This window comes from Eudoraea adriatica DSM 19308 (genome assembly GCF_000382125.1).
GTDB lineage: Bacteria > Bacteroidota > Bacteroidia > Flavobacteriales > Flavobacteriaceae > Eudoraea > Eudoraea adriatica.
The window spans coordinates 344629-459971 of sequence record NZ_KB907548.1; the positions used below are offsets into that span (position 1 = coordinate 344629).

Annotated in this window: 106 protein-coding genes (2 of these 106 only partly in view); 30 read left to right on the plus strand and 76 right to left on the minus strand. The window is 37.9% G+C overall.

Annotated features, from left to right (window positions below; genetic code table 11):
* The 5 genes in view from G504_RS0108590 to G504_RS0108610 are tightly spaced (at most 33 nt apart) and all read left to right on the plus strand, a layout consistent with a single transcriptional unit that may run on beyond the window.
* On the plus strand, positions 1 to 633 hold the 3' portion of the coding sequence (locus G504_RS0108590) for a 3-keto-disaccharide hydrolase (protein WP_240473031.1). The gene continues 141 nt to the left of window position 1, outside the view; 633 of the gene's 774 nt are visible here — the last part of the coding sequence; its start codon lies off the left edge, out of view; the stop codon is at positions 631 to 633.
* A gap of 6 nt (positions 634 to 639) precedes the next feature.
* A complete protein-coding gene (locus G504_RS0108595) occupies positions 640 to 1335 on the plus strand; it encodes an orotidine 5'-phosphate decarboxylase / HUMPS family protein (RefSeq protein ID WP_019669757.1) in 696 nt (231 codons plus the stop codon).
* 33 nt (positions 1336 to 1368) lie between these two features.
* Positions 1369 to 2394, plus strand: a complete 1026-nt coding sequence (locus tag G504_RS0108600; protein ID WP_019669758.1) for a zinc-binding dehydrogenase — start codon at positions 1369 to 1371, stop codon at positions 2392 to 2394.
* Positions 2395 to 2401: 7 nt separating this feature from the next.
* Positions 2402 to 3199, plus strand: coding sequence for an SDR family NAD(P)-dependent oxidoreductase (locus G504_RS0108605; protein WP_019669759.1), 798 nt, complete (start codon positions 2402 to 2404; stop codon positions 3197 to 3199).
* A gap of 20 nt (positions 3200 to 3219) precedes the next feature.
* On the plus strand, positions 3220 to 4113 hold the full coding sequence (locus G504_RS0108610) for a sugar phosphate isomerase/epimerase family protein (RefSeq protein WP_026348471.1): 894 nt from the start codon (positions 3220 to 3222) through the stop codon (positions 4111 to 4113).
* Between the two features lie 101 nt (positions 4114 to 4214).
* On the opposite strand, the gene lpxD (G504_RS0108615) is transcribed toward G504_RS0108610, so the two are convergent.
* The 4 genes from lpxD (G504_RS0108615) to G504_RS0108635 form a co-directional block, all read right to left on the minus strand.
* Positions 4215 to 5204, minus strand: coding sequence for a UDP-3-O-(3-hydroxymyristoyl)glucosamine N-acyltransferase (gene lpxD, locus G504_RS0108615; protein WP_019669761.1), 990 nt, complete (start codon positions 5202 to 5204; stop codon positions 4215 to 4217).
* Positions 5205 to 5340: 136 nt separating this feature from the next.
* Positions 5341 to 6378 (minus strand): zinc-dependent alcohol dehydrogenase family protein, encoded by a 1038-nt coding sequence (locus G504_RS0108625; protein ID WP_019669763.1) that lies wholly within the window; start codon positions 6376 to 6378, stop codon positions 5341 to 5343.
* A gap of 192 nt (positions 6379 to 6570) precedes the next feature.
* Positions 6571 to 7449 (minus strand): DUF4382 domain-containing protein, encoded by an 879-nt coding sequence (locus G504_RS0108630; RefSeq protein WP_019669764.1) that lies wholly within the window; start codon positions 7447 to 7449, stop codon positions 6571 to 6573.
* Between the two features lie 306 nt (positions 7450 to 7755).
* Positions 7756 to 8682 (minus strand): nuclear transport factor 2 family protein, encoded by a 927-nt coding sequence (locus tag G504_RS0108635; RefSeq protein ID WP_026348472.1) that lies wholly within the window; start codon positions 8680 to 8682, stop codon positions 7756 to 7758.
* Between the two features lie 229 nt (positions 8683 to 8911).
* Between G504_RS0108635 and G504_RS0108640 the strand changes: the two genes are divergently transcribed.
* The gene (locus tag G504_RS0108640) at positions 8912 to 11104 is read left to right on the plus strand and encodes an amino acid permease (protein ID WP_019669767.1); all 2193 of its coding nucleotides are present in this window, start codon (positions 8912 to 8914) and stop codon (positions 11102 to 11104) included.
* Between the two features lie 226 nt (positions 11105 to 11330).
* Complete coding sequence (locus G504_RS0108645; protein WP_019669768.1) at positions 11331 to 12824, plus strand: aminotransferase class V-fold PLP-dependent enzyme; 1494 nt, start codon at positions 11331 to 11333, stop codon at positions 12822 to 12824.
* A gap of 96 nt (positions 12825 to 12920) precedes the next feature.
* Here the strand turns inward: G504_RS0108645 and G504_RS0108650 are convergent, their stop codons facing one another.
* The 3 genes from G504_RS0108650 to G504_RS0108660 all read right to left on the minus strand — a co-directional run bounded on the left by G504_RS0108650 (position 12921) and on the right by G504_RS0108660 (position 14815).
* Positions 12921 to 13292 carry a GerW family sporulation protein gene (locus G504_RS0108650; protein ID WP_019669769.1) on the minus strand — a complete coding sequence of 124 codons (372 nt, stop codon included), beginning with the start codon at positions 13290 to 13292 and terminating at the stop codon, positions 12921 to 12923.
* A 10-nt stretch (positions 13293 to 13302) separates the two neighbouring features.
* Complete coding sequence (locus G504_RS0108655) at positions 13303 to 13803, minus strand: hypothetical protein (RefSeq protein ID WP_019669770.1); 501 nt, start codon at positions 13801 to 13803, stop codon at positions 13303 to 13305.
* Positions 13804 to 14065: 262 nt separating this feature from the next.
* The gene (locus tag G504_RS0108660; protein WP_019669771.1) at positions 14066 to 14815 is read right to left on the minus strand and encodes an SDR family oxidoreductase; all 750 of its coding nucleotides are present in this window, start codon (positions 14813 to 14815) and stop codon (positions 14066 to 14068) included.
* A gap of 254 nt (positions 14816 to 15069) precedes the next feature.
* Between G504_RS0108660 and G504_RS0108665 the strand changes: the two genes are divergently transcribed.
* Positions 15070 to 16320 carry a mechanosensitive ion channel family protein gene (locus tag G504_RS0108665; protein WP_019669772.1) on the plus strand — a complete coding sequence of 417 codons (1251 nt, stop codon included), beginning with the start codon at positions 15070 to 15072 and terminating at the stop codon, positions 16318 to 16320.
* A gap of 133 nt (positions 16321 to 16453) precedes the next feature.
* Positions 16454 to 17062, plus strand: a complete 609-nt coding sequence (locus G504_RS0108670; protein ID WP_157473147.1) for a hypothetical protein — start codon at positions 16454 to 16456, stop codon at positions 17060 to 17062.
* Positions 17063 to 17119: 57 nt separating this feature from the next.
* Here the strand turns inward: G504_RS0108670 and G504_RS0108675 are convergent, their stop codons facing one another.
* The 21 genes from G504_RS0108675 to G504_RS0108775 form a co-directional block, all read right to left on the minus strand.
* Positions 17120 to 17341, minus strand: a complete 222-nt coding sequence (locus G504_RS0108675) for a glutathione S-transferase family protein (protein WP_019669774.1) — start codon at positions 17339 to 17341, stop codon at positions 17120 to 17122.
* A gap of 218 nt (positions 17342 to 17559) precedes the next feature.
* The gene (locus G504_RS0108680) at positions 17560 to 19026 is read right to left on the minus strand and encodes a membrane dipeptidase (RefSeq protein WP_019669775.1); all 1467 of its coding nucleotides are present in this window, start codon (positions 19024 to 19026) and stop codon (positions 17560 to 17562) included.
* 220 nt (positions 19027 to 19246) lie between these two features.
* Entirely contained in the window at positions 19247 to 21349 is a 2103-nt protein-coding gene (locus tag G504_RS0108685; RefSeq protein WP_019669776.1) for an elongation factor G, read from the minus strand.
* Positions 21350 to 22252: 903 nt separating this feature from the next.
* Positions 22253 to 22957 carry a protein-L-isoaspartate(D-aspartate) O-methyltransferase gene (locus tag G504_RS0108690; RefSeq protein ID WP_019669777.1) on the minus strand — a complete coding sequence of 235 codons (705 nt, stop codon included), beginning with the start codon at positions 22955 to 22957 and terminating at the stop codon, positions 22253 to 22255.
* 58 nt (positions 22958 to 23015) lie between these two features.
* Positions 23016 to 23531 carry a DUF4251 domain-containing protein gene (locus tag G504_RS0108695; RefSeq protein ID WP_019669778.1) on the minus strand — a complete coding sequence of 172 codons (516 nt, stop codon included), beginning with the start codon at positions 23529 to 23531 and terminating at the stop codon, positions 23016 to 23018.
* 61 nt (positions 23532 to 23592) lie between these two features.
* A complete protein-coding gene (locus G504_RS0108700) occupies positions 23593 to 24246 on the minus strand; it encodes a class I SAM-dependent methyltransferase (RefSeq protein ID WP_019669779.1) in 654 nt (217 codons plus the stop codon).
* A gap of 198 nt (positions 24247 to 24444) precedes the next feature.
* Entirely contained in the window at positions 24445 to 26001 is a 1557-nt protein-coding gene (locus G504_RS0108705) for a T9SS type B sorting domain-containing protein (RefSeq protein WP_157473162.1), read from the minus strand.
* 130 nt (positions 26002 to 26131) lie between these two features.
* Complete coding sequence (locus G504_RS0108710; RefSeq protein ID WP_019669781.1) at positions 26132 to 27463, minus strand: Gfo/Idh/MocA family protein; 1332 nt, start codon at positions 27461 to 27463, stop codon at positions 26132 to 26134.
* 135 nt (positions 27464 to 27598) lie between these two features.
* Positions 27599 to 29767: a DUF5916 domain-containing protein gene (locus tag G504_RS0108715; protein ID WP_019669782.1), complete on the minus strand. Its 2169-nt coding sequence runs from the start codon at positions 29765 to 29767 to the stop codon at positions 27599 to 27601.
* 149 nt (positions 29768 to 29916) lie between these two features.
* A complete protein-coding gene (locus G504_RS0108720) occupies positions 29917 to 30513 on the minus strand; it encodes a hypothetical protein (protein WP_019669783.1) in 597 nt (198 codons plus the stop codon).
* A gap of 3 nt (positions 30514 to 30516) precedes the next feature.
* On the minus strand, positions 30517 to 31005 hold the full coding sequence (locus G504_RS0108725; RefSeq protein ID WP_019669784.1) for an RNA polymerase sigma factor: 489 nt from the start codon (positions 31003 to 31005) through the stop codon (positions 30517 to 30519).
* 193 nt (positions 31006 to 31198) lie between these two features.
* Positions 31199 to 32290 carry an amidohydrolase family protein gene (locus G504_RS0108730; protein ID WP_019669785.1) on the minus strand — a complete coding sequence of 364 codons (1092 nt, stop codon included), beginning with the start codon at positions 32288 to 32290 and terminating at the stop codon, positions 31199 to 31201.
* A gap of 78 nt (positions 32291 to 32368) precedes the next feature.
* Positions 32369 to 32977, minus strand: coding sequence for a nucleotidyltransferase family protein (locus G504_RS18425; protein ID WP_019669786.1), 609 nt, complete (start codon positions 32975 to 32977; stop codon positions 32369 to 32371).
* Positions 32977 to 33987, minus strand: a complete 1011-nt coding sequence (locus G504_RS0108740) for an XdhC family protein (protein ID WP_019669787.1) — start codon at positions 33985 to 33987, stop codon at positions 32977 to 32979. Before G504_RS0108740 ends, G504_RS18425 begins: the two co-directional genes overlap by 1 nt.
* Positions 33988 to 35187 (minus strand): molybdopterin molybdotransferase MoeA, encoded by a 1200-nt coding sequence (locus G504_RS0108745; RefSeq protein WP_019669788.1) that lies wholly within the window; start codon positions 35185 to 35187, stop codon positions 33988 to 33990.
* Between the two features lie 70 nt (positions 35188 to 35257).
* A complete protein-coding gene (locus G504_RS0108750) occupies positions 35258 to 36325 on the minus strand; it encodes a HesA/MoeB/ThiF family protein (protein ID WP_019669789.1) in 1068 nt (355 codons plus the stop codon).
* Complete coding sequence (locus G504_RS0108755) at positions 36322 to 36933, minus strand: NTP transferase domain-containing protein (RefSeq protein WP_019669790.1); 612 nt, start codon at positions 36931 to 36933, stop codon at positions 36322 to 36324. Before G504_RS0108755 ends, G504_RS0108750 begins: the two co-directional genes overlap by 4 nt.
* Before the next feature lie 47 nt (positions 36934 to 36980).
* Positions 36981 to 37964 carry a GTP 3',8-cyclase MoaA gene (gene moaA, locus G504_RS0108760; RefSeq protein WP_026348474.1) on the minus strand — a complete coding sequence of 328 codons (984 nt, stop codon included), beginning with the start codon at positions 37962 to 37964 and terminating at the stop codon, positions 36981 to 36983.
* A 37-nt stretch (positions 37965 to 38001) separates the two neighbouring features.
* Positions 38002 to 38247, minus strand: a complete 246-nt coding sequence (locus G504_RS0108765) for a MoaD/ThiS family protein (protein WP_019669792.1) — start codon at positions 38245 to 38247, stop codon at positions 38002 to 38004.
* Between the two features lies 1 nt (position 38248).
* Complete coding sequence (locus tag G504_RS0108770; RefSeq protein ID WP_026348475.1) at positions 38249 to 40420, minus strand: xanthine dehydrogenase family protein molybdopterin-binding subunit; 2172 nt, start codon at positions 40418 to 40420, stop codon at positions 38249 to 38251.
* A 21-nt stretch (positions 40421 to 40441) separates the two neighbouring features.
* A complete protein-coding gene (locus tag G504_RS0108775; protein WP_019669794.1) occupies positions 40442 to 40903 on the minus strand; it encodes a (2Fe-2S)-binding protein in 462 nt (153 codons plus the stop codon).
* A 230-nt stretch (positions 40904 to 41133) separates the two neighbouring features.
* Between G504_RS0108775 and G504_RS0108780 the strand changes: the two genes are divergently transcribed.
* Together G504_RS0108780 and G504_RS19650 are read left to right on the plus strand one after the other, a co-directional pair.
* Positions 41134 to 42225: a vWA domain-containing protein gene (locus G504_RS0108780; protein ID WP_019669795.1), complete on the plus strand. Its 1092-nt coding sequence runs from the start codon at positions 41134 to 41136 to the stop codon at positions 42223 to 42225.
* A 181-nt stretch (positions 42226 to 42406) separates the two neighbouring features.
* Positions 42407 to 42592: a hypothetical protein gene (locus G504_RS19650; protein ID WP_157473165.1), complete on the plus strand. Its 186-nt coding sequence runs from the start codon at positions 42407 to 42409 to the stop codon at positions 42590 to 42592.
* A 56-nt stretch (positions 42593 to 42648) separates the two neighbouring features.
* Here the strand turns inward: G504_RS19650 and G504_RS0108785 are convergent, their stop codons facing one another.
* From G504_RS0108785 to G504_RS0108820, 8 genes are all read right to left on the minus strand, one after another.
* The gene (locus G504_RS0108785) at positions 42649 to 44121 is read right to left on the minus strand and encodes a M14 family metallopeptidase (RefSeq protein WP_019669796.1); all 1473 of its coding nucleotides are present in this window, start codon (positions 44119 to 44121) and stop codon (positions 42649 to 42651) included.
* Complete coding sequence (locus G504_RS0108790; RefSeq protein ID WP_019669797.1) at positions 44111 to 44785, minus strand: peptidoglycan recognition protein family protein; 675 nt, start codon at positions 44783 to 44785, stop codon at positions 44111 to 44113. Before G504_RS0108790 ends, G504_RS0108785 begins: the two co-directional genes overlap by 11 nt.
* Positions 44786 to 44871: 86 nt before the next feature.
* The gene (locus G504_RS0108795; protein WP_019669798.1) at positions 44872 to 45744 is read right to left on the minus strand and encodes a pirin family protein; all 873 of its coding nucleotides are present in this window, start codon (positions 45742 to 45744) and stop codon (positions 44872 to 44874) included.
* Positions 45745 to 46095: 351 nt separating this feature from the next.
* A complete protein-coding gene (locus G504_RS0108800) occupies positions 46096 to 46935 on the minus strand; it encodes a 1,4-dihydroxy-2-naphthoyl-CoA synthase (RefSeq protein ID WP_019669799.1) in 840 nt (279 codons plus the stop codon).
* A 96-nt stretch (positions 46936 to 47031) separates the two neighbouring features.
* On the minus strand, positions 47032 to 48276 hold the full coding sequence (locus G504_RS0108805) for a glycosyltransferase (RefSeq protein WP_019669800.1): 1245 nt from the start codon (positions 48274 to 48276) through the stop codon (positions 47032 to 47034).
* 98 nt (positions 48277 to 48374) lie between these two features.
* On the minus strand, positions 48375 to 49886 hold the full coding sequence (locus tag G504_RS0108810; protein WP_019669801.1) for a DEAD/DEAH box helicase: 1512 nt from the start codon (positions 49884 to 49886) through the stop codon (positions 48375 to 48377).
* A gap of 119 nt (positions 49887 to 50005) precedes the next feature.
* Positions 50006 to 50935, minus strand: coding sequence for a 2-hydroxyacid dehydrogenase (locus tag G504_RS0108815; protein WP_019669802.1), 930 nt, complete (start codon positions 50933 to 50935; stop codon positions 50006 to 50008).
* Between the two features lie 66 nt (positions 50936 to 51001).
* Complete coding sequence (locus G504_RS0108820) at positions 51002 to 51511, minus strand: DUF6155 family protein (RefSeq protein WP_019669803.1); 510 nt, start codon at positions 51509 to 51511, stop codon at positions 51002 to 51004.
* 203 nt (positions 51512 to 51714) lie between these two features.
* Between G504_RS0108820 and G504_RS0108825 the strand changes: the two genes are divergently transcribed.
* Positions 51715 to 52578 (plus strand): sigma-70 family RNA polymerase sigma factor, encoded by an 864-nt coding sequence (locus G504_RS0108825; RefSeq protein ID WP_019669804.1) that lies wholly within the window; start codon positions 51715 to 51717, stop codon positions 52576 to 52578.
* A 439-nt stretch (positions 52579 to 53017) separates the two neighbouring features.
* On the opposite strand, the gene G504_RS0108835 is transcribed toward G504_RS0108825, so the two are convergent.
* The 6 genes from G504_RS0108835 to G504_RS19160 all read right to left on the minus strand — a co-directional run bounded on the left by G504_RS0108835 (position 53018) and on the right by G504_RS19160 (position 62656).
* Entirely contained in the window at positions 53018 to 54253 is a 1236-nt protein-coding gene (locus tag G504_RS0108835) for a YaiO family outer membrane beta-barrel protein (RefSeq protein WP_157473168.1), read from the minus strand.
* A gap of 41 nt (positions 54254 to 54294) precedes the next feature.
* Entirely contained in the window at positions 54295 to 56646 is a 2352-nt protein-coding gene (locus tag G504_RS0108840; RefSeq protein WP_019669807.1) for an LTA synthase family protein, read from the minus strand.
* Positions 56647 to 56650: 4 nt separating this feature from the next.
* Complete coding sequence (locus tag G504_RS0108845) at positions 56651 to 58078, minus strand: glycosyltransferase family 2 protein (RefSeq protein WP_026348477.1); 1428 nt, start codon at positions 58076 to 58078, stop codon at positions 56651 to 56653.
* Positions 58079 to 58155: 77 nt separating this feature from the next.
* Positions 58156 to 60516 carry a HEAT repeat domain-containing protein gene (locus G504_RS0108850; protein WP_157473171.1) on the minus strand — a complete coding sequence of 787 codons (2361 nt, stop codon included), beginning with the start codon at positions 60514 to 60516 and terminating at the stop codon, positions 58156 to 58158.
* A gap of 3 nt (positions 60517 to 60519) precedes the next feature.
* On the minus strand, positions 60520 to 60894 hold the full coding sequence (locus tag G504_RS0108855) for a response regulator transcription factor (protein ID WP_019669810.1): 375 nt from the start codon (positions 60892 to 60894) through the stop codon (positions 60520 to 60522).
* Between the two features lies 1 nt (position 60895).
* Positions 60896 to 62656 carry an ATP-binding protein gene (locus G504_RS19160; RefSeq protein WP_019669811.1) on the minus strand — a complete coding sequence of 587 codons (1761 nt, stop codon included), beginning with the start codon at positions 62654 to 62656 and terminating at the stop codon, positions 60896 to 60898.
* Positions 62657 to 62849: 193 nt separating this feature from the next.
* Between G504_RS19160 and G504_RS0108870 the strand changes: the two genes are divergently transcribed.
* The 3 genes from G504_RS0108870 (at position 62850) to G504_RS0108880 (ending at position 65370) form a co-directional block, all read left to right on the plus strand.
* Positions 62850 to 64145 carry a dipeptidase gene (locus G504_RS0108870; RefSeq protein WP_019669813.1) on the plus strand — a complete coding sequence of 432 codons (1296 nt, stop codon included), beginning with the start codon at positions 62850 to 62852 and terminating at the stop codon, positions 64143 to 64145.
* 178 nt (positions 64146 to 64323) lie between these two features.
* Positions 64324 to 64506, plus strand: coding sequence for a hypothetical protein (locus G504_RS0108875; RefSeq protein WP_019669814.1), 183 nt, complete (start codon positions 64324 to 64326; stop codon positions 64504 to 64506).
* Positions 64507 to 64512: 6 nt separating this feature from the next.
* Entirely contained in the window at positions 64513 to 65370 is an 858-nt protein-coding gene (locus tag G504_RS0108880; RefSeq protein ID WP_019669815.1) for a phosphatidylserine decarboxylase, read from the plus strand.
* On the opposite strand, the gene G504_RS0108885 is transcribed toward G504_RS0108880, so the two are convergent.
* The gene (locus G504_RS0108885; RefSeq protein WP_019669816.1) at positions 65371 to 66258 is read right to left on the minus strand and encodes a DUF72 domain-containing protein; all 888 of its coding nucleotides are present in this window, start codon (positions 66256 to 66258) and stop codon (positions 65371 to 65373) included. It lies immediately after the preceding gene.
* A 187-nt stretch (positions 66259 to 66445) separates the two neighbouring features.
* Here G504_RS0108885 and G504_RS0108890 point away from each other — a divergent pair, with 187 nt between their 5' ends.
* A complete protein-coding gene (locus G504_RS0108890; RefSeq protein WP_019669817.1) occupies positions 66446 to 66853 on the plus strand; it encodes a hypothetical protein in 408 nt (135 codons plus the stop codon).
* Here G504_RS0108890 and G504_RS0108895 read toward each other — a convergent pair.
* Positions 66845 to 67525, minus strand: coding sequence for a DUF2461 domain-containing protein (locus tag G504_RS0108895; protein ID WP_019669818.1), 681 nt, complete (start codon positions 67523 to 67525; stop codon positions 66845 to 66847). The two genes, G504_RS0108890 and G504_RS0108895, sit on opposite strands and share 9 nt — an antisense overlap.
* Before the next feature lie 93 nt (positions 67526 to 67618).
* On the opposite strand from G504_RS0108895, the gene epsC reads away from it, so the two are divergent.
* Complete coding sequence (gene epsC, locus G504_RS0108900; RefSeq protein ID WP_019669819.1) at positions 67619 to 68413, plus strand: serine O-acetyltransferase EpsC; 795 nt, start codon at positions 67619 to 67621, stop codon at positions 68411 to 68413.
* The gene (cysM, locus tag G504_RS0108905; protein ID WP_019669820.1) at positions 68403 to 69287 is read left to right on the plus strand and encodes a cysteine synthase CysM; all 885 of its coding nucleotides are present in this window, start codon (positions 68403 to 68405) and stop codon (positions 69285 to 69287) included. Before epsC ends, cysM begins: the two co-directional genes overlap by 11 nt.
* Here cysM and G504_RS0108910 read toward each other — a convergent pair.
* The 3 genes from G504_RS0108910 to truA are packed head-to-tail and all read right to left on the minus strand — an operon-like array spanning position 69260 to position 71776.
* A complete protein-coding gene (locus G504_RS0108910) occupies positions 69260 to 70087 on the minus strand; it encodes an alpha/beta hydrolase (RefSeq protein ID WP_019669821.1) in 828 nt (275 codons plus the stop codon). The genes cysM and G504_RS0108910 overlap by 28 nt on opposite strands.
* The gene (locus G504_RS0108915) at positions 70088 to 70948 is read right to left on the minus strand and encodes an alpha/beta hydrolase (protein ID WP_019669822.1); all 861 of its coding nucleotides are present in this window, start codon (positions 70946 to 70948) and stop codon (positions 70088 to 70090) included.
* A gap of 45 nt (positions 70949 to 70993) precedes the next feature.
* Complete coding sequence (gene truA / locus G504_RS0108920) at positions 70994 to 71776, minus strand: tRNA pseudouridine(38-40) synthase TruA (protein WP_019669823.1); 783 nt, start codon at positions 71774 to 71776, stop codon at positions 70994 to 70996.
* Positions 71777 to 71968: 192 nt separating this feature from the next.
* Here truA and G504_RS0108925 point away from each other — a divergent pair, with 192 nt between their 5' ends.
* Both G504_RS0108925 and G504_RS0108930 read left to right on the plus strand, forming a co-directional pair.
* Positions 71969 to 72409, plus strand: coding sequence for a hypothetical protein (locus tag G504_RS0108925; RefSeq protein ID WP_019669824.1), 441 nt, complete (start codon positions 71969 to 71971; stop codon positions 72407 to 72409).
* A gap of 232 nt (positions 72410 to 72641) precedes the next feature.
* Positions 72642 to 73124: a hypothetical protein gene (locus G504_RS0108930; RefSeq protein WP_026348478.1), complete on the plus strand. Its 483-nt coding sequence runs from the start codon at positions 72642 to 72644 to the stop codon at positions 73122 to 73124.
* A gap of 360 nt (positions 73125 to 73484) precedes the next feature.
* Here G504_RS0108930 and G504_RS0108940 read toward each other — a convergent pair whose 3' ends face one another.
* The 21 genes from G504_RS0108940 to G504_RS0109040 form a co-directional block, all read right to left on the minus strand.
* Positions 73485 to 74954 (minus strand): MoxR family ATPase, encoded by a 1470-nt coding sequence (locus tag G504_RS0108940; protein ID WP_019669827.1) that lies wholly within the window; start codon positions 74952 to 74954, stop codon positions 73485 to 73487.
* 50 nt (positions 74955 to 75004) lie between these two features.
* Entirely contained in the window at positions 75005 to 76150 is a 1146-nt protein-coding gene (locus tag G504_RS0108945) for a vWA domain-containing protein (protein WP_019669828.1), read from the minus strand.
* A gap of 66 nt (positions 76151 to 76216) precedes the next feature.
* The gene (hisIE, locus tag G504_RS0108950) at positions 76217 to 76819 is read right to left on the minus strand and encodes a bifunctional phosphoribosyl-AMP cyclohydrolase/phosphoribosyl-ATP diphosphatase HisIE (RefSeq protein WP_019669829.1); all 603 of its coding nucleotides are present in this window, start codon (positions 76817 to 76819) and stop codon (positions 76217 to 76219) included.
* Between the two features lie 33 nt (positions 76820 to 76852).
* Entirely contained in the window at positions 76853 to 77608 is a 756-nt protein-coding gene (hisF, locus tag G504_RS0108955) for an imidazole glycerol phosphate synthase subunit HisF (RefSeq protein WP_019669830.1), read from the minus strand.
* Between the two features lie 3 nt (positions 77609 to 77611).
* Positions 77612 to 78133, minus strand: a complete 522-nt coding sequence (locus G504_RS0108960) for a DinB family protein (protein ID WP_019669831.1) — start codon at positions 78131 to 78133, stop codon at positions 77612 to 77614.
* On the minus strand, positions 78130 to 78906 hold the full coding sequence (locus G504_RS0108965; protein ID WP_019669832.1) for a 1-(5-phosphoribosyl)-5-[(5-phosphoribosylamino)methylideneamino]imidazole-4-carboxamide isomerase: 777 nt from the start codon (positions 78904 to 78906) through the stop codon (positions 78130 to 78132). The genes G504_RS0108960 and G504_RS0108965 overlap by 4 nt, the downstream gene beginning before the upstream one ends.
* A 44-nt stretch (positions 78907 to 78950) precedes the next feature.
* Entirely contained in the window at positions 78951 to 79535 is a 585-nt protein-coding gene (hisH, locus tag G504_RS0108970) for an imidazole glycerol phosphate synthase subunit HisH (protein WP_019669833.1), read from the minus strand.
* A gap of 49 nt (positions 79536 to 79584) precedes the next feature.
* Entirely contained in the window at positions 79585 to 80739 is a 1155-nt protein-coding gene (gene hisB, locus G504_RS0108975; RefSeq protein WP_019669834.1) for a bifunctional histidinol-phosphatase/imidazoleglycerol-phosphate dehydratase HisB, read from the minus strand.
* Positions 80736 to 81776 (minus strand): histidinol-phosphate transaminase, encoded by a 1041-nt coding sequence (gene hisC, locus G504_RS0108980; RefSeq protein ID WP_019669835.1) that lies wholly within the window; start codon positions 81774 to 81776, stop codon positions 80736 to 80738. Before hisC ends, hisB begins: the two co-directional genes overlap by 4 nt.
* Before the next feature lie 17 nt (positions 81777 to 81793).
* A complete protein-coding gene (gene hisD, locus G504_RS0108985) occupies positions 81794 to 83086 on the minus strand; it encodes a histidinol dehydrogenase (RefSeq protein WP_019669836.1) in 1293 nt (430 codons plus the stop codon).
* Positions 83083 to 83940 carry an ATP phosphoribosyltransferase gene (gene hisG, locus G504_RS0108990; RefSeq protein WP_019669837.1) on the minus strand — a complete coding sequence of 286 codons (858 nt, stop codon included), beginning with the start codon at positions 83938 to 83940 and terminating at the stop codon, positions 83083 to 83085. Before hisG ends, hisD begins: the two co-directional genes overlap by 4 nt.
* A gap of 202 nt (positions 83941 to 84142) precedes the next feature.
* A complete protein-coding gene (locus G504_RS0108995) occupies positions 84143 to 84958 on the minus strand; it encodes a prohibitin family protein (RefSeq protein ID WP_019669838.1) in 816 nt (271 codons plus the stop codon).
* Between the two features lie 11 nt (positions 84959 to 84969).
* Positions 84970 to 87003 carry a hypothetical protein gene (locus G504_RS0109000; RefSeq protein WP_019669839.1) on the minus strand — a complete coding sequence of 678 codons (2034 nt, stop codon included), beginning with the start codon at positions 87001 to 87003 and terminating at the stop codon, positions 84970 to 84972.
* Positions 87004 to 87089: 86 nt separating this feature from the next.
* Positions 87090 to 87836: a 3-oxoacyl-[acyl-carrier-protein] reductase gene (fabG, locus tag G504_RS0109005; protein ID WP_019669840.1), complete on the minus strand. Its 747-nt coding sequence runs from the start codon at positions 87834 to 87836 to the stop codon at positions 87090 to 87092.
* Between the two features lie 128 nt (positions 87837 to 87964).
* Positions 87965 to 88837: a succinate--CoA ligase subunit alpha gene (gene sucD, locus G504_RS0109010; RefSeq protein ID WP_019669841.1), complete on the minus strand. Its 873-nt coding sequence runs from the start codon at positions 88835 to 88837 to the stop codon at positions 87965 to 87967.
* A gap of 66 nt (positions 88838 to 88903) precedes the next feature.
* A complete protein-coding gene (locus G504_RS0109015) occupies positions 88904 to 89839 on the minus strand; it encodes a UDP-3-O-(3-hydroxymyristoyl)glucosamine N-acyltransferase (protein WP_019669842.1) in 936 nt (311 codons plus the stop codon).
* Between the two features lie 94 nt (positions 89840 to 89933).
* Positions 89934 to 90497: an elongation factor P gene (efp, locus tag G504_RS0109020; protein WP_019669843.1), complete on the minus strand. Its 564-nt coding sequence runs from the start codon at positions 90495 to 90497 to the stop codon at positions 89934 to 89936.
* A gap of 6 nt (positions 90498 to 90503) precedes the next feature.
* A complete protein-coding gene (lpxA, locus tag G504_RS0109025) occupies positions 90504 to 91289 on the minus strand; it encodes an acyl-ACP--UDP-N-acetylglucosamine O-acyltransferase (protein ID WP_019669844.1) in 786 nt (261 codons plus the stop codon).
* A gap of 1 nt (position 91290) precedes the next feature.
* A complete protein-coding gene (locus tag G504_RS0109030) occupies positions 91291 to 92688 on the minus strand; it encodes a bifunctional UDP-3-O-[3-hydroxymyristoyl] N-acetylglucosamine deacetylase/3-hydroxyacyl-ACP dehydratase (RefSeq protein WP_019669845.1) in 1398 nt (465 codons plus the stop codon).
* 3 nt (positions 92689 to 92691) lie between these two features.
* Positions 92692 to 93717 carry a UDP-3-O-(3-hydroxymyristoyl)glucosamine N-acyltransferase gene (lpxD, locus tag G504_RS0109035; RefSeq protein ID WP_026348479.1) on the minus strand — a complete coding sequence of 342 codons (1026 nt, stop codon included), beginning with the start codon at positions 93715 to 93717 and terminating at the stop codon, positions 92692 to 92694.
* Between the two features lie 165 nt (positions 93718 to 93882).
* Positions 93883 to 95112 (minus strand): HD domain-containing protein, encoded by a 1230-nt coding sequence (locus tag G504_RS0109040; RefSeq protein WP_019669847.1) that lies wholly within the window; start codon positions 95110 to 95112, stop codon positions 93883 to 93885.
* Positions 95113 to 95147: 35 nt separating this feature from the next.
* Between G504_RS0109040 and porX the strand changes: the two genes are divergently transcribed.
* The 5 genes from porX (at position 95148) to pafA (ending at position 101292) form a co-directional block, all read left to right on the plus strand.
* Positions 95148 to 96692, plus strand: a complete 1545-nt coding sequence (gene porX, locus G504_RS0109045) for a T9SS response regulator signal transducer PorX (protein ID WP_019669848.1) — start codon at positions 95148 to 95150, stop codon at positions 96690 to 96692.
* A 320-nt stretch (positions 96693 to 97012) separates the two neighbouring features.
* Entirely contained in the window at positions 97013 to 97777 is a 765-nt protein-coding gene (locus G504_RS0109050; protein WP_019669849.1) for a hypothetical protein, read from the plus strand.
* A 267-nt stretch (positions 97778 to 98044) separates the two neighbouring features.
* Positions 98045 to 99100 (plus strand): class I SAM-dependent methyltransferase, encoded by a 1056-nt coding sequence (locus G504_RS0109055; protein ID WP_019669850.1) that lies wholly within the window; start codon positions 98045 to 98047, stop codon positions 99098 to 99100.
* Positions 99101 to 99156: 56 nt separating this feature from the next.
* Positions 99157 to 99504 carry a putative quinol monooxygenase gene (locus G504_RS0109060; RefSeq protein ID WP_019669851.1) on the plus strand — a complete coding sequence of 116 codons (348 nt, stop codon included), beginning with the start codon at positions 99157 to 99159 and terminating at the stop codon, positions 99502 to 99504.
* Positions 99505 to 99621: 117 nt separating this feature from the next.
* Positions 99622 to 101292, plus strand: a complete 1671-nt coding sequence (gene pafA / locus G504_RS0109065) for an alkaline phosphatase PafA (protein ID WP_019669852.1) — start codon at positions 99622 to 99624, stop codon at positions 101290 to 101292.
* 74 nt (positions 101293 to 101366) lie between these two features.
* Here the strand turns inward: pafA and G504_RS0109070 are convergent, their stop codons facing one another.
* A complete protein-coding gene (locus G504_RS0109070; RefSeq protein ID WP_019669853.1) occupies positions 101367 to 102428 on the minus strand; it encodes a tetratricopeptide repeat protein in 1062 nt (353 codons plus the stop codon).
* Between the two features lie 160 nt (positions 102429 to 102588).
* On the opposite strand from G504_RS0109070, the gene G504_RS0109075 reads away from it, so the two are divergent.
* Positions 102589 to 103212, plus strand: coding sequence for a cytochrome P450 family protein (locus G504_RS0109075; RefSeq protein ID WP_019669854.1), 624 nt, complete (start codon positions 102589 to 102591; stop codon positions 103210 to 103212).
* Between the two features lie 100 nt (positions 103213 to 103312).
* On the opposite strand, the gene G504_RS0109080 is transcribed toward G504_RS0109075, so the two are convergent.
* Both G504_RS0109080 and G504_RS0109085 read right to left on the minus strand, forming a co-directional pair.
* On the minus strand, positions 103313 to 104056 hold the full coding sequence (locus G504_RS0109080) for an NIPSNAP family protein (RefSeq protein WP_019669855.1): 744 nt from the start codon (positions 104054 to 104056) through the stop codon (positions 103313 to 103315).
* A gap of 36 nt (positions 104057 to 104092) precedes the next feature.
* Positions 104093 to 105076, minus strand: a complete 984-nt coding sequence (locus G504_RS0109085) for an NAD-dependent epimerase/dehydratase family protein (protein ID WP_019669856.1) — start codon at positions 105074 to 105076, stop codon at positions 104093 to 104095.
* A 239-nt stretch (positions 105077 to 105315) separates the two neighbouring features.
* On the opposite strand from G504_RS0109085, the gene G504_RS0109090 reads away from it, so the two are divergent.
* On the plus strand, positions 105316 to 107004 hold the full coding sequence (locus tag G504_RS0109090; RefSeq protein ID WP_019669857.1) for an arylsulfatase: 1689 nt from the start codon (positions 105316 to 105318) through the stop codon (positions 107002 to 107004).
* 72 nt (positions 107005 to 107076) lie between these two features.
* Here the strand turns inward: G504_RS0109090 and G504_RS19970 are convergent, their stop codons facing one another.
* A complete protein-coding gene (locus G504_RS19970) occupies positions 107077 to 108081 on the minus strand; it encodes an aryl-sulfate sulfotransferase (protein WP_262493639.1) in 1005 nt (334 codons plus the stop codon).
* Positions 108082 to 108126: 45 nt separating this feature from the next.
* Positions 108127 to 108636 carry a hypothetical protein gene (locus G504_RS19975; protein WP_019669859.1) on the minus strand — a complete coding sequence of 170 codons (510 nt, stop codon included), beginning with the start codon at positions 108634 to 108636 and terminating at the stop codon, positions 108127 to 108129.
* Positions 108637 to 108923: 287 nt separating this feature from the next.
* On the opposite strand from G504_RS19975, the gene G504_RS0109100 reads away from it, so the two are divergent.
* Positions 108924 to 109484 (plus strand): hypothetical protein, encoded by a 561-nt coding sequence (locus tag G504_RS0109100; protein WP_019669860.1) that lies wholly within the window; start codon positions 108924 to 108926, stop codon positions 109482 to 109484.
* 30 nt (positions 109485 to 109514) lie between these two features.
* Here G504_RS0109100 and G504_RS0109105 read toward each other — a convergent pair whose 3' ends face one another.
* Positions 109515 to 110459, minus strand: coding sequence for an MBL fold metallo-hydrolase (locus G504_RS0109105; RefSeq protein ID WP_019669861.1), 945 nt, complete (start codon positions 110457 to 110459; stop codon positions 109515 to 109517).
* 219 nt (positions 110460 to 110678) lie between these two features.
* Between G504_RS0109105 and G504_RS0109115 the strand changes: the two genes are divergently transcribed.
* Together G504_RS0109115 and G504_RS18440 are read left to right on the plus strand one after the other, a co-directional pair.
* Positions 110679 to 111812, plus strand: a complete 1134-nt coding sequence (locus tag G504_RS0109115) for a DUF819 family protein (protein WP_026348482.1) — start codon at positions 110679 to 110681, stop codon at positions 111810 to 111812.
* Between the two features lie 220 nt (positions 111813 to 112032).
* Positions 112033 to 112575, plus strand: a complete 543-nt coding sequence (locus G504_RS18440) for a hypothetical protein (RefSeq protein ID WP_019669863.1) — start codon at positions 112033 to 112035, stop codon at positions 112573 to 112575.
* 135 nt (positions 112576 to 112710) lie between these two features.
* Here the strand turns inward: G504_RS18440 and G504_RS0109125 are convergent, their stop codons facing one another.
* Together G504_RS0109125 and G504_RS0109130 are read right to left on the minus strand one after the other, a co-directional pair.
* Complete coding sequence (locus G504_RS0109125; RefSeq protein WP_019669864.1) at positions 112711 to 114933, minus strand: xanthine dehydrogenase family protein molybdopterin-binding subunit; 2223 nt, start codon at positions 114931 to 114933, stop codon at positions 112711 to 112713.
* A protein-coding gene (locus G504_RS0109130; RefSeq protein WP_019669865.1) for a (2Fe-2S)-binding protein crosses the window boundary here: on the minus strand, positions 114926 to 115343 show its 3' portion. The gene runs 71 nt beyond the window's last position; 418 of the gene's 489 nt are visible here — the last part of the coding sequence; the start codon falls outside the window, past its right edge; its stop codon occupies positions 114926 to 114928. Before G504_RS0109130 ends, G504_RS0109125 begins: the two co-directional genes overlap by 8 nt.

The following is a 115343-nucleotide window of genomic DNA, read 5'->3' on the forward strand; positions in this document are numbered from 1 at the left end:
GATGGTGATCCTTCCTATTGGCATGCAGAAAACGGACTATTGATTGGTCAAGTAACACCCGAAACACCTTTGGAAAGCAATACTTTTATTATTTGGCAGGGTGGCCTGCCCACTGACTTTGAATTAAAATTAGAATTTCGCATTACAGAAGCCGGTAACAGTGGTATTAATTATCGGAGTGAACGCCTGGATACAATTCCTTTTGCTTTGAAAGGTTATCAGGCGGACATTGATGGTAAAAATACTTATACCGGTCAAAATTATGAAGAAAGAAAGCGAACTACTCTGGCATACAGGGGTGAAAAGGTGGTGGTTAGATCACAGGAAAATGCATTTGAACCTGGCTCCCTGAGGGCCAATATAAAAAATAATGCCTGGCAAACCAGGGAAATAATAGCATCTCTTGGGAATTCTGATAGTTTAAAATCGAAGATTAAAGCAGAAGGTTGGAATAGCTGCCATATCAAGGTTAAAGACAATCATTTACAACACTATGTAAACAAGACATTGATGAGTGAGGTAACGGATTTAGATTCAGTAAACCGGAAAGATTCTGGCTTTTTGGGCTTACAGGTACATGTGGGGCCTCCTATGAAAGTAGAATTCAGAAATATTAAATTAAAAGAATACTAGGCCGATATGAAACCCATTGTACAAATTTCCTTAGACCTTACAAATATTGATGAAGCTTTGGAAACGGCCGCAATGGCCCTAAGGGCGGGAGTGGATTGGCTGGAGGCTGGCACTCCCCTGATTTTGGCTGAAGGATTACACGGGGTAAAAAAATTAAGAGAAAACTTCCCGGGCGTGCCAATCGTGGCAGACCTTAAAACCATGGATGGGGGTTACCTGGAAGCTGAAATGATGGCTAAGGCCGGGGCCACTCATGTAGTAGTTATGGCCAGGGCCCATGAAGAAACAATTAAGGTGGTCGTTGAAGCAGGAAGAGATTTTGGCGTAAAAGTAATGGGTGATAATCTTGGATGTCCGGATATGGTAGCAGGTGCCAAAAGACTGGAAGATCTGGGATGTGATTATGTGATTCATCACATTGGCTATGATGAACGCCGGGGGATAGCTGCTCAAGGTTTTTCCATGCCAAGCCCGTTAGATCAGTTGCGGGAAGTTGTAGCCGCTGTAAATATTCCGGTACAGGCCGTTGGCGGTTTATCATTGGAACAGGCAATAAGATGTCCGGAATACGGTGCGCCATTGGTTGTACTGGGAGCTCCTTTAACTATTGACGCCGATTCGTTTAAAACTGCTGATGGTGATCTTGAAGCATCATTAAGGTTAATATGCGACCAAATACATGCCTATAAAGAAGTGGATTAATCTGATTTGAATCATGGATAAAACAATACTTATATGAACTCTATTGCCGTTGTAAATTTTGCTCCGAAAAAAGGTAGTGTGGAAATCAGAGATATAAAGAAGCCTGCCATTGGTGATGACGAAATCCTTCTTCAAGTGGCTAACGTTGGTGTTTGCGGGAGTGATTTGCATCAGTGGACCGCAGATCATAGTTGGCCCGTTAATTATCCTGTAGTTCTCGGGCATGAGTTTGGAGGCCATATTGTTGAATTGGGGAAAGGAGTTAAGAATTGGAAAGAAGGTGATGCTGTAGTGAGTGAAACAGCTGCAGTAATAAATGCTCAAAGTCCTTTGTCCAGGCAGGGCCTTTACAATCTGGACCCTGAGCGGAAGGGTTTTGGATATGGAGTTAATGGGGCAATGACCAAATTTGTAAAGGTTCCGGCGCGATGTCTTCATAGCATACCTGAAAATCTTTCTTTTGAACAGGCTTGTTTAACAGAACCCTGTTCGGTTGCTTATAATGCAGTAGTAGTTAATTCAAAAATACAACCTGGCGACCGTGTAATTGTTTTGGGCCCCGGAACCATTGGAATATTATGCGCAGCTATAGCCCAATTATGTGGTGCGCAGGTAGCTCTTGTTGGATTGAAAAAAGATGCAGAGAGATTATCTGCAGCGAAGCAATACAGCTGCGATATTATTATGGATGATGCTACCGAATGGGCACTTGAACGGGATGGTCTTGGTGTCGATTGTGTTATTGATGCAGCAGGGGTAAGTGAAACCCTGAATTTAGCCTTAAAATGGGTAAGGCCCAATGGGCATATTACCAAGGTTGGCTGGGGGCCCAGGCCTTTTAATCATTCCCTGGATCCTCTAGTGCAAAAAAACGTCACTTTGCAAGGCAGTTTCAGCCATAACTGGCCCATTTGGGAAAAAGTTCTTTCCCTTTTGGCATCCGGCAGATTGGACGTAAGACCAATAATTGGCGGAATATGGCCCCTGGAGCAGTGGAACGAGGCTTTTGAAGCCATGCATTCCGGGAAGGTGGTAAAGAGTATTTTAAAACCTAATTAAATTAGATATGCGTTTAAAGAATAAAGTAATCTTAATTACAGGTGCATATACAGGCATAGGCAGGGCAATTGCTAAGGCATGTGTTAAAGAAGGCGCCCATGTGGTATTGAACGGATTACGCGACGAAAAAGGTAAGTCGCTGGTTGATGAACTTGGTAGTGACATAGCTACTGCGGTTACTATGGATATAACACAGGAAGGGGTCCCGGAACTATTAGTGAAAGAAGCACTTCAGCGATTTGGCAAACTTGATGCCGTGGTAAATAATGCTGCAATGATAGTCTCCTCAAACATAGATACCACAGACCTTGCATTTATGCGAAAAATGCTGGCCATAAATACACTGGCTCCTTTTGCAATAATCCAGGCCGCTCTTCCATCTTTAAAAATAACCAAGGGCTGTATACTAAATATTGGTTCCATTAACTCCTGGAGCGGGGAACCAAATTTACTGGCCTATAGCATATCTAAAGGGGCTTTGATGACCATGAGCAGGAATCTTGGGGATAGCTTGTTCCGTGATTACGGGATACGTGTAAATCAAATTAACCCCGGTTGGGTATTGACTGAAAACGAAAAAATTAACCAGAAACAACAGGGAATGAATGATGATTGGTATAAGGACTTACCGGATTTATTTGCACCAGCCCAACGTATTTTTGAGCCAAAAGAGATAGCATCCGGTGCAGTCTACTTGTTGTCTGATGAATGTGGCCCTGTAAGCGGACAGGTACTGGAACTTGAGCAATTTCCAATGATAGGTCGAAATCTGCCAAAGAATTGGAGTGGATTTCGCTCTGAGTAAACCATAAAACACCACTAATAGTGCCAAAATTAGCTGTCTTTCCAAAAGCGTATATGCAAGATCTTTGTAAAACCGGAGCCATGAAAGTAGCTGAATGGATTGATTTGGCAACTTCTTTGCAGGTCGATGGCCTGGAATGGTATGCTGGTTTTCTGGAAATGGCAGATCGTTCTAATTGGGAAGTATTCAGGAAAAGTGTGGAAGATCAGGGAAAAGAGATTCCGATGCTTTGTTGTTCGCCAGATTTTACGCATCCTGATAAATCCTTCAGGCAGAACGAAATAAATAAACAAAAATACTGGATTGACATGACCAAAACCCTTGGAGGAACATATTGCCGGGTACTTTCTGGTCAAAAACGTCCGGAACTTTCAATAGAAGAGGGCATTGAATTAGCTGCAGAATCCATTCAGGCGTGTTTGCCCTACGCCAGCGATTTGGGAATTACATTGATTTTGGAAAACCACTACAAAGACGATTTTTGGACTTATCCGGAATTTGCACAAAAAATGGACGTGTTTTGTAAACTTGTATCTTATATAGATCATCCCAATTTTGGAGTTAACTACGATCCCAGCAATGCTTTTTTAGCAGGTGAAGACCCTCTGGAATTATTGAAAAGAGTATCCTCCCGGGTGGTGACTATGCATGCCAGTGATCGTTATCTGGTGGAAGGGACCATAGATGATCTTCGAAAAGAAGAAGATGGGGTCTTAGGTTATGCCAGGAGACTTCGACATGGGGAGATTGGCAAAGGTTTAAATGATTATGATGCAATTTTTACGGAGTTGAAAAGAGTAAATTTTGATGGTTGGATTAGTATCGAAGACGGTGTGGACGGAATGGAACAGCTTCAAAGAAGTGTTTCTTTTCTAAGAAAAAAAATACACACGTACTGGCCTGAATATAAATGAATTAAAGTTATTTATTTTAAGTTATAATTAATAATTTAATTTTCCCTTTGATAGATGATTTGATTGAGAATTTATTCAGCTGTAACTATTTACTTCTTGTTTTATTTGATCAGATTACGTGTAGCTACCCATTCCTTAAGCTTCTCACGGGCATCCGCAGCCGGATAGCCCAATACAGTTTTCCCTGCCGGCACGTCTGCCAAAACACCAGAGCCTGCACCTACGGTAGCACCGGAATGTATAGTCGTATGGTCCTTTATGGATGCACTTCCGCCAATAACTACTCCGTCTCCTAAAGTTACGGATCCTGCAAGTCCGCTAGCTCCGGCCATAATACAGGAACGGCCTAAAACGCAATTGTGTGCAATTTGTACCTGGTTGTCGATTTTGCAGCCGTCCCCAATTATTGTTGAACTGAATTTCGCCCGGTCTACCGAGGAATTTGCCCCGATTTCCACGTCATTACCAATAACTACATTTCCTATATGAGGAATTTTTACCAAACCCCTTCCGTCCTCTCGTGGACGATATCCAAAACCATCACCACCAATGCTGACGTTATTTTGAAAAATACAGTAAGCCCCAATCTCTGTTCGCTCACGAATGACCGTTCCTGACCAAATAATAGTATGTGCACCGATTTTCGTTTCATCAAGAATAGTAACATTAGGATATACAATAACTGCTGCACCCAGAACAACGTCTTTTCCAATATAACATCCTGCCCCTATTTTGCTACCTTCACCTATTGTTGCCGATTCATGTATTACGGCTGTAGGATGTATGTCGAAGTCAAATTGAGGGGTATCCTTAATATAAACTTCTAACAGCTTTGCCATGGCTAAATCAGCATTTTTTACCTTAATCAGAGCCCTGTTGTCCCCGGGTTCAGCTTTTAGCCCTTCGTTAATAATGGCTGCTGCTGCCCCGGAGTTTTCCCATTTTTGTGCATATTTTCGGCTCCCTATAAAAGTAATTTGGGTGTTATCCGCTTTTTCAATTTCTTCTAACCCCAATATTTTCTGGTTTGTATTACCTATGAGTTCTCCACCCAGAATTTCATTAATTTCTTGTATTGTAAATGATTTCATATGTTTTAGCTCTTAATTGTTCAGGTGCCGAATTGCCAGCTTTCACAAAGATAGAATTTATATTATCAGGATTTATTTTAATGCATTTTTCATCTATATAATTTTCCATAGTGAATAATATATCTGAAAAAATATTCTAAAAGGAATTAATAACCGTAATTCCTGCAGAATTAGATTGATGCATTTGTGGCAAGTGCATTGGTACTTCTTCGAGGGTAATAGTTTGGGTTATCATTTTCCCTAAATTAATTTTAGCTGCTTTAATAAAATCAAACATTTCCCCGTATTTATGGGATTGCATTCCATGACTTCCCAGGATTTCCAATTCATTAGCCACAACCAGCGGCATTGGTATTGGCGGTGTAGCATGCGATGCTGTCATAAGTCCAATCTGAATATGCTTACCTCGCTTTCTGAGTCCCATTATGGAATTCAAACAGGTAGTGGTATGCCCCAGGGCGTCTATAGATATATGCACACCACCATTACTAAGTTCTTTAATGGCCTGCACAACATTATTCTTGCTGGCATTAATAGTAAAGTCTGCACCCAGGTCACTGGCCTTCTTACATTTCTCATCACTTATATCTATAGCTAACACTTTGGCCCCAATCCCCTTAGCAATTTGAATTGCGGAAAGCCCTACTCCACCGCATCCATGAATGGCAATAGTTTGATCTGAGGTTAATTTACCCTGTTCTCTAATTCCACGGTACGCTGTTATAAACCTGCAACCCAGGCCTGCAGCTTCAAGGAAATTAATATCATGAGGCAGCTCTACAAGGTTTTCGTCAGCATAATCTATTGCCACATATTCAGCAAAAGAACCCCAGGCTGTAAAACCCGGTTGGAACTGATAGTCACATACCTGCTGATTACCTTCCAGGCAATAGGTACAGGATCCGCAACCTCCTACAAAAGGGACGGTGACCCGTTGCCCTTCACTCCAATTAGTAACCTCCTTCCCTACAGTCATTACGGTTCCTGCCAGCTCATGCCCGGGAACATGCGGCAAGACAATATCCCGATCATGCCCCATCCAGCCATGCCAGTCACTTAGGCATAAGCCACTGGCTTCAACTTTAATAACCACGCCAAAGTCTGAGGGACTGGGGTCATTAACGCCGGCAACTGAAATTTGCCCTTGAAATTCATTATATAAAGCTGCTTTCATAGTTGAAAATGAAAATATAGTAAAATCATGAATCTTTAACTCGTGATATCACTGCCTTTTGTACCCTAAAATAATGAATTTTAATAACTAGATAGTATGAAATGCCTGTGTTGAAATAATCTTTGCGCAATTTGTTTCCAATAAAAAAGGCGGAATAATACAATTCCGCCTTTTGGACTTAACCACTGTTCCTTATGGCACAGGAACCAAATCAAAGTCTTGAATTATTTTATTCCCCGCCACAATAGTTATTTCTTCTGCAGTTTGTGTCTCATAGCCTTCCAGCTCTACCATTACATCATATGAACCGGCATCAAGACCCATTATTGTATAATTGCCATTGTCGTCTGTAGGAGCCGTCATAATCGGATCTAAAGTCCCTGTTTCAAATACAGTTACCGTTGCCCCTTCCAAACCTATGGATTCCTCATCCTCAATGGTTGAAACCAATCCAGATAGCGTACCGGCTGTAGTCAGATTACTGGCCTTAATTACAGGTTTAAAATTAAACCCAATTATTCCTGAAACATCTTTACTGCTTCCTTTGGGAATAAAAGACCTGCTTACGTCAAAGTCTAAAAGTAAATCGGCACTTAATTCACCACTAACCAATATGGACGGATCAATAAATACTTTAATGCCGGTTTGTTCTCCACTTGGCACTTTTAAATCAAATATAGTCCCATCGGTAAGAACAACGTTTACCCCTTTGACATAAATTCGGATAAGATCATAGGAACCTACGGGCACATCGATATCCACAATTGTTTCAGTAAGACCATTTACAAGTTCTATAAGATTAACCTCTCTTTCTTCTTCCGATAGGACTATAAAAGAATTTCCGCCTTCCTGTTCTTCGGGATCTTCTTCCTCCATTGAACCTTCCTGTAAACGTGCTTCTATTTTAAAAATGGTAATATTTGCTTCCGAAATAAGATCATAGGGAAATGGAGCATCCGTTAATTGTACCGTTAGTCTGCCCGTATCTGACTCTTTGTTCAGGTCTTCAGAACATGATGAAAAAAACAATAATGCCAGAATGATAAAAGGAGATAAAAGTCTAATTTTCATGGGGGATTAGATTTATATAATAGAATAATTCTATTAATTATTGAAATTAAAAATTCAATTTTAAAGCGCTAATTTCCAGATTTTTAATGTAAGAATTACTTATTTCTTCATTTTTTCGATAAAATACATCTCAGCTTTACTAAGGATAGGATCTATTCTAAATGGTTAATAATGGTGTTATAAGTTTGTTTTTCAGTCTTATAGATATAATGAAGAATAAAACTTTAAGTCTATTATCGTTCCTGGCTTACTTAAAACAAAAAAGAGCGCTTTTAGCGCTCTTTTATTATTTTCAGGTTGTTTAACTTATTTTGCGTCCAATACTTTGGTACTTATATAGGAGCTAGACCTTATAATTTTCCCTTCTTCATTAAAGTCATGAATATATAAGGCCGGCAGAATTATTTTTTTGCCGTCAGCTTTTCTGACCATTCTAAACTTCCACCAGGATTGTACAGTTCTGCCATCACGCAAATCATATTCCAGATAGTCCGGATAGCCAACGACATCAATACTTGTTATTTCGAAAGCATCCATAATTTCCTTATTTCGTTCTTTTACTTCCTCAAGACTCCAGGACTCACCATCTGGCAACTCCAAAGAATTAAAACGAGCATCTTCCTTAAAAAAACTATAGGCCGTTTCAAGGTCCATATTCTCAAAGGCGCTCATCATCTTGCGAACTGTATTGATATTGTCATGATGGTTGTAAATAATGCCATTTCTTCTATCTTCAAAACTTTGTCCAATCTCCCAGAAAACACGCTCATTATAATAATTGATCATGGTTTCTATTTTGTTATCATCATTCAACTTAAATAGCCGGTGTGTTGGCATGTCAATTTTTACGCCGGTCTCATTGTGCATTGCTTTTAAGTGATTCCAGGTCTGTACCCATACGCCACTTTCCTTGTATTCTATAGCATCAGGATAAGCACCCTGGGTAGGCTTGAATGAAACATAGGACAGGTTTTCTTTCCAATATTTGGATTGGTCTATAAGTTCTTCTTTGGTGTTCCCTTTGGCATCTTTATTGGTGCTGGTGCCATTGTAGGATTTAAAATCATCAGCCAGATATGAACCCAGCTTATCGGTATCTCCAGTAAAAAAAGCATCAAGCATTCCATTTACAACATCTATTGCCGGATGTTCATTATAGACTTTGCCATTGTTCTTTTGAGAATATCCCAAAGCAACAAAAAGCATTAAGGCAGTAAAAAATACATTTTTCATATTAGAAATTTTAATGGTTATGGCTGCAAAAAAATATAATCTGCTAAGATCTGCCAAGCCTAAAAGGACGAACACCTGTATTTTATGTCCCAAGCTATCAGTTTACTGATCGAAAGACCAAATTAAGAGTGGATAATAAAATTTTCCTGAAATTCGTCAAGACAGAATTTATCCATTATTGACACATAATTGTTATCTTCTGCACAAATTCAGTATTACAAATCGTACTATGGAAGCTAAGCCGGCCGGCAGTAAGAAATTCGGGACTTTCGCAGGCGTATTTACGCCTACTCTTTTAACTATTCTCGGTGTAATAATGTATTTGAGAATGGGTTGGGTTGTGGGTAATGCCGGTCTTTTGGGCGCCTGGTTAATAATCATTATTTCATTCCTTATTACCTTAACCACGGCTCTTTCCATGTCGGCAATAACAACCAATATACGAATAGGTGCCGGAGGTGCTTACGCCATAATTTCTCAAGCACTTGGCCTTGAAGTAGGCGGCAGCCTTGGTATTCCCCGATATGTTTCTCAAGGCCTTGCAGTTACCATGTATATTTTTGGATTTAGAGAAGGCTGGCTGGGTATTTTCCCTGACCATAGCCCCTTTTTAGTGGATATAATTGTGTTTGGGGTTTTGTTAACCATTGCCTACATAAGTGCAGATCTTGCCATTAAAACCCAGTTCTTTATAATGGGTGTTATTATTCTCTCCCTTGTATCGATAGTGATGGCTGCATATTATGGGTCGATGACTATTCCAACAGAAGAGGCCATACGATGGGGTAATTTCAAAGGCTCACCTGAAAACGATTTTAGCGGAAGTACATTCTGGATTGTATTTGCCGTATTTTTTCCGGCTTCAACCGGGATAATGGCGGGTGCCAACATGTCCGGGGAACTGAAGAATCCTAATAAGAGTATTCCATTAGGTACATTATGGGCAATTGGGATAAGCTTCATTATCTATATGTCACTCGCCTTCTGGTTGGCGCGTTCTGCCTCTGAACAGGAACTTATCTCCAACTATAATATCATAATTAACAAGTCCTACTTTGGACCATTTGTGATTGCCGGAATCCTTGGTGCTACCTTCTCTTCAGCTCTCGCATCGCTCGTGGGTTCCTCCCGTATCCTTTTTGCGATGGGGGAACATCGGGTATTGCCATATGGAAAATTTCTGGCAGGGCAAAGTGCCAATGGTCAGCCCAGAAATGCAATGATCGTTACAGGGATTATGATTTTTATTACAATGCTATTGCGCGACTTAAACGCAGTTGCGCCTCTGGTAACCCTCTTCTTTCTTATCACTTATGCTATGATCAATATTGTAGTAATAATAGAGCAAAACCTTGGTTTAATAAGTTATCGACCTTTGTTCAAGATTAACAAATGGGTGCCCTACATTGGGTTGACGTCCTCGGTATTAGCTATGTTTATTATTAATCCAACGATAAGTCTAATCTCGATAAGTATTGTTTTTGTAGTTTATTGGTTCCTGTCCCGCCAGCACATTGAGACTCCTTTTGAGGACGTTAGGTCTGGTCTTTTTGTTTCGTTTGCAGAATGGGCTGCAAAACATACCTGGGGTATGAAAACGATGCAGCAACGAGCATGGAAACCAAATTTAATGGTCCCGGTTAGGGATGTTACGGGTGCCAAGGGTAATTTTCAGTTTCTACGGAACATTGCCAAACCAAAAGGATCAATAAAACTGGTAGGTATTGAACCCAATGGAGCGAATTCCAACCTGGCTGAGGAACTTTCTTCTCTTTCAGAAGCTTTTAGAATTAAAGATGTATTCTCTTCCTGGACGGTAATTAATACTGATGATTTTGCCAAAGGTGTTAATTACGGCAATCAGGCTTTGAAAGGAGCTTTCTTCAGGCCTAATATAGTTTTTTTGAACCTTCAGCAGCACGATGATTACGAAACGGAGATAAGGCCTGTAATAAAAGAATCTATCCGCCTGGAAATTGGAGTTTTATTGTATTCTTCCCATCCCACCGCTTTATTAGGGAGAAGAAATATGATTAATGTTTGGGTAAGTGACAGAACTGACAACTGGGATATTGGATGGGATATTGGTAATTTAGACCTATCTATTTTAATAGCTTATAAGCTTAAAAAAAACTGGGATGCAAGAATTCGCCTGATAATAGTTATTAAAGATGAAGAAGAAAGAGAGAACGCCCAGAACTTCCTGAATTTGTTGATTAATCTGGCACGCTTGCCAGAAACACTTACCGAAGTTCGGGTCGGGAATTTTAAGGATATGGCAGCAAATGCACCTTCGGCCGACCTTAATATTTTTGGAATGCAGGAAAATTTAAGATTTGAATTTGTTCAGGAAATGACCCTGAGTACAAACAGTTCCTGTCTGTTTGTTAAGGATTCCGGACATGAAAGCATACTTGCATAATTTTTTTTAGGTTGGCTGCTAATGGTTGCTGTTATTTTCGGATAAAAAATCTAAAATTGTTCCCGTTATACTAGTTGATTAGTTTATTTCTTGTCTTAACCACCTTTACAACTAAAAATTGATATGTTTCTCATTGATGTCCTAATGTTTTAATATCTTTAATTCTCGTTATTTATGCTGTTTATATTTTACAGATAAAACACGAAGGGTTTAATAGCTATTACAAATGAAAGCCACTTTAAAAGCGCCAGATACATTAGAAACATATTTTCAACCTTTTAGAAATCAAGTTGTTGGGGTAGATCAAAGTTTTGAATCGCCTTTTGGTAAGAAAAAAATCATCTATGCGGACTGGATTGCCAGCGGAAGGTTATACCGTCCTATTGAAGAAAAATTGCTGCATCAGATTGGCCCTTATGTGGCTAATACGCATACCGAAACCTCAGTAACCGGCTCGGCCATGACGCTGGCCTATAAAGATGCCAGGAATATTATTAAAAATCACGTAAACGCTTCTGCGGAAGATGTTTTAATAACTGTCGGTACGGGAATGACAGGTGCAATAAATAAATTTCAAAGAATTTTAGGATTAAAAGTTTCTGAAAACCTGAAAGAGCATACAAAGATCCCTGATGCTATAAGACCTATTGTTTTTATATCTCACATGGAGCATCATTCCAACCAAACCTCCTGGTTAGAAACAATCGCACATGTAGAAGTAATACCTTGTAATTCTGAAGGCTTGATTTGTTTAGATAGTTTTAAGGAATTGCTTTTGAAATATGAAAAACATCCTATAAAAATTGCTTCCGTCACCGCTTGCTCAAATGTGACAGGTATTGTAACGGATTACTATGAGGTTGCCAGGTTAATACATCGTTATAACGGATTGTGTTTTGTGGACTTTGCCTGCTCTGCACCATATGTGCCAATAAATATGCATCCAAAAGATAAAGATGCCTATTTAGACGCTATTTTCTTTTCTCCACATAAATTTCTGGGCGGACCGGGAGCTTCGGGGATTCTGATTTTTAATAAAAAATTGTACAAAAATTTAGTTCCGGACAATCCGGGAGGTGGAACAGTAGCCTACACAAACCCCTGGGGAGATCATGATTATATAGATGATATAGAAACCAGAGAAGACGGGGGTACCCCGGGTTTTCTGCAGACCATAAAGACAGCATTAGCAATACGTCTGAAAGAAGAAATGGGAACTGATAACATTTTAGCAAGGGAACATGAGATCGTTGACAAAATATTTAAAGAATTATCCCATATAGAGAATATACATATACTGGCCCAAAGACATAAGGATCGATTAGGGGTTATTTCTTTTTTTATAGATGATGCACACTATAATTTGGTTGTAAAAATACTCAATGACAGGTATGGTATACAGACCCGAGGTGGCTGTTCCTGTGCAGGAACCTACGGTCATTATTTATTAAATGTCGATCTATCGACATCCAAAGCAATTGAACAAAAAATCCTTGAAGGCTGCCTTATTGAACGTCCGGGTTGGGTGCGTATGTCCGTACATCCGATAATGACTGATCGGGAAATAGATTTTATCTGTGAAGCTATTAAACAAGTGGCTTTGCAACATAAAGAATGGGGCAAAGATTATGAATACAATAGTATGAAGAATGAATTTGTATTTAGGGACAAGGAACCCATAGAAAAAACCATTACAGCAGATTGGTTTAATATAAAATAAAACTGAGTAGGGTCCTTTTTTAACAATAGAAACCTACTCAGTTAATTACTAAGTCAGACTTAGCAGATGTTTTGGCTGATCATCGTTTGGGCTATTTTAAGCCATTTCTTCTTCTTTCTTATTTATGGTTTCCACATACTTGTTAATTAAATCCGGAACTTTTTCAAAAGCGGCAGCTAAACCATGGGATTTACCTGCTTCTATAAATGATATCTCGTCATCTTTAGTTACTAAAAACCCAATAGGTTCAATACCCATTCCTGCTCCGGCACCCATGCCCTGACCTTTTTTGGCTTTGGCTTCCATGCCTTCTCCTCCGCCGGATCCAAATCCCATACCTACCTTAATAACAGGTATGCATTTAAATTCGCCTAATTGAAATTGTTCGCCAATAACAGTTTCAGTTTTTGCTTCAGTTTTGATAAAATCTGTGATTTTACCCAAAAATTCTTCAAAATGTAATTCCATGATAAATTTTTTAAAAGTTAATAAATGATCTTATAATGCTAATAGGTCGGCTTTGCAGGTGTAAAACCATGTTCACTCTTCCATCAAAATTTACTTGAAAAGTGCCAACATGGTGATTCAAAAAAGCAAATGCAGGATAAAGTTTTGCGTTTTCAATGCAATCTCCTGTATCAATATCTACCAGTAATTTTTTCACTTTAAAAGATTTTAGTACTTGTAGCCCTCCTTTAAAATTTGATTTGATATCTCTCCTCCTGCCGGATTTTTTTTCAACTTTTTTCTTTTGCTCCTTTTCCTTTTTTCTTAGCGGATAGAAATAAAACCTGGTAAATAATGTGTTTAGCCTTATCCGTAAAAATTCTGTTTCGTGCCCTTCTACGGCGACTTTAACCAATCCCAAAATTCGAACGAAGTATTGCTTTTTAGCCATGTTTATTACAATATCCAGGGGAACAAATAAAAGATAAAGGATAAACAAAAGCAGGAGTAAGCCTAATACAACCCAGAGCATCGTTTTATTTTTATGCAAAGGAAAAACATCATTTGTTTTTTGACAATGATTTGAATCATTGCAATGCAACTATCCCATGAAAATTTTACAGATTAATTTGTTCATTGAAAGTAACTGATTAAAGTATCTCAACCCATCATGATTGCAATTCAAAGAATCGGATGATTTTCTTTATGAAAGGGGTCTATAATATACCTTAGAAGAGAAGAAATTCTAAGCATTATATCAAAACATACATAGTATTTACTGTAATTAATGGTTTTCACCTAATATAACTCCCGGCATTGATATCTATAGTAGAACCTGTGGCATGGTCCATCTGGCCGCTGCACATAAGTACTACAACCGGGGCTATATCTTCGGGAGTGGTTATTTCATTTAAGGCCAATTCACTAAGTATATTTGTTTCACCATATTTGCGAATTGCATCTTCTGCCATTTCTGTTCGGGTGAATCCTGGAGCAACAACAAATGATTTAATGTTGTATCTGCCAAAAGATCTGGCTACAGTTCGTGAAAGCGAGGTTAGCCCCCCTTTAGAGGCCGCATATGCAAGATATTCCTCCGTTTCACCACGGAAGGCAGCCCTGCTTCCAATGTAAATGAATCGTCCTCCACCTTGTTTTTTAAAATATTCTATCCCTAATTTTGTAAGCAGACCTGCTGATTCAAGGTTAATGGCCATGGTTAGCCGCCAGTTATCAAGCCAATCCTCAGTGGTACCTTCTGTTGACTGGGGCAAAAATATACCGGCGTTCAGTACAATGGTATCTAATTTCCCTAATTGTTCAATCGCTCGTTTAAAAAGTAATTCTACTTCATCGGATTTGGAGAGGTTTGCCTGGAAAGTTTCGGCTTTTGAATATTTAAGCTTTACATTATCAGCTTCAGTTCGGCTGCTGTTGTAATGTACCCCTACCCGGGCATTAGCTTCAAGTAAGTGAATGGCAATTGACTTCCCTATGCCCCTGGAAGCCCCGGTAACCAGAATATTCTGTCCTTTTAAATTCATTTAAATTTGCACTATGTACTAGTGAAAGTATTGAGAATCTATTATAAATCCAACTTTTAAGTGACACTTAAACCCCACTCATCGTTTCCGCCTTTCACTATTATGTCTATTCTTTTTACAATTGCCCTATTGATCCATGTTTCCCTTTTTAATCTTTATAGATAAAGGTATTTTGAGAATACCGGATTAAAGAAAGTTTATTAAGCATAATAAATAAAAAATTGAATGCAATTTTGCACAAACACGGAAGTGCTATGAACAATGATCCTGCCCATTTTTTATATGACTATTTAATTGAAACAGGGATATCTGAATCTATTGCAAGGTATTTAAATTTAATTGGACTGTTGCTGACCACGTTAATTGTAGTTGGCATCCTTCATTTTGTAATTAAAAAGGTCATACAGAGGGTCTCTGTACTTTTTGCCAGAAGGACAAAAACCAACCTGGACGACATTGCAATTACAAATAAGCTCCACAGATTATTGGCAAATGTCTTCCCGTTGCTACTGGCTATAGAGTTGATTCCTGTGGTTTTTGCAGACTTTGATTATTTGGGAGGAATGGCTTTGAAGTTTACAAATATTCTAGCCATTATTCTAATCCTGAACATTGCAAAAAGCATTTTACGAAGTTTGAGGGACTACCTTAAAACACTACCACGCTACCAGGATAAGCCTATTGATAGTTATATACAGGTTTTTATGATAATTGGCTGGATCATGGCCATTTTGACCATTTTTGCAATTATTACAGATACGTCTATCTGGAAGTTTTTCACAGCTCTGGGAGCAGCCTCAGCTGTATTACTTTTATTATTTAAGGATTCCATTCTTGGGCTGGTTGCAAGTATTCAGGTAAGTATGAATGATATGGTTAGAATCGGGGATTGGATCACCTTTGAAAAATATGGGGCTGATGGCGATCTGATAGAAATTAGCCTGGCTACGGTTAAAATTCAGAATTTTGATAAGACAATAACAACAATACCCACTTATGCCTTAATTACAGACTCTTTTAAGAATTGGAGAGGGATGCAAGAGTCCGGTGGTCGGAGAATAAAACGAGCTTTAATTATTAAGCAGAAGAATATAAAATTTTTAACCCCCAGTGAAGTTAATAAGTTAAAAGAAATACAACTTTTACATGATTATTTGAATTTGAGAAATGAAAAAATAGCAAAGTATAACCAGGAAAACAATATTGATAAATCACTTCTTGTGAATGGTAGAAATCTAACCAACATTGGTGTTTTCAGGAAATATATGGAGTCCTATCTGAGTAATCATAGCGCGCTGAACAAAAATATGACCATGATGACAAGACAACTTGCACCAACCCCGCAAGGTATTCCCATAGAGGTTTATGTTTTTAGTAGTGACAAAAGATGGAAGAACTATGAATATATAATGTCGGATATATTTGATCATTTGCTGGCTGCTGTCACCTATTTTGATCTTGAAGTCTATGAATTACCCACTTCAATTCAAAAGGATGGTACCTAGACCCATCAGAAATATTATTTTTTTGTAAAAGAAATTTAAAGATTCCCTAATCTTTATAAAAATCCAAATCCAGAGATTCAGTTCTGAGTACACAGGAATATTTGTCTATCTTGTATTTTCTAAAAAAATAGCTGTGTATAAAAAATTATTGTTTCTCGGCTTTCTGTTTACAATGGTAAATGGTAGTGCTCAGGATAAAAAGATTGAAATAATCACCGAAGAAATTCCTAATCGCATCGCATTTTATGCAGTTAATGTTAATGCACAAGACCTTGATGTAATGTTCTCGCTAACCGGAACAAATTTCAGGCAAAGTAGAGCAAGACCAAGGTTTATAAGGGTTCCTGCCGCTTCAAAAGTACATATGAAGACCATAGTTCTTTTTAGGGATAAGAAACCTTCGTATACTTATAAGCTAGAGGTGAACGATAGTTTGTCTGCCAGGGCATTGATAAAAGAATCTGAACAAATCAAGATTAAGCCGCCTAAACAAATAACGGTTTATGTCCCGGAAACATGTGATCTATGTGATAGTCTGCTAATTCGATTAAGTGGAAGTAAGTATCTCTTCAATCTAGTTAACCTCGACGAAAAACCTAAAATTAAGGAGCAACTACAAGCTGCGTTTGGAAAAGAAACACCAATAGACTCACTCACTTCTCCTATAGTAAATCTTGACGGAAAACTGTTTACTAATCTGAACACCTATGATCTGTTAATGGAACAGGTTAATAAAGAGTAGTTTTTGACATTAACCATATTATCAAAAAACAGGTCGGTCAAAACTGCATTGGAAATATTAAATTTCCGGCCTGCCTTTTAGTCTTTTTTCTAATTTTTGTTTAAGGGCAGTTAATCGCTTCATGAGCTCCATTATCGCCGCATCCTGATTCTGCTTGTACAGTTCATTTAAGCCTAAAATAAGTGACTTTGCTTCCCTTGAAGCCACAATACGGTCATTGGTTGTAAGTTTGGTCCATTTACGCTGTTCAAACGACCTTGCCTTCTCAATTATATCCATAGTATCTTTAATCTTTGTTATTAGAAGGAATGATTATTTATTCCTTACTCAAAATAGCCCTATTATTTTATAAATTCCAAAAAATAGACAATTTAGTTATGCAATAGCCCTATTTCGGGTGCATAAATTTATAAATTCTATTATATTGTCTAATGGCTTTAACATATGTTTAAACATATTTATTTCAATTTCAGATTTCGAATCTGGGTTTTTGAGGATTAATTTTGAACTTTAATAAAATATTCTTGTAAAATAGTTTTCCCATTAGCAGACATTAACCTGGTAATTATTTCGTCTGCAGGTATAACATTCACGGCGTTGACCAGGTTGTGCGCTAACATATAATTGTAGGCATGGCGTTCAAGGAAATCTGCCAAAAAAGGTAATTCTTCGGCGGTCCAGAATCCGTTTAGTGAATCTATTATACCGTCAAAATCTGATCCTATTGCCATACAGCCCCAGGCAAAAAGGCCTTCAGCATCCAGTACTTCGGCAATATGCTGTATCTGATTCCACAATAATTCTGAGCGATAGTGCATTATTTTGTTTCGCTTTAATGATTTTTTTGTCTTCTTTAGTGTCTTTTTATTGACAATTCTACGCTCATCAAGCTGTAGTCCTATTATACCCTTGCTTTTGGCTATACGTATAATTTCTTCATCAAAAAGATTAATAGCAACAGGATTTAGCTTGCTGGCAGTTTTGGGGTTTGCCGGAAGCGGATCGTCGAAAGATTTAAGACCATTACAAGCCGCATGGCTTGCTATTACCGGAAGATTCTTAAAATTCGGGTTTCCTGAATCAAGTATTTGATAGTATTCTTTTCTTGCCTGAACACTCATATGCTTAATGTCTGGTATGATTCTTTTATTATCGGTATCATCAACGAGTCTCTCCAATACTTTTCTTCCTAAAGGGGTAAATCCCTGGTTAAGTCCTTCAGTTTGATCTGCAAATTTCAATATTATTCCAGACAGGCTTTCAGAATGGCCACATAATTGATTCCAAAAGTGATGGGCAATTGTGATGAAAAAAGGGCGAAATCCCCAATTTTTTATTTTCTCAAGATTTGTCAGTACTTCAACCTCACTATAAGACTGCCTCAGGCCGGTGTTGAGTACATGTAATCCTTCAATACTCAAGATAACGCATATGGTGTGTACTTTTGATCCGGATTTATTTTCATTCTTTATTTTCTGAATTTCAGTAAAACTATTGACCAGTTTATAGCGAAACTTACCTTCCGGCAGCCGCACTATTTTACCATCCAATTGCCTGTAAAAATCGTACTGAGTTTCCAGATCCCTAAAATAATCGGTTATCCCTTGTAAATAATCAACACGCTTACCCCCTACTCCTAATGCAAAATTTGAAGCAAGATCCAGTAATAATTCACTGTTCATTTTGTTTCTCACAAACCATTTTTCCAATGGATAAAGCGATACGCATACAATGCCCACTCCGCCTTTAGCAAGGCTTGTAAAGTTTGCCTGGGAAAATTTGGTAAGTCCGGTGAAGTAGTTTAATAATTTATCGGTAATGGAAGGAGGATCATAGTGCCAAATACTTCGTTTGCTACTCCTATGGCCTATATGAATTCCCTTAGGCGTATAATTGAAGCTTTTTCCAAACGGTTTTAAGGAAGGGTGACAGTGAAAATCAATATACTCATCATTAAAATGCATTGTTGCCAGGAACTAAATCTCGTAAATTAAATTACAGAAAATTATTACATTTCGCTGAATTGCAAAATAGTAATGTATCAGTAAGCAGATATTATGTATGATTTGCGTTTACAATAAGAGCTCAAATCCTATGATATTGATTTTCAATTTAAATTATAGATAAAAAAGCCATATCGCCTGAAATTTAACGACATGGCTTTTTTTAAACCTAAAGACCTGCTTAATTTTTAACCAGGTTGGCCTGAATATTATTCGGAACCGCCTTGAAAGAGGAAAAAGCTGAATTAAATGTTGCTTTCCCCTGAGTTAGAGACCTTAAATTGGTTGAATAACCGTAAAGCTCGGACTGAGGTACTGCACACTTCAGAATCTGATAGTGATCTATGCTGTCAATTCCCTGAATGATAGACCTTCTTGATTGTAAATCCGTCATAACATTACCAACCATTTCTTCGGGTACTTTAACGGTTAATTCCTGTATGGGTTCCAAAAGTTTAGGTTTGGCATTTAGAAAAGCTTCCTTAAAAGCATGCGCCCCTGCTATTTTGAAAGCGATATCGTTAGAGTCTACAGAATGCATTTTGCCGTCATAAACCATTACACGAACATCGCGTATATAAGAGCCTGTAAGCGGTCCTGATTCCATTACCTCTAAAATACCTTTTTTAATGGATGGCAGATAACGTATATCTATGACGCCTCCTACTATACAATTATAGAATACCAACTTACCCCCCCAGGGAAGATCAACTTCTTCCTTGCCTCTGATATTAAACCCTTCCGGTTCAGGCATCCCTTCATACCAGGGTTCTATTTTAAGGTGTACCTGTGCAAACTGACCCGCACCTCCCGATTGCTTCTTATGCCTGTAATTAGCGTTCGATGCTCTTTGTATGGTTTCTCTATATGGAATTTTTGGAGCTTCAAATTGAGCTTCAACTCCATAGATATTGTCCAATGTCCATTTAATAGTTGCCAAATGCAATTCCCCCTGGCAACCTAAAATTAATTGCTTTAGTTCCTTTGAAAATTCAATCACAACTGTTGGATCCTGACTATGGATCTTCTTCAGAGCATCACTAAGTTTTTCCTCCTCATTCTTTTTCACTGCCGATACGGACTTACGCGTTCTTGGTTCCGGGTATTGTATAGGTTTAATAGTAATTGACTCCCCTGGCATATGCAGGGTATCATTGGTCTCTGTACTTTTGAGTTTTAATGTCGCTCCAATATCACCTACTTCCAATTTTGGAACTGATTCTCGTTTTTTACCATCCATAATATAAAGATGATTTAGTATTTCCGTCTCACCAGTTCTGGAATTTACCAATTTATCATTTGCCTTAACTTCCCCCGATTTTACTTTAAAGAAGGAGATTTGTCCCAAACTGGGTTGATAAACAGTTTTAAATACAAATAAAGCCGTTGGTGCTTCTTTTTTACGAACCAGTACATCCCCCTCTACGGTTTGCTCCGGTTTTAAGTCGGCTGCAGCCGGTGCTACGTTATCTATGAAGCCCATTAGTCTGCCGCTACCCATATCATTTAGTGCAGAAACACAGAAAACCGGGAACAGTTCGTGATTTAGCATTCCTGCTTTAATACCTACGCGCATTTCATCTTCATTGAGGGTGCCTTTCTCAAAGAATAGCTCCAGTAATTCCTCGTCATTCTCCGCAGCTTTTTCAACAAGTTCATTGTGCAATTCATCAGCCCTCTCTTTTTGGTTTTCCGGAATTGGCAATTTTTCCGGTTTTCCCCCTTCAGGTGAAAATTTATAGCATTTCATTTTAAGAACATCAATAATGCATTGTGCGCCATCAATAATCAATGGATATTGAATAATTACCGCATTGTTGCCTACGAGCTCCCTTACCCCTTTAAACGAGTTCTCAAAATTTGCATTTGCATGGTCTATTTGATTAACAACAAAAAGTGTGGGCTTAGAATAGTTATTAACATAATTCCAGATTATTTCAGTTCCAATTTCCACACCGTGCTGGGCATTTAAAACTGTAACAATTGTATCTGCCACACGAATAGAAGATATAATTTCTCCTACAAAATCATCCAAACCCGGGGTGTCTATTATGTTTATCTTGTAGTTACGCCATTCGGTATGAAGTGGTGTTGCATATACCGAAGTGCCCCGCTCATGTTCAATTTCATGATAATCTGAAACCGTATTTTGTGTTTCAACCGTTCCTCTCCTGTTAATAAGACCGGCTTCGAAGAGCATGGTTTCGGCAAGCGTAGTTTTACCACTATTATGCGCTCCTACGAATACCACATTTTTAATGTGTTTGTCATCATATATTTTCATATGTCCTTGTTTTTGGGAATAAAATCATAAATCTAATATGGATATAAAATATAGCATATGACTTTTGTTAGGTTTTAGTTTGACGAGTTACTACAAGATAAGTTTTAATTGCTTTTTATCCTTAACTTTTTCATCTTTTTTATAGGTCTGTTCCCAAATTCAAATTTTAACCGAATTAATTATTAAAAAAAGATTATATACTAAAATGCTCTATAACAAGTAAATAAGTATGTTTTTATTTTATGCTACCCCTATCAATTGTTAAAAATTGTATAAAACGGTACTATTTTATACATAGTACTGTAACAAAAATTATTTCTTGTCGTCTATTAGTTGTAGATCATTAAGATTTACAATTAAAAAGGAAAAAAACACTATCAACTTTAAAAAATATAAACGATGAGAAATTTTAGCAATCAAACACCAACAGAATCAAGAAGGTATTCATTCTTTTCTAATTTTAAGAACAGCAAGAGAGTACGCTGGTCAGAAGCAAGAAACTATACCAATTAATATTAATTTAAAAGCGAACAATCATGAGGCATTTTATCAAGCAGACACCAACAGAATCCAGAAGGCACACGTTCTTTTCTAATTTTAAAAACAGCAAAAGGGTACGCTGGGCTGAAGTAAGACACTATACTATCTAATAGCTGGATAGTAAAATAAAAAGTAAGAAAACATTAAAAATAAAAGAAATGAGACATTTACTACAACATTCACCAACAGATTCAAGAAGGTTTTCATACTTCTCCAATCTTAAGGATAGCAAACGAGTTCGCTGGACAGAAAGCAGAAATTATGTACGGTAGCGAAAAGAAAGGATCCGGCCCGATTAAGCCGGCGGAGATTTAACGAAGGAGGTAATAGTAATTAACCTCCTTTTTTTATGTTCATTTACTATCAATTATCCTTTCTGGTGAGAGGAACAAATCTCACAGCCATAACCGCCTTGGTTTTAATTTTCCCCGATTTATTCGTTATCAGCAGTAATTCCCTCACTCCATTGTGTGGTCCGACAGGAATAATCATACTCCCTCCTTCCTTTAGTTGTTTCAAAAGTGGCTCAGGAATTTCCTCTGCTCCCGCGGTAACTATTATTGCATCGAAAGGTCCTTTCTCGGGCCAACCAAGATATCCATCACCGGATTTTACATGAATATTGTCATACCCTAATGCAGAAAGTCTGTTTTTAGCGGTTATAGCCAATACCTCAACAATTTCAATGGTGTATACAGAATCTACTATTTGTCCCAATATGGCTGCCTGGTAGCCAGATCCGGTACCGACTTCCAAAACACGGTGGTGCTTTTTTAATTTCAGAATCTGGGTCATGTAAGCTACGATATAAGGCTGGGAAATGGTCTGCCCCATTCCTATAGACAATGGATTGTCTGTATATGCATACGGTTGCATTTTGGCAGGTACAAACTCATGTCTGGGAACATTTCGCATTGCGTTTAAAGTAGCCGGATCGTTTATGTCTCTTGCCAACAGCTGTTCCTTTATCATGTTTTCCCGTAATTGCTTAAAGTTTATTTGGCTATGACTAAATGTTGCAAACAGGTAAATTATACCCAGGACAAGTACTTTAAATATAAATCTCATTGTTTTCACTGATGTCAATTTAGAATAGTAAGAATTCCAGTACAGCTAAACAGATAATTTAGTTAATATTTTCTTCTTTTATTGGCTTCAAATACCCAATATAATTTATTGAAGACCGCGCACTGCTTATTACTTTTACAGTGGTCTGTCCGCCATAGCCTACAGTAAGAGTAATATCGTGGCGCTCTGAACCGCTGCGTACTCCTATTTTAATAATGGACCGTCTTTTCTTATCAATATATTTTACACTGTATTTATCCGGAACCCCTTTGTAGGTGATACCGGAGTTGGTATTATAGCCCCCGGCCCCTCTTGCTGTGCCAAAAAATGGTAAATCTATATCAACTTCTCCATCTTTGACTATAAAACGATTTGGTATTGTTGCTAATGTTATTCCTGTAGAAATGTAGTTTGGATCGAACAGATAATTACCGGAATCAATCAGTTCCTGCATAACATTATATGCTGTATTTTTTTGGTCTTCCTTTTTTTGATGCTTTTCATCCTTTTTTTGAGCGGTCAAAGTTGAAGTAACCAATATCAAAATTATTGTTTTGAGAAAAATGTTTTTCACAGCTAAAACTTTAAGTTAAAAAAATAAGTATTTCTATTTACAAGATACAAAAAACTGATTTTCAAGGAAGAACTGCCAGTAACACCCATATCCTTTTATCCGGATCTTCTTCCCAAAACCCAAGGTCATTTTCCTTTTGAATGCCGCTAAAACCGGCTTCCTTCAATTCATTTTGCACATATCCTGGTGAAATAGTATGCGCCAAAGTTTGCTCTTGCCTGGATTTTCCTGTCATTTCGCTTTTCAGTTTTTCCAGTACCAATATGCGGCCATCTGGTTTCAGGGCTTTTTTTACATTCAGGAGGATTTGTCTGTAGTCTTTCATTTCATGGTAGGCATCAATAATAAAAGCTACATCTATGCTTTGTTCCGGTAATTTGGGATCGTTATAATCTCCCAAAATAGTATGGATATTTCTTATGCCTCTTTCTTTAGCAATATCATTTAATCTATCCAATCGGTCTTCCCGTACATCTACAGAATATACTTGCCCGGTCTCACCAATATATTTTGCAAGCCTAATGCTCATATAGCCCTGATGGCAGCCTATGTCTGCAACAACATTTCCCTTCTCCACCCCGGCCATTTCAAAAATATCCATGACTTTCATCCATTCATCCCTGTCTTTCCATTCACTCTCTGAATATTGGCCATACAGACCCGGAATGAAGAACAGCATTAAAAGAAAACCTATCGCAATGGCTTTATTTCGCATTTATGTAAGGTAGTATTTTCATTAGTATAAGACTCCTAATATTCTCATAATTCTGCTGGTACAATTTTGTACTTTATGCAATTGGAGAGGAGTAAAACAATATAGTTAAAAATGCACACTATTCCGGGGACATTATTTCATTGTTCACCATGATTTTTTATAACTGAAATATATTTTCATGAGAAAACAGAAGGATCCCTATCGTTTTAGCATAAAAAAGCCTACCAGTGCATTGCCCTCTGTAGTTTCAATCCGATACCAATAAGAATCGGATGCCAGGGGTTTTCCATTAAAGCTTCCATCCCATCCCTGATCCGGAAATAATTGTTTCAATAATTGGCCATACCGGTTAAATATATGTATTGTTCTGACTTCAATTTCCGGTGTTGATGAAACTATCCACTGGTCATTAAAACCATCATTGTTCGGTGTAAAAAATTTAGGGACTGGCAATTCATCCGGTTCGGTCTGAAAACCAGTTGTTGTAAAGGATTCCTCCGGGCAATTTTCTGCCTGTAAATTTAATCTGTATGGAATAATTCTTACGTAAATAGTACTGCCCTCAGGTAGGGGCTGTTCAAAGCCGTAATTGGTTGAATTGCCTACATCCTGAGCATCAACTATATCAAATCCCCCCGGAAAAGTACCAACGGATAGAATATACCCCTGAACATTACTCACAGATTCCCATTCTAAGTTGGAGTTTACATTAATATTAGCTGCACCATTTTTTGGGTTTACGAGTTTGGTACAATCCGGAGGTACTGGTGCTGCACCTGTAGTAAAAGAAATAGGCTGACAATTTGGTGCTACTCCCAGATCATTATAGGGTGTAATGCGGACAAAATACAGGGTATTACCTTCAAAATCAGGAGGCTTATAATTGGTTCCGTCTCCTACGTCAAAATTGTCAAGTATCTTAACACCGCCAATGGCTGATTTCTCTATAGTCATTAGGTAACCCGAGGCATTAAAATCTCTAATCCAGGTAATATTTGCGGTTACTGAAACAAATTCCCCTCCGTCTACCGGATCTATTATTTCGGTACAAATTGGCGGATTATTGCCTCTTGTCCTAAAAGAAACTTCAGTACAGGACGGAGATTCATTAGCACTGTTATATGGTATTATTGTGACATAAATACGTTGCTCAAGGGGTAAATCAACCGGGGGATTATAAGCCGTAACATTTCCTACATCTTCATTGGGTAATATGTCATTTAAACCGGCACTTGTACCAATATTCAAAATATATCCTGTAGCTTCCGGCCGCCCGGTCCAGCTAATATTTGTATTAGGGGGAACTCCATAAGAACCTACTGCCGGGTTAGAAAGTGTAACACAGCCCGGAATAGAACTTGCAAGTCCTGTTGTAAAACTTTCCTCCATGCAATTTGGGGCATCGCCATTATTGTTATTTGGTATTATCGTAACATAATAGACCGTACTGGGCATCAGGCTTGTAGCAGGTGTATAGTTAAGATTGCTACCCACAGGTTCTCTATCTAAAATATCTGTTCCTCCCGGATTTGTACCGATATAAAGGAAATATTGGGTGGCGTTTGCTACTGCCTGCCATTGCAGCTGGGTATTTACGGAAACCCCTGTTTCACCATTGGAAGGGGAAGTCAACATAGTACACCCGGGAGGTCCCTGGGCAGTTAAGCTGGAGAGCGTGCCAAACAGTAGTGTCCAAAGTGTTTTTAGTGCGCACTTTTTTATAAGAATTTTATATGGTACAACTTGAAGATCCACCTTTAAAGATAGCAGAATTATTAAATATGATCTTTATCTTAGGTATGTCTCAAAAAAACACCAAAACTTTCAGGCTCAGATTTTCATTAAAGTTTTAATAGGAACCATTTATCAGGTCGTTGCCTGAAAGCTAAAATTTTCTGTATTTCATGTGTCGCATCTTATTGGCGGCACTGTTACCTTTAAATTTTTCGCTATCAGGATTCCAGTTGAGGGTTTCACCAAGGCTGTAGGCAATATTTGCTATATTACAAACACTGGCAGACCGATGGCCCGTTTCAACATCGCAGATAGGTTGGGTTCTGTTTTTTATAGCATCTAGCCAATCCTGGTAATGGTCTTTTTTTACTTTGTATAAACGTGTGTCTGTATCTTTTAATTCCACATTTAGAATACCCGCTGGGTCAGTTTCAAGAAAACTTCGACTGACATCCATATTACCTTCGGTTCCATAAAAACGAACGCCCCATCCACGTTCAAAGTCTTCATGAACAACTTCTATACCATTTTCGTAATACATCTTTAAGCCACGCACTGCATTTCTATCGGCCGGTGGCACAAATTTCACAGGTCCGGTTCTGTCCATTCCTAACGCCCATTGAACGATATCGAACATATGTGCACCCCAGTCGCATAGAATACCGCCACCAATCTCCTGATACAGGCGCCAGTCTGGCCAGAAATCGACATCATTATTTGAAGGAGCCATCCGATGATTATAGCTCAAAAGGGGAGCCGGACCGCACCAATTATTCCAATTTACTTCCTCCGGCGTTGGCTCTGCAGTTAAATCATAAGGCTTTGCAGGATCACCTACATTTACCAGGATTTTCTGAATATCTCCCAGGTAACCATTCCTGACCAGTTCGCAGGCTTTTCTAAAATTGTCCCATGAGCGCTGCATACTTCCGGTTTGGACAATCTTACCCGTTTTTTTAGCCCATTTAACCATATCGGAACCTTCCTTCAGGGTATGTGTCAAAGGCTTTTCACAAAATACATCTTTTCCGGCTTTCATGGCGTCAATAGACTGCATAGCATGCCAATGGTCCGGGGTTGCAATGACAACAGCATCTATTTCCGGCTGATCCAGAAGTTCTTTATATTCCAGATAAGTGCTAATGCTATTATAGTTGGATTGGTTTCGATGTTCTGCATATACCTTTTCAACATGACCTTTGAACCACGCATTTTTAGTTGTCCAGACATCACAACCGGCTACAATTTGCGCATTTGTATTCTCAACAAATCGTGAAGCAAGCCCCCTGCTCTGCTTACCCAAACCTATAAAACCGAGGTTTACTTTATCACTTGGGGCAACAAAACCTTTTCCTAAAACATGGCGTGGTACAATTGAAATTGCTCCCAGCGTAAGGGCAGAGTTTCGAATAAATTTTCTACGAGTGAGGTTTGATTTTTTGTGCTCCTCTATTGATTTAGAATTTAGTTTTTTGCCTTTCATGATCGGTAATTTTGCTATTTATGAAATGGTTAGAATTAGCTATTAAATTACGAGAAAAAATTTAATAATTAGTCATGTAAAGCTATAATTCAAACCTGTCTGAGTATTGATTTAATGCAATTGCAGACTTAAACCTTATTTGTTAAACCAGTATGTTAGTTTTAATGTAATTGACCATACCCTACCCTCAAAAGGTGCCAATAATTCATTGTTGGTGTAAACAATAAACAAATCCGAAGCCGGACTATAACGCCATTGAAGCCTTGAGTTAAGATTGAAGTTCTTTGATTGTTCATTATATTGAAATAAGTTGGCAAAAAATAGTTTATTGGTGAAAGTAATATCTATCTCAGAACCTATTAACCAAAATTCTGTGGTATTCCATGGTTCCGGCAATTTGATGTTATTATAACTAATATTGGAGCTTAGACTAACGTATGGCTGGAAACGATAGCCCAATTCGCTTATGATGCTTGTTCGTATACCATCTTCGTAGTAGCCCCCATATCTTCCACCGGCCGAATAGGTAAACATACTTTGTGGTCTGGAATTATATGCAAATCTGAAGGCATTCCAACGATGTTTGGTTCCTGTGGCAAGGGAATCTTTACCGGTCCCTGTCGGATCAAAAGGTGCCAGCAATTCTACATACTCATTTAGCCCTTCCAGACTTAAACTGCTTCGGTTACGAAAGTTAACCTGGTATTCCAGTATATTCTGATGATCTGTTTCCCTTATTTTCTCGTTGAAAAAATAATTTAATTTTCCAACCGGTCCATGACTTACTACCGGACCTTTTTTAGGAAACCATAAATGGCCTAAAAATGCACTGAAATTAAAATACCCCTTTCTGGGTACAAAACCAACTTCTGCTGTGTATGTACTATCCACATATTCCTCTTTTATGCCCCAATTCCATTTCCTGCTTTTGTATTCAATGTTAGCAGCTTGTGTAATTCCGTTTCCCTGTTTATCCGGCGTAAAGGATTTTAGCACAAAGGCTTTTCCATTCCACAAGTTGTCAGGTGAGGCCAAATTATATTCCAATCCCAGGTTGCGGTTAAATTTTGGATAGACAGTGCGCAGCGAGTCATTATCCTGCGGATAATTAGTTGATTCCTTATTTACAAAAAGCAATCCTATGCTAGATCGGCTAAATACTTGTCGCTGAAGACTAATCACACCAAAATTTTGACCCGGGAGGCCCGTTGCTTCATCCTTTGCAGTTTGAATGTCCATGACACCCAAACGCCATTTTTCACCCAGGTTTCCGCTAAGCCTTAAACCACCGTTTATTGGAATACCCAGTCCTATTCTCCTTGAAAAGAAAGGTCTGATAGTAGCGTAACCGAAGTTTGCGAATAAATCTGCATTTTCGAGAAAGAATTGCCGTCGTTCCGGAAAGAAGAGTTCAAATCTATCCAGATTCGTAACCTGTCTGTCTACTTCTACCTGAGAAAAGTCCGGATTTATAGTCAGGTCCAGATTTAAGGAGGAGGACAGACTTACTTTTATATCTCCACCTACTTTAGTCTCATAGTCTGTAGTTCCATCTAAATCATAAGTTGTTTGTCCCAACACATATGGAATTAAAGAAAAATTAAAACGCGGAGTCGGAGGGGGTTCATCCCAAACCAATACTCCTGTATATGCAAGTGACGCAGTTGGAAATTGTCTTGGTATTGGGGTCCAGCTTGATTTTTCACTGGTTGCCAAATGTAGCCGGCTGAAGTTTATACCCCATTCTTTAACCCCATCTTCATATCTTATGGATTTAAAAGGAAGGGCCATTTCAAAAATCCATTTATCCTCGTCCCTGGTAACGGCGGAAATCCATTTACTGTCCCAATTAAGATCAACACTGCCACCGGCAGACATGGTACCATCCCACTGAGCCCCGGCGGCATTGGAACCAAAGGAAAACCCTGTAGTCTGGTTATTGAAAGGATCAATGAACAATAGGAAATTATCATTCTTTCCAAACGAAAAATCCCGTCTCATCGACTCCACAAAATAACGTCCGGGAACACTATTATAGAAAGTGGCTACCAGGTAAATATTGGTGTCATCATAGGTCATTCGAATTTCTGATTTATCTGAGGCCTTGTCTGTATCCATGGGTAATACCATAAAAAAATCTTTAGCCACATCAGTTTCTTCCCAGGCTTCGTCATCGGCTATGCCATCAATTTTTACTGGTAAATTAGTTTTGCGAATATTCAAACGAAATTTTTCGTTCTTTTTTTGGGCATTAAGTTGCAGTAGTAAGGATAAGAGAACTAATATAAAAGGGAACTTTTTCATACTGCTGGTCTGTTGAATCCATCAGAATTCCGGATCACCTGCCCAACATCTAAAGTAATAAAAGATATACGGTTTCCGGCATACAAGCTTAATGATTTTTAAACCGGGTTAGAACATATCAAAATTCACAAAAAAATACTGCGCCTATTTTACGTTTCCAGTTCCTTAAGAATATTTTCTGCAGAATTTGTGATGTTCCTGTAGCATCTGTAACCCCACCTCGAAAAGAAAAACATAAATATCCCCATTACGGGCAGATATATAATCAAGGTGCTGGTTTGTAAAAAGAGATCTTTATTTTTCATGATTTTGCTAAATACAGGCAAGCAAGTAAATACTAAAATAAAGCTCAGATATATTCCAACCCTTTGCATAAGTAATAACTGATTCCTTGTTTTTGTAAAACTTACAATAGTCTCCTTAAAGCTATTTTTTGCAATATTTATTCGTTTTATCTTCCCTAATAACCCCAGAGTAATTACGGGTAAAATTATCAGGAAAGCTATTGTGAATATTCCGCAGGAAAGAAGATACCAGGTATCTAATTTAGTGATGTTTACCAATAAATATATGGCCATAACAAAACATATCACTGCTCCTAGTGTTTCATAAAATGTGAGCTTATCAAACTTAGTAGTGTATCTGTTCTGTGTCATTTCCATAATTAGTTCATTGGTTAGTTTTTTTTGCTTCTCTAATTGATCACTCATTTCTGACCAAACTGATTGAAGTTCTTCTATCTCCATATCTTATTTTTTTAATATTCTTGATTTCAATTTTTGCTTGATTCTGGAAATCCGGGTCCCCACATTAGTAATGCTCAAACCCGTAATCTCCGAAATCTCCCCGTACTTTTTACCGTCCAGCAGAAGCAGTATTAAGCCCTTTTCAAGTATGTTTAATTGGTGAATATGTTCATAAACAATTTTTAATCGGTTTTCAAATTCTGCATCATAATTGTCTGTTTGTTTAAGAATAACCCTATCAAGACCAGTGTTACTCGAATGTTTTTTGCTTTTATTTAATTGACTAATTGCTGTATTTAAAGCAACCCGATACATCCAGGTACTAATTTTGGATTCATTTCTAAAAGAATCAAAAGACTTCCACAATTGATAAACAATTTCCTGATATAAATCTTTCTGGTCCTGTTCGCTTTGCGTATAGATGGTGCTGATTTTAAAAATCACGCCTTCATTTTCCCTGATTATCCTGGTAAACGATTCTTCTTTACCCATTTTTTATACCTTCTTTATAGTTAGTAGGCTTATGACCAAAATAATCACACATTTATTGAATTTTTATTGAGATGCGAATTACTTTTATCCGGAGTACCGGCAAAAACGGGATTTGAAATAAGGTTGTGAAAAGAATTTATCTGCAAGACAGACTTTGCATACCAATTTTCACTTCATTCGGAAACAAAATATTTTAGTTGTCAAACAAACTTTGATCCAAACCTGGCAATAGTTTTAATGCATTTTTATAATATACTTTTTTCAATACCTCGTCAGGGAGATTGAGCCCATACATAGCCCAGAAAGCATGATATTTTTTGTAGTATGGAAAATATTCGTCTGCTGTTTCCAGGACCCTGAAATAAGTTGGAAACTCCTCCGGCTGATAACTGTCTTTACCGAATAAAATTCGGTCCTGGTAATTTATAAAAAAATTATGTGCGTTTCGAGGTTGTCTGCCAAGCTCTGCTATCACCGCTCCAATTCCTACATACATATTTGGCATTTCTTCCATAAGTTCGGCTAGCTTTTGCAAATTATTTGCATACCATCCCATATGGGCATTGATGAATTTGGTCTGTGGATGTCTTTTAAACATATTGTGCTGCTCCCCAATTATTTGCTCCCATGGTGCAGGATTATCTGCTGACCGTTTCCTTCTTGGTCGTGTTTTTAGTTCCAACCATCTTTCATTATCACTATCCATTGGATCCCAGAAGGACTTTGGATCTGCAGCGTGGATAAGCACAGGAATTCCTAATTCCCCGCATTTGGCCCAAACAGGGTCCAGACGACGGTCATCAATACGTATTCTATTTCCTTCAATATCTTTATTTCTTAACCCCAGACTTTTATATATTTTTAATCCTTTAGCGCCATTTTTGACATCCTGTTCCAATTGTCTCACTGCATTGTCTGCCCAATCGGGATTACCTACACCGTCAAAATTTACATTTGCAAAAACTACAAACCTGTTTGGATAATTCCGGTTTATATTATCCATCATATTTTTAAGACCTTCCCCGGATCCACCGCTTAAATTAACCATAACTGCCATATTCATATTATCCATTGAGGAAATTAACTCAGACAAATCCTGGGTAGCCATTTGAAAATGATGACTGTGTATGTCAATAAACGGAAAACTGGCCTTTTCCACTATATTTTCAGGAACCACTAATGTAGATTTAGGGTTATACTCTTCAAAACTCATTTCCTGAGAATGCCCCTGCATTAAAAATGCAAAAAGAGTTAAAGTAAGCAGCTGGATTTTAATTTTGTTCATTCAGTTGTTTTTTTCGTGTTCTTAATGTACTATAAATCTGGGAGGCATATATTTTAATTCTAAACTAGAAATATTAAATTAATCTTTGTTATCAGACATTTTTAAAAGGCTGGTATAATCTTCCATAGTATCAACATCAAAGGCTTTACCCTGGGGGTTCAAACTTAAAACTTTATCCGCAAACTTTTTCAGGAATAGCTGAGCACCACGATCTCCTTCCAATTGCAATAAATCTAAAAAAAAGGGACGCTCAAATAAAGCCGGAACACCAACTTTTTTTCCATATCTGGTCCCAATAAGCTTGCTCTCCCCGGAGCTATACAAATCTATAATTTTATCAATATATTCCGTATCCATCAAAGCCTGGTCTCCAAGGAGTATAAGTACCGCATCGGCTCCTTTATTTTGGTTCAGTAAATAATCAACACCGCATGATATAGAGGTTCCTAAGCCGGTCTTCCACTTCGAGTTTTCAAGAAAAACCACATTGGTTGCTTCTACAGACTCTTTAATTAGTCCTGCATTTGAACCCAGGACGACAATTACCTCAGAAGCCTTGGATAATTCAGCCATTTTTACAGTATGTTCCAGCAGTGTGGATTCCTTCCATGGTAAGAGCTGTTTAATTTTGCCCATTCTACTGGAAGATCCTGCGGCTAGTATTAAAACAGATACCTTAGAACTCATCAATTGTGAATTGCACCTAATTTATTTCTTAAAAGCATGGGGTCTTTTTTACGAATTACCGCAAGGATTTCAGCTATTATGGATACTGAGATTTCCTGTGGTGTTTCCGCCCCGATATTTATTCCGGCTGGTCCGTAAACAGATGCAAAAAAATCATCGGAGATATCCATGTTGTATTCCATAAGTTCATTTAATAACCTTTCTCTTCGGGATGAAGGGCCTAATAATCCAAGATATATTGGTGTTACTGTCATTAGGCTGACTAAAAATTTAAGGTCTTTCACGTAGCTGTGGGTCATTAATACTACTCCGGTTTGCTCATCTATCATTTGTGGCTGAAACTCCTCAGGAGAGAGCGAGAGGAATTCATTGGCACCGGGGAAATCAGTTATGCCCTTTTCTTCAGATGGTGATGTAATTACGGTTACTTCCCATCCTGTCATGGAAGCATAAGAACATAATTGAACTGCATCATGTTCAGAACCAATTATTACTAATTTAAAACAAGGTGTAAGTTTTTGGTTAAAGACTTCAGTTCCTTTTTTATTTTTAAAATCGGGCCTCAGTAATAATTCACTTTTATCAACTTTGAAAATGGTACCCAATTCTTCAATACTATTTTCCTTCCTCGTATAATGCGATTCCAGCTCAAAATATTTCCTTTCTTTAATGGTCTGCCAAAAAATACCAGAAGTTTTTTCATTCGGTATAAAAGGCTCTAAAAGGATATACAAAATACCTTCACATCCCAAGCGATAACGACCATCATAGGTCATCATTTTTGGCATTCCGCTACTAAAAACACTTTCCGACTGCCTTTGTATTTCTTTTTCAACACAACCGCCGCTGACAGCTCCTACCATTTTGCGGTTATCCAGGAGTAACATTCGAACACCCGGCCGTCTGTAAGAAGATCCATCCAGCGCAACAACGGTTGCAAGCACAGCCTTGCCCCCGGATTGCTGATGTGTTTTGTATGCGGCGAATATTTTTTTTAATTCATGAGTCATTTATAAAAGCGTTCTGGTGTTTATAAAAGTTACTTTCTCATCAATGGCATATGGTACTTCCCTGGGGTCTAATTTAATAAATCCATCCGATCTTGATAAACTGGTAAGGTCTCCGGAACCATTATCCGGAACTAATTTGGCTTTTAATATCCCATTGGCATATCTCACTTTCACTCCCAGAAAGCGGGTCAGGTTGCCTTTTACGGTAATATTGTCTTCCAGAAAAACTTCAACTTCAGGAATGGGTAACCCCAATGATTTTTGTAACCAATGTTTAAAATAAATATGGTAATTTACAAATGTTGATATCGGGTTTCCAGGGAAAGAAAATATTAGGGCATTCGTATTTTTGTATACCCCAAACCAGAATGGTTTACCGGGACGTTGCGAAACACCATGAAATACTTTTTCCACACCTAATTCCGCTAGTACTTTAGGAATAAAATCAAATTTCCCTTTAGATACACCTCCGCTCAACAATAAAACATCCATTTCCTGAATGACATATCCTAATTTTTGCCTTATCATGTCTTTATCGTCCGATAAGTGCAAAAGCAAGGGTTCTATTTGCTGCTCGTGAAGCGCTGCAAACAAGGAATAAGAATTTGATTTTCTTATTTGATGTGGTAAGGGATGGTCTTCTACCTCGACCAGTTCATTTCCTGTAGAAATAACAGCGATTCTGGGAAGTTTTTTAACCTCAACAAATGGTTTTCCAACCGATGCCAATACACCTATTTCGGCAGCTGATATTTTTGTCTCCTTGTTGAGAACCAACTCACCTTTTTTCTTATCACTGCCTTTATCATGAATGTTTTGCCCTCTTTGAACCTTCTTATTGAGATTAGCTACTCCATGTTCAATAGTAATGTCCTCATACATGACCACAGTATCTGCTTCATAAGGGACAACTGCCCCGGTCATGATTTCGACACAATGTTCCTGCTCAAGAAATTTATAGGTCTTTTGGCCAGCGGCAACTGTTGCTTTGATGTCAAAGGCTTTTCTGCCATTTTCAATGGCATTGTAATTAATTGCTATTCCATCCTTGGTAGCACGATCAAATGGAGGGAAATCCCTGTCGGTATATATATCCACGGCGAGGACCCTGCCAACGGCCTTTTTCAGCGACACTGTTTCTGTTCCGTAGTCCTGACTATGATCCAGAATATGATTATAAGCATCTGAGAAAGAGATCATAGTAATTTATAATAGTATATACAATGAATATCCTTCCTTAAATAAAACGAAAGACTAGTGCTATTCACAATTAAATGAGTAATGTTTTATATCGGTTTAGACCACCCAAGATATTATAAACAACGGATTTACTAGAAACTCTTAGTAATTTTTCCTGTGCAATTCTGCTTCGGATTCCAGATTGACAAATAATATATATGGGTCGTGCAAGGTCTAATTCCTTAATACGATTTTCAAGGTACTCAAAAGGGATATTTATTGAATTGGCTAAATGATCCTGTGCATATTCTTCTTCTGACCTTACATCCAGGAGCTGTATAGCAACGCTACTTTCCAAAAGTTCTGCAAATTCCTCGGATGAAATAGAATCTGTTGTTTTACATTCATCCGGATAATAGTTATCCAGTACTTCAATTTTTTTGTTCTCAGGGATAAGCGGGAAATTCACTTTAAGAAATGACTGATCTAAACCATTATACATAAGCAATTGACCAGCAAGGACTTTATCAATCCCCGTAATTATTTTAACAACTTCCAAAGCTTGTAAACTTCCCACAATACCGGGTATAACACCGAGAACTCCGTTTACATTGCAATCCGGGATCTCCATACCAGAAGGCATTGTAGGAAATAAACATCTGTAAGTTGGACCCTCCCTAAAATTAAAAACACTCAATTGAGCTTCAAATCCATGCAGGGCTCCATATACAAAAGGTTTGTCCAAAATAACACAGGCATCATTAATGAGATAACGCGTTGGGAAATTGTCAGTTGCGTCCACAACAACATCATAGTCAGCAAGTATTTCGAGTGCATTGTCTCTGGTAAGAAAGGTATCATGTCCTATTAAAATGGTGTCAGAATTCTGTGAACTCAAACGTTCCAAAACTACTTCAAGTTTTCCTTTTCCAATATCTTTATCGCCATAGATCACTTGTCGTTGCAGGTTAGTTATCTCAATCTTATCTCCCTCTACAATTCCGAGTGTTCCTATACCCATGGCATTTAAATATTGAAGCACAGGAATACCCAAACCGCCCGCTCCTACTACCAAAACACGTGATTTTTGCAATAAATCCTGCGATTTAATGCCAAAATCTTTAAGCGAAGTCTGACGTATGTAGCGATTTAAATTCAAATGGATTCTAATTTGGATATTACTTCCCGATAGTCTTCTTCCGAGTTTGCATTCATTAGAACAATATCATCTTTCGGATAAACCAATTTTATATCAGAATTTATTAAATATTTTCTGGGACAACTACTTGTGGCATGCTCCAGGTAATCTATGGATCTGCTCAATCCACCAGGTTCCCATATTGCTGCCAGAGGTTCCGGCAGCCCACTTTCCTTCGTGGCAAATGCAGTAGCATTTTTTGATGAATCTCTTGAATTAATTAATTGATCTATTGCATTCAGATCTATAAATGGAAGGTCGCATGCTATAACAAGCCAGGCAACTTCTGGGTACATGGAATGAGCAGTCAACAGGCCATTAAAAGGTCCTTTATACTCATCTTTGTCAATTATTCTATCTATTTCCGTGGAAATTTCAATGGTCTGATCTTTTCTTATACTCAAAAATGTTCTGGAACATACCTTTGATAGCAAATTATACAAATGCTCTCTCTGTGGAAGATCATGATATTGTATTGCACCTTTATCCTGTCCCATCCTTGTGCTCTTCCCTCCGGAAAGTACAAGTCCGTATAATTTTGTTTTTGAGTTTTTATCTATGATTTCCATGGTGCTTTAGAATTGCCGTTTTAATCTAAATAGTAGGACATATAGTATTAACCCCCTATGGAGGTCATGGAATTATCAAATACCCCCTTGTGTTCTTTCTGGGCTTCAAAGCCGGTAATTGCCCTCTTGCCCACAACATCCCTGACAGCGTTTTCGATATTATCATCAGCAGAATTACCTCTTATAATTTCTCTAAGATTCATCTTCGGAGGACCATATAAACAAGTAATAACATCTCCCAATGCTGTTATGCGTAATCTGTTACAGCTTCCACAAAAAGTACGGCTGAACGAAGGAATAAGTCCAAAATTACCCTTATGCCCTCTGATTTTATAATTAATAGAGGTAGAGGTTTTAGGTGATGGTATTAATTCAATGGAAGGGAATGTATTCCTAATGTGCGATAAGATAGCCTTGTAATCCCATTTAATTTCATTGAATTTTTTGGACCCTCCATTAAATGGCATTTCCTCTAAAAACCGCACACTTACCGGGTAATGTTTTTGCAGATCCAAAATTGGAATAATATCCTGTACATTTTGATTGTCCAGCACAATAAAATTAATTCGGACATTAAACCCTTCAGTTATAAGTCTAATCAGATTGTTGTGAACAATATCATAGTGATCTCTGCGCGTTATGCGTTCAAAAGTGGCCTTGTTTATTGCATCCATACTTACATTGACGTCTTTTATACCGAGTTCTTTCAATTCATCGATATGAGGGCCAATCAATGTAGCATTCGTGGTTATGGAAAGCTCTTTAAGGCCGGTATTTTTCTTGAGGTTTCTGAGAAGTACCATTAAGTCTTTTCTCACAAATGGTTCCCCACCTGTAATCCTGATTTTATCAATACCCATCTCAATAAGAATATCACCAACTTTTGTAAGCTCCCCGATAGTCAAAAGCTTATCTTTTTTAGCAAAGTTTATACCTTCCGAGGGCATGCAATAATTGCATCGCAAATTACAGCGATCTGTCACAGCCAGGCGCAGATAATTAATTTTTCTATTGTGATTGTCAATCAGCATATAAAAATTGTATTTTGAATTGCTTTTCCAATAGCCATTACCCACCGCTTACCGGGGGAATCAATGCTATTTCATCAAAACTATTTATCGCAACATCATCTGTTGCATAATTATTGTTAACCGCCACGGCCAGCGAACTAAGCCTGGATAATTCAGGATAAGCGCCGGCAAGATAGGACTTTAATTCTCCAACGGTCTTCATTTTTACCGATTTCACAGCGGGCATTGACAGTGTTGAGTTGCCAACTATATCTTTGGTTATACCAAATAATAATATCGTCATATTAACCTATTATTTCTTTTTCAGGTCCTTTTAATAATTCGGGATACTTGCTAAAAGGCTGTTTATACAATCTCTTTCCGGTTGCGGCTTTAAAAGCATTGGCAATCGCACCACCAGCAGGAGGTAATGTAGGTTCCCCAAGTCCTGTTGGTGAAAACTCATTTTTCATTAAATGAGTTTCCACTATAGGGGCTTCATTTATACGGATCAGTCGATATTTGTCAAAATTAGTAGCAATTGGTACCCCATCCTTAAATCCAAAATCACCATACATTGCATGGCCAATACCATCAATTACACCACCTTCTATCTGATTTAAAGCTCCCAGAGGATTTATAACAATCCCGCAGTCTACAACACAGGTTACTTTCTTGACTACGGGGGTTCCATTCTCCAAAACCACATCCGCCACTTCTGCAACGTGACTGTTATGGCAGTAGTAATTTACAAATCCCTGGTAGACCCCTTCAGGTTTAGTTCCCCAGCCTGATTTCTCAACTGCCGTTTTAATGACCTTTTCCATGCGTTCAGGGGAATACTGGATGCGTTCATCAGTGGTTCCTTTGACCCTCTGCAACAAGTCTAATCTAAGTTGTATCCTGTCTACTTCCATCATTTCGGCTAATTCATCGAAGAAACTCTGTTCTGCGAAAGCCAGGAAGTTGGTATAAGGTGCTCTCCATGCACCGGTGGTAATGTTGCTTTGGTATTTGGCTACATCTACCTGGTAATTTTCAATCGCTCCGGCAGGGAAAAAATTGGGTATCAGGCCATACATATTAGAGTTGATAGCTGCTTCTTTTAAATGATACCCAGTTACTTTACCATCTTTAACCGCGGCTTTAATTCTATATTTTATTGCTGGTCTGTAAATACCGTCGGCCATGTCATCATCTCTTGAAAACACTACTTTTACGGGTTTATTGGCCAGATTTGAAATTTCTGCTGCTTCTAAGGCAAAATCGCCGTATAATCTCCTGCCAAAGCCACCACCCATCCTCGTCATCTCTAAATGAACGTCTTCAAAATCGCGTTCCAATAATTCCGCAATGCGCTTGGCAGTTCCTTCCGGAGTTTGGATAGGACCTACTAAATGAATTTTTTCCGGTGTAACATTGGCATAAAAGTTCATTGGCTCCAAACAGTTATGCGGCAGGAATGGAGACTCATAAGTTCTTTCCAAAACTTTATCGGCCTGGGCAAAAGCCTTTTTGATATTTCCGTCTGCACGCAGTGTTTCAAATTTGTTGCCATCTAATAATCCCAACAATAATGTGTCGTGATCTTCGGTACTTTCCAATTTAGAGTCTGCTTTCCATTCTGCCTTTAATGCTTTTTTTCCCTTCATTGCCGACCAGGTGTCTTTTGCCAAAACCGCTATTTTATCGCCAAACTGAAGTACCTCTATTACCCCTTCAACCGATTTGGAAGCCGTATCGTCATACGATTCCAGTTTTTGTCCAAACGCAGGCGGGCGCATTACGGAGGCAATTACCATGCCCTCTGATTTATAATCTAATCCGAAAAGAGGTTTTCCAGTAATAATTTCATCGATATCGACATTAGCGGCATCAGTACCTATTATCTTATAGTCTTTGACGTCTTTAAGGGTAACTTCTTCAGGTATCTCAAGTGCAGCGGCTTCGTTAACAACTTCTCCATAACCCAATTTATCCCCTGCGGCATTGCTGATTACACCCTCACTCGTTGTACATTCGGAGGGACTAACCCCCCATCTTGCGGCAGCAGCGTTAATGAGCATTTGTCTTGCAGTGGCGCCTGTTTCCCGCAAAGGATTCCATCCAAATCGAATAGACTGACTGCCTCCTGCTACCTGCCTTGTATAATTATTGGTGTCTAAAATACCCTGCTGCACATAAACGTCTTTCCAGGCAACGTCTAATTCCTCCGCAATAATCATTGGCATCGAGGTTTTCACCCCTTGTCCTATTTCAGGATTAGGTGAAAATATGGTAACGGCACCATTATCCGCTATTTTAATAAAAGCGTTAAAATCATTATAGTTTAATTCCGCTAAGTCCACAGGTGGTTTTGTACCGGGCTTACATGCGGTAAATAAATTGAAACCAATTAATATTCCCCCTCCTGCAAGGGAGCTTGTTTTCATAAAGGATCTTCTGCTAAATGTTATTGATGTTCTCTGTGTAGACATTTTGATTTTTTATTTGGTTTACTATGCCAATTTACTGGCAGCTTTTTCCACCGCTTTATAAATTCTTGTATAGGATGCACATCTGCATATATTACCCTGCATAGCATCCTTAATCTCATCTTCTGTTGGATTAGGGTTCTTTTTAAGAAATGCCGAGGCGGTCATTATCTGACCGGACTGGCAATAACCGCATTGTGGAACGTCCACTTCTTTCCATGCCTCCTGAACGGGATGGGTTCCGTCCTCGGAGAGTCCTTCAATTGTAGTTATAGATTTTCCATCTACCTGAGCTATAGTCAATGCACAACTTCTTACGGCTATCCCGTCAAGATGAATAGTACAAGATCCACAAAGCGCAATTCCACAACCATATTTCGTTCCCACGAGGTTTAAATTATCGCGTAAAACCCAGAGCAAGGGTGTGTCTTCGCTTACCTCCACAGACCTCGATTCACCATTGATATTTAATTGATACGTTGGCATGTTTTTAAAGTTTTTGATATTCTTTTTAAAGTTATCAAAATAATAAGTATTTAGTACTCATTTAACAAATTGTTAAATGTTAAAAAGTTAAATTTTAAAAATCAATTCTAACCGGAACTTTCACATTTCATATTCTAACCTTTAACAAGATTTAACAAATATTTTTATTCTCGTCATAATTTTAAAAAGAATTCGCCGTTGTGCAGGTTGAACATCAAATCTCATGAAAAATGAAAAAGTATCTGAAACTGTCCAGCCTTATTTTTACTATCATCCTTTTTATTTCCTGTGGAAATGCCGATGATGATGTAAATTTTGACATTAACCAGACAGGTTCCCTTGGATTAGGTGAAACGGTTGATCAATGTCTTGACCTTGGGGAAAATGATCTCGTATTATCTGTTCAGGATCAATTTACCAGCTTACCTGGTAAGGTGTCTGTTTTTTTTAAAGTTTCTGACAATTCCGGTAATCCGGTTCCAGGATTAACAGCAGAACAATTTACAATTTATGAACAAGGACGAAATGACGAATGTTTTAATACCATATCTGCCTCCGAGTCCTATGCGAGGATTTCTCCGAATTCTCAGATATTTAACAACAACACATTATTGGTACTAGACCTGAGTAATAGCGTACTTAGCAATAGTCTGGATGAATTAAAATCCGCAACAACAAGTTTTATAAACAATGTTATGCCGGCCGCGGAAGAAGACTCATTTAAAATGGCCATTTATTGGTTTGACGGAGAAGATGAACTTCATCTGTTAAATCCGTTAACTGCCTCAGCAGATGAACTTGTTGCTGCGGTAACAGGAATTACAACTTCTATAAGTAATGATCCGTCTACAGATTTATACGGAGCAGTAATTAAATCCGCTAACATTGCCTCTGAACTACTTCTTGAGAGCACGAACAGCAATAGTATTGGTGCCGCTTCAGTAGTTGTTTTTACTGATGGCACAGACCAGGCTTCCAGATACAGTGAGGACGAAGCCCTGCAAAAAGTTGATCAGTCTGATAGCAATATATCTTTCTTTGCAATTGGCCTGGGGTCTGAAATAGATACTGAAATACTAATGAAAATTGGTAAAACTTCCAGTGTTTTTGCAGGGAGCACAGAAGAGCTTGAAACAACTTTTAATGATATTTCATTAAGAGTTAACGAACAGGCAAATAGTTTTTATCTCTTCGAATATTGCACACCTAAAAGAGATGGCAGTGGCGAAAACAATTTGGTTATACAGGTAAACAATGGCAACCTCCAGGGGGCTGTACAAACTAAATTTGACAGTGCCGGATTTACAGGAGGCTGCCAGTAGACAAATAATAAAAAACCATATTTCAAGAGGTGCTTTTTAGCACCTCTTTTTTATTGCCTTACATACTCTTCAAGTAGGGTTTTTCCCAATTCACTTGTTTTATAAGTAGAAACCACCTGTAACTATTGCAACTTAAAATTATTCTAAAAATTAAAAATTGTTAACGCTTAAAAAAGAAATCATGCAAATTTTAAACGAAATTATCCGTCAAAGTGCAATAGGGGCATTATCTAAATGGTATCAGAGCGCTGTTCTTTTGGTTTTCTCATCAATAGTAGCAATGTTGTTTACCATGTTGGTGGTCTTACTAACAAATGCCACCAGCATTTCCGCAAATTTTAGTTACCTGTTTGGAGGAATCGTATAATCTTTGAATTGTTTCCCAACAAGTTTAAAAAAGATACCAAAAATCTAACAGATCGCTTATTTATAGATCATAGCATTCACAAAATCGGTTTTCCCGCTATCCAAATCTATTAAAAAGCCATTGATTACGGCCTTTTCAATTTTTTGACCTTTGGAGAGCAGAAAAGTTGGGTTTTTACCAACGGTGACACTAAATTTCGGGACTTTATAGGTTGTAGAAATAATATGTATTGGTATAGGTGAATTTAGGATATCTTCTTCAAGTTGTTCAACCCTGACATAGGTGTATCCGGATTTCAGTAATTCTTTTGGATCAAGCTCATTCAGCGCATTAAATGATTTTATGGTTTTGGCATATACCTTACCTGGTACAATTTTATAACCTTTTGCCTTAAAAGTTTTATATCCGTAATATGTTGAAAGATCACCCTGATCGATAATTCTACTGCTATACCAAAAATCGTTATGGCCCTGCATATCAACTTCGGGTCTTTGAATACCAAGGTCAAGTATATATTCAGAACCCATCAAATCATAACTTACCTCCTCTATCTTCAAATCAAAAAGCTTTCGATCATTCTGAGGTATTTTTTCATATTCCGAAAGGGCAATATCCCTGTAATTCTCTTTCGCTATGGTATATATAGCAGAAAGAATGGATACATAATTCAATTTTCGTATCTCCTGTTTTTCCACATCTCCGGGATAACCACCCGATTCTATTAAAATTGTACTTGTCCCCCACTTTTGAATATTATCCCCAAAGGCTCTTGGCTCAAAATCGTCGTTATATCTGCCAACCTGTCCCGGTGCATATTTCTGAATAATATTATTCATGTAAACAATTACCTTCATAGCATTAGCCCTGACCTCATTTACATCTTTTTCATAATTATAGGCAGGTGCCAGATAGGAAATTGTAGCCGGTTTACTCGTTCTTTCAGCATTATAATAGGTACTCTGGTCATGAAGATTAAATCCGAAGTCGGCATTTAAACTATCACGAACACCTTTAAGGGTTTTGCTTTCAGGTGATTGGAGACGAAGTGCATCCCTGTTTATGTCTATTCCGAGAGTATTTCTTCTTTGAAAGACTTCTGCACCATCCGGGTTCAACATCGGTAAAAAGTGAAGTCTCAAATTTTTTAATATCTCCCCTATTTCATCTTCAAAATCATTTCGGTCCAAAAAGTTTAAAATATCAAAAATAGCCTGGGTTGCTGTTGGTTCATTACCATGCATTTGTGACCATAAAAATACATCTGTTTCACCACTACCAATACTTATCAGAGATAATGATCTGCCTTCAATTGAACTTCCGACTGTCCTAACATCAAATTTGGGATTTTTCCTGTATTTATTTATTAACGGTAAAAGCTCATGATGCTTAATTCGTCTTTTATTCAATGTTGACTCTTTGTACGACTCATAGGTCTCATACAAGGAGTTTGTAATATCCGTGGGCTGGGCATATATGTGGGAACTTAGCACAAGGAGGATAAGAAAGGCATTTAGGTATTTATTGGTCATTATTTTGCGGGTTTTTTGGTACGGGCTTAAAATTAAGATTTTTAGTTGCTTTTCGTACTTTATCCATAAAATCTTTACCCGGATCTGTTTTTAAAGTTCTGTAATTATTGTCTTTCTCCAACCATAAAGGATGGTCTGCAAAATTTGTATACTCATAGTGTCCAATTAAATATTCAATTGGATATTTATCGTACAAGTATTCAACCAACCAAATATTTGCTTTTAGTTGCGCCTTTGTCAATGGCAATGCTTCTGTTCCTCCAACATTTTCAACGCCTATTGCACAATGATTAAGGCCAATAACATGTCTGGCCATATTTGTTTCGGGCATCAGACTATAGATTGTGCCATCCCTGTCTACCATAAATTGTGAAGAGACATTCAAACTTCCTGCACTTATTATATCTGATCGCGAATTTGGTAGACTTGGCTTATCAAAGGCTTCAAAGGCTTCATCCAGAGTAGGGATTACCGTCCAGTGTAATACGATCATTTTAGGAGTAATATCCGGGGACTCCTGTTGTATTCCATAATGTTCCAATAAATAAGCGCTTGTTAATTCTGCCCGTTCCTGATCAAAGACAATGGGCTTGTATTTAATTCCCCTGGTGGCGGAACAGGATAAGAAAATGATTGCTAAAAAAACTATGAGGAAATGCTTCATTAAGTAGGGGGTATATGTAAAATAATTGGATATTTTTTCATCTTAAATTCATGTCTAAATTTTAAAAATAAAATCATAAATCTATTCTAGCCGGGAAGAGGCACATAGGTTTTATCGGTTTTCATCATTGGAAAAGTCCTATTTTTCCAGGACTCCCTGGCTTCATCAACGGTACGCTTACTGTGGGATACAAAATTCCAATAAATATGCCGCTCCTCATTAAAAGGTTCCCCTCCAAATAATAGAAGGTGAGAATTTGCTTTGACCTCAATTTTACAAACATCGGATACCTTGGAGACAAGGATATTTCCACTTTTAATTTCATTATCGCAAGCCAGGATACTGCCTTTCACGATGCAAATTCCGATTTCGCCGGATAATTCATTTGAAGTATCGAGAATATAATCTTCAATAGTTTTTATTTCCAGCATAAATAAGGGAGAATGCACGGGTACGGGTGATGTCTTTCCATAGCCGTTGCCGGCTATTAGTTTGAAAGATGTACTGCCATCTTGCCATTGGGGGAGTTCATCAGCACCAAAATGGTAAAATTTTGGATCTGTATTCTCCAAGTCCTTGGGTAACGCCACCCATATTTGATAGCCATGAGCCACTAAACTTCTACCATCCCGAAGATCGGCCGGGGTCCTTTCAGTATGGGAAACTCCTTTCCCTGCAATCATCCAGTTTACAGACCCCGGAGTAATACGCTGTTTTGTACCTAAACTGTCTTCATGCATAATTTCTCCTTCCAGCATATATGTTAAGGTAGCCAATCCGATATGTGGGTGTTGATCGACATCCAAATATCTTTCAGGTCCTAAATTAACAGGACCCATATGATCAATAAATATAAAAGGACCAATCATCCTTTTTTTTCGAAAGGGTATCAGCCTTCCTACCAGAAAGTCCCCAATGTCCCTGCTTCTTTCGGCTATAATCAATCCTCTATTCGACATTTAATCCTATTTGATATTCTTAATGAAAATATTTCTAACAATAGTAAATTACTAAAATTCAATCAATGATTAACAAGGTAAATATTACTATGAAGTTCCTTTTTGAGGGTCAAATATCAGGAATTGTCCTGTTTACCACAAGTTTGGGACAGCTCACAACAATAATTATATTTTCATGGGGGTTGATTGTATGTTTACACTGTAAATAATAAGAAGTTAATTTTTTCATTTTCATATAGTGTTCTCGTAAAAGAGTCCTGATCGTAAAGACAGGGCTCTTTTTAGTTTTAAACACTCTGAATCAATGCATGAGTAAATAAAGGTTAAAAAAGAATTGGGTAACCAACAATGTTATGGAATCCATTTATCTGTTCCAAAATCTGGTTTTCTCTTTTCCAAAAATGCGTTTCTGCCTTCTTTTGCTTCTTCGGTCATGTAAGCCAGTCTTGTAGCTTCCCCTGCAAAGACCTGCTGACCGACCATGCCATCGTCTGTCAGGTTCATAGCAAATTTCAGCATTTTGATGGAAGTAGGAGATTTTGCCAATATTTCCTGGGCCCATTCATAGGCAGTTTCCTCCAATTCTTCATGAGGAACAACGGCATTTACCATACCCATTTCATAGGCTGCCTGTGCGGTATAGCTTCTACCCAAAAAGAATATTTCACGAGCTTTTTTCTGCCCAACCATTTTAGCAAGATACGCAGATCCATACCCGCCGTCAAAACTTGTGACATCTGCGTCTGTTTGTTTAAAAATAGCATGCTCTTTACTAGCAAGGGTCAGATCGCATACCACATGAAGGCTATGCCCCCCTCCTACGGCCCAGCCGGGCACAACCGCAATAACAACTTTAGGCATAAAGCGAATTAGGCGTTGTACTTCCAGGATATTAAGTCTATGCATCCCATCATCCCCTACGTAGCCTTTATGTCCCCTGGATTTTTGATCACCCCCACTGCAAAAAGCATATACCCCATCTTTAGAGGAAGGGCCTTCGGCAGAAAGTAATACTACTCCTATAGAGGTGTCCTCCTGGGCATCATAAAAAGCCTCATATAATTCACTTGTAGTTTTAGGCCTGAAGGCGTTGCGTACATCAGGCCTGTTAAAAGCTATACGGGCAACCCCATTACTTTTTTTATAGGTTATATCTTCAAATTTTTTAATAGTCTTCCACTTTATTCCCATTTCAACGTATTTTTATTTGAGTACTAAAGATAAGGTTTGTAGTGCTATTGCCATTTTATTTTTATAAGGTATTTGTCTAATTTGAATAGTTATATATTATGACAATTTATTCTTGGCTTCGATCCATTTGGATAAATATTTGGTACTCTGCATAGAACTATGTGTTAATATCCCTCCAAAAATATTAGCCGCTCTGTGCTGCTGCAAATTTTTACCTAAAGCTATAATTTTCTCTAAAAACTCCTCCTTTAAATCTTCTTTGCAAAAATGTTTGTTAATCAGATTTGTCCCCAGGGTCTGAACTTCCTTCCATTTATGGGAATCCAGGTAAAGTTCAATAGCCAGATTGGAGAAACTGACCGCTTCATCCCGGGTACAATGTTTTAACTCATTTAGGTCGCCTGTCCCTTCAGCACCGACCGATGTTGTAATTGCCGGGATTCCTTTTCTAAAACCTTCTAAAAGTTTCCCTTTAAGTCCGGCGCCAAAACGTAAGGGTACAAGATTTAGCCTTGCATTACTCAGGACAGGAGCAATACCCTTAACCCATCCTTTAATTCTGAAGCCTGTTTCAGTATTATCCATTTTCCGAATCCTCTCAGGCATATATGGACCATAAATATGCAATTCTGCATTTGGCAGTGATTTCCTTAGTAATGGCCAAATACTTTGGTTAAGCCATAAAATTGCATCGGTATTTGGAGCGTGTTTGCCGTTTCCAATGAACACGAAGTGTTCTCTTTGCTCAAAGGGAGGCCAATTTTTCACAATGCTTTCGGTGAGTTCCTTGTATACAAATGGAAGGTAGAAAAGTAAACTTCTATCTATTTTAACTTTTTCAACCAGCAATTTAAGCTCAAAATCAGAAATTATCAACGATAAATCTGATCTCAAAATACTAGCCAGTTCTCTTTTTGTAATATCTGCACTTAGCCAATCGGTACTATTGAATATTTTTTTATCCGCGAGCGCTATTTCCCTATAGACTCTAAGCGAATGAAGATCTTCTGTGTCAAGTATGCGTATGGCTTTGGGTAGTTTTTCTGCCACTCTCCAGCCAAATTGTTCTTCTGTTATAAAACGGTCGAAAACCACAATAGACGGATCTAATTTCCGGGCAAACTCATCAAAACTATTATGGTTTAGCTTTATTTGCTGCTGATCAATTCCCAGAGTTGACAGGTCTATGGAATAATTGCTAAAAGCAGCTGTACTGGCAAAGGTAATTTGAAAGTTTTTTTCTAAAAACCAATGAATTAGCTGCATCATTCTGGTTCCTGCTGCCGTTGCCTCAGGTTCCGGCCAGTTTAAGCCAAGAATCAATACTCTATTGGAATTCATTGTATTTTAAAATGGAGTTAAGCAAGGAATACCTCACGTTGTCTAAATTAAACCCTCCGGGCCTGTTTGGATGCTCCGGCCATTTTCTTCCCCAACGCCTACATCTTCGACGCAAATTTTTGAGATATCCTTAAGCGCAATTTTCGTTCATAATCTTCCTCCAGCCATTCTTTATAATTCTTTGTATTGTTCATAATACAATAAGAATATTGCCGCACCCTGTATGAAATTTCTTCTTTTAGCTTTTTAGCCAGAATTCTGGCATCAAAAACATCTTCACTGTTTTCGACGCATATCTGTGCATGCTGTTCTATGCTTCGTTCCAGAACTGTTTTTGATTTAAGCCCCTGGGCAAACACTTTTTTATATTCGGCTTTAACATCAAAATCAATTTGGGTGGAATTAGCAAATTCCGCCTTGAGTTCCGGAGGCATCGCATAAACAAATTCGCGTTCAATATCTTCGTCGTTCTTAATATTTTCCAGGAAAAAGTCGGGGAAATGAAATATTTCCTGCCAGTCAATAGGTGCATCCCACATACCAAAACGAGATGCATTATTTCCCATATCAACAACAGTAAAATCCGTTTTATTTTCCAGAATACGAGATCCTCTGCCAATCATTTGGAAATACAGGGTCAATGATCTTGTAGCACGGTTTAAGATAATGGTCTCAACCGTCGGTTCGTCAAAACCTGTTGTCAGAATACTTACGGAGGTCAGAATGGCATCATTGGTTTCTTTAAACCATTCTAAAATTTGTTTTCTTTCTGAAGCCGAGTTTTTATTATCCAAATGTTTGATAGGATAGCCCGCCTTCTTAAAAGTTTCATAAACGTATCGGGAAGTACTAATCCCGTTATTAAATATTAACGTTTTTGTCCCTTTGGCTATTTCCTCGTAGGCATCCAATAATTTGGAAAGCATGTTTTGATTCCCATATAATTCATCAGAAGATTTGACCGTATAATCTCCGTTAATACCCAGTTTTAAGGAACGTAAGCTAACGTCGTAACTGTACATATTAGCCTTTGCGAGAAACTTCTTTTTTATTAGCGATTCAATAGACTCTCCAACGATGAGCTTGCTGTAGTTGTCCTTCATTGGAAGCTTTATGTTGGAACTCAATGGCGTTGCAGTTACCCCTAAAATAATAGATTTTTCAAAGTACCTAAATAGCTTTCTGAAAGAATTATAATGTGCTTCGTCAATAATCACCAAACCAACATTATTGAGCTCAATCATTTCCTCCTGCAACCTGTTGTTCAGGGTTTCAACCATGGCTACAAAGCACATATAATTATTTTGGTCCCGTAACTCTTTTACTTCACTATTAATGATCATGTTCTTAACCCCAAAACCATTTAACATCCTTGAAGTTTGAGTACTTAATTCTATCCTATGGGTAAGAACAACTACCTTTTTTTGAGTTTTAGCAATAAATCTTTTGGCTATTTCAGAAAATACAACTGTTTTACCGCCCCCGGTAGGAAGCTGATACAGAAGATTTACGTCTTCAGGGGCTTCTTCCAGGAAGGAAAATATATTATTCAGATCCTGTAATTGGTAATCGTAAAGTTTTTTTTCTATTTGATCTGTTTGTATCTGCAAAAGCTATATTTCATTGAAAGATTTAAGGAAAAACTAATCCTGAAGTTGTCGTCACTCCAATTTTGCAAAATTATATGTTTTTTGTACTTAAATGAAATTATAGAGCTGAAAACTGCAAATCAATATTCCTTTTCACGGCTGACTTCATTCATTAATGGCAGACCCTCTTCAAGTCTTCTGTAGTTTTCCAATAACTGCGGAATTACCGAATCAATATCCGAAACACTGGCAACATGGGGCGTAATCTGTATTTTAGGATGATTCCAAAAGGGATGTTCAACAGGCAATGGCTCCTCGTGAAAAACATCTAATCCCGCTCCGGCAAGATGTCCGTTGTTAACATATTCCAACAAGTCTTCATCTACCAGATGCCCCCCTCTTGCAACATTAATAACATAGGACTGTTTTGGCAACTCTCTAAATAATTTACTGTTTAGAATCCCTGTTGTTTCTTTTGTTAGTGGTAACAGGCAAACAAGTATATTACTGAGGGAAAGAAATGTATTTTTTTGACTATTGCCGGCGTACACCTCTACCCCGGGAATTATTTTTTTTGATTTTGCCCATCCAACAACCCTAAATCGGTTTTTAATAAGGTCTTCTGCCAGCTTCTCACCCAAAGCTCCCATGCCCATAATTCCAACAGTCACATCCGATATCCGTTTATACTCCTGCGGCGACCATATTTTCTGTAACTGGTCCGTCTTATAGGTAGTAAGATTTTTAAAAAAACCAAGTATTAAAGCTAACACAAATTCAGACATGTCACTTGCCAGTACAGGATCTACAACCCGGGTAATGGGGATATGTTTAGGTACGGAATGGTCTTTAAAAATAAAATCGACTCCAGCTCCAAATGAAGCAATACATTTGAGATTTGGATATAGGTTCAGAGTTTCCGAAGGCTGTTTCCAAATACAGGCCATGGTAATTTCTTCTTTTGGATGATCTTCTAAATAGCTGTATATGGCCGTATTAGAAGCTTTGGCAATTAATGCCTTTTTCCATGCATCTAGTTTATTGTCCTGTCTTATTACTACTATGGCCATCTTTCTTTTGAATTTTTAACTTTACTAAAATAATATAAATGCTGATGGGCTTTTAACCTTTTAGATTTAATCAATTATATCCAATGCCCTGGTGAAGCCTTCAGAATATTCCCAGTTTTGCTCCAGTGTAGCATTATATACCTTTATTATTCGATCTTTAAACTCAGGGAGCATTTCATGCAAAGAAACATGTTGTATTAACTGTGTAAATGAATTTAGCATGCTTTTATAGAATGTATCGGGTACATTGCGTTCTTTCGAAAATGATTGTGCTACTTCCAGGTTATATAGCATAACGTCTGCAATTAAATGTGGCGCCATACCTAGTTTGATAAATTGCTTGATATACTTTTGAGCGACTGACCTCCTGGCTCTTGCTTTTTTCCTTTTGAGAGGAAAATATTCATTGGATATTTTAACTTTTGCTTCCTGAACCCATTTATCTTCTCTGGGATTAAAAACAAAATCATAGTATTGTTTAACTGCAGGAAAACGGTCGTATAGATCAACCATTTGCTCTTCTAATTCTGCCTTTTTAAGACCTGTCAAATACTTTTTAAGCGCTCGTCTACTCATTATATGAGTATAAAGATAGTATTGTTAGCTTTAATCAAAACATAATCTGAACCTAAAAAGTTTTCAAATAGCAGAAATATAAGGCCTTCAGCGGATACAGGTAATTATCATAATTTATGTAAAACAATAGTGGAATCGGTTTGGAAAAGACAGAATAAAACATTATACTGAGAAATTATAAACTAATAATCCAGACAATATATATGAGGCAACTTAAGATTATCAAGCAGGTAACCAACAGAGAATCAAAATCATTAGATAAATACCTGCAGGATATCAGCAAAATAGAGCTAATTACGGCAAATGAAGAAGTGGAATTAGCACAAAAGATAAGGAACGGCGACCAGGCCGCTCTGGAAAAATTAACAAACGCAAATTTGAGATTTGTGGTCTCCGTGGCAAAACAATATCAAAACCAGGGTTTAAAACTTCCCGATTTAATCAATGAAGGTAATGTAGGCCTGGTAAAGGCGGCCAAAAGATTTGATGAAACCAGAGGATTTAAGTTTATTTCCTATGCGGTTTGGTGGATACGGCAATCTATTTTACAGGCATTAGCAGAGCAATCCAGAGTAGTTAGATTGCCTTTAAACAAAATAGGATCTATAAATAAGATAAAGAAAACCTTCTCTTATTTGGAACAAGCCCATCAGAGACCCCCTTCTGCGGAGGAAATTGCCACGGAATTGGAAATGAGTGTAAGTGAAGTAAAACAGTCCATTAAAAATTCCGGCAGACATGTTTCTATGGATGCACCCCTAAAAGAAGGTGAAGATTCTAATTTATATGATGTTATGCGATCTGGTGAATCTCCAAGACCGGATAAGGACCTTATGCAGCAATCGCTCAATACGGAAATTAACAGGGCATTAGAGACTTTGTCTCCAAGGGAAGCCGATGTAGTTAAACTTTATTATGGCATTGGCGATCAACAGTCTATGACTCTTGCAGAGATCGGACAAACATTTGATCTTACAAGAGAACGTGTCAGGCAAATCCGGGAAAAGGCAATTCGAAAATTACGCCATAATTCTCGCAGCAAACTTCTTAAAACATATTTGGGTTAAATTTAAAAAAGCCCGGAAATTCCCGGGCTTTCTATAACAATCTATACTAAAAGCTCTTAAGAACAGCTTAGTTTGTGGATATTGTAATCCATAAGAATTTCATTAAGATCTTCAATGAAATTCAAATATGCGGTGTTGTCCTGATGTTGGTTTGCCATAATATTTGATTTTTAAAAATTGAAATAGCCGAGTGGTCTATAAATAGTCCAATTCGGCTAATTCGTTTAAACTTAAAATTTCATTCAAATCTTGGAGGAAATTTAAATACTCCTCCCCGTAGGTGTCGTATAACATGATAAGTTTGGGTTTAAATTATTGAGATTTGGGTATCAATAATCATATAGTAAACATAAATAATCTTAGTTGTGTACCAAATTAAATGTGGTGAAGTCGGCTTTTTTTGTTGTAAACTAACAATTTATATATGTCTGGCAAAGAATCAGAACTTCGTATGGTACCTGAATCCTGCAGTAATAGCCAAAAAGTATTTTCCAGGCTCGAAGACCAGTTCCTGTCTCGTAATACCAAGACTTGCCCTGTAACTGTTAGTTACACTTTTGCCCGTAAACTGGTATTCAAAAAGAAGTTGCTGAGATTCCACGAAGAGCAAAGTCTCCGCAATAATTATATCACTAGCCGATATAAGTTGCTTAATTTCGGGAGAATAGCCTAAAATTAAATTTATCCCGAAATAATTCTCGCGATCCTGAAAATATTTCCGAGCCAACAGGCTCCCTGAAATTCCAATAGGACCATCAACCCTCGGAGTTATATATGGCCTTAATGAAAAGTAATAATTCCCGCTATATAGCCCGGCGGAAGCTGTATAAATTAAAGCCCGGCTGGTTACAAAATCCAAATAGCGGACTCCCCCGGAGACCTCGACGGCCTTAGGTAAATTTGCATATAGCTCTGCCGCTGCTCTATGGTTCGGAAAAATCTCAGAATTTGAGTACCCATAATTCGCATAGGCATAAAACTTTTTTGAAATTTTTGGGTACAAATCTATTTCGTATTGTAATCCATTAGTATTAAAACGGTTGCTGAAATTTATTCTTGGAATTACTTTGCCAATCCCGGTTTCTCTTATATACTCTGCACTTGAATATATCATTGGGTCGTAAACGATATCAAATACATCTACAGAATTTATTATCCCTATCCTGTTCTTAAAGGATTTAGCTTCTGTTTCTTTTGATTCTTTTGCTTCTCCAGTATCAGAAGAATTTTGCCTCTTGTAAATCTCCTTTATTATTTCAGTACGCAAAGCTTGTAAATCCGGATCGGCCTTTAAATAGGTTAGAGATTTATTGGCCAGGCCAAGGGCAATTGAATAATTTTCCGCATAAATTTCATTGTTGATAGCTGCTGTCCATACTTCTTTATTCTGTCTTTCTACCGAGGTTATTTTATTAAAGTGTTTGCGTGCCTCGGTATGATTACCATCCCAGCTGTAAGTCTTGGCAAGCAGGTTTCTGACATCCGTATAATCAGGGTACCTGGAAAGAATTAACCGAAGAGTATCTCTGGCGATGCTATGTTGACCTCCAAAAGCAAGATCCCGTGCTGTAAAAAACGACCTGTCCGGATTACCCTGGTACGCTAATTCCTGTGTTGTTCCTTTTTGAAGGAAAAACACCAGAAACAAACCTAAAGCTAAGTTTCGATATAACACTGGTTCCTGTTTGAAATTAAAGATGGTTTAACAATTGCCGTTTAAACTTTATTTGCCGTTTCTAATCTTTTTGCTTTCTCAATTTTGTTCTGTACTCGTTTAATTTTAGTTTCTATGTCTTTACTCTTTATACCATTCCTTTCTATGGTAGGTTGAAGAGACAAAGCACGCTGATCATTATCTGACCAGAAAAAGACATCTAACAAAGCATCATAGCCATCTGCATAAACAGGGTACTTTTGAATAGCCCCTTCCAGGATATCAATGGCAATGTCGTACCGCCCTTCCCAGCCATGAATTCTTCCCATTAGTATTTCCGTGTCCGCATGACCGGGTACCTGAGATAAAATATATCCACTTAAAAGAAGAGCACGCTTTGTATCTCCCTTAAAGGCTAATTCTCTGGCAGTATTGTAAGCATTATCATAATCCATACCATTAAAAACACTGTTTATCCAGACCATCTGTTCCTTGGAAGGGTTGCTTTTAAGCTGCGCGAATAAGGTGAGTGAAGGCGGAATAATTTTGTTATTGTTCATGACATATTTATTAACCGCTTTAAAATACTTAAGATTCTCTCTTACTTTCTGTTTTGTCAGCGCGGGGTCCGAATCTGTTAGCTTCAATAAACCATCAAGGTTATAGAGGTTGCCGCCAGAAAGAAAATGTTTGCCATATATAAAATCCCGAATATTATTATTATGCCTCATAAGAGGGATTTTTTTGATTGTGTCGAATACCTCTTTATGGATTAATCCTTTTCCAAGCCAGGCGACCTCTGAAGGCACATTCATTTCATATTTTGATTCTAATAGCCCCAGGATTGATGGAACAACATCTAAATGTGAAGCCAAAGAACTTATTTTAGCCGGCTTTTTTAATAATGGACTATATATAAGTAAAGGGACCCTATATCTTCCAAGGTTGTTATCCATTGGCAGATCTGTAAGATTGTGACTGCCGGTAACAATAAAGATGGTATTGGCATAATCTGAATTTTTGGCAAACAAAGAGAAAAATGATTTTAATGCACTATCAGCATATAGCACGCTGGCAAAAATCTCTTTATTCTTTTTTACCAGCCTGAGCGGCCTTGCTGCCATTTTTTCCTCAGACAGAATTTTATCAACTTTCTGTAAATAAGCTTCTTCCTGCGGTATGTGATATGGCTTTTTAGAACTTAAAGTAAAAAAGACATCTAACCTTGGCTTGTTGGTATTGAAGCCATCAACCTGCCATCTTTTAAAAAGCTCCATATCCGGATACCCAAGGGATATCCCTGCACCATCTTCTTTTTGTTTCAGATAGGTGCTTCCAAACCCTTTGCTGTCAAGCAAGAAATCCACTCTTTCTTCATACAGAAATTTGTCTAATTGATTTATCGCACTGTTCCCCCCAAAATTAAAAGAAGTAGTATAGCCACTCTTTTTAAGGATTCCATAGATAGTCTGTCTGGCAGGAGAATCATTTGAATTCGTAAAACCATTTTCTCCAAATGGCAAAGAACCTAAAAGGCATGGCAGTGCAACATGGCTTTCACCGGCATTACTCAAATAATTATTCCAGTACAATGATTTTTCCTGAAGAGAATCTAAAAAAGGAGTAAATCCGCGATAAATGGACCTATCGCCTACAAAATCTGACCCCAGTCCTTCTACAATAATAAAAACAAGGTTGGGTTTTTTATCTTTTAAATCAAAATAAGTTGTAAGGCTTTTATCTGAAACATAGCTGTGCAATAAAGGATATTCTTCTTTTCCCTCATATTTATTGAAATCAAATACATCATCAGCGATACTATATACCAAATGTTGCGTTTTGTTTTCGTTTACCGGTTTCTTATCAGATGTTAATGTGGCCAGAAACAGGCTAAATAGGATTATAGTAAACGGATACATCCTGCTAATTGTTCTGTAGACAGCGGCGGTTACTTTAAAAAACAAGAAAAACAAGCCGGTAAGTGCCGGTATTAACAGAAATAGTGAGAGCAACAATGCAGATACAGATGTTCTGCTCTTATATACTTCAAGAAAGCCCGCACCCAATATTTCGTAGTTGCTTATATAGAATTCTATTAACAAGCCTTCAATGAATAAAAGAAATAAGAAAAGAATAGCAATGGCTCTAAACCCCAGACCAGCTTTCTTTCTTTCTAAATAATTAAAAAAGAATGCTGTAAAAAGCCCTGTTAGTGCTGTGAACCCTATATGATGGACTATTAAAAGCAAAAGACTTTTAGTGAATACCCCATCCAGAACACCCGCTATATAAAGGCGAATATTTTGATAAAGCGATAAAACCACCAGACACAAGAAAAAGGCCATTATAAGACGTATAAAGTCTCTTAAGGTCATTCTTCTGATATTTCCAGATGTTATATTTACGAGCTGCATTTAATTATGTTTTAGCAAAACCTTTCCGTACCTGTGATCCCCAGCCGGTGTTTACTTTAAATAATTTTTTATAATTTCCTCTTATAGCCGACAAAACCACAATAGGATGAAATATCAGGGGTTCAATTATTGCACAAAGCATAAGAATTAAAATATCTTTTGTCCTGGTATACTGATTATAGGAATACACATCCCAAAGAATCGCATAGAACGAGAACATTATTGAAAATGAATAGACGGTAAGGGTGATAGCCAGAAAAAAGTCTGTATTCAGAATCCCCATATAATAGAATATGATAATGGAGAAAAACCCTGTGAATTCCAGGATTGGCGCCAGCCATTCATAAAAAAACCAATATGGATAACTTAGCATTCCCAGCCGGCCAAACTTAGGATTAAAGAACATATCCTTGTGCGTAAAGAGCGTTTCCAGGTTGCCGCGTGCCCAGCGATCCCTTTGATTTACGAGATTAGTGACACTTTCCGGAACTTCTGTCCAACATAAGGGATCAGGGATATATTCAACGGTATAGGACAGGTTGCGATCATGCATATAACGCCTCATTCTAAATACAATTTCCATATCCTCACCTACGGTATCCGTGTCGTATCCGCCTACTTCCATTGCAATTTCCCTGTCGAAGAATCCGAAAGCCCCCGAAATAATAAGGAGACTATCTATACGACCCCATGCCATCCTTCCCAAAAGAAAAGATCGGGTATATTCCAATAACTGGAATCTGGCCAGCCAATTTTTAGGCAATCTTATATCTTCTAGTGTTCCCCCGGAAATTTTGCTGGAATTAGCTACACGAATTACACCACCAACAGCTATAACTCTTTTTTGAGTTCTCTGATAAAAGGATTTCACAACATGTAACAGGGCATCAGGTTGCAAAAGGCAATCCACATCTATACAACCAACATATTTATTCTCTGAAAGCAATATGCCAGTATTTAAGGCATCCGATTTACCACCGTTTTCTTTATCAACGACAATTAGCTTAGAAAAGGAACGTTGCCTTGATTTATAGACGCCTCGGATGGGTTTTGATCTCCATTCAGGATCTATAAGACGATCTGTTTTTTCGAGATCATAGGCATCTATCATTTTTTGCAAAGTGTCATCCTTACTTCCATCATTAACTACCATTACTTCATAATTAACGTATTGCAGGGAAAGTAAAGACCGAATGTTTTCTACAATAGTCAATCCTTCATTATAGGCTGGTGCTATAATGGTAATACTCGGTGCCAAAGGTGAGGCCATAACCTTCGAAAGATCCACAAAGCTGTTTTTACGCTTGTAGTGGATAGAATTTCTTGTAGATAGATACCCCATGATACTAAACATGACGAAAAGCACCACCGTAAACACAAGAAATACAATGTTTAAATATGAAATCAATATGTTTAAAAATCCACTATCCATTAAAATTCTCTTGACTATTTTTTGAAATGAAAGGATATTTCTATTGAAAGCGCTCAATGCTCTCTCTCCCTCTCACTTTACTTGTTCTTATTTATTTTTAGGTTGTCGTCAATCTCCTCCAAACAGGTCTCTTCAAGTTCAAAATCCACTTGAAATAAGTTGTTGTGATTACTTTTGTCATCACTTTCCAAATCATGCAGAAAACAAAACTCCAAGGACTTCAAACTATCTTCTTCTTCAGGATTACTTATAGGAATAAGGTTTATCTCTTTAGTAGCGGTCAGTTTTGCTTCATCTAAACGGCAATGTTCATCACCTGACTCCGTTGTTTGAATCTGATCTAAAGTTTCCCGGAATTCTATTTCAGGAGCTAAATGAGCCTGCAATTCGTTCAAAATTATTTCCGCTTTAATTCGTACTTTTTTATCGGAATCATTTAAAAGTGTTTTCAGGAAATGAACTTCTTTTTCATCTCCCACCGCTAATATTTCATCTAATAAGATGAGTTTGGACTCATTATCACAGGTGCGAAACAATTCCTGAAAAATGCTGAATCCCTTAAATTCAGGTATGTTATCCGGGTGTTCCACATCAGCACAACTATCGGCTGCATCATTATTAGATTGCGGGTCATTATTGCTATTGGTACATGTACTACTATCAAAATCCTCAGCTTCAGTTTTAGTTGTCATCCGGTCTGGCGATTTCTGGTCAGAAATTTCAGAGTCATCCATTTCCTCTTTTGGCAACAATTCAACTTCGTGTGATTTATTCTGTAAAAGGAAAGCTTTATTTTCAATGACTACTTCTTCACTAAAAACTTCAAGGGATAGGATATCTTCTTCTTGAAGTTCAGACACTTCTTCAATGTTTTCTTCCATATCTATACCTACTACAACTGGCAAAAATTCCAATTCTGTATCTTCCTTATTTTCATCCGGAATAATTTCCTCATGCGATCTGATATTAGCAAGAATTGCCTCCAATTCCACTCTAAAACTTTCCTCTTCCAGCTTTTCATTACTTTCAATACCAGAATTTTTATTAGAATTAGAAGCTTTAGCTGCCTTTAGTTCATCTTCTTCAGATACCACAGGCAGAAAGTCAAGAGGTAAATACTCTGCATCCTGATCCTCTTCTTTATAATCTGAAAGGATATCCTCCAGCTCTTCCATAAAGCAGAGGTCAAATATTATTGCGTCCTCAAATTCCGGATTCAGATAGTCCTGAATACTCGATGAATTTTCTTTTTTTTCCGTAACAGACATTCGGTCATCTTGTTGTAACTCTTTATTTCTCATGGCTTCTGGTGATTGAGCAGAACTTTCTTGTTCATAATTTTCGAAATTGCTCGTGGGAATATCATTATCAATTCCTTCAGTTGGAACATAGGTGTCTGGTTTAATAACATTGATGGAGCTTATGGCCTTACTTTTTACAAGGAAGTTGGATTCTCTTCTTTTTATCGATTCAAGAAATTCTAAGTCTTCTTCTTTTCCCAAGGAAGAAATGGCATCCAGTATCTGTAGTTTAATATCCACATTACATTTTCCAAACACAGATTTTAGCATATTTAATGCTTCGAAGACACCAAAATCCTTTATGCATTGTATGGCTTCGGATTTAATCTGGTCATTTTTATGCTTTAGCAATTCTATGAGTGCCTTGTTTGCATCCGTTTGGTTGTAATGCCTAATAAGACGAAGCGCAAATAATACTACATCCCTGTTCGCGGAAGTTAACCATGCTTTAAATCGCGGAGGTGTGAAGTCATCAAAATTCTTTAATACATCGAGTAACTTTAATTGTTGCCACTCTGAGATGCCATATCTGGTTGTATCCAAAAAATAGGAGATGCCTTCATGTTTTAATGTAACCGTTGCTATTTGAGCTTGTTTCCGCACAACACCTCTTTTGTCATTGATAAACTTCTTTATGAAACCGTAAGCTGCCAATACCTTCATTTGGGTCAATTCAAGTATTCCCTTGGAGACCAATTCCCAGCGCCAGCTTCTTAATTTTTTAAAGGCATCCAAATGCAGTTCAAGATCCTGGTAAAGTTTAAAAATCCGAGTACGTGAATCTCCTGAAAGGTCTTTTTGGAGATCTAATAAAATTTCGGTTAAAACCAGCCTGTTAAAGGGTATTTTCAATAGTTCACGAATTTCAACTTTTAAATTGATGTATTCGTAATTTTCACCCTTGGTAGCATCGGTCTCATAAAAAAGGAAATTGCTTATCATGGGTGCCAGAATCTTTTTTTGACTGGCTACTTTTAATGCTTTATTGGAAAGACGGTTTCTGAATATGAAAACAAATACGAAGAGGAGGATTCCAAGACCGGAAAACACTATTGTTAAATCCCACAAAAGATCCGTAGGGATCTTTGGTGCACTAATGAGCATAATGCTGTGATATGACTGTGAGATTATTTTCAAAAATTATTGTTTAATTAACTCCCTTCTTACCCTTACCAAAAGTTCGGAGGGACTTACCGGTTTGGAGATAAAGTCATTTGCTCCCAATTCAAATGCACTAAGAACATTTTCTTCATTTCCCGCCGATGAAATTATGATTATCGGGATCTTTGAGTTTAATTCATTTCTGACATAATCGATAAGTTCTATTCCGGAGAAATAAGGCATCATTATATCGCTGACAATAATATCCGGGGTAGCCGTCTTCAGATATTCCTTTACTTCCCGGCCATCATTTGCCAAATGAACATTATAACCACCTTTCTGCAGCCTATAATCCAATAAAGAGGCCAGCAATTCGTCATCCTCCGCTAACAATAGATTCTTTTTTGCCATCATCTTATCCTTTCTTTTTTATCTTCAATCGTGTTAATTCTGAATCGATCAACTTCTCTGCATTAGGATATTCCTGTACAAATCTGTTAAACAGAAATTGCATGTGCTTTTTATCTTTGGTAGTCTTGGCGGCAGTATTGAGCTCTTCCACAATGGAAAAAAGTTCCATTGTCTGCATCATTTTTAAACCGCTTTTAATTTTGTGGGCTGCGAAAGTAACTCCATCCATATCTTCATCCTGCAACTTCATTTTAACAGTACCAATAAATTCAAGGGCATTCCTTTTGTAAAGCCCAATTAGTTCCTCTAACAAGTCCAGCTCACCCATGCAATCTTCTAAAACAGCATTGAGGTCAACAGCTGAAACAGTTGCTGATTCATCAATCAGTTTATCTTCGGATGTATTGCTTATTTTAAAATTTGTTTGCAAGTCATTCCTGTTTCTGATTAGTTTTGAGATTAATTCCTCGGGGCTGAACGGTTTAAGGATAAAATCATTGATTCCATGATTTTCACATTCGCTTTGATCATTTATTGTAAAATCTGCCGTAAGGGCTATTATCGGCAGTTCAGCTATTTCTTTTTTGGCGTTTTCCCGAATTTTTTCAGCTACTTCAAATCCGCTCATTATGGGCATTCTTAGATCCATTAAAACAAGGTCGATAGCTGTAGTATCAAGGAGATTCAGCCCGTAAATAGGATTTTCGGCGATGTATGTTTTGCAACCCCAGGAATTCAGCCGACGTTCTATAAGTCTTTGATTCAAAGGATTATCTTCAAATACCAGTATCCGCATTCCTTTTACTTCTTCGGAAGAAACTTCATTTGATTTAGGCTTCTTGCTTAAGACACGAGATGCTCCTTTAGAATATGGTATCTTGAATCTAAATGTTGTTCCTACGCCCAGTGAACTTTCCACTTTTATGTCACCTTCAAGTTTTTCTACAAGCTGCTTTACAATCTTTAAACCAAGGCCTGTACCACCATATTTAGCAAAAGTCTGTTGATTAGCCTGCTTAAATGAACCGAAAATATGTTCCAAATCCTCTTTTGAGATTCCTATCCCGGTATCTGTTACCATGAAATCCAATACCACATTTTTCTTATTGTCTTTGAGCATTTTAATTTTTAGCATTATCTCACCTTCTTCTACAAACTTTATAGAATTTCCGATAAGGTTTAATAAAATCTGAGATAGCTTGGAAGGGTCGCCAATAAGGTTCTCCGGAATATTCCTGTCAAGATCAACCTCGAGTTTTACATCCTTACCCAGCATGAGAGTTTTACACAGATAAACTACATCCTGAATGATGCTGAAAAAATTAAACTCCAACATTTCAAAATTTTCCAGTCCCGCTGAAAGTTTGGAATATTCCAAAAGTTCATTGATAATATCCATAAGTGAGTTGGAGGCGGATTGAATTGCGTTCACCTGATATTTTTGTTCTTCCGTAAGTCCTCCTTCTTTTAAAAGATCAGCAAAGCCAATAATGCCGCTAAGCGGAGTACGTATCTCATGACTTACCGTTGCGATGAGCATTTCCTGAGCTTTTTGCAGACGTTCATTTTCTTTTCTCGAATCAGAAATTGAATCCTGAACAAGCGGAATATCTTCTCCCCAAATCCTTTTCTCAAGATGGGTTTTAAAAGCTTCAAAAGATTTTTTAAGTCGATTGGCTTCATCCGCGGTTAATTCTTCAAATGAAAAATTATTGAGCGTAGTTTCCAATTCCGATAATTGGGAAAGTAGGTTTTCTGGTTTCAAGGGGTCTTGCAGGTTAATTGAATAATTTGAAATCCCAAAAAATTCAGTTTAATGAAAAGATTCAGGATTTCCTGATTTAAGCGCTTAATCATGTTTAAAAATCCCCTTTCCTTGATGTATGTGCAATTAAATGTTACCTAAGGGTCGTATTTTGTTGTCAAAATGCTTTATTTGTAGGTATAAAATCTTACATATGCGACATATTATCGGCTGTTTTTGCCTTTTATCGGTTATTTGCTGTAAAGAATCCGAAGTATCCGAAAATCCAAACATTGAAGCCAAGGCGAGAGAAATTCACAAAAATGTGATCACCATTGACACACATGATGATATCGATGTTCAAAATTTTACGGATAGTATTAATTACACACAAGAACTGGAGACGCAGGTTGATTTACCAAAAATGAAATCCGGAGATTTAAACGTGGCATGGTTTATTGTATATACGGGTCAGGATTCTTTAAACGCGGAGGGTTATGCCAAAGCAGAAGAAAATGCTCTTTCAAAGTTTAATGCTATTCACCGTTTATGTGATACCCTCGCACCCGATGAAATTAAACTGGCCAAAACCTCAGGAGAAGTGCGGACCATATTTAAAACTGGTAAACGAATAGCTATGATTGGGGTAGAAAACGCCTATCCGGTAGGTGAGGATCTGGAAAAATTGGAGACCTATCATAAATTAGGCGCAAGGTATGTGTCCCTTGCCCATAATGGTCATAGTCAGTTTTGTGATTCGCATACGGGAGAAAAGGATGATGAATGGTTACATAATGGTTTAAGTGAACTTGGAAAAAAAGCTGTGTATGAGTTAAATAGGTTAGGCATAATGATTGATATCTCACATGTTTCAAAGCAATCCATGATCCAGATTTTATCTTTGTCCAAATCCCCGGTAATTGCTTCCCATTCTTCTGCGCGTGCGCTCTGTGATCACAGTAGAAATTTAGATGATGAACAACTGAAATTGCTAAGGGAAAATGGCGGGGTTGTGCAAACAGTGGCTCTCGATGCTTTTTTAAATACTGCTAAATATGAAGCAAGAGAAGTTTATATGAAGGGAATATATAAGCAAGCAGCTGATTCTTTGGGAATAGAGTGGTTTGCTGCATCTGAATTAGATACCATTACAGCAAAACAAATGGATTCATATTTCGAAAACTATCCCGGATTGAATAAATTGAAAAACTTAGTCCATGTGTTATTGGCTCAGAGAAGTGATGTCCCTCCTGAGGTTGACGTATCGGATTTTGTAGATCATATTGACTATATGGTTAATTTGATAGGGGTAGACCATGTAGGAATCAGCTCTGATTTTGACGGGGGTGGCGGAATAAAAGGATGGTCCGATGCTTCTGAAACCTTCAATATAACGTTGGAACTGGCAAAAAGAGGATATTCTGAAGCTGAAATCGAAAAACTATGGGGAGGGAATCTGCTTAGGGTACTGGACGAGGTGCAGGAGTATGCCATTACCTTTAATAAATAGAGCCAATTCAGAACAATTGCGATTGCCCCTATTATAAAAAGACGTATTAAAGCTAAAGATTTAACATATAATTATGGAGGAATTATAAATAATGTTAAGCTAACAATAAACTTTTCTTAATTGCTACACGAAGCCTGATGGAATTATCTAGTTTTAAGTAACCTAAACAATTTACATCATGCAAACCATAAGCAAATATTTCGTTGCCATTCTTTTTTCTTTAGTTACTAATTACGTAGAAAAGGCCCCGCCTGAATATGATAAACAGGCAGGTATTCACAAAGTCCATATTCAAACCAAGAAGCAATATGACTGCAAGTCCTTGAAAGCTGACATTCCAGAATTGATAAATTATATCTAAGACTTAATGGATTCTCCCGGAGTAGCATATCATAATTCCGATCCTTATTTCACTGTTTTTAAGATTCCATATTGGCGCGCAGTTTTATACAAGTTCCTATCGGTAACATTTTGGGGTAGTTTGCCAAGCACAATTCAAAGAAGAGTTTCCGCTTTATATGGCGGGATTTATAACAAACCTTTTACGAAGTATATCATTGCTCCCTATGTCCGTTATTATTACAGCGATCCGAATTATCTGGATAAATTCTTACCCCCGAAAGGCAAGAGTGACTTTGATAGTTTTCAGGATTTTTTTATCAGACGTTTTAAGAAGCTCCCCATAAACAGCAATCCCCGGGTATGGCCCTGTGAAGGCTTGTTGTGCGATCTTGGAAATGTTCTGGAATTAGGAACATCAAGAGTTAAAAGTGATTTGCGCACCATGGAGACAATTTTTGGAGTAAAAAAGGGAAAAATACCTTCTTCCTATTGTTTTACTAACATTTTTTTGCACAATAAAAATTACCATAGAATTCATGCTCCCATAAGTGGCACTATTACCAGAATTCAACATGTCCCTGGTGATCTTATAATTTTGCGGCCTTGGATATATAAACAGAATCCTTCATTGCCCGCATTTAGAAATGAACGCTACAATATAGATATTACAGATGATAAAGGCAGAGTTTGGTATTTGTCTGTTGTGGGTGGCCCCGCAGTAGGTACTATAAAACTTTCAAAGTTAATTCAGGTTGGCAATTCTGTTGAAAAACTCGATGAATTAGCCTTGTTTTTACTCGGTTCAACCTGCTGTATGGCTGCGCCTGAAAAACCAAAGCACCATTGTAAAAACACATTTGTTGAAGTAGGTACAACTTATTGATCATTTTGTTTCCTTAAATAAGGTTTTGGGTACTTTGAGTTTTATTTTGAACTTCTCATTCATCTTCTTAATGAAGAAAACAGCTAATAAAGGTGATTCCTTTTCCATATTCTGATGAATAAAAAAATGGATGTTATTAAGACCTGAAGTATGCCATTGCCAGAGCCGTTCTACCCATTCTTCTAAACGCTGGTAATCTGTTTTATGATTAGCACCAACAAAACGAATAAAGGCCTCGTTGTTTGTGAGTCTCATATGCATAATATCCCTCCTTCCGGCGGTATCTACCAGAACATTCGCAATATTCTTTTCTTCCAGTAAACAATATAATTCATTGGCAACGGTAATATCATTAAACCAGGCCGTATGCCTGAATTCCAAAGCCAGAGGGAATTCTTTGGGCCAATACTCAACTAATCGCACTACCCTAGCCCAGTTTTTTGGTCCGAAATTGGGGTGCATTTGCAAAAACACAGTTCCCAATTTATCTTTAAAACCGGCCGTTGCCATAAGGAAGTTGTCCAGTGCAGGGTATGCCATCTCATTTAAGCGCCTTAGATGACTTACATTTTGAACAACCTTGGGGAAAAACTTAAATTTATCCGGAACAGAATCATACCATTGTGCATATTGTTCTGTTGGAAATATGCGGTAGAAGGTAGCATTGAGTTCAATACTATTAAATTGACTGCTATAATAAGGTAATTCTTCCCTTGTTCCGCGGGGATAAAAATTCTTTAATTCTTGTTTGTTCCACTTTGCGCAGCCTACGTATAATTTTAATGGATTTTTATTTACCCCGGAAGTTAAAACACCAGCAAGGTCAGGGTGATCCTGAGGAAGTTTAAAATCAATAAGTTCCGGATGGTCTACCTTACCAAATTTCATGTTGCCAGTTATTGATTTTAGATGATGACCAAATTACACATATTTCATAATAGCTTAGAAAACGATTTTATTAAAACTGTTCAATACCAGGTTTTATTTTAATTTGTTCATAAAGCGGTTAACAACTAATTGTTAGCCAAGTCTTGCATAGCTGAGGGTTTATCTAATTTTATAGAAACTTCTTCAGATGAACCAAAGATCTGCTGACCTATTGGGCCTCAGGCCGGAAATTCCAAATGCCAAAATTACACCTGACATGAGTAAAGACGAGCAATTTCAGAATGAAACGCTGCGTCCAATAATCAAATTTCAGAACCCCTTATTGATCGAGGCATTTAAGAATTATATTATCAAACATAAGAATGCCTTTCATGAGTTGAACATTCAAAAACGTTTGGATTATATAGAAAATGCCATCCAAAAAGATATCAAATTTCGAAATGCGCTGAAGGGAATGGTCATTGGACAGTTCACGGTTGAGGAATATATGACCTATATACAGAACTCATCAGCTCTCAATAAACGAATGATGAGCATGGTAGTAGAACGTTTAAAAGACCAGGTACAAGCATTCGAAACTTCCGTTTTAGTTTAGCAGGGATTCCCCGTTAAGATTGGTAGTTAGAATTTCACTCATCAAATCAAAATAGGGTCTGATTTCCTTAAAGGAATAATTTACTTCATCTAGAAAAGCCTTGCTCAATACCTCTTTATCTGTAAATTTTCGAACAAAAATAAAAGCTTTCTTTCTGATCAAATCAATATTAGGATCCTCCTTATTAAATCCTTTAGGTGCAGTTTTTACTTCCTCACCAACCAGTTCTCCCCAGGTTTTCTTAAAGGAAGGCTTATTAATCAATTCCCGAAAAGCCGAAGCATCCTGTTCTAACTCTTTGCGGATACGCAAAAGATCTGGGGAGTTAGGTTCCCAGAAACCTGCGGCTATGAATGATTCTCCCGGCTTAATCTGCAAATAGTAGCCGCCCCTGAGTTTTGCGCCAGCCCTTGAAAAGGAACCTGCAAAATGAGGTTTATAGGGAGTTTTGTCTTTAGAAAATCTTACATCCCTGTATATTCGAAATACTTTTAGTTTTTCAATTTCATCATGTTCTTTCATCTTATCCATCAGACTGTGATAAAATTCTTTTACCCCGGTTTCCAAAGATTTGAACTCAGGCTTGTGTTGTTCAAACCATTCCCGATTATTATTTCTTTTCAATTCATCTAAAAAACGCAAAGTTTCTTTAGTAATGACGGTCTTCTCCATGCGACTAAGTGGTATAAATTTTATGCTAAAGTTAACCAATTAGAGCAAGATGCTTTTTAAATATTGGTTAATTTTGAACTTCAACTATTCGGAATGGATAAATCAATAATCATAAAGAAGATAAACGAAAACAAAAAGCAACCTAATTTAAGGTATCGGCTTAAGCGCAATGTAGAAGATTTTACAAACCTCCTGTTTCTTACCTTATTTGATATAGAAACGCCAGTTGAGGAGAATATAGAAACACTTGAGCTTCAATTTGATGAGTTGATAAATCTTGCTTGCTGGGATGTTGAGAAACCTTGTGCTAAAATCTGGAGTAATTACCTGGAAAGACTGCCTGTGGTTCTTGAAAAACTGAATATGGATGCGGAGGCAATAGCAAGTTGTGACCCAGCCTCCTTGTCTATAGAGGAAGTATATATGGCTTATCCCGGCTTTTATGCTATTGCCATCTATAGGCTGGCGCATGAATTATATAATAAGGGATTTCCTTTGGTTCCCAGGTTAATGACAGAATATGCCCACAGGCAAACCGGGGTTGATATTAATCCAGGTGCTCATATCGGGGAATCATTTTTTATTGATCATGCCACAGGAGTAGTTATTGGAGAAACGGCAATTATTAAGAATAATGTAAAAATCTACCAGGGGGTTACATTAGGGGCTTTGTTTGTAGCCAAAGATTTACAGAAGACCAAGCGACACCCTACTATAGAGGACAATGTAACCATATACGCTAATGCCACTATTTTGGGAGGTGATACGATTATTGGTGAAAATTCGATAATTGGAGGTAACGCATGGGTAACCTCCTCAGTACCCCCTAATTCCAAGGTATTTCACAATGCTGAAATATTAGTAAAAACCCATCCAAATGTCTCATAGTATATTAGATCTGATAGGCAATACGCCGCTTGTGGTTTCCAGAACTTTAAATACGAACCCGGGTGTTACCCTGATGTTTAAAATGGAAGGTCACAATCCCGGTGGCAGTGTAAAAGACAGGGCTGCTTACAATATGATCAAAAGTGGGATGGAGCGTGGAGAAATTAGCGCGAGAAGTAAATTAATTGAGGCAACCAGTGGTAATACGGGTATTGCACTGGCAATGATTGCCGGTATGTATAAGTTGAATATTGAGTTGGTAATGCCTGAAAATTCAACCAGGGAACGAGTACAAACCATGCGCGCTTATGGGGCAAAGGTTACGTTGACCGACGCGGAATTAGGTATTGAAGGTGCACGGGATTACGCTGAGAAAAAAGTAAAAGACAGCGGCTATCTAATGCTCAACCAATTTGCAAACGATGACAACTGGAAAGCGCATTACCAGACCACAGGACCGGAAATATGGCAGGATACTGAGGGTAAAGTCACTCATTTTGTGTCGTCCATGGGAACGACAGGAACTATTATGGGCACTTCTGCATATTTAAAAGAGAAAAGTAAAAACATAACTATTGTAGGAGTCCAGCCAAAGGATGAATCCAAAATTCCGGGAATCAGAAAATGGCCTAAGGAATACCTTCCAAAAATCTTTGACCCATCAAAAGTTGACAGTATAATGGAAGTAAGTGAGGATGAAGCCAGAATTATGGCAAAACGTTTGGCCAGGGAAGAAGGTATTTTTGCAGGTATGAGCAGTGGTGGCGCAACTGTGGCTGCTTTGAAGCTAGCTTCGGGTCTCAAAAGCGGGCTTATTGTTTCTATTATTTGTGATCGTGGTGACCGCTACTTATCTTCAGATCTATTTGAATGATCCATGGATAAAACTTCTTTAATTCCATCGCGATAGTCACGGAATTCATTCAAATTATTATGCTTCCCACCCTTTATAGTAAAAAATGAATTTTTATGGCCAGAAACAGAATTAAAAAGCCGTAAACCAGAATTATAGGGCACTACCGTGTCTTCCGTACCGTGAAAAAACGAAATAGGACAACTAATTTCTGAAATATACTCATGAGTTTTAAATGGGTATTTTAAAAACCATTGCACAGGCAAATACGGAAAACGACTTTTACCCAAGTCTAAAAGACTATAAAAAGGAGTTTCAAGGATCAATCGAAACGGTCTGTTTTCTGATGCTACCCGTGCAGCTATCCCTGTACCCAGCGAACGACCGTAAAGTGTAATTTCTGACTCCGTATAATGTTCTAATGCATATTCATAAAAAAGCTGACCGTCATTGTATAGCGCTTCTTCACTTAGCTTGCCGGTACTTTTTCCATAGGTCCTGTAATCCATTATGATTACATCATAATTCTTTTCAACAAAAAAAAGTGCAATATCTCCCCAGCGGGTAAGATCACCGGCATTTCCATGGAAATAGACAATAACCCCTTCCGGTTGTTCTCGTTTAAAATGAATACCATTTAGTACTGCCCCGTCAGCTGCAGTTATGAAAATTTCTTCAAAGGGCTGAGTGAAGGAATAGCTGTAATCAGCAGGTAGTTTGGAGGGTAGAAAGATAAGTTTTTCCTGGAGTAAATAGAGCATAGCAGAAATCATAAGATAAGCAGAAAACAGGAAAAGAACAGCTTTTTTTAATTTAACCATTTAAACCTTCGCATTGTGTTTTACATGAATACTTGAACCCTTAAGATCAACTTTTTCAGGTCTTTTGGTAATGATATCACCCAACATTTTGTGGTAAGATTCGAATGTATTCAGATTCTTATGCCCCCCTCCAATTACCGTATATAAGGTAGTCAAAGACGGCTTTATTTTGGATAATTTAACACTGGTCCTGTAGGGAATCAACTTGTCATCTGTACCATGAATTATATGGATTGGACAATTTACGTATTGTAACCACTTATAAGTAGGCATAGGGAATTTTAATAACAACGAAAGCGGCATGAATGGAATATATTTTTTAGCTACCTTACTTAAACTGTAATAAGGGGCATCCAGTATCAACATTCTCGGATTGTTCATGGAAGCTAGTTTGGCAGCGAATCCCGATCCTAATGAACGTCCGTAAAGAATTATATATTTTTCGTCTACATTTTCTTTTATTTTATTATAGATAACCTGCATATCGCGCTTAATGGCTTTTTGCGTGCGCCTGCCTGTACTTTTACCAAACCCCCTGTAATCAACCATTAAAACGTCATATCCATGTCTCGTAAAATCAACAGCAAACTTCCCCCAGCCTTTTATGCTTTTGGAATTTCCCTTTAGATAGAAAACAATCCCTTTAGGTTGTTGTGCTTTGAATCTAAGTCCATTTAGTACTGCACCATCCCTTGTTTCAACATTATATTCCTCAATTTCCTGGTGTTCGTATTGAAACAGAAAGTCCTTTGGGAGTTTTTCCGGCTTGAACATAAGGTAATCCTGCAGAAAATAAAGCAGAATGCTGATTACTACATAAACCAGAATTAATAAAAAAATAACATATACCCAATTTGGCATTTGACTGCATTTTTTTCAATGTACAAAAATTTCCAGATTAAGGGTTTATTCAAATTCGAGTTTACTCAATACCAGTCCCGAACCAGGTGCTATATATGGTATTGTAATATCCGTATCACCTGCCAACGATAATTCTATTTCCTCCTTGCTAAGCATTCCTCGTCCTAACAGGATTAAGGCCCCCATTACCATCCGAACCTGGTAGCGCATAAAACCTTTCCCGCAAATTGCAAGCACATAACTATGCTTTGGAAAAAAACTGGCACTAATTTCAGTATTTTTTATAATTGAGCAGGAAGTTATTGTTCTGATTACCTTTTTATTCCCCCCGTGTTTGGCAGTGTAGGCTTTAAAATTGTGCGTGCCTACAAAAAGAGCCGCAGCCTTAGTCATAATGTCTATATCCAGATCCTCCAAAATATTCGCCATAAAAGGAGCACAAAAAGGGTGGTTCTTCTGTCCGAATGAAAACAAATAGCGATATTCCTTAGATTTACTATCCTTAATTATATTAAAGTTTTCATCTATATTATCTAATTTAAGTATTTTAATATCAGAAGGTAAGTTGTTATTAAAGGTATTTATGAAGTCTGGTATGTCCGTTATTTGAGATTCTTCCATAATTAATTCAAATGCAGCATCGAGTGCAGATACTTTTGCATCCGTCCTCCCGGCACCCAGTATTTTGAATTTCTGTTTTGGTAAAAGGTATTTAAGTGTTTTTAAAAGCATTCCTTCAATAGTTCTCTGTCCGGGCTGCCTTTGCCATCCACTATATCTAAAACCCAGGAATTGAACTCTTATTAAATAATAATAGCGTCTTTTCATGAGAGTTAAGATAGGTAAATGAATAATATAACCATAAGGATTTCTAAAGCTTTGCGTTCATTTCTCAGATTCAATGCCCATCCGGTTTTAGTATTAAGAAACTATTTATACATGAAATTCATGATATAAATCAAATGAAATTTACATTTTTTTGTATTTTGTATACTATAAACCAACCTAAACTGAAACAAAATGACTGAAAAATCAACCACAAAACCACCAGTGTGGTTTTGGATAGTGAGCATTATTGCATTATTATGGAACCTTATGGGAGTTATGGCGTATCTCGGTCAGGCTTTTATGACAGATGATATGAAAGCGGAATATACGGCAGAACAACTGGCTTTAATGGAAAGTACCCCGGCCTGGGTTACCGCTGCATTTGCTATAGCTGTATGGGGAGGACTTTTGGGGTGTTTGGCCCTTTTACTTAGAAAAAAATGGGCTAAACCCGTTTTAGTTCTATCCCTAATCGGTATACTGGCCCAAATGGCACATTCATTTTTCATGACAAATGCTGCCGAAATTTACGGACAGGTACAGGGAATCGTTACTCCACTAATTGTTATAATTATTGGGATAGCCCTGGTGCAGTTTGCACGGATAGCCGAGAAACGTAATTGGATCTCCTAGAAAGATATTCAACCCTTCTGAAAAGCACATATTTAAAATATGTGCTTTTCTTTTATACCGAATTTATAGTTTTAAATAATGTACATACAAACCGGGATTCAAAAGGTTTTCGCAACAAGTTTTTGAGGTTACTCAACATTGTTTGCGCTTCATCGAATATTTTCAAATAAAGAATATTGACCTGCGTTAAAAGTTGCAACGAGGTTCCCCAAAGCCTTACAACCTACTTTTTATGAAGGCAATTTTAAATTTTTTCAACTGGAGGATATGCATGGTGTTGTCCATTATGATTTTAGCCATTCTTATTGTTTTAAACTTTTATGGCTTGTATACCAATAAATTTTACTTTTTCAAATTTGACAATTATATATTTCCATTGTTTGCTGTTGTCCATTTTATTTTCCTGTACGTATTGTGGTTTAAAGTAAAAGAGCAGGAATATACCGATCCGCAAATGCGCAATTTGGAATATGCCATGTATGGAATTTTTCTTATCTACATTTTTAAAATAATGGATACAGCTTATATATTGCAAAGCTATTATAAATATCAGGATCATATTATGCCAGCTACATTTATCCCCGTTGGTACCTTTATTTTTCTTTTGCAGTTCTTCTTGCTTTTCCTCACGCTTTTGACATTTAAGCATAGAATGTCCATGGTAGGCGCGTATAACTTTGATAACATCAATGAGAATATTGATTCGTGGCAATAGCGATATTCTATTATGTTATGGCAATGCAAAAGACCCTGGCTGAGTTTCCAGGGTCTTTTTATTAATAACCCTTAAATCAATGTCAAATATTATTTTCCTTGATGCACCACTAATAAACATGAATTCATGCCGGCCATTTTAATGTAGCTAACTTTTTTAGATGAATTTTTGTAAGGAAAATGTAATCTTTTCGGCTACTGTAATGAATTTATTGGTCTGAACTACGACCCTCGATGTAGTTCCGGATAGGACCATGGAGTAATACTCATTATTTACAATGGAGTATACCGGCAATGGGTTAAGGATTGCTATAAATATAAAAGCCCTTTATTTAAAAGGGCTTTTATTATATCTGGTTGCTTATAATTTACTTATAAAACTACCATATAGGTCTTTAAACTGATATCCTTTTTGAAATCTTCGTTTACTCAATTTTTTATTTGCAACCAGTCCCCATAATAGAAATTCTTTGAGAAAAAATGTATCCTCTTCAGAGATGTTTGGTTGATGTTTATTGATCAGCGCGTTTAGTTCAGGAATACTATTGAGCATAGTTTCATATTCATGGTCTGTTGCATTATCCATAAGATCAAATCCCTCGCTTTCAAAGAACCAATTGATCAGATCGTCATAAGGGCTTTCGGCATCTTTATGTTCCAGTTTCTCAATCGTTGGGAAGTAATTGGAGAATAGGGTTTTTATGGCATCTTCAAAAAGAATGAGTGCAACTTTATCTCCTCCCTCCTGTTCGCCTTCATATACCAGTTCTATTTTACCCGTTATCGCAGGAATGACTCCCATAAAATCACTAAGCCTTACCCTGGTTTTTTCTTCTCCCGAGATGATCGCCCTTCTCTCGGCGGTACTCAAGAGGTTTTCGAAGGCCGTGATACTAGTACGTGCACTTACACCACTTTTTGCATCTACATACTCACTTTTTCGCGCTTCAAAGCTAATTTGCTCAAGTAAATCCTTCGCGAGGTCGGGTACATAAACAGTTTTTTCCTGACGCTCATCCAATTGAGCCTCCTGTTCGGTAATTTTTCTGGCAATTTCAATTTCTTCAGGATAATGGGTTAGAATTTGAGATCCTATCCTGTCTTTTAGAGGCGTTACTATACTGCCTCTATTGGTATAATCTTCGGGATTAGCTGTGAAAACAAACTGAATATCCAACGGCAATCTCAATTTAAAGCCTCTTATCTGAATATCTCCTTCCTGCAAAATATTAAATAAGGATACCTGGATCCTCGATTGAAGATCCGGAAGTTCATTGATGACAAAAATGCAGCGGTTAGAACGTGGAATCATTCCAAAATGAATAACCCTGTCATCTGCGTAGGAAAGTTTCAGGTTGGCGGCCTTAATCGGATCTACATCGCCAATTAAATCTGCAACTGTAACATCCGGGGTGGCAAGTTTTTCATAAAAACGTTCTTCTCTGTGGAGCCATGTAATCGGTGTTTTATCACCCTTCTCCCTGATAAGTTCCCTGCTATATCTGGAAATAGGATTAAGAGGATCGTCGTTGATCTCCGAACCTTCTACCACAGGAATGTATTCATCCAGCAGATTAACCATCAACCTGGCCAATCGGGTTTTGGCCTGACCCCTGAGACCCAGCAAATTAATATTATGGCGCGATAAAATAGCTCTTTCCAACTCAGGAATTACCGATTCTTCATATCCCCATATGCCGTGAAAAGTCTCTTCTCCTTTGCTGATTTTATCTCGTAAATTCCATCTTAATTCATCCTTTATCCCCTTGCTTTTATAAGCTGCCTTTTTGAGTTCTCCTATTGTGGCTATTTTTTTATAATCTATTTTCATCTGTAATTAATTATCTTTATAGCAATATTTTATGGAATTATGTTGAAGTTTTACTTTAATCTTTTTCTTCGGTTTTGTTCATAATCTTCGAAAATCATTTCACCTAAATCTTCCAGACCCGTAAAAAAAGCTTTTCCATTATTGGCTTCTGTAAAATGCCTTATAAATTGTCTTAAATAAGGATCTTGTGCTATCATAAAAGTTGTGATAGGGATATGCAATCTTCTGGCCTGTCTTGCGGTGTTGTAGCATTTTTCGACAATAAAATCGTCAAGTCCAACACTATTTTTATAATATGTCCCGTCCGGTAATCTCAGACAACTGGGCTTGCCATCCGTAATCATAAAGATTTGTTTATTTGTATTTCTTTTTCTCCTCAACATATCCATAGCCAACTGCAATCCGGCAACGGTATTGGTATGATATGGTCCTACTTTTAGGTAGGGAAGCTCCTTTATAGGAATGGGCCATGCATCATTACCAAAAACCAATATGTCCAGCGTATCTTTGGGATAACGTGTGGTAATTAGCTCAGCAAGGGCCATGGCAACTTTTTTGGCTGGAGTAATACGATCCTCTCCATATAAAATCATAGAATGGCTAATGTCTATCATCAGCACTGTACTCATTTGAGCCTTATAATGTGTATCTTCTACTACAAGATCATCCTCAGTAAGCGAAAAACCATCCATACCATGATTAATTTGAGCATTTTTGAGACTTTCCGTCATAGAAATGTGCTCTAAAGAGTCTCCATACCGATACTCCCTGAAATCACCGGTATGCTCATCTCCCCGGCCCGCTTTGCCAGTCTTATGATTTCCTGCACCGCTTCTCTTGAGCTTCCCAAAAATCTGATCTAAAGCCCGCTGTCGAATAATGCGTTCCATTTTAGCAGTAATGGACAAACTGGCTTTACCCGGTTCACCATCTCCTTCGCTGCCATCACCATCTTCCAATTCCTCCCTCAGGAATCCCTTTGCCTTCAGGTCCTCAATAAAATCATCAATGGTATAATTTTCATCTGTGAGTTCATACTCCTTATCCAATTCACGCAACCAATCCAGGGCCTCATCCACATCTCCCGAAGTATGTGTAATAAGCTCCTGAAAAATCTCAAAAAGTTTTTCAAAAGGAGTAAGCTGAGGTGCTTCGTAATTTAAAAATCTAAAGCCTTTTCCTGTTTTCATAGCCATTAGCTAAAAATAACACATTTAATAAAATGCAGTATTAAATTTAAGAAAACTTAAGGGTTTAGAACTTTATATTTTATGCCTGCTTTTTAGAATATTGACCACATCTTCAAGAAGATGACCTTTGGCCTGCAACAAAACCAGGTAGTGGAAAAGCAGGTCGGCACTTTCTTCTAGGAACAATTTTTCATTGTTATCCATTGCTTCAATAACAGTTTCTACTGCTTCTTCACCAACTTTCTGTGCAATTTTGTTAATCCCTCCTTTAAATAAAGAACTAACATAGCTAGATTCATTATTTTCATTTACTTTTCGATCTGATATTACGGCTTCAAGTTGGGTTAGAAATCCAAAATTTTGAACATTTTTTTTATTCCAGCAGGTATCGCTTCCCTTATGACAGGTAGGTCCTTCAGGATTTGCAGAAATTAGAAGTGTATCATTGTCACAATCAAGTTCAATAGTAACCAGGTTAAGAAAGTTTCCACTCTCCTCCCCTTTTTGCCATATTCGCTTTTTGCTTCTGCTATAGAAGGTAACTTTTCCGGTTTCTATTGTTCTATTAAGGGCGTCCTCGTTCATGTAGCCCAGCATTAAAACATTTTTAGTAGATTGGTCCTGAATTATTGCCGGTATAAGGCCATCATTATTTTTATCAAATGCTACTTTCATAGTATACTACTTTTGCTGTCAAATAAAATTTCATTAGAGTCTCACTGGTATGCCATTATTTTGCAATTTCTTTTTGAGATCTTTTATTTCCATTTCTTTAAAATGAAATACACTTGCGGCCAGAGCTGCATCTGCCTTTCCTTCAATAAAAGTATCAACAAAATGTTGCATGTTGCCGGCACCTCCCGAAGCAATTATTGGAATGTTCCGTTCTGTTGAAAGTTTAGCCAATGTTTCATTGGCAAATCCGTTTTTAGTACCATCATGGTCCATGGAAGTAAACAATATTTCTCCGGCGCCCCTTTCTTCAACTTCCTGCGCCCATTGAAACAGCTCTATTTCTGTGGGAACCTTACCTCCTACAAGATGCACTCTCCATTCTCCATTAATTTGCTTAGCGTCTATAGCCACTACTATGCACTGAGAACCAAATTTAGCTACAAGTTCATTGATTAATTCAGGGTTTTTAACTGCTGAAGAATTTATGGAGACTTTGTCTGCCCCATTTTGAAGCAAAACATCAACATCTTCCACAGAAGAAATACCTCCACCAACAGTGAAAGGAATATTAACTTTCTCCGCTACCCTTTTAACCAGATCGGCAAGGGTCTTACGTCTTTCCTCGGTAGCTGAAATATCCAGAAACACTAATTCATCTGCACCTTCATCTGCATATATTTTTGCAAGTTCTACCGGGTCCCCGGCGTCTCGCAAATCAACGAAATTAACACCTTTAACCGTGCGGCCGTCCTTTATATCCAGACAAGGAATTATTCTTTTCGTAAGCATTTTCTAGTTTTTGTTTTTAATATTCAAATCTCTTCCGTCATAAAAACCTAAATCCTTATTAACCAGCATCTTTGTCCAAAATGCAATCTGACCAGTATGATAGGAGTAGTGTTCTACAGCGTGAATAACAATTCCTATTCCGGAGAGATCAAATCCCTGTACCTCACGTTTTTGCAGTAACTGACTTTTACTGCAGCTTTTCAGCACGTTTTTTGCCTGATCAACAGTATTTTCCAGTTTTTGTAAAAGCTGAACACTTGTAAATCCATTTGTTATTGAAAATTCTGCATCCCTGTTTCTCTGATCATGCAGTCCTCCCAGGGATGCAATAATATATTGTGTCATATTGCCACAAATATGCATTATTTGGTTCCCAATGCTATTAGAGGATTCATTTGGTTTTCTCCAAATGTTTGATTCTTCAATGGACTTCAGACTAATTTTATTCATTCGCGTACTCTCATCTAATCTGTAAACAGAATTCTCTAAAAATTCTGTCATCCATTTCTCTCTAATATTATTCATGCCGATAATATAAATTCTTCTAATTGTTTTAAACTAATCTTATTCTCATAGATGGCCTTGCCTATGATAGCCCCCTCGCATCCTATTTCACTTAATGCAGGTAAATCTTCGAATTGTCCTATCCCACCGCTGGCGATTAAACTAATGCCAGAAGTTTTTACATCTTCAACACCGCTCATACTTACCATTGTTTTATTGATCATTGTTTCAGCAAGAAGTCTCTTATAAAGGGCAATGGCGGGTCCGCCAAGCATACCATCCTTCTTAATATCCGTACATATAACATATTGAATCCCTTTCCTCTGGTAATCTTTAACAAATGGAATCAATTTTTTATCAGATTCTTGCTGCCATCCTGTAATTGCTATTTTTTCATCTTTAACATCTGCACCAAGAATGATTCGTTCCGCACCATAGGTTTCAATCCATCCCAGGAAGGTATCGCGATCATTTACAGCAATACTGCCTCCTGTTATTTGCCCGGCGCCACAATCAAAGGCAATTTTCAAATCTTCATTGGACTTCAATCCCCCTCCAAAATCGATTTTTAATTTGGTTTTTGTGGCAATGGTTTCTAAAACCTTAAAATTTACAATATGTTTAGCCTTGGCTCCATCCAGGTCAACCAGGTGGATGTGCTGAATTCCATGATCTTCAAATTCGAGGGCAACTTCCAGGGGATGTTCATTATATATTTTCTTGGTATTGTAATCGCCCTGCGAAAGCCTTACGCATTTACCCCCTATAATATCAATAGCCGGGATTACTCTCATCTAATTATTTTTTTTGTTTCCATATTCTAGGTAAATACCAAATACTAAGATAACTCCAGAAAGTTTTTTAATATTCGCTCTCCAACTTTACTGCTTTTTTCGGGATGAAACTGTACCCCGTAAAAATTGCCTTTCTGTAAGGCACTGCTGTATGCCAATTCATATTCTGAAACCGCAATGGTTTCTTTGCAAATGGGGGCATAATAACTGTGCACCAGATAAATATGATCTTTTTCAGCAACATCCCTGAATAAGGAAGATTTAAGATTTGTTATTTGATTCCATCCAATTTGCGGAACTTTTACATTTTTGGTAAATCTGACTACATCCGTATCAAAAATGCCCAAACCTAATGTATTGCCCTCCTCAGAGCTATGGCACATTAGCTGCATACCCAGACATATGCCCAAAACAGGCTGCCGTAATGCCGGAATTACCTTATCTAAACCACTTGCCTTTAATTTATTCATAGCGCTGCTTGCTTCTCCAACCCCGGGAAATATAACGCGGTCTGCAGTATTAATCTCTTCTGCATCATCAGTTAAAACGGCCTCGTACCCTAAGCGCTGGAAAGCAAACTTTATACTCTGGATATTTCCTGCCCCATAATTTACAATAACCAATTTCATGTACTTTGTTCCTATTACATTTTTAATTCGAATGCCCTTTATATATTTTTCAGAGTATCCCTTTTGTAGTTGGTAATACCATGTTATCTACATCGCGTTTTACCGCCATTTTTATAGCTTTTGCAAAGGCCTTAAAAATAGCCTCTATCTTATGATGTTCATTGGTTCCTTCTGCTTTTATATTCAAATTGGCCTTTGCCCCGTCTGAAAATGATTTAAAGAAATGATAAAACATCTCCGTTGGCATTTTACCAATCATTTCACGATTAAACCGGGCTTCCCAGACCAACCAGGAGCGCCCACCAAAGTCCAGCGCTACCTGAGCCAGACAATCGTCCATGGGCAGACTAAAACCATACCGCTCCATTCCTAATTTATTGCCCAGTGCCTTGTGAAAAGCTTCTCCCAGAGCAATTGCGGTATCTTCTATTGTATGGTGTTCATCCACTTCCAGATCGCCCCTGACACTTATATCGAGGTTCATCTGACCATGTCTTGCCAGTTGATCCAGCATATGATCAAAGAATGCAATACCCGTAGAAATATTGCTTTTGCCCGTGCCATCCAAATTCAATTGAATATAAATATCCGTTTCTTTGGTTTTTCTGGAAATTTCAGCGACTCTGCCCTTAAGCTTTAAGAATTCATAAATGGCCCCCCATTCTTTTGTTTCCAGGGCAATTGTTTCCTTAAGCTGCACTTCTTCTACCGTAATCTCATTGGTTCCCAAATTGGTATTGGTATTAATATAAATTCCTTTCGATCCCAAATTTTTTGCCAATTCCATGTCGGTTAGCCGATCCCCGATCACAAAGGAGTTTGCCAGGTCATATTCCTTGCCGAAATACTTTTTTAATAGTCCTGTGCCGGGTTTTCTGGTGTCGGCATTTTCATGAGGAAAAGTCTTATCAATGTGTATTTCTGAAAATACTATCCCCTGTCCTTCAAAACATTTAAGAATAAAATTGTGCGCAGGCCAGAATGTTGTTTCGGGAAATGTCTCTGAACCAAGACCATCCTGATTGGTGACCATAACCAATTCAAAATCCAATTCCCCGGCTATTCTGCTTAGATAATTAAAGACCCCCGGGTAAAATACTATTTTTTCTAAACTGTCTGTTTGTTCGTCTGGCGGCTCTACAATCAGTGTGCCGTCACGATCAATGAATAATACCTTCTTTTTGGTCTTATTTACTTCCATCATAAGGAGTTTAAAACATTTAATAATTTTCTATTCTCTACAGGGGTTCCTACTGTAAACCTTAGTGTATTATTGCAAAGGGGTTGTGTGGATCTGTTGCGAACCACTACCCCTGATTTTAATATTTCACGGTACCGTTTATCTGCATCATCTACTTTTACCAAAATGAAATTTGCATCTGTAGGATATATGTCATTTATAAAATTGATTTTCGTCAATTGTTGCATCATCAGATCCCTTTCTGTCAAAATTTCTGCAACCTGCTTTTTGAGCAAATCTGTATTCTGAATCATTTGCAAGGCCTTTTGCTGCGTAAGCTCATTGACATTGTATGGAGGTTTTATTCGGTTTAAGACGGCTATTACCTCTTCAGACCCATAACATGCCCCAAGGCGTAAACCTGCCATTCCATAGGCTTTGGAAAATGTCCTGGCTACTACAAGATTGGGAAATTGTCCAAGTCTGTTGAGCCAACCACCCCGGTTGGCAAAATCAATATAAGCTTCATCAACGACCAGTAAACCATGAAAATTATTCAGAAGATATTCTAAGTTTTTTTCAGAGAAGCTATTACCGGTAGGATTATTGGGCGAGCATAAAAAGATAGCTTTGGTTTTAGTATCTATGGATTCCAATATTTTTTCAACATTCAGCTCAAATTTTTTTGTCAACAGAACCTCCCTATTTTCTATGGCATTAATACCGGCCAGGACTTTGTACATGCCATATGTAGGTGGCATCGTAATGATATTATCCTGGTATGGTTCGCAAAAGGCACGGAAAATAAGGTCCAATACTTCGTCGCTGCCATTTCCTAAAAGAATATTTGCTGTGGACAGGTAATACCTGCCGGCCAAAAGAGATTTTAGCTGACGCTGATGTGGATCCGGATAGCGATTTATACCATTGAAATAAGGGCTTTCATTGGCATCCAGAAATACCATGGAAGAACCATCAGAGGTATATTCATCCCTGGCGGATGAATAAGGTTTTAATTCCCGTACATTATTTCTAACTAAATTATCAAGGTCAAATTCCATAACCGGTATCTTTTAAGCTATTGCTTTCTCTTTAAACTTTGCAGTCGCATAGATACTGCATTTTTATGAGCCTGCAGTCCTTCAGCTTCGGCCATTACTTCAATTGTATTTCCAATGTTCTGCATCCCCGTTTCAGAAATCCTTTGAAATGTAATACTCTTGTTAAAACTGTCGAGATTTACCCCGCTATATTGTTTAGCATATCCATTTGTAGGCAAGGTATGGTTGGTGCCGGAAGCATAATCTCCGGCACTTTCGGGGGTATAATTTCCAAGAAAGACAGAGCCTGCATTTACCACGTTTCTAATATAATATTCCTCATCGGTACAGCAGACAATAAAGTGTTCCGGTCCATATTCGTTTATCAGGTCGATGGCAATTTTATCATTTTCAACAAAGATCAGCCGACTGTTTTCTATTGCCTTTTTAGCGATATCAGCCCTTGGCAAACTGACCATTTGTTTTTGCAACTCTTCCTCAACTTTACCCAGGAGCTGCTTAGATGTTGAAACCAGTATTACCTGACTGTCCGTTCCGTGTTCTGCCTGACTCAATAGATCTGAAGCAACAAATTCGGGATTGGCAGAATCATCTGCAACCACTAAAAGTTCGCTAGGACCTGCAGGCATATCAATAGCTACACCAAATTTAGTTGCTATTTGTTTAGCAACAGTGACAAACTGATTACCGGGCCCAAATATTTTATAAACCTTCGATATACTTTCTGTTCCAAATGTCATACCCGCTATTGCCTGAATCCCTCCGACTTTGAAAAATTTTGTGATGCCACAAAGATTGGCAGTATAAAGTATAGCGGGGTTTATTTTACCATTTTTATCAGGTGGAGAGCATAAAATTAATTCCGAGCATCCTGCAATTTTAGCGGGTACTGCAAGCATTAAGATCGTTGAAAATAAAGGGGCAGTACCGCCGGGAATATAAAGACCCACTTTCTGAATTGGTCTTTTTTCCTGCCAGCAAAGTACTCCAGGTGTGGTTTCAAGTTCAATTTTGGACGTTATCTGAGCACTATGAAATTTTTCGATATTAGATTTAGCTATTTCTATTGCCTCCTTAAGCTGATCGGGTACCAGGGCTTCAGCTTCCATGAACTCTTCAGGACCCACTACTAAATTGGACAATTCAACGCCATCAAACTGCCGTGTATATTTTCGCAATACCTTATCCCCGTCTGCCTCAACCTCTTTAAAAATCTTCATCACCGTAAGCTCAATATCTTCAAAGGTTTGAGTCGGACGCCTCAGAATACCGGGCCAGTCTTTTTTTTCAGGATTGAAGATTTTTTTCATAGCACCATTTTTTCAATCGGGCAAACTAAAATTCCCTCAGCACCTGCCTTTTTCAATTCATTTATAACTTCCCAGAATTTGTCCTTGTTGATTACTGTATGCACTGAGCTCCAACCTTCTTCAGCCAAAGGCAGTACCGTTGGACTCCGCATCCCCGGAAGTATTTTAATAATATCCTCCAATTTGTCATTGGGCGCATTCATCAAAATATATTTCGATTTCCTGGCAACTAATACTGACTTAATCCTAAATCTAAGATCTTCCAGTATTTTTTTCTGTTCCGCTTCTATACTGGGAGAAACGGCCAGTACCGCTTCACTCCTGAGCATTATTTCTACCTCTGTGAGATTATTCTTAAATAAGGTGCTGCCACTCGATACAATATCACAAATAGCATCTGCCAATCCAATATTTGGTGCAATTTCTACGGATCCGTTGATAATATGAAGTTCGGCCTTAACCCCTTTATCCGACAGATATGCCCGAAGTGTATTTGGATAGGAAGTGGCAATCCGCTTTCCTTCCAAATCCTTAATATCGGTATATATATTGGTTTTTGGAACGGCTAACGAAACCCTGCATTTTGAAAACCCCAGCTTTTCCGCTACTGTTATATTATCCCCTTTTTCCTTCAAAATATTCTCACCAATAACGGCTATATCAACTACACCATCTTTCAGATACTGCGGGATATCTCCGTTTCTAAGGTAAAAAACCTCCATAGGAAAGTTTCGGGCAGAAGCTTTCAATTGATCCTTACCATTGTCAATTGAAATTCCGCAATCCTTAAGAATTTTTATGGATTCTTCATTGAGTCTTCCCGACTTCTGTATAGCTATTCTTAATTTTTTCATTAGTTAAATTTCATTTAATAGAAATCAAAATGGCTTAAAAACAAAACCCGTTTGATTTCTCAAACGGGTTAGATATATTTTGGAATACAACAATACATTTCTACCTCGCCTGAGTGCAAGTGTAAAAATGATGATGTGTATTTTTATTTCTCATTTGCTTGTAAAATTAAAATTTATTTTTATTTCACAAAACTTATTAGAATTAATTATTTCCTAAAATTATAGGCAACCCATCTCCCCCTGAACCTATTACAACTACCTTGGAATTAGGAGACTCTGCCATTTTTAAAGTAGCATCTATACCCTTATCCTGTAATATCTTATCCGTTAAAGACGCACTGAGAATTTTATTAGCATCGGCCTTTCCCTGTGCTTCAATACGTACTTTATCCGCCTCTTTTGCCGCAGTAACTAAACGAAATTCATATTCCAATGATTCCTGTTCCTGTTTTAGTTTTCTTTCGATGGCCTCTTTAATCGTTGGAGGAAGGGTAACATCGCGTATTAGAATTTCATTCAATTGTATATACTGATCCTCAACTATATTCTTGGTTTCCTCAAAAATCTCTACCTGAATAGCGTCTCTTTTACTGGAGTATAACTGTTCAGGGGTATATCTCCCCACTACGCTACGAGCAGCCGATCTTATGGCAGGAAGAAGAATACGCTCTTTATATTGCTCACTTTTTTCCTGATGTAATTTGCCTAAATCAGCATAATCGGGTTGAAACCATGCAGATGCATCAAGCTGAATGTCCAATCCATTACTGGAAAGAACTTTCATTTTTTCAAAAACTTCTTGTTGTCTTACTTCATAAACAAAAACTTTATTCCAGGGCGCAACAATGTGGAAGCCCTCATTAAGAGGAGGCTCATCTGTTACTACGCCATTTCCAAAAGTTCTGTACAGAACCCCTGCTTCACCAGATCCTATGGTAACTGCTGATTTGGAAATAAGTATGATCAATAAAATAATTATAAACACTGCGGGCAGTGCTATTTTTGGTAATTTATCCATTAGATATAAAATTAAATTAGTCCGTTATACTTTCTGATAAACCATTCTGCAGCCAATGCTGCAGTAATGATTCCAAGCAGAATTTTAAAATCGATCAAAGATACGACATTTTGCTTGCTTTTCTGGACTGGTACATACCTATTGTCATTCATCAAGTCCTCAATGATTTGGAAAGTCTGGGAAGGAAAAAAAAGAAATGCCTTGGTACTCTGAGCCAGCCTGTCCAATTTCCTATAATTGCTCGATAAAAATTGCTGTTCCAGGTCATAGTCCAGAATGGTAAACTTTCCTGATTTTACAAGATCATTATTATTTACATCCACCGTAAAATTATAATTACCCGGTGGGAGGGTACGGATATCCGCTTCATAATAGCCATCCTTAAGTAGCATTGGTAATTGCCTCCGAATATCGTTGTCAATACCGTTTAATAATATATTTATGGTTGCGTTGCCGTCAAAAACGAAAGTTTCATCAAAGTATGTAGCCTTTATCGTAGCCTGGTTTAATCCCTGATATATGTTTTCATACTCTATTGTAAGCCTGCTCCTTGGTTTGGTGTTTGCCAGGAACAAAATGACCTTTGAGATAAAATCATCAAACTTTTTAAATTCCTGATCTTCACGGAAGCTCTGTACGCGCCATTTCCATATATTTTCACCAAAAAGTACGGCTTCACGGCCTGTATTGGTTTCAAGGACTGCAAAAAGGGGTTCATTCAAATCTACCCCTTTGATTCGCTGACTCATTATGTTTTCATAAGATGCCGTAATTAACAACTCACCTAAAGTGGTCTCGATTGGGGGGAATTCAGAGACAACAAAATCAGTGATATCAAAATGGGTAAATCCCTTGTTCAGAACCGGTGTTACCTCTTCTTTCTGATCAAAACTCTTCTTTTGAAAACTCGACTGAACACGGTTCAGGAACCTCCAATCGGTTTTAGGGCCGGTTATGGTAAAAATATTTGCTCCTTTGCCTTTTATATACTCGTATATTTTTTCGAAAGAAGTATCTGGTTGATAGATAATAAAAAGATCAAATTTTTCAAGTTCATTAGGTGTGATAGATGATTTTTCAATAGATACCGTTCGTTGTTCATTACTTTCAATAGCCTTTTTTAAGGCACCAAGATCGGGGTGCAGTATTTTAGAAATCAATGCAATTTTTGTTTTTTCATCTATGACTTCTATACCTATTTGACGGGTATTATTGGCAATGTTCCTTTCATTTTCCAATGGGCTAAGGCTAATAGTTATGTTCTTTATTCCAACAGTAGAGGCATCGAGTACTGTGCTGACAATTTGGGAATTCTCTATCTCATTCAGTTCGAGCTGATTTCTATATAGAGTTTGACCATCTTCAGCAATAGTAAGCACTGTTGAAGCCGCATTTTTACCCTGATAGGAAACAAAAATTTCGATAGGATATTTATTTTTCAAAAAGGCGTATTTGTTTGTATTTACCTGATCTATTCTGACATCCCTGTAACTGGCAGTATCTCCTATGACTAAAGGATAAATAGGGAATTTTTGACGTTTTGCATAGAATTCATAATCCTCACCTAAAGTCTGGTTGCCGTCCGTTAACATCAAAACTGCTGTGTTACTTCCGGCATAAATCTCATTAAGTGATGAAAGTGCTCGCCCAATATTCGTGGCTTTCTCTGAAAATGATAAACTGTCTGAAGTATTTAAGGCAGTTCCAAATGTAAATTCTGATAAATTAAACCTTTCTTTTATATCCGTATTATTTCTAATTTGGTCTCTTACTCGTCTTAGTTTTTCCGCATCCTCCACCTGACTGATAGAAGAAGAATTATCAGACAGGATAATCAGATTAGTTTTCTCTAAAGAGTATTGGTCTTTGGTTATTTTTGGATTTATTAAAAGTAAAAACACAGAAAACAACGCCATAAATCTCAAAAAGGAGAGGGTGATATTTAAAAACCCTTTGCCCCTGGTTTTATAGTGGTACTGGTAAATCACCAACACCACTGCCAAAATCGCAGCAAGTAAAATAAGGAATACTGTTTGTATTTGCATGAATTTTTTAGATAGGCTTGAAAATCTATAGTATGCCTACGTAATCTTTTATATACAGGATTAACTCTAGTACCTCATGCCAACAATTAAGTTAGCATTCCACCATCAACATTTATAACCTGTCCGGTAATATAAGACGAAAGATCTGATGCAAGGAATAAACATGCATTGGCCACATCTTCCGGCGATCCTCCTCGTTTCAACGGAATTGCCTCTCGCCATCCCTCAACAGTTTTTTCATCTAATTTATCAGTCATTTCGGTTTCAATAAATCCGGGAGCAATAGCATTGCACCGAATATTCCTGGAACCTAATTCAAGGGCTACGGATTTTGTAAAGCCAATTATACCAGCTTTGGAAGCAGCATAATTTGCCTGTCCTGCATTTCCCTTGACACCAACCACACTACTCATATTTATGATCGATCCTTTACGCTGTTTTAACATGGTGCGTTGTACAGCTTTGGTCATATTAAAAACAGATTTTAGGTTTACCTCAATAACCGTATCAAAGTCCTCTTCCCCCATCCTCATTAACAGCTTGTCTCTTGTTATACCTGCATTGTTAATTAATATGTCAATCCCTCCAAAATCTTCAAGGACACTTGCAATTAAATCTTCGGAATCTTTAAAACTTGCCGCATTACTTTTATATGCTTTGGCCTTAACTCCCATTGAGTTAAGCTCTTTTTCAAGCTCAAGAGCCGGGGCTTCACTTGAGCTAAAGGTAAAGGCAACATTGGCCCCATGTTCTGCAAATATACTTGCAATACCCATTCCTATACCCCTGCTTGCGCCGGTTATAATAACATTCTTTCCGTCTAATAGTTTCATGTCGCTGTTTTATTTACATACTAGTAATCCAAATATAAGTTTTGTTTGAGATAAAGGCTAAAAAAAATCCCGACTAATTCGGGATTTTCCTCTAAGCCAGAGCCTGAATAATTGTACTTTATTCTGAATTATCCAACCACTTCTTTTACTTTCTTTCCAATTTCTGCCGGTGAATCCACCACATTAATTCCACATTCGCGCATTATGCGTTTCTTAGCCTGAGCAGTATCATCTGTTCCTCCCACAATTGCGCCGGCATGCCCCATTGTTCTACCCGCCGGTGCCGTTTCACCTGCAATAAAACCAACTATTGGTTTTTTACTTCCACTGGCTTTGTACCATTTAGCCGCATCCGCCTCTAATTGCCCACCAATTTCACCTATCATTACCACACATTCTGTTTCAGGGTCATTAATCAATAATTCCACTGCCTCTTTTGTAGTAGTGCCGATTATAGGATCGCCACCAATTCCAATGGCCGTTGTAATGCCCAATCCTTGTCTAACTACCTGGTCCGCGGCTTCATAAGTTAAAGTACCGGATTTAGAAACTATCCCTATACTACCTTTTTTAAATACAAAACCGGGCATAATACCTACTTTGGCCTCTTCCGGAGTAATTACTCCCGGACAATTTGGACCAATCAGCGTACAATCTTTATGTTTGAGATAGTTATTGGTTTTAACCATATCAGCTACCGGAATGCCCTCAGTGATTGTTATAATTACCTTAATGCCAGCACTTGCTGCTTCCATAATTGCATCTGCCGCAAATGCAGGTGGTACAAAAATGATTGTAGTATCCGCTCCAACACTTTTCACAGCATCTTCAACCGTATTGAAAACAGGTTTTCCGAGGTGTTCCTGACCGCCTTTGCCCGGTGTAACCCCGCCAACTACATTCGTTCCATAGGCTATCATCTGTTCTGAATGAAAAGTACCTTCACTTCCTGTAAAACCCTGAACAATTATCCTGGAATCTTTATTTACTAATACGCTCATAGTTAATTTGTCTTTTGGTTACGCAAAAATATATTTTTGAAAACTATTTTTAGCAGCTTAGTGCCTTTATTGTTTGTTTAAATCTTTCAAAATAGAAGGAAGACTTCGCAAATGGGCCAATTCTCTGAATTTTTCACGAGATTCACCTGCCGGACTTCCCAAATAACTTTTTCCTCCTTCAAGAGATCTTCCAATGCCCGCCTGGGCCATTATTACTGCCTTCTTACCTATAGTAATACCACTTATTATTCCCACCTGACCCCAAATAGTAACTTCATCCTCAATTACCACACAGCCCGCAATACCTGTTTGTGAAGCAATCAAACACTTTTCCCCAATCACAGTATCATGTCCTACCTGAATCTGATTATCCAGCTTGCTGCCCTTCTTAATGGTGGTGTCTCCGGTAACACCCCTGTCTATTGAACATAGAGCACCAATATCCACATGGTCTTCTATTACAACGCGTCCTCCGGAAAGCAATTTATCAAAACCCTCCGGTCTGTTTTTAAAATAGAAAGCTTCTGCCCCGAGGACTGTTCCCGCATGAATGGTAACATGGTCTCCGATAATACAATTATCGTATATGCAGACATTGGGGTGAATTATACAGTGGTCACCTATTACAACATTATTTCCAATAAAGACGTTAGGCTGGATATGGGTGTTTTTTCCAATCTTGGCAGATTTGGATATCATCAAATCTGATTTTTGAAATGGTTTAAAGTAGTTTGTAAGGATATTAAAGTCTCTAAAAGGATCTTCAGAAACCAGTAAGGCCTTGCCAGCGGGGCAATCCACTTTTTTGTTTATTAAAACTACCGTCGCCTTGGAATTTAATGCCTTGTCATAATACTTTGGATGGTCAACGAAAACAATATCGCCTTCCTCCACTACATGTATTTCATTCATCCCATATATGGAGAAGTCGTCGGCCCCAATGTATTCAGAATTGATAATTGCTGCAATTTGTTTTAAAGAATATGGCTTGGGAAATTTCACAAATTAGTTATTCAAATTATCAATATCATACATGAATTAAAACTACAAATAAAAATTTATTAATTCCTAAATATCAAGTATTTATGATTATTAGTTATTTTGCTCGTTCCATGTAAGAACCTTTTTCGGTATCAATTTTAATTTTATCTCCCTCATTAATAAAAAGCGGGACATTTACCTTAGCACCAGTCTCAACAACCGCTGGTTTGGAAGCATTTGTGGCTGTGTTTCCTTTAAGTCCGGGCTCAGTATGTGTAACCTCAAGAATTACACTTGCCGGCATATCAACGGTCAAAGGCATATTATCTTCCGTATTAAACATTATGGTCACAATTTCCCCTTCTTTAAGAAGGTCGGGGGCATCCAGTATTTCTTCCTGGAGTGAAATTTGGTTGTAATCGTCTGTATTCATAAAATGATATGTCGTACCGTCGGAATATAAAAATTGATACGATCTTGTTTCCACGCGCACATCTTCAATTTTATGCCCTGCAGAAAACGTATTATCCAAAACCTTACCGCTGGTAAGACTTTTAAGTTTTGTACGCACAAAAGCGGGCCCTTTACCCGGTTTTACATGTAAAAACTCAACAATTTTGTAAATATCATTGTTGTACTTAATGCACAATCCTTTTCTTATATCTGATGTATTTGCCATGGATAATTAATTTGTACTAAAATAGCCCTTCATAATTCCTCTTTGGGAATCACGTATAAATTGCAAAATTTCATCCCTCTCGGGAGTTGCCTCCATTTCTGCTTCAATGATCTGCACGGCCTGCGTGTTGTTATAATTCTTCTGATAAAGTATTCTGTAAATATTTTGTATCTCCCTGATTTTATCCGAATCGAATCCTCTTCTTCGCAGTCCTACAGAATTTATTCCAACATACGACATTGGTTCTCTTGCACCTTTTACGTAGGGAGGAACATCTTTCCGCACCAAAGATCCGCCGGTTACGAACGCATGATTACCAATGGAGACAAACTGATGTACAGCAACCAGACCGGCAAGAATAACGTTGTCGCCAATAGTGACATGTCCGGCAAGTGTTGAATTATTGGAGAAAATACAGTTATTGCCAACCAAACAATCATGAGCAATATGGCAATAGGCCATTATCAGGCAGTTTTTGCCAATCACCGTTTTCATTCTGTCGCGAGTACCTTTATGAATGGTAGCGCACTCTCTGATCGTTGTATTATTACCAATAACCACCGTCGTTTCCTCTCCATCATATTTCAGATCCTGAGGTGGTGCCGATATTACCGCACCTGGAAAAATATTGCAATTCTTCCCAATTCGGGCACCTTCCATTATAGTAACATTTGAGCCAATCCAGGTACCATCGCCAATTACCACATTGTTATGGATAGTAGTGAATGGTTCTATAACCACATTTTTTGCAATTTTAGCTCCGGGGTGAACGTAGGCAAGGGGCTGATTCATACTAATCTTGTTGTTTTGTTTTTACGATTTGGGCCATTAATTCCGCTTCTGAAACCAATTTCCCATTAGCATAGGCATAAGCCTGCATGTGACAGATTCCTCTTCGTATTGGTGAAATAAGATCGCATTTAAAAATCAAAGTATCTCCGGGAACAACTTGTTGTTTAAATTTAACATTGTCGATCTTCATAAAGAAAGTCAGATAATTTTCAGGGTCAGGAACAGTGCTTAGCACCAGTATTCCTCCTGTTTGTGCCATTGCTTCTACCTGCAGAACACCTGGCATAACAGGAGCTCCTGGAAAATGCCCCACAAAAAATGGTTCGTTCATAGTTACATTTTTCATGCCCACTACATGAGAATCAGAAAGCTCTATGATTTTATCTACCAAAAGAAATGGAGGCCTGTGAGGCAGCATTTTCATAATTTGGGTGATGTCCATTAAAGGAGCTTGATTTAAATCATATTTTGGTACTTTATTGCGTTTTTCCAATTTAATTATCTTGGATAGTTTTTTAGCAAATTGAGTATTTACATAATGGCCGGGTTTATTGGCAATTACTTTCCCTCTAATTCGCGTTCCTGCCAATGCCAGATCGCCAATTACATCTAAGAGTTTATGCCGGGCTGCTTCGTTAGGTTGATGCAATGTGAGATTATCCAGGATACCATTTGGCTTTACGGATAGTTTTTTCTTATTAAAAGCCTTTTCCAGTTTCTTCATGGTGGAAGCAGAAATTTCCTTGTCAACATAAACAATTGCATTGTTTAAATCTCCTCCCTTTATAAGCCCGTTCTCCAATAACATTTCTAATTCATGAAGAAAACTAAATGTCCTGGCATCTGCAATTTCCTTTTTAAAATCTGATATTTTTTCAAGCGTAGCATTCTGAGTTCCCAAAACCTTGGTGCCAAAATCAACCATGGTTGTTATTTCATAATTCTCGGAAGGAATTAATGTTATGTCGCTTCCGGAGGCTTCATCTTTATAGGATATTACTTCTTTTACTACATATTCTTCCCTTTCGGCATCCTGCTCTACAATACCCGCGTTCTCCAGAGCCTCAACAAAAAATTTGGAAGATCCATCCATTATGGGAGGTTCAGGAGCATTTAATTCAATTAATACATTATCTATATCCAAGCCAACTAACGCCGCAAGAACATGTTCAGAGGTCTGAATCTTAACGCCTCTTTTTTCCAAATTTGTTCCTCTCTGCGTATTAACCACATAATTGGCATCTGCTTCAATAATTGGTTCCCCTTCAAGATCTACCCGCTTAAAAGCATATCCGTGATTCTCGGGAGCAGGAACAAATTTCATGGTAACGTTTTCTCCGGTATGCAATCCCACACCTTTCAATGTTACTCCATGTGCAATTGTACGTTGTTTTGCCATACTTTATTTGTCTTCACTTTTTTTGTCAAAATCATTTATCCTGTTAACTAATTTTGGCAAGTTTTTAAAATGAACATATGATTTATTGTAGTCTGCGTAATTCAGCGCCGGCGATCCCTGCAGGAATTCATCGTCCTTCACATTTCTTCCTATTCCCGATTGGGCCTGTATCCTAACCCTGTCGCCAATAGTGATATGCCCAACAATACCTACCTGGCCACCAATCTTGCAATTTCTACCAATTTTTGTGGATCCTGCTATGCCTGTCTGAGCAGCTATAGCTGTGTGTTCACCGATCTCTACATTGTGCGCTATCTGAATCTGGTTGTCCAGCTTAACCCCATCCCTGAGAATAGTAGACCCAAGCGTAGCTCTGTCTATGGTGGTTCCGGCTCCGACATCTACATTTTTTCCGAGTATAACATTCCCGGTCTGCGGCACTTTGCTATATTCACCATTGGAATTTGGCGCGAAACCAAAACCGTCAGCGCCAATTATAGCCCCGCTATGAATTACGCATCCCTTTCCGATTATTGTTTCAGAATATATTTTCGCTCCTGCAAAAATAACGACATTATCCCCAATGGTCACATTGTCGCCTATATAGACGTTAGGGTAGATTTTAACGTCATTCCCAATTCTTACATTATTACCCAAATATGAAAAAGCACCTAAATAGAAATTTTCTCCATAGACAGTAGATTCCGACAAAAAAACCGGGCTCTCCAACCCCGTTTTGTTATATTTAACCTTATTGTAATATTCTAATAATTTAGAAAATGATTCATAGGCATCTTTAACCTTGATGAGGGTTGTAGAAAGGGCCTGTTCTGGTACAAAATCCTTATTTACAAGGGTAATAGATGCTTCTGTGCTATATATGTAAGATGTATATTTGGGATTGGCCAAAAAAGTTAGTGAGCCAATTTCTCCTTCTTCAATCTTAGCCAATTTATACACTGCAACATCTGGGTTGCCTTCTATCTCACCCTCCAAAATACCCGCAATCTGACTAGCTGTGAATTCCAAATTTCTTAATAATTTACCCCTTGGCTTAGATTCAGACAAAAGTAAGAAAAATTGATTAATAGAATAACAGCAAACACTTGACTATAAGCCTCTGTATATCATGTTGTTACGACTTTTTAAGTGCTTTCATTAATTTGGCGTGCAGTAAAATTCAGAATATTAAAGCTAAAGATCATCTTTTGGATAACAGATATAATATTTTGTTACTGTCTCCGACAAGGCCGTTAAATTAAAATGGTCCGATGCGTTGGCCACATCTAATAATTTACCATTACTTCGTAAAATATTAATATTCTGGCTAAGGCGATTATAGGCCTTATTCTCAATAATTCCACGGAATACGAAATAGGAAGTCTCCTCTTCACTCAATTTATATTTAACCATAAACTTTTCAAAAAGTGTCTCAAATCTGCCATCTTTCTCGGGCTTATTTCTGAGCTTTATGTTAAGTAGTCTCCTATTCAGGATCATGCCGCAAAGCTTTGACAATACAAAGTCAGAACTATGCTGCCATTGTTTTATGGCAGCCAAAATATCGGTATCGTCCAGATTGGCAAAATGATCCAAAACCTCTTTATTAAAATTTAACTTGTCAATTTTGGTTTTCAGGAAGAACATAAGCGGACGACTGCAAGCCAGTTCAAAATTCATTTCCACCAGTTCTTTAGCTCTCTGCAAGGTCCTGATTAGCAATTGTTCAGCTACTAACCCGGTTTTATGAAGGTATACCTGCCAATACATAAATCTGCGGGCCATTAGAAATTTCTCAACGGAATAAATGCCTTTTTCCTCAACTACCAATTCCCCATCCACAACATTTAACATTGTTATCAATCGCTCGGCATTTATATTCCCTTCTGCAACACCTGTATAAAAACTATCCCGTTTCAGGTAATCTAATCTATCCATATCTAATTGGCTACTGACCAGTTGATTCAGAAATTTTTTTCTATAGCTGCCTTTAAATATTTCAATCCCTAAAGTTAAACTTCCGTTAAACTTGTGGTTCAGAACCTCCATAAATATGTGTGAAATTTCCTCGTGCTTTATTCCTTCTACCAAACTATGCTCCATAGCATGTGAAAAAGGACCATGGCCAATATCATGTAATAGAATAGCGCAAAGTAATCCTTTAGCCTCCTCCTCTGTAATCTCAATCCCCTTAAAACGAAGCAGTTGTATAGCTTCCTGCATTAAATGCATACTACCCAGCGCATGATGAAACCGAGTATGGTGCGCTCCTGGATAAACCAGATATGAGAGCCCCATTTGCGAAATACGCCGAAGTCTTTGAAAATAGGGATCCGCTATCAGGCTAAAAATAAGTGCATCGGGAATTCTAATAAATCCGTAAATTGGATCGTTGAATATTTTAAGCTTGTTTGATATTGACAAAATAGCTAAGTTTTCACGGTAAAGATAAGGACTTAATGAACAAGATAACAATCCTATGGGTAGATGATGAAATAGATTTGTTAAAGCCGCATATTATTTTCCTGGAAGGCAAAAATTATGAGGTAGTAACATGTAAAAGTGGTCAGGATGCACTGGAAGAAATTAGAAGTAGGAATTTTGATATTGTTTTTCTGGATGAGAATATGCCCGGGATTTCCGGATTGGAAACACTAAACGAAATAAAAACAATTGACGCCGCTCTTCCCGTGGTTATGATCACAAAAAGTGAGGAAGAATATATCATGGAGGAGGCCATTGGCTCAAAAATTGCGGACTATCTGATTAAACCGGTTAATCCGAACCAAATACTTCTGTCCCTCAAGAAAAACCTGGATCATTCCCGTTTGGTGTCAGAAAAGACCACTTCCAATTACCAGCAGGAATTTAGAAAGATAGCAATGGACCTATCAATGGTTAACTCCTATGAGGAATGGGCAGATCTCTACAAAAAGCTTATCTATTGGGAATTACAATTGGAAGAAATAGAAGATTCCGGAATGTTTGAAATTTTGGAATCCCAAAAAGTTGAGGCCAACAATCAGTTCGGAAAATTTATTGAAAAGAATTATACTGGCTGGTTTCATGGCGGGGAAGGTCCTGTTATGTCCCATACCTTGTTTAAGGAATTAATTAAGCCCGAAATAGAGGATACCCCTACCCTTCTTTTGGTAATAGATAATCTGAGGTATGATCAGTGGTTTGCATTCGAAGATGTACTTGCACCCTATTATAAAAAAAGCAAGGAAGAGCCTTATTACAGCATTCTGCCTACGGCAACACAATATGCGCGAAATGCCATTTTCTCCGGCCTGATGCCACTGGGAATGGAAAAAAAATATCCGGATTGGTGGAAGAATGACACCGATGAAGGCGGGAAAAATTTATTTGAGGACAAATTCCTTGGCGAACAATTGAAAAGGTTGGGGCTGGAGCTGAATTGGGAATACCATAAAATAAGTAGTTTAAAACAGGGAAAAAACCTGTCTCAGAACTTCCGGTCACAAAAGAAAAATGATCTGACGGTTCTTGTATATAATTTTGTGGACATGCTTTCACATTCTAAAACCGAAATGGACGTGATAAAGGAATTGGCATCCAATGATAAGGCGTACCGATCCTTAACGAACAGCTGGTTTAAAAATTCACCGCTCCTGGAAATCATACAACAAGCCCAGAGCATGGGGTTAAAACTGATAATAACTACAGATCATGGTACAATAAATGTAAAGCAACCTTCAAAAGTTATTGGAGATAAAGAAACCAGTCTTAACCTGAGATATAAGACCGGCCGAAGTCTCACTTATAATGATAATGATGTCATAGAAGCCAAAGACCCTGCAACTATTCATTTAACAAGCATTACCATGAGCAGCTCTTTTATTTTTGCCAAAAATGACCTGTTTTTTGCTTACCCCAATAATTATAACCACTATGTAAGTTATTACCGGAACACTTATCAGCACGGAGGAGTTTCCCTGGAAGAAATGATCATCCCATTCGTTGTTCTGGAACCAAGATAGGCACTTGAAATCTTTATTGAATTCTAAAAAACTGACTAGAACTGCAATTTTAAGCGTTAATTTCCTGCTTAAAACTGTTCATCCAAATAAGCTTGGGTAACCAAAAAGGCATTTTCGGACATTTTTAATATGGTTTCGTCCAACATAAATCCCCATTACCTTAAATTTCTGCTTACTTTACAAAATCTTAATGACTCTAACGAGCTGTTAATTGATTGTCCTGCTTCTTATTAAGTGGTAAAACTTAATCAACCATCTGGCCATTTATATTTTTATTAACCTGTGAATACTATTATTTATTAACGTAAAACAACCAAACAATGAGAAATGCAATTACAATTTTTGTGGTGTGCCTGTTGAGTTTTCAATTTGCAATGGCTCAGCCTATTACCACGCACCAGTATCGAAGAGTGGCTCCTGAAAATATGCAGGAGTATTTAAAAAGGGAAACCACCTACTGGGCCAAATGGGCAGAAAAGGAGGTTACCAAGGGAAACTTAACTTTCTGGGCTATTTTGCAGAAGGTTGGCGGTGTAAACCAGGACACCAGTCCAAACATTTTGATTATTAATACGTTTAACGACATTGACAAAGGTGCAGATTGGGAAAGCATAGACGCCATGTTTCCGGATGTAAAAATGGAAGACATTGCTACCTGGGATATTAGCACCAATATGCACCATATATTCCTAAGCAATCTTCCTAACCATATACGGGCAGAAAACGCAACGAACGATGATTATAAGTTTGTACGTATTATTTATCACGATACAAAAAATCCTGGCCAGCACCTTACTTTTGAAGCTGAGAAATGGAAACCTATGGTAGAGAAAGCCATGAAGGAAGGTAAGACAACCATGAAAGGCTGGGGCAATCAGTCTATTATTTCCCCTGCTACTTCCACATTCACCTATAGTAGTTATTCTTATGACTTATTTTCCTCCTTACAGGAAGCATTATCACCGGCATTTAGCGATGACTGGACAATGCCGGACGGGTTTTGGGATGGTTTTCAGGATAACTATAACAAGCGTAATTCAAACGTTTACAGAATTGTTGCCGGAGCATCCGCACCGGCGGAGTAAACAAATACGAATAGATTAAAGACCAATGGAAAGCCCTGAATAAATGTACAGGGCTTTTTTTTTACATAAATTGAGCTACTAACATTTTAACAAGAGCCATTTTGATTCTCCGGTCAATTTGGCTTTTGATAATAAATCAATAATATTCGGACAATAAAACCAGGCTTTGGTCCTAGATCATTTGCTGTATATCATTATTATTCACCAACTTAGATAAATCTGAAAAACTAATCACTCTTTTGAAATTCAAATATAAATTTTATAATTATGGAACTAGATGAGAATAAATTACATGCCTTATTAGGTCAAGTAGTAGTAGAAATGGGAGCAGCCGCAAATGGTCCTCTAATTACAATTGGAGATAAACTGGGGCTGTACAAATCACTTTCAGAATTAGGGCCAATGTCCGCCAGGCAGTTGGCCAATGCAACGGAAACTGCAGAAAGATATGTCAAAGAATGGCTCGCAGCACAAGCAGCATCTGGCTACGTAGAATATGATAATGTAAATGACACTTTCTTTATGACACCGGAACAAAGAGCAGCTTTTGGAGATAAAAATAGCCCTGTGTTCATGACAGGTGCATTTTATGCAATTACTTCACTATATCATGATGAACCCAAAATGTTAGAAGCATTTAAAACTGGAGAAGGAATTTCCTGGGGAAATCATAATAAGTGTTTGTATTGTGGTACCGAGAAATTTTTTAGTCCCTCATACGAAGGCAATTTAATCTCAAGTTGGATTCCCTCACTTAATGGTGTAGAAGAAAAACTTATAAATGGTGCAAAGGTTGCTGATATTGGTTGCGGACATGCCGCTTCAACTATTATAATGGCCAAGGCATTTCCAAAATCTACATTTATAGGGATTGATTTTCATGATAAATCTATTGAACACGCGAAATTAAGGGCAGAAGCCTCAGGCGTAACCAATGTCTCCTTTCAAGTTTCCACTGCCAAAGACCTTCCCGGTCATGGTTATGACCTCGTCACATTCTTCGACTGCCTTCATGATATGGGAGACCCTGTTGGAGCATGCGCTCATGTAAAGGACGTTTTGAAACCAGATGGTACCTGCATGATTGTTGAGCCGTTTGCTCATGACACTTTAAAAGATAATCTCAATCCTGTTGGAAGGGCTTTTTATGCATTTTCCACACAACTTTGTGTGCCTTGCTCAATTAACCAGGAAGTAGGCCTGGCCCTGGGTGCTCAAGCGGGTGAGAAAAAATTAAAAGATGCCATTACTGCAGGGGGGTTTAGCAGTTTCAGACGGGCAACTGAAACTCCCTTTAACTTAATTTTAGAAGCACGACCGTAAACGACGAAAACCGAAATAATAAAAATCTATTAAACCAATATTTAAAACTTTAAATTATGGGAAACATCCAGCTTACTGCAAGATTTCTAATACACCAAGGGAAAGTAGAAGAATTTAAAAGCCTGGCGAGTCAATGCATGGATATTGTTAGGGAAAAGGAGAAAGATACCACTTTGCAGTACGACTGGTATTTTAATGAGCACAATAATGAGTGTGTAGTAAGGGAAACCTATGCAGATTCCAATGCAGTTCTCATTCACGTGGGCAATCTTGGCGCATTACTTGCCGGGTTCCTGGAGATATCTGACTTTTACCCTGAAATTTACGGAAGTCCTTCAGAAGATTTAATGAATGCCGTTGCTGCTATGAATCCTAAGATTTATTCATTCTATCAGGGTATTTAAAAAAATGACGGTTTATCTACCTAATTAATAAATTTTAACATTTTTACTGATTATCTTTGACGATAGTATTTCCGGCAAATTTGCCTAATATAATCGAACTCAAAGATAAATAGTAATATGATCAGACTACTAGCCTTTGCCCTTCTACTTGTTTTAAACGGAAACCTTCTGCAAAGTCAATCGGATAAACCAAAACTCATTGTAGGTGTTGTAATAGATCAGATGAGATTTGATCATCTATACAAATATCAGGACAGGTTTTCGAATGGTGGTTTTAAAAGACTTTTAAGAGAAGGCTTTAATTATAAAAACACCCATTATAATTACATTCCAACAGTTACTGCTGCCGGGCATGCATCTATTTATAGCGGTACAACCCCTTCTGTTCATGGCATAATAGGGAATACATGGTATGATCGAAGTACAAAACAGACTATTACCAATATAGGAGATACCAACGAACTTATTGTGGGAACAGAGGATTTAAACAGCTATGGTGCGTCTCCGGGAAATCTGCTTACATCAACCATTACGGATCAGTTGAGAATGGGCTCCAATTTCAGGGCTAAGGTAATAAGTGTATCCTTAAAAGACCGTGGTGCCATTTTAGCCGGAGGACATACCGCTAATGCTGCCTACTGGCATGACTGGAAAGCGAGTCCCGGTTATTTTGTAAGCAGTTCATACTACATGGAAGAGTTGCCTGATTGGGTTACCAAGTTTAATAAACTGGAAAAATCCGATTCGTATTTAACCGATTCATGGAGCACTTTATACCCCATAGATTCCTATAAGATGAGTGCGCCGGATGACAATAATTATGAACGTGCGATTGCCGGTAAAACAAGTGCTACTTTTCCATATGATTATAAGAGCATGAGAGAACGCTTCAAGGAATTAGGTGCTGAATTTCAATTAATTTGGGTTACTCCGGCCGGGAATTCCTTATTAACAGATTTTGCTATAGAAGCCATTAAAAGTGAAAAATTAGGAGCAGATGAAATAACAGATTTTATTAATATAAGCTATTCCGTTCCTGATGCAATGGGACATACTTTTGGTCCCCAGTCTGTTGAGTTTGAAGATATGATATTACGATTAGACAGGGACATTGAAAATCTATTAAAATCACTTGATGCAACGGTAGGTACTGGAAATTATTCATTGTTTTTAACTTCTGATCACGGGTCCGTACCTGTAGCTTCATACCTGGCTGATAACAAGCTACCTGCCGGAATCGCCAACATAAAACAATATGGAGTTGCTCTTCTTAGTTATTTAAATGCAAAATACGGAACTAACCAATGGATTGAAAATTTCGAAGGGGAGTCGATTTATTTAAACCGGGATCTTATAAAGCAAAAAAAATTATCTCTGAGTACTGTGCAACGCGAAGTAGCAGATTTTATGATTTCCCTTGATGAAGTCACAGGAGCACTTAGCGCGGCTGATTTACAAACACACAGCTATGGTTATGGCATGAATCAAATGCTTCAGAATGGTTATCACTCTAAAAGGTCAGGAGATGTGCTTTTGGTATTTAAACCCGGATATGTTCAGAACCTGGACCCCAGAATAACAATGCAAAGAATTAAAGGTACTACACATGGTTCCGGATATGCATATGATACTCATGTTCCAATGCTCTGGTTCGGGAAATCTATTCCCAAAGGGCAATCTTTGCGAAAAGTATCTGTAACTGATATTGCACCGAGCATTGCTCAGATGCTGAATATTCAATATCCTTCGGGTACTTCCGGGGAACCTTTGATAGAATTATTTGATTGATAAGAGGCCTGGATGGGAAGAATGATTAGGTTGTAAATGAATAGAGCATAGCCAAAATAAGCAGGAGGCAGTTACTATTTTAGTCTGGCAACACTTAATATTTCCTTTCTGTATGTATTGTCGTTTGCTATAACCTCAAAAAAGTCATTAATGAATTTTCTCGCCTGAGAAAATTCCTTTGGATCCTCAAAGCTTGATTCCAGATCATCAAAAATAGCCAGCATTTTGCTTTTATTATTCAGAAACTCTGTTCGTACAGTTTGATAGACCTCCGGATTACGTTTAAAACCCCTGTATAATCTTTGAGTTACATCTTCAATACTTAACACTTCGCCCTGAACCTGTGAGACCACCGCATAGCTCGCATCAACTAGTCCGGACATATCAAAATCGTATGGTACAGGTAAAATATTACCATCTACGAATAATAGTTTTTCATTGTGCCGATAAGCCGAAGAATAATCCGTATTGCCAATCAAAAATTGAAAAAAGTCATTTCTTACGGAACAAAGATCATTCTGCTGCAAGGGATGTACAGACCTTTTAATTTGCTTTCCATTGCATCGGTCTTCCACTCTATCTATATCTTCTATAAAAAAACCTTTTATTGTATAGTTTTTGACTTTCTGTCCTTTTTCATCCGTAAAATCAATCTCCAATAACCTGGTATTAAAATGGTAAGGAGAGACAAGTTCATACAATTTATAAGCAATATATTCCTTAAGGACTTTATCATTGTAGTCACTTTGAAGCACGCACGGAAGCACAAGTTTAAGTTTTTTATTGCCTTCAAATAAGGTTCCGGCAGCAACTGATTTTTTAATTTCCATTTTAACCGGTGGAAAAAAGCAATTTTCCCTTCTGTAGTTCCCTCGGGCCCTGATTTTAACCTCAAGAGTTTTCCAGTCCTCATCTCCGGCCATATATTCCAGTTCGCTGTCTATATAGGTGCTGTCATTGGTTTCTTTCCGTAAAACTTTGTTGGAATATCTTAGTTTAATGCCCAGGGGATCTTCTTTAAGAAAGAGTTCGGTGGTCTTGTTATCCTGCCCGATAGCTGCCAATTCCTGTGAAAAAGTCGCTTCAGTTATAAAAAGAGATATTAAAAGGAATAGGGATATAGTTTGTTTTTTCACCAGATTGTAGTTAGATTTACTTTCATAAGTTACAAATTTTTAGGTTATCAAACGATATCTTTCCATATTAAATTATCGCACATTAATTGTATTGATTATTTCATTTATCATTACGTTTCTGTCTTTTAGGTTAAATCTTAATTTTTATGTTGATCTAACAATGCTCAGCATTGCGATAATATTTCCCCTGGTTTTTACAATACGAGGTTCTTTCCGACGGCGGGAAAAAGCCCTGCAGCATTTGAGTAAATTCAGAAGTGCACTGAAGACCGTTCACTATTTTGTGATGAGTAACAATGAACTTTCTCCTGAAAGTAAAAAAGAAATGACTGATATTTTACTTAATATCAGTGAACAGACAATGGATCAATTAAAAAATAATGGCGACAATACAAAAGAATTGGATGACATCATTGATCAAGTACTCACATTTATTGTAGCCAATGATCAAACTGTTTCTAAAAATTTAAAAGACAGGACTTTTCGCTTTATGAAAGATCTGCATGAATCCATAGAGAATTTACATGCCATAAATACGCATAGAACACCAATAAGCCTAAAGGCCTATTGTCTTGTCTTTATCTATATCTTCCCATTGATATATGCCCCAACCATTATCTATGACGTTGGTTTGGAAAACAATCAGGCTATTACATATTTTATTGTGATTCTAACGGAGTTCATACTTGTTTCACTTTACAACATCCAGGATCATCTCGAATATCCGTTTGATGATGTTGGCCTGGATGATATAAACCTTGATACGTTTAAACTTAACAGATAGCCTTGTTAAAAGCCTGGTATTTATCCTATTTCTCCTTTAGTTAATTATATAAGCAGCCAAGAAGGTAATTTTAAATTCAAAGAACAACTCCTGTTTTAGTTTACAACTGAGAATAAGGCAATGGCCTTAAAAATACCCGGTAAATATTTGAAACCGTATTGGCGTACTCCGGTAATTTAGAAATACGTTGCCATTCCGGGTTGGGGCCAAATTTCGACCAGTTAGCATCGCGTTCAGTCATATCCTTAAATGCCAGCAAATAGGTTAGGCAGGGCATTTGCGGGCCTGCAATTTTTTCGCCAAAAAAAACAGAATGCAAACCTACCTCATCAAAAATGGCCAGTTCACTTTCATTAAACATCTTCACTTTGCGTTGAAATGCATCTTCGTTATAGGCTTCATAAGTTCGCAATTCAAACACCATTGACCCTTCTGCGGGCCTAATAAGTTTGGGTATGCCCTCAAATGCTGTAAATAATGATGTTACATATCGTTCAACAGGAAAATCTTCCTGTGCAGTTTTGTCATACGCTTCAGATGCCTTCAGAAAAACCTGATCTTCCTTGAGATTGCTTAATACCTTCTGATAAGCATCCATATCATTATAGGCTATTAATAAATAAATCTTCTTGGGCAAGGCATCTCCAATTTCTTCAAATGCTCCAACATTGTTTATTCCCCGTTTGTTTAAGGCGGGTATCAAGGCTTTTTCAAAATAATCATGCAAGACTGTCGCAGATTTCCCAAACTTTAACTCATATTCACGAAATTCATATACTTCAGTTTGGCTGAACCCCAGCGTTCCTAATAAAAGGACAATTCCTATTGTAATTTTTTTAATCATGATTTATAATTTTAGTTGCTGTTATTTTCAATCTTATTAAAGCATTTTATAGGCCTTAAGGATGTTGTCAATCCGTTTATTTTCCTCGGGGTCTATAATTTTCTTTTCAGGGTTTGCATCAAGCCAGTGCAAAGTCCTTTTTATGCCTTCTGAAAAAGGGATTGTGGCTTTAAAAGCGGGTACAAATGTTTTTATCTTAGTATTGTCAAAAATGACACTTTCTGCCTTATCAGCCAGCAAAGTTCCGGTATATGAAGACTCAATTTTACAAATAAAATCTGAAGCTATATGGACTACTTTTGCCTCGCAACCCAAACTATCCGCCAGGATTTCATAGATCATGTTCCAGCTTAAAATTTCATCAGATGTAATATGAAACGCATGACCAATGGCCTGGGACAATCCCAATAATCCAACAAAACCAAGCGCAAAATCATCAGAATGTGTAACTGTCCACAATGATGTCCCATCTCCGTGGATAATTATTTCCTTCCCTTTCAGGATTCGATCGGCTGTAGTATATTCCTTAAACCCTCCAATAGCAATTGGGATAACCGTGTCATAAGTCAATGAAGGCCGTACTATGGTTATTGGAAATTCTTCTTCCCTGTATGCTTTCATTAGCCTGTCCTCACATTTAATTTTATCGTTGGAGTAATCCCATAAATTATTAAATAGTGGTGTGGATTCCGTAATAATCGGATAACGCAGTGGGGTCTGATAACAAGATGCTGAACTAATAAAAATATATTGTTTGGTTTTTCCTCTAAATAAGGCAATATCCCTATCAATATCATCTGGCGTAAAGGCAATCCAGTTAACTACAACATCCCAGTTGTGGTCTTTCAGTACAGATAAACTTGCGGGATTGTTGATATCACCTATAATAGTTTTTACGCCTTTTATTTCAATTTTGTTAATTCCCCTATTCAGATGGTATAGCGCTATCCCCCTCGAAACAGCCAATCTGCTGGAAGCGCTGCTAATATTACCTGTGCCCCCAATAAATAATACTTTCATATTTTGCTTTAAGGAATTACAAAATACTGAATTATCGGGGATAGTCCCATTAATGTGCAACATTCCTTATAACAAGTAATATATACTACTCCTAAAAGGATACATCAGACAATTATTATGAATACTAGTGATATACGTCTAATTGATAAATCCTTACCTTAGGGAGCAAAAGAATGAACTATCGATTCAAATAATGAATCATAACGTAATAGACACCTAAATCCATCGATATTTTTCTTATGAATTTTAGAACCTACTATAGCTTTATCAAAAACAATTTTATTTTCAGTCTTAACAATACAAATTCTATTCTTTTCTTATTGTTTGTGATCATTGGTTTTATAAGTTGTGCGGGCACTCCTGAAAAAACTTCAACAGACACCCGGCCAAATATTCTAATTTTGGTGGCTGATGATCTTGGTTATGCAGATCTGGGCTGTTTTGGGGGGGATATTGCGACTCCTAATATTGATGGTTTAGCAACAACCGGCATCCGTTTTAGCAGGTTTCATACGGCACCAATGTGTGCCCCTACCAGAGCAATGCTTTTAACAGGTAACGACAACCATATTGCAGGCGTAGGAAGGCAGGCATTAAGTGCAGAAGTTTTTGGCTATGAAGGATATCTGACAAAAAGGGTAGCTACTATACCTGAGTTGTTAAAAAAAGATGGCTACCATACCTATATGGCTGGTAAATGGCATCTGGGCAATGGCAGGGAGGCCAATCCTCACCAAAAGGGTTTTGAAAATTCGTTTGTGCTCCTTGAAGGTGTTGGCAATCATTATAACAGCCAGGGGTTATTTAAAGGTATTCCGGTTTCACATTATACAGAAGACGGTAAAAGCACAAAATGGCCGGATGGATCCTATTCAACGGATCTTTATACGGATAAACTCATCGCCTTTATAGATCAGAACAAGAAAGACAAACGTCCCTTTTTCGCCTATGCGGCATATACTTCTCCCCACTGGCCACTGCAGGTTGATGAAGATTATTGGAAAAAATATGAAGGCAAGTATGATGAGGGGTATGACAAACTAAAAGAAGAGAGGTTTCTAAGTCTTAAAAAGGCGGGGATGATTCCAGAAAATGCTATCCTGCCTCCCACACATCCCTCCGTACGGCCCTGGAGTTCCCTTTCAGACAATGATAAAAAAAGAGAATCGCGAAAAATGGAACTTTATGCAGGTATGGTAGATAATCTGGATGTGAATATTGGCCGTATCATACAGTATCTAAAAGATATCGGGGAATACGAAAACACCCTGATTATTTTTATGTCGGACAATGGTGCCGCAGGGGAAGACTATTATAACAATCCCGGAATCAAACCTTATATCAATCCCTATTTTAACAATGATTATGCAACTATGGGAGAAGCAAATTCTTTGATCTCTTATGGTCCGCAATGGGCCGAAGCCGGTTCATCTCCCTTCAGATATTATAAGGAATATGCCACCAACGGCGGCATCATAGCATCAATGATTGTGAGTGGCCCCATGGTAACAGAAAAAAATAGCATTGCCGATGACTTTCTTACTGTTATGGATATTGCGCCTACGCTCTATGAAATAGCCAACATAGATTATCCTGAAGAGTTTAATGGAACAACACTATTTCCAATAAAAGGAAAATCACTTGTGCCTTTTATTTCTGCCAAAGTTAACACCATACATCCTGAAGACTATGTTTTTGGGCTGGAACATAGCGGAAATACCATGCTGAGGAAAGGCCAGTGGAAAATAACCAATTTCAGCGATCCGTTTAGTCTATCCGAATTTAAACTCTATAATCTGGAGGAAGATCTTGGGGAAATTAATGATCTGAAAAACACTAACCCTCAAAAATATCAGGAAATGTATCAGGAATGGACCAATTTTGCCAGTGAAATAAAGCTACAGTTACCCGGAATTCAGTATGATTAGCAATCCTTTTGACAGGAAGTCAGTTAGATACCTGTTTTTTAAAACTAGCTAGTTGAATTTTGCCGCTAAAAATCAGGAACCCTCTTTTTTTGGTTTAGGGGGAAGTTTAAATTCCTCAGGTTGCGGATCTATTGGTTCTAATTTCCTGCCTTGCAATCCGGGATGATCTTCCTCTATAAAATTTGATCTGAATTGCCAGTATGCCATGGGCATTGGTGAAACCGGTTCCCCGTCAGAATGGTGTATATTCCCGCGATAGGGATTCAGATATTCCCAGACAATTTCCCCTTCAGGCGTAACTTCAAAAAAGCGGCCTTTGGGCCCTTCATTGATAAATGTATTTCCATTTTTCATCCGCTGTGCCCCTGAAATAAAGCTACCATAAAAAGAAAGTGTATCCGGCGCTATATACTTCCAAACAGGTTCCTCCGGACCAAAAACACCTTCTTCTCCCCTAATATAATTCCCTTCACTATCCATAGGTAGCTCCAATTCATAAACAGCAGAATAATCAAGGCTGTCAGGTCCCATGGGAATGCCATTATTGAAGACTGTAAGATTGCCTCCTCCGGGAAGTCCTTTTTCAATCCACCGGACATCATGCTGACCAAATAATTTCTGATTGGTAGAATCTCCATGGTTATAATTTTTCGGATTTCCCCAACGGTATAAAATATCTCCCCCACGGCCCATACGGCCTCCACTATGACCGGCAGCTTCTTCAGTGGTTGTACTGTGATCAATTATAAAAATTTCATCCAAACTAGGGGAGCTAAAGACAATCTGATCGAGTTCCGGATTGTAGTTAATAGCATTAAAATGATACACATCGGCTCCTCTGTTTTCAACAGTTTGGTTCCTCCATGCTCTTTTTAATTTATGCAATACCGCCATACTATCATGGGATATAAGCGGAGGTATTTCGCCGTCTTTGTTAAAATCGAGAAGCTCAGGATGCGCTGCTATATCACCATAATTATCCTTGGTTTCATCATAATCCTGTATTAAATGATCCCAGATATGCCATTCCCAAACGATCTCAGCAGCATTTTTACCCTTAGGTTTTAATTCAACTATTTTATCCGGCCAAAGGCCTGCTTTTGGAGTAAATTCTGGTTTCCTTCAAGCCTGCAAGACCTCTTCTGCCGTCTTTGCTTCCCAAGCAATAGTTAAAATATTACCATTGGACATCACAGCTATATCATGATGTGCATGATATTCTTCATTGGCATATTCAAAGTCCCAAAGAATCTTACTGTCCCAACTAACCCTTTGCAATCTGCCGGCATTACCCCCACCACCAAATACAGGAAAATCGGGATCTACCGATAGCAATGTGAGTGAACCATCATTATTTAAATAAAAACTGTTTACCTCATAATTACCTTTCCATTCGTGCACTACTTTTCCTTCCCGGTTAACCAGATATACAGAAGCTGAATTTGCTGGTCTGAACAATACATAACCCGGAGTAAGTCCTTCCGTAGTTTTAGTTAAACCTCTCGGGATATAAAGTCCAAACATATTCCGGTCTTTATTATCCGTTTCTTCGGCTGCGGGTTTTTTATCCGTGCAATGGGCGAGGATACCCACTAAAACAAATGCAATAAGGTAGTTTTGAAATTTTTTCATACTGGTTGGCTGCTATTAAATATATTAAGTTGTGAATATAAGAAGTCTTATCAAAATATTAGTGAAGGTTTTCAAAAAATCAATTTCCTGATGGAGATGATAGAATTACCGTATATAGTTCATGGCAAAATCCTGGTGATCAGGATAAATAGCCTATTAACCCCTGTTGGGTTTGACCTTAATTGTTTATCTTACACTTAAAACCATTCAACTTAAGACTAATGAACCTCCTCTACAACTTTTCAGTGCTAATTTTACTAATCTCATGTTCTCAAAAGCAGGAATCTATGAAACATATATTTTATTTACATGGCATGATTATAGAAATACAGGGAATTAACGCCGTAAGTCCGCAATTCGGTGCTTATGAATATACTTCCATTATTGATTCACTTAAAGCCACCGGGGCTGAGGTCCACGCAGAAGTTCGAACAGAGAATACGGAATTTTACGAATTTGGCAAGAAAATATCAAAAGAAATAGATGCACTTATTTCCAAAGGCGTAACTCCCGAAGACATTACGGTAATTGGGGCATCCAAGGGTGGAATGATAGCCATGTATATTTCAGACCTGAATACCAATAATGTAAATTATGTACTTCTGGGATCAAGCAGTGAGTATTCGCTGAAAACATTTGACTTTAACATGCATGGGAATATCCTCGGAATCTATGAAAAATCTGACACTGTTGCCGGCAATAATTATCAACATTGGATAGATAAATCTACCAATGCAACAAGCTTTGAGCAACTTCAGATCAATACCGGTCTTGGACATGGTTTTTTATATACCCCAAATAAAGCATGGTTGGATCCTGCCAGGAAAATAATAATGGGTAAGGATTAAAAACGTCATTTACATTGACTATCGTATGTATTACAAAGGAATACAAGCAAGGTCTTCCGCCAGAATTATAGTCCCATTAAAATTAGCCTTCACCAATTCTATGTTTGCATTTAAATCTGAGAGGCTGAATTCCCTGGCGCGGGCATGGGAAGAATCCAACTTCATTAAATGACTTAATACCACGCGCTGAACACCCGCTTCTCTTGCTACCTCCCCTACTTTTCCTGGTTTAGCATGGAGGTCTGTAAATGGTTTCTCTGCCTCTTCAGAAATTGCTAAATGCAGAACCATTAGGTCGGATCCTTTTACAAAATCTATAAATCCCGGGCTATCCAGGGTCTGATCTGCACCAAAGACAATTCGCTTGTTTCCTAGAGTCACTTTATAAGCCAGAGAAGGCTTATTTGCATGGTTCACTCCTATTGCCGCAACTTCCATTAATTCATCCTTATAAACTGTCATTAGAGAATCTTTTTTCGGGAGCACTTCAATAGCATTTATCCTTGTAAAAGCATCTATTGGAGCTGCCATATCATTAATGGCAGTCAAAAACCCTTTAAGGCCGTCAGAGCCATCTCCGGCAGGTCCGGAAACATTTAATGGTGCAGACCGGTTGGAAAATATGTCGGACCATAGCAATGCCGGCAATTCTGAAGCATGATCGGGATGAAAATGGCTTATTCCCAGAAACGCAATATCCCGCATGTGTGCTCCTGCCTGCTGCAATCGGAGAAAGGTGCCACCGCCTGCATCTATCATGGCTGCCGGGTTACCATTTAAACGAACAAGATAGCCTGTAGAAGCTCTTCCATTACCGGCGGCAGGGCCGCCAGAGCCTAAAATTTGAAGTGTAACCCCCTCTTCAGGGCAACTTTTATCAATCTCCGCTGTTTCGATTATGGGTTCCGTTTTTGGCTTATTATTGCAGCTTGAAAAAACCACCAGGAAGATCAGGATACTAAGAACGCTTTTCATAGGAATTGTATTTGGCTGTTAGTTCTAAAAATATTATTTCTTGCTATTTTACCGGGTTTAAGTACACGACCAGAATCAAATATTATTTTATTCATATTTAAATTCTATGCACTTTTATAAAGATAGTGAAAGAAATATATCGGAGTATCGCTGTTAATCCAGGCCTTTCAAAAGCTTGTACCCGGATAACGGAGAATATTATTTTGATATCTTTAGCCAATGAACTTCGCGACAAATCCAATTTATGTCCTAGGCGTATTATGTTTAATGGTCATCCTGGCAGACTACGCAGCTAAAACGAAAATTGGCAAAAAGCTGGGTGCTGCGCTATTGGTAATACTTTTTACAGCAGTAATCGCCAATCTAAACTTGATTCCTTCCGCCTCTAATTCCATTTCGCTTTACGATGGAATTTTTACCTATTTGGCTCCTATCTCCATTTTTTACTTATTGCTGGGGGTTAACCTTAATTCAATCAAGAAAGCCGGAGCCCCCATGATCATTTTATTTCTAATTGGTTCTCTGGCTACAACCCTTGGAATACTGGTTGCCTGGACCCTGATCGCGCCGGAGCATATTCTTGGTGAAGATGGAAAAATTATTGCCGGCATGCTTACCGGCACCTATACAGGAGGAAGCGTAAACTTTAATGCCGTTGCCCTCCAATATGATTTTCAGGAGCGAGGTATTCTATACGCCGGAACTATTGCAGTAGATAATGTAATCACTACTATATGGATCATAGCCACTTTATCTATACCTGCCATCCTAAGAACATTCTGGAAGGATAAGAAAGTAAAAACGGCAAAGCAAGAAATGGAAGGCGAAGACAAAGAAAAGCTGACTTTTAATTCGCTGATCTGGTTAATTTTTCTTGGTCTTACGGCCTATTATGTATCTGAATTGATAACTAATGTATTCCCCAAAATCCCGTCGATCTTAACCTTGTCAACAATTGGCATTTTACTGGCACAAATAAAATTTGTACAGGGTTTAAAAGGCAGCCATTTCCTTGGGCTATACCTTGTTTATATATTTCTCGCTGTAATTGGATCTTATTGCGAAATAAGTTCCGTTATAGAATTGAAAGAAGTGGGACTTACCTTATTAACCTTTGCTTCATTAGCAGTTTTTCTTCATGGAATTATTGTGGTTGTACTGGGTAGTTTAATTTACCGAGATTGGGAAATGATTTCCATAGCAAGTCAGGCTAATATTGGCGGAGGTACTACTGCCATAGCACTCGCAGAAACTTTTGACAGAAATGAACTAATCTTACCTGCTATCCTTGTTGGAACATTAGGTAACGCACTTGGCACTTATTTAGGTTTTCTCGTAGTATATATCTTATGACGAGGTATAAGACCACTAATTGAATATCTTTTTTTGGTTTTAAAAGTTGGCTGAATAAATCCTTAAAAAAATAAACAGGGGCAGGATAAATTATATTTTACGCCCGTTATTTTGGTTTTAATAGTATTTTGACTACAAATGTTGCCGTTTGACCACATTTTTTTTAATAATCCAATAAAGTTTAGCTCTTTTACAGTCCCTAATCTTAAAATGAATTACCATGATTACCAGATTTTTATTATCCCTTACATTTATTCTGACAACTTTGTGGGCCTCTGCTAAATGTGACAATACTTATACTTCGGCCTCCTATGCGCTAAACCATACCAAGAAATCTATTAGCGCCAAAAACTTTGATCATCAAAAATATTATGCCTATAAAGCTCTGGAAGCTTTAGAAAACGCCAAAAAGTTAATTGAAACCTGTGGTTGTGATAAGGCAGTGGATCCGATATTAGATGGGATTGAGCATTTAGAAAAGGCTTCAGACCCTAAAGATTTTGAAATGGGCAGGTATTATACCAAAAAAGCATTTGGTGATATTCAAGACCTTATTAACCAATTAGATATTTTTACTCAGTACGATTTAAATGCTATTACAAATACAGATGTTTCTTTGGAAACAGAAAATGTAGAAAAGAAATTATTACAAAAGGAACTATCACAAATTAAGAATCAGCAATTAATACTCGCGAGGAAACAGGAAATCCTGGAAAAACGAAAAAAAGAAATAGAAGAGAAGCTGATTAATACCGGTTATTAAATAAGCTTGTGACATATAATTTTGTATAAAGGGAGCTTGTAAAAACAGGCTTCCTTTTTGTTTTTAATAGTATTCAAATGACCAGTCTCTGCTGAAAGAAATCAATTATTGATTGCAAATTCTTAGGTTTTATTATTATCCTAATAAACCGGTATTGGCCTTCAATTCATGATTTTTAAAAGGCAGTTCGCGTATTCGAATACCTGAGGCATTAAAAATTGCGTTAGCTACTGCCGGGGCAATACCAGGGGTACTGGGTTCTCCTGCACCACCCGGCCAGTTATCGCTGGTTACAATATAGGTCTCGATTTTGGGGTTTTCGTTTATCCGCAACATTTGGTAATCATGGAAATTACTTTGCTTTACAGCTCCGTTTTCTATCGTTATTTCTCCATACAAAGCAGCTGTCAAGCCGAAAACGATACCACTTTCCATTTGCGCTGTAAAGCCATCAGGATGAAACGCAAAACCAGGGTCTGCCACACAAACCACCCTGTGGACCTTTAAATCATTTTCGATTATTTCTATCTCGGCCACCTGGGCAACAATGGTGCCAAAAGATTGATGAAGTGATATACCCCTCCCCCAACCAGCAGGAAGATCTTCTCCCCAATTGGCTTTCCCGGCAGCCAGATCCAGTACCTTCAAATATCGTGGTGCATTGGTAAGATGTTCCCTCCTGAACAGATAGGGGTCTTTATTGGCTTTGAACGCAAGTTCATCCATAAAGGATTCTGTGAAAAATGCATGCATGGAAGAGTCAACACTCCGCCAATAGCCCCAGGGTATATGGGTTTCACTGTTGGTATAATGTATAAATTGATTTTCTACGCCATAAGGAATATGCGGGGCTTCTTCCGGATCGTGCTTAAACAGGAACTGATTGTTCCAGGCAATGATCTGACCTTCATCAGTAAGGCTCGCTTTAAAACGGCTGATGTTGGCTTCCCTGTAATGATCCTGTCTGATGTCATCTTCGCGAGACCAGATGAGCTTAACCGGATAGTCTACTTCTTTGGCAATCAGGGCTGCCTGTATAGCTACATCGGGCACGGATCTTCTACCAAACCCACCTCCCAGATAGTGGTTATGGACCAGCACCTTCTCCTGATCCAGATCCAGTTCTTCGGCTACACTATTTGCAAATCCCAAGGGGTTCTGACTTCCCACCCATATCTCACAACCATCTTCTTTTACCAAAGCAGTACAATTCATGGGTTCCATTGTGGCATGGGCCAAATAAGGTACCCTGTATTCGGCCTCTATTATATTGGTTGCTTCTTTAAAAATTTTATTTATGTTTCCTTTTTTAACATCTTTTTCTTCCTTGCCGTCAGCAACGGCGACATCCATATCCCTTAAATACTGATCATAAATGTCATTCATTCCTACGGTATCATGATCACTTTTGTCAAACTCAATGGGCAATTCATTGATAGCTTTTTTTGCCAACCAATAGCCATCGGCAATAACCGCGACAGCTCCTTCAAGATTCACAATTTTATGCACCCCCGGCATATCTTTAATTGCACCTGCATCCAAAGGTTTTGCCCTGGCTCCAAAAACAGGTGAGGCCTTTATGGCTGCATATTTCATATTTGGCAGGGTCACATCAATTCCAAAATTTGCTGTTCCATCTACCTTTGATGGAATATCGAAACGTGGAGGAGAGGTCCCCATTATCGTAAATTCTTCTGTGGTCTTAAGACGTGGTTTGGCCGGTTGTGATAAGCTGGCCGCTTTAGCGACAAAACTCGCAAAGGGTTCCGTTCTATTACTAGGTGGGTGCGAAATAGTACTATTCTTAACTACTAATTCCTCCAAGGCGACTTCCCATTTCTCAGAGGCAGCCTCTAATAAAACTGCCCTTGCCGCAGCTCCTGCCACGCGCATAGCCAACATGCCCGTAAAACGTACCGAAGCACTTCCACCGGTCATTTGAAGGCTTATCTGTTTAGTGGCTGTCAAAAAAAAGCCGTCAACAGTTCCGATAAGCATGGAAGGAATGTCTTTTGGACCCATTATAAATCCTTTTGCCATAGCGTAATTGGCATATTCTGCATTCCCCGGAGCTTCTAACATTGTAATTGTTTCCCAATCCGCATCCATTTCGTCAGCCAGCATCATAGGCAAGGTGGTATGGACCCCCTGCCCCATTTCGGCATGAGGAACTATAACCGTAATTGTGTTGTCTGCGTTAACTTTCAGCCAGATGTTGAGTACGGTATCTCCTTCACCTGCAATTAAATCCTTTACTTTTCCGGCCCGGTTACCAGGTCTTATGGCTATCCCAACAACTAAAGCACCACCTGTAAGTATGCCGGTGGTAATAAATGCGCGTCTCGTCCACTTACCCATTATTTTCGAGATTTATGGTTGATGCCCCTGCTAATTCTTCTGCCGCTAATTTGATCCCTTTTTTGATACGGGAGTAGGTGCCACATCTGCAAATATTACCGCTCATGGCCTGATCTATCTCTTCATCCGTAGGCAAAGTAGTTTTTGTCAATAGGGCATGTGCAGAAATGATTTGCCCTGACTGGCAATAACCGCACTGAGGAACCTGCTCCTGGATCCAGATGCGCTGTATGGTATGTAGTTCAGTTTCACTGGCAATACCCTCTATTGTAGTAATTTCTTTATCAGCAACAGCCTGAATTGGTGTTAAACAAGATCTTATGGCTACACCATCAAGCTGCACGGTGCATGAACCACATTGCCCTATCCCACACCCAAATTTTGTACCTGTTAAACCGGCTTGTTCACGA

Bases quoted from the DNA above. Each gene is read 5' to 3' on its own strand.
- G504_RS0108595 (WP_019669757.1), top strand. From the start codon at position 640: ATGAAACCCATTGTACAAATTTCCTTAGACCTTACAAATATTGATGAA.
- G504_RS0108600 (WP_019669758.1), top strand. From the start codon at position 1,369: ATGAACTCTATTGCCGTTGTAAATTTTGCTCCGAAAAAAGGTAGTGTG.
- G504_RS0108605 (WP_019669759.1), top strand. From the start codon at position 2,402: ATGCGTTTAAAGAATAAAGTAATCTTAATTACAGGTGCATATACAGGC.
- lpxD (WP_019669761.1), bottom strand. From the start codon at position 5,204: ATGAAATCATTTACAATACAAGAAATTAATGAAATTCTGGGTGGAGAA.
- G504_RS0108625 (WP_019669763.1), bottom strand. From the start codon at position 6,378: ATGAAAGCAGCTTTATATAATGAATTTCAAGGGCAAATTTCAGTTGCC.
- G504_RS0108630 (WP_019669764.1), bottom strand. From the start codon at position 7,449: ATGAAAATTAGACTTTTATCTCCTTTTATCATTCTGGCATTATTGTTT.
- G504_RS0108635 (WP_026348472.1), bottom strand. From the start codon at position 8,682: ATGAAAAATGTATTTTTTACTGCCTTAATGCTTTTTGTTGCTTTGGGA.
- G504_RS0108640 (WP_019669767.1), top strand. From the start codon at position 8,912: ATGGAAGCTAAGCCGGCCGGCAGTAAGAAATTCGGGACTTTCGCAGGC.
- G504_RS0108645 (WP_019669768.1), top strand. From the start codon at position 11,331: ATGAAAGCCACTTTAAAAGCGCCAGATACATTAGAAACATATTTTCAA.
- G504_RS0108650 (WP_019669769.1), bottom strand. From the start codon at position 13,292: ATGGAATTACATTTTGAAGAATTTTTGGGTAAAATCACAGATTTTATC.
- G504_RS0108655 (WP_019669770.1), bottom strand. From the start codon at position 13,803: ATGCTCTGGGTTGTATTAGGCTTACTCCTGCTTTTGTTTATCCTTTAT.
- G504_RS0108660 (WP_019669771.1), bottom strand. From the start codon at position 14,815: ATGAATTTAAAAGGACAGAATATTCTGGTTACCGGGGCTTCCAGGGGC.
- G504_RS0108665 (WP_019669772.1), top strand. From the start codon at position 15,070: ATGAACAATGATCCTGCCCATTTTTTATATGACTATTTAATTGAAACA.
- G504_RS0108675 (WP_019669774.1), bottom strand. From the start codon at position 17,341: ATGGATATAATTGAGAAGGCAAGGTCGTTTGAACAGCGTAAATGGACC.
- G504_RS0108680 (WP_019669775.1), bottom strand. From the start codon at position 19,026: ATGCATTTTAATGATGAGTATATTGATTTTCACTGTCACCCTTCCTTA.
- G504_RS0108685 (WP_019669776.1), bottom strand. From the start codon at position 21,349: ATGAAAATATATGATGACAAACACATTAAAAATGTGGTATTCGTAGGA.
- G504_RS0108690 (WP_019669777.1), bottom strand. From the start codon at position 22,957: ATGAGATTTATATTTAAAGTACTTGTCCTGGGTATAATTTACCTGTTT.
- G504_RS0108700 (WP_019669779.1), bottom strand. From the start codon at position 24,246: ATGCGAAATAAAGCCATTGCGATAGGTTTTCTTTTAATGCTGTTCTTC.
- G504_RS0108710 (WP_019669781.1), bottom strand. From the start codon at position 27,463: ATGAAAGGCAAAAAACTAAATTCTAAATCAATAGAGGAGCACAAAAAA.
- G504_RS0108715 (WP_019669782.1), bottom strand. From the start codon at position 29,767: ATGAAAAAGTTCCCTTTTATATTAGTTCTCTTATCCTTACTACTGCAA.
- G504_RS0108720 (WP_019669783.1), bottom strand. From the start codon at position 30,513: ATGGAGATAGAAGAACTTCAATCAGTTTGGTCAGAAATGAGTGATCAA.
- G504_RS0108725 (WP_019669784.1), bottom strand. From the start codon at position 31,005: ATGGGTAAAGAAGAATCGTTTACCAGGATAATCAGGGAAAATGAAGGC.
- G504_RS0108730 (WP_019669785.1), bottom strand. From the start codon at position 32,290: ATGAACAAAATTAAAATCCAGCTGCTTACTTTAACTCTTTTTGCATTT.
- G504_RS18425 (WP_019669786.1), bottom strand. From the start codon at position 32,977: ATGAGTTCTAAGGTATCTGTTTTAATACTAGCCGCAGGATCTTCCAGT.
- G504_RS0108740 (WP_019669787.1), bottom strand. From the start codon at position 33,987: ATGACTCATGAATTAAAAAAAATATTCGCCGCATACAAAACACATCAG.
- G504_RS0108745 (WP_019669788.1), bottom strand. From the start codon at position 35,187: ATGATCTCTTTCTCAGATGCTTATAATCATATTCTGGATCATAGTCAG.
- G504_RS0108755 (WP_019669790.1), bottom strand. From the start codon at position 36,933: ATGGAAATCATAGATAAAAACTCAAAAACAAAATTATACGGACTTGTA.
- moaA (WP_026348474.1), bottom strand. From the start codon at position 37,964: ATGCTGATTGACAATCACAATAGAAAAATTAATTATCTGCGCCTGGCT.
- G504_RS0108765 (WP_019669792.1), bottom strand. From the start codon at position 38,247: ATGACGATATTATTATTTGGTATAACCAAAGATATAGTTGGCAACTCA.
- G504_RS0108770 (WP_026348475.1), bottom strand. From the start codon at position 40,420: ATGTCTACACAGAGAACATCAATAACATTTAGCAGAAGATCCTTTATG.
- G504_RS0108775 (WP_019669794.1), bottom strand. From the start codon at position 40,903: ATGCCAACGTATCAATTAAATATCAATGGTGAATCGAGGTCTGTGGAG.
- G504_RS0108780 (WP_019669795.1), top strand. From the start codon at position 41,134: ATGAAAAAGTATCTGAAACTGTCCAGCCTTATTTTTACTATCATCCTT.
- G504_RS19650 (WP_157473165.1), top strand. From the start codon at position 42,407: ATGCAAATTTTAAACGAAATTATCCGTCAAAGTGCAATAGGGGCATTA.
- G504_RS0108785 (WP_019669796.1), bottom strand. From the start codon at position 44,121: ATGACCAATAAATACCTAAATGCCTTTCTTATCCTCCTTGTGCTAAGT.
- G504_RS0108790 (WP_019669797.1), bottom strand. From the start codon at position 44,785: ATGAAGCATTTCCTCATAGTTTTTTTAGCAATCATTTTCTTATCCTGT.
- G504_RS0108795 (WP_019669798.1), bottom strand. From the start codon at position 45,744: ATGTCGAATAGAGGATTGATTATAGCCGAAAGAAGCAGGGACATTGGG.
- G504_RS0108800 (WP_019669799.1), bottom strand. From the start codon at position 46,935: ATGGGAATAAAGTGGAAGACTATTAAAAAATTTGAAGATATAACCTAT.
- G504_RS0108805 (WP_019669800.1), bottom strand. From the start codon at position 48,276: ATGAATTCCAATAGAGTATTGATTCTTGGCTTAAACTGGCCGGAACCT.
- G504_RS0108815 (WP_019669802.1), bottom strand. From the start codon at position 50,935: ATGGCCATAGTAGTAATAAGACAGGACAATAAACTAGATGCATGGAAA.
- G504_RS0108820 (WP_019669803.1), bottom strand. From the start codon at position 51,511: ATGAGTAGACGAGCGCTTAAAAAGTATTTGACAGGTCTTAAAAAGGCA.
- G504_RS0108825 (WP_019669804.1), top strand. From the start codon at position 51,715: ATGAGGCAACTTAAGATTATCAAGCAGGTAACCAACAGAGAATCAAAA.
- G504_RS0108840 (WP_019669807.1), bottom strand. From the start codon at position 56,646: ATGCAGCTCGTAAATATAACATCTGGAAATATCAGAAGAATGACCTTA.
- G504_RS0108845 (WP_026348477.1), bottom strand. From the start codon at position 58,078: ATGGATAGTGGATTTTTAAACATATTGATTTCATATTTAAACATTGTA.
- G504_RS0108855 (WP_019669810.1), bottom strand. From the start codon at position 60,894: ATGATGGCAAAAAAGAATCTATTGTTAGCGGAGGATGACGAATTGCTG.
- G504_RS0108870 (WP_019669813.1), top strand. From the start codon at position 62,850: ATGCGACATATTATCGGCTGTTTTTGCCTTTTATCGGTTATTTGCTGT.
- G504_RS0108875 (WP_019669814.1), top strand. From the start codon at position 64,324: ATGCAAACCATAAGCAAATATTTCGTTGCCATTCTTTTTTCTTTAGTT.
- G504_RS0108880 (WP_019669815.1), top strand. From the start codon at position 64,513: ATGGATTCTCCCGGAGTAGCATATCATAATTCCGATCCTTATTTCACT.
- G504_RS0108885 (WP_019669816.1), bottom strand. From the start codon at position 66,258: ATGAAATTTGGTAAGGTAGACCATCCGGAACTTATTGATTTTAAACTT.
- G504_RS0108890 (WP_019669817.1), top strand. From the start codon at position 66,446: ATGAACCAAAGATCTGCTGACCTATTGGGCCTCAGGCCGGAAATTCCA.
- G504_RS0108895 (WP_019669818.1), bottom strand. From the start codon at position 67,525: ATGGAGAAGACCGTCATTACTAAAGAAACTTTGCGTTTTTTAGATGAA.
- epsC (WP_019669819.1), top strand. From the start codon at position 67,619: ATGGATAAATCAATAATCATAAAGAAGATAAACGAAAACAAAAAGCAA.
- cysM (WP_019669820.1), top strand. From the start codon at position 68,403: ATGTCTCATAGTATATTAGATCTGATAGGCAATACGCCGCTTGTGGTT.
- G504_RS0108910 (WP_019669821.1), bottom strand. From the start codon at position 70,087: ATGGTTAAATTAAAAAAAGCTGTTCTTTTCCTGTTTTCTGCTTATCTT.
- G504_RS0108915 (WP_019669822.1), bottom strand. From the start codon at position 70,948: ATGCCAAATTGGGTATATGTTATTTTTTTATTAATTCTGGTTTATGTA.
- truA (WP_019669823.1), bottom strand. From the start codon at position 71,776: ATGAAAAGACGCTATTATTATTTAATAAGAGTTCAATTCCTGGGTTTT.
- G504_RS0108925 (WP_019669824.1), top strand. From the start codon at position 71,969: ATGACTGAAAAATCAACCACAAAACCACCAGTGTGGTTTTGGATAGTG.
- G504_RS0108930 (WP_026348478.1), top strand. From the start codon at position 72,642: ATGAAGGCAATTTTAAATTTTTTCAACTGGAGGATATGCATGGTGTTG.
- G504_RS0108940 (WP_019669827.1), bottom strand. From the start codon at position 74,954: ATGAAAATAGATTATAAAAAAATAGCCACAATAGGAGAACTCAAAAAG.
- G504_RS0108945 (WP_019669828.1), bottom strand. From the start codon at position 76,150: ATGGCTATGAAAACAGGAAAAGGCTTTAGATTTTTAAATTACGAAGCA.
- hisIE (WP_019669829.1), bottom strand. From the start codon at position 76,819: ATGAAAGTAGCATTTGATAAAAATAATGATGGCCTTATACCGGCAATA.
- hisF (WP_019669830.1), bottom strand. From the start codon at position 77,608: ATGCTTACGAAAAGAATAATTCCTTGTCTGGATATAAAGGACGGCCGC.
- G504_RS0108960 (WP_019669831.1), bottom strand. From the start codon at position 78,133: ATGAATAATATTAGAGAGAAATGGATGACAGAATTTTTAGAGAATTCT.
- G504_RS0108965 (WP_019669832.1), bottom strand. From the start codon at position 78,906: ATGAGAGTAATCCCGGCTATTGATATTATAGGGGGTAAATGCGTAAGG.
- hisH (WP_019669833.1), bottom strand. From the start codon at position 79,535: ATGAAATTGGTTATTGTAAATTATGGGGCAGGAAATATCCAGAGTATA.
- hisB (WP_019669834.1), bottom strand. From the start codon at position 80,739: ATGATGGAAGTAAATAAGACCAAAAAGAAGGTATTATTCATTGATCGT.
- hisC (WP_019669835.1), bottom strand. From the start codon at position 81,776: ATGGAATTTGACCTTGATAATTTAGTTAGAAATAATGTACGGGAATTA.
- hisD (WP_019669836.1), bottom strand. From the start codon at position 83,086: ATGAAAAAAATCTTCAATCCTGAAAAAAAAGACTGGCCCGGTATTCTG.
- hisG (WP_019669837.1), bottom strand. From the start codon at position 83,940: ATGAAAAAATTAAGAATAGCTATACAGAAGTCGGGAAGACTCAATGAA.
- G504_RS0108995 (WP_019669838.1), bottom strand. From the start codon at position 84,958: ATGGATAAATTACCAAAAATAGCACTGCCCGCAGTGTTTATAATTATT.
- G504_RS0109000 (WP_019669839.1), bottom strand. From the start codon at position 87,003: ATGCAAATACAAACAGTATTCCTTATTTTACTTGCTGCGATTTTGGCA.
- fabG (WP_019669840.1), bottom strand. From the start codon at position 87,836: ATGAAACTATTAGACGGAAAGAATGTTATTATAACCGGCGCAAGCAGG.
- sucD (WP_019669841.1), bottom strand. From the start codon at position 88,837: ATGAGCGTATTAGTAAATAAAGATTCCAGGATAATTGTTCAGGGTTTT.
- efp (WP_019669843.1), bottom strand. From the start codon at position 90,497: ATGGCAAATACATCAGATATAAGAAAAGGATTGTGCATTAAGTACAAC.
- lpxA (WP_019669844.1), bottom strand. From the start codon at position 91,289: ATGAATCAGCCCCTTGCCTACGTTCACCCCGGAGCTAAAATTGCAAAA.
- G504_RS0109030 (WP_019669845.1), bottom strand. From the start codon at position 92,688: ATGGCAAAACAACGTACAATTGCACATGGAGTAACATTGAAAGGTGTG.
- porX (WP_019669848.1), top strand. From the start codon at position 95,148: ATGAACAAGATAACAATCCTATGGGTAGATGATGAAATAGATTTGTTA.
- G504_RS0109050 (WP_019669849.1), top strand. From the start codon at position 97,013: ATGAGAAATGCAATTACAATTTTTGTGGTGTGCCTGTTGAGTTTTCAA.
- G504_RS0109055 (WP_019669850.1), top strand. From the start codon at position 98,045: ATGGAACTAGATGAGAATAAATTACATGCCTTATTAGGTCAAGTAGTA.
- G504_RS0109060 (WP_019669851.1), top strand. From the start codon at position 99,157: ATGGGAAACATCCAGCTTACTGCAAGATTTCTAATACACCAAGGGAAA.
- pafA (WP_019669852.1), top strand. From the start codon at position 99,622: ATGATCAGACTACTAGCCTTTGCCCTTCTACTTGTTTTAAACGGAAAC.
- G504_RS0109075 (WP_019669854.1), top strand. From the start codon at position 102,589: ATGCTCAGCATTGCGATAATATTTCCCCTGGTTTTTACAATACGAGGT.
- G504_RS0109080 (WP_019669855.1), bottom strand. From the start codon at position 104,056: ATGATTAAAAAAATTACAATAGGAATTGTCCTTTTATTAGGAACGCTG.
- G504_RS0109085 (WP_019669856.1), bottom strand. From the start codon at position 105,076: ATGAAAGTATTATTTATTGGGGGCACAGGTAATATTAGCAGCGCTTCC.
- G504_RS0109090 (WP_019669857.1), top strand. From the start codon at position 105,316: ATGAATTTTAGAACCTACTATAGCTTTATCAAAAACAATTTTATTTTC.
- G504_RS19975 (WP_019669859.1), bottom strand. From the start codon at position 108,636: ATGAAAAAATTTCAAAACTACCTTATTGCATTTGTTTTAGTGGGTATC.
- G504_RS0109100 (WP_019669860.1), top strand. From the start codon at position 108,924: ATGAAACATATATTTTATTTACATGGCATGATTATAGAAATACAGGGA.
- G504_RS0109105 (WP_019669861.1), bottom strand. From the start codon at position 110,459: ATGAAAAGCGTTCTTAGTATCCTGATCTTCCTGGTGGTTTTTTCAAGC.
- G504_RS0109115 (WP_026348482.1), top strand. From the start codon at position 110,679: ATGAACTTCGCGACAAATCCAATTTATGTCCTAGGCGTATTATGTTTA.
- G504_RS18440 (WP_019669863.1), top strand. From the start codon at position 112,033: ATGATTACCAGATTTTTATTATCCCTTACATTTATTCTGACAACTTTG.
- G504_RS0109125 (WP_019669864.1), bottom strand. From the start codon at position 114,933: ATGGGTAAGTGGACGAGACGCGCATTTATTACCACCGGCATACTTACA.